This window comes from Pseudomonas sp. 1L-E-NC-VB-C3, assembly GCF_057291535.1.
The window spans coordinates 57672-169829 of sequence record NZ_JBXAWD010000010.1; the positions used below are offsets into that span (position 1 = coordinate 57672).

At 58.2% G+C, this 112158-nt stretch carries 110 protein-coding genes, 3 tRNA genes and 1 pseudogene (1 of these 114 cut by a window edge); 53 read left to right on the forward strand and 61 right to left on the reverse strand.

The genetic code is table 11. From position 1 onward, the window contains the following. Positions 1-145 precede the first annotated feature (145 nt). Positions 146-1705 (forward strand): TerC family protein, encoded by a 1560-nt coding sequence (locus AC0Z5Z_RS17255; RefSeq protein ID WP_252878000.1) that lies wholly within the window; start codon positions 146-148, stop codon positions 1703-1705. A 132-nt stretch (positions 1706-1837) separates the two neighbouring features. Here AC0Z5Z_RS17255 and AC0Z5Z_RS17260 read toward each other — a convergent pair whose 3' ends face one another. Further along, positions 1838-2269, reverse strand: coding sequence for a thioredoxin family protein (locus AC0Z5Z_RS17260; RefSeq protein ID WP_457263346.1), 432 nt, complete (start codon positions 2267-2269; stop codon positions 1838-1840). A 458-nt stretch (positions 2270-2727) separates the two neighbouring features. Between AC0Z5Z_RS17260 and AC0Z5Z_RS17265 the strand changes: the two genes are divergently transcribed. From AC0Z5Z_RS17265 to kdgK, 8 genes are all read left to right on the forward strand, one after another. Continuing rightward, entirely contained in the window at positions 2728-3576 is an 849-nt protein-coding gene (locus tag AC0Z5Z_RS17265; protein ID WP_485611398.1) for a transporter substrate-binding protein, read from the forward strand. A 51-nt stretch (positions 3577-3627) separates the two neighbouring features. Continuing rightward, positions 3628-4290, forward strand: coding sequence for an amino acid ABC transporter permease (locus AC0Z5Z_RS17270; protein ID WP_024012746.1), 663 nt, complete (start codon positions 3628-3630; stop codon positions 4288-4290). A 9-nt stretch (positions 4291-4299) separates the two neighbouring features. Next, positions 4300-4962, forward strand: coding sequence for an amino acid ABC transporter permease (locus AC0Z5Z_RS17275; RefSeq protein WP_041478712.1), 663 nt, complete (start codon positions 4300-4302; stop codon positions 4960-4962). Then, positions 4959-5750: an amino acid ABC transporter ATP-binding protein gene (locus tag AC0Z5Z_RS17280; RefSeq protein ID WP_041478713.1), complete on the forward strand. Its 792-nt coding sequence runs from the start codon at positions 4959-4961 to the stop codon at positions 5748-5750. The genes AC0Z5Z_RS17275 and AC0Z5Z_RS17280 overlap by 4 nt, the downstream gene beginning before the upstream one ends. Positions 5751-5781: 31 nt before the next feature. Then, positions 5782-6171 (forward strand): RidA family protein, encoded by a 390-nt coding sequence (locus AC0Z5Z_RS17285; RefSeq protein WP_016774497.1) that lies wholly within the window; start codon positions 5782-5784, stop codon positions 6169-6171. 147 nt (positions 6172-6318) lie between these two features. Further along, the gene (locus AC0Z5Z_RS17290; RefSeq protein WP_150635937.1) at positions 6319-7083 is read left to right on the forward strand and encodes an IclR family transcriptional regulator; all 765 of its coding nucleotides are present in this window, start codon (positions 6319-6321) and stop codon (positions 7081-7083) included. A gap of 38 nt (positions 7084-7121) precedes the next feature. Next, positions 7122-8336, forward strand: a complete 1215-nt coding sequence (locus AC0Z5Z_RS17295) for an amino acid deaminase (protein WP_485611399.1) — start codon at positions 7122-7124, stop codon at positions 8334-8336. Positions 8337-8469: 133 nt separating this feature from the next. Beyond that, positions 8470-9390: a 2-dehydro-3-deoxygluconokinase gene (gene kdgK, locus AC0Z5Z_RS17300; RefSeq protein WP_315435849.1), complete on the forward strand. Its 921-nt coding sequence runs from the start codon at positions 8470-8472 to the stop codon at positions 9388-9390. Positions 9391-9506: 116 nt separating this feature from the next. On the opposite strand, the gene AC0Z5Z_RS17305 is transcribed toward kdgK, so the two are convergent. Beyond that, positions 9507-9782, reverse strand: coding sequence for a peptidylprolyl isomerase (locus AC0Z5Z_RS17305; protein WP_007912322.1), 276 nt, complete (start codon positions 9780-9782; stop codon positions 9507-9509). Positions 9783-9834: 52 nt separating this feature from the next. Beyond that, complete coding sequence (locus tag AC0Z5Z_RS17310) at positions 9835-12372, reverse strand: PAS domain-containing hybrid sensor histidine kinase/response regulator (RefSeq protein WP_041478717.1); 2538 nt, start codon at positions 12370-12372, stop codon at positions 9835-9837. 109 nt (positions 12373-12481) lie between these two features. Here AC0Z5Z_RS17310 and AC0Z5Z_RS17315 point away from each other — a divergent pair, with 109 nt between their 5' ends. Both AC0Z5Z_RS17315 and AC0Z5Z_RS17320 read left to right on the forward strand, forming a co-directional pair. After that, positions 12482-13591 carry a PilT/PilU family type 4a pilus ATPase gene (locus AC0Z5Z_RS17315; RefSeq protein ID WP_095179759.1) on the forward strand — a complete coding sequence of 370 codons (1110 nt, stop codon included), beginning with the start codon at positions 12482-12484 and terminating at the stop codon, positions 13589-13591. Between the two features lie 142 nt (positions 13592-13733). Further along, positions 13734-17423: a hypothetical protein gene (locus AC0Z5Z_RS17320; RefSeq protein ID WP_236168989.1), complete on the forward strand. Its 3690-nt coding sequence runs from the start codon at positions 13734-13736 to the stop codon at positions 17421-17423. 18 nt (positions 17424-17441) lie between these two features. Here AC0Z5Z_RS17320 and AC0Z5Z_RS17325 read toward each other — a convergent pair whose 3' ends face one another. From AC0Z5Z_RS17325 to AC0Z5Z_RS17370, 10 genes are all read right to left on the reverse strand, one after another. Then, positions 17442-19415 carry an acetoacetate--CoA ligase gene (locus tag AC0Z5Z_RS17325; RefSeq protein WP_485611400.1) on the reverse strand — a complete coding sequence of 658 codons (1974 nt, stop codon included), beginning with the start codon at positions 19413-19415 and terminating at the stop codon, positions 17442-17444. A 150-nt stretch (positions 19416-19565) separates the two neighbouring features. Further along, positions 19566-20339, reverse strand: coding sequence for a 3-hydroxybutyrate dehydrogenase (hbdH, locus tag AC0Z5Z_RS17330; protein ID WP_353187426.1), 774 nt, complete (start codon positions 20337-20339; stop codon positions 19566-19568). A 7-nt stretch (positions 20340-20346) separates the two neighbouring features. Beyond that, the gene (locus AC0Z5Z_RS17335) at positions 20347-21738 is read right to left on the reverse strand and encodes a GntP family permease (protein WP_485611401.1); all 1392 of its coding nucleotides are present in this window, start codon (positions 21736-21738) and stop codon (positions 20347-20349) included. A 274-nt stretch (positions 21739-22012) separates the two neighbouring features. Continuing rightward, complete coding sequence (locus AC0Z5Z_RS17340) at positions 22013-23428, reverse strand: sigma-54 interaction domain-containing protein (RefSeq protein WP_315434979.1); 1416 nt, start codon at positions 23426-23428, stop codon at positions 22013-22015. Between the two features lie 133 nt (positions 23429-23561). Next, positions 23562-25136, reverse strand: a complete 1575-nt coding sequence (locus tag AC0Z5Z_RS17345; protein WP_485611402.1) for an ABC transporter ATP-binding protein — start codon at positions 25134-25136, stop codon at positions 23562-23564. A gap of 9 nt (positions 25137-25145) precedes the next feature. Continuing rightward, positions 25146-26168, reverse strand: coding sequence for an ABC transporter permease (locus tag AC0Z5Z_RS17350; RefSeq protein WP_041478730.1), 1023 nt, complete (start codon positions 26166-26168; stop codon positions 25146-25148). After that, on the reverse strand, positions 26168-27229 hold the full coding sequence (locus tag AC0Z5Z_RS17355) for a microcin C ABC transporter permease YejB (RefSeq protein WP_485611403.1): 1062 nt from the start codon (positions 27227-27229) through the stop codon (positions 26168-26170). Before AC0Z5Z_RS17355 ends, AC0Z5Z_RS17350 begins: the two co-directional genes overlap by 1 nt. Beyond that, positions 27229-29097 carry an extracellular solute-binding protein gene (locus AC0Z5Z_RS17360; protein ID WP_485611404.1) on the reverse strand — a complete coding sequence of 623 codons (1869 nt, stop codon included), beginning with the start codon at positions 29095-29097 and terminating at the stop codon, positions 27229-27231. Before AC0Z5Z_RS17360 ends, AC0Z5Z_RS17355 begins: the two co-directional genes overlap by 1 nt. Positions 29098-29228: 131 nt before the next feature. Beyond that, the gene (locus tag AC0Z5Z_RS17365; protein WP_041478733.1) at positions 29229-29510 is read right to left on the reverse strand and encodes a peptidylprolyl isomerase; all 282 of its coding nucleotides are present in this window, start codon (positions 29508-29510) and stop codon (positions 29229-29231) included. A 95-nt stretch (positions 29511-29605) separates the two neighbouring features. Further along, a complete protein-coding gene (locus AC0Z5Z_RS17370; RefSeq protein ID WP_353187489.1) occupies positions 29606-30475 on the reverse strand; it encodes an esterase/lipase family protein in 870 nt (289 codons plus the stop codon). Positions 30476-30809: 334 nt separating this feature from the next. On the opposite strand from AC0Z5Z_RS17370, the gene AC0Z5Z_RS17375 reads away from it, so the two are divergent. Beyond that, complete coding sequence (locus AC0Z5Z_RS17375) at positions 30810-31889, forward strand: hypothetical protein (RefSeq protein ID WP_353187433.1); 1080 nt, start codon at positions 30810-30812, stop codon at positions 31887-31889. Between the two features lie 54 nt (positions 31890-31943). On the opposite strand, the gene AC0Z5Z_RS17380 is transcribed toward AC0Z5Z_RS17375, so the two are convergent. Continuing rightward, positions 31944-33017, reverse strand: a complete 1074-nt coding sequence (locus AC0Z5Z_RS17380; protein ID WP_056785275.1) for a 3-deoxy-7-phosphoheptulonate synthase — start codon at positions 33015-33017, stop codon at positions 31944-31946. 605 nt (positions 33018-33622) lie between these two features. Here AC0Z5Z_RS17380 and AC0Z5Z_RS17385 point away from each other — a divergent pair. The 6 genes from AC0Z5Z_RS17385 to AC0Z5Z_RS17410 all read left to right on the forward strand — a co-directional run bounded on the left by AC0Z5Z_RS17385 (position 33623) and on the right by AC0Z5Z_RS17410 (position 37510). Further along, positions 33623-34066 (forward strand): GNAT family N-acetyltransferase, encoded by a 444-nt coding sequence (locus tag AC0Z5Z_RS17385; protein WP_256809904.1) that lies wholly within the window; start codon positions 33623-33625, stop codon positions 34064-34066. A 127-nt stretch (positions 34067-34193) separates the two neighbouring features. Then, a complete protein-coding gene (gene gacA, locus AC0Z5Z_RS17390) occupies positions 34194-34835 on the forward strand; it encodes a response regulator transcription factor GacA (RefSeq protein WP_024012761.1) in 642 nt (213 codons plus the stop codon). Positions 34836-34837: 2 nt separating this feature from the next. Next, the gene (gene uvrC / locus AC0Z5Z_RS17395) at positions 34838-36661 is read left to right on the forward strand and encodes an excinuclease ABC subunit UvrC (RefSeq protein ID WP_150635509.1); all 1824 of its coding nucleotides are present in this window, start codon (positions 34838-34840) and stop codon (positions 36659-36661) included. A 32-nt stretch (positions 36662-36693) separates the two neighbouring features. Continuing rightward, entirely contained in the window at positions 36694-37254 is a 561-nt protein-coding gene (gene pgsA / locus AC0Z5Z_RS17400) for a CDP-diacylglycerol--glycerol-3-phosphate 3-phosphatidyltransferase (protein ID WP_041478738.1), read from the forward strand. Between the two features lie 60 nt (positions 37255-37314). After that, a tRNA-Gly gene (locus AC0Z5Z_RS17405) sits at positions 37315-37390 on the forward strand. Between the two features lie 46 nt (positions 37391-37436). Further along, positions 37437-37510, forward strand: a tRNA-Cys gene (locus tag AC0Z5Z_RS17410). An 86-nt stretch (positions 37511-37596) separates the two neighbouring features. Here AC0Z5Z_RS17410 and AC0Z5Z_RS17415 read toward each other — a convergent pair. Beyond that, entirely contained in the window at positions 37597-38130 is a 534-nt protein-coding gene (locus AC0Z5Z_RS17415) for a GAF domain-containing protein (RefSeq protein WP_164488345.1), read from the reverse strand. 490 nt (positions 38131-38620) lie between these two features. Between AC0Z5Z_RS17415 and AC0Z5Z_RS17420 the strand changes: the two genes are divergently transcribed. After that, a tRNA-Leu gene (locus AC0Z5Z_RS17420) sits at positions 38621-38707 on the forward strand. A 93-nt stretch (positions 38708-38800) separates the two neighbouring features. Here AC0Z5Z_RS17420 and AC0Z5Z_RS17425 read toward each other — a convergent pair. From AC0Z5Z_RS17425 to AC0Z5Z_RS17460, 8 genes are all read right to left on the reverse strand, one after another. After that, complete coding sequence (locus AC0Z5Z_RS17425) at positions 38801-39832, reverse strand: site-specific integrase (protein WP_485611405.1); 1032 nt, start codon at positions 39830-39832, stop codon at positions 38801-38803. After that, on the reverse strand, positions 39833-40039 hold the full coding sequence (locus AC0Z5Z_RS17430) for a DUF4224 domain-containing protein (protein ID WP_485611406.1): 207 nt from the start codon (positions 40037-40039) through the stop codon (positions 39833-39835). It abuts the gene before it with no gap. A gap of 12 nt (positions 40040-40051) precedes the next feature. Then, positions 40052-40804, reverse strand: coding sequence for a DNA cytosine methyltransferase (locus AC0Z5Z_RS17435; protein ID WP_485611407.1), 753 nt, complete (start codon positions 40802-40804; stop codon positions 40052-40054). Then, complete coding sequence (locus tag AC0Z5Z_RS17440; RefSeq protein WP_485611408.1) at positions 40801-41268, reverse strand: hypothetical protein; 468 nt, start codon at positions 41266-41268, stop codon at positions 40801-40803. Before AC0Z5Z_RS17440 ends, AC0Z5Z_RS17435 begins: the two co-directional genes overlap by 4 nt. Next, entirely contained in the window at positions 41265-41645 is a 381-nt protein-coding gene (locus AC0Z5Z_RS17445; RefSeq protein WP_485611409.1) for a pyocin activator PrtN family protein, read from the reverse strand. Before AC0Z5Z_RS17445 ends, AC0Z5Z_RS17440 begins: the two co-directional genes overlap by 4 nt. A 158-nt stretch (positions 41646-41803) precedes the next feature. Further along, positions 41804-42085 carry a phage antirepressor KilAC domain-containing protein gene (locus AC0Z5Z_RS17450; RefSeq protein WP_083368984.1) on the reverse strand — a complete coding sequence of 94 codons (282 nt, stop codon included), beginning with the start codon at positions 42083-42085 and terminating at the stop codon, positions 41804-41806. A gap of 9 nt (positions 42086-42094) precedes the next feature. After that, on the reverse strand, positions 42095-42685 hold the full coding sequence (locus AC0Z5Z_RS17455) for a hypothetical protein (protein ID WP_485611410.1): 591 nt from the start codon (positions 42683-42685) through the stop codon (positions 42095-42097). A 253-nt stretch (positions 42686-42938) separates the two neighbouring features. Beyond that, entirely contained in the window at positions 42939-43700 is a 762-nt protein-coding gene (locus AC0Z5Z_RS17460) for a S24 family peptidase (RefSeq protein WP_103367201.1), read from the reverse strand. A 101-nt stretch (positions 43701-43801) separates the two neighbouring features. Between AC0Z5Z_RS17460 and AC0Z5Z_RS17465 the strand changes: the two genes are divergently transcribed. The 7 genes from AC0Z5Z_RS17465 to AC0Z5Z_RS17495 all read left to right on the forward strand — a co-directional run bounded on the left by AC0Z5Z_RS17465 (position 43802) and on the right by AC0Z5Z_RS17495 (position 49465). Further along, entirely contained in the window at positions 43802-44053 is a 252-nt protein-coding gene (locus AC0Z5Z_RS17465; protein ID WP_122707914.1) for a transcriptional regulator, read from the forward strand. 319 nt (positions 44054-44372) lie between these two features. Continuing rightward, positions 44373-44891 carry a phage regulatory CII family protein gene (locus AC0Z5Z_RS17470; RefSeq protein ID WP_009049401.1) on the forward strand — a complete coding sequence of 173 codons (519 nt, stop codon included), beginning with the start codon at positions 44373-44375 and terminating at the stop codon, positions 44889-44891. Further along, positions 44884-45108, forward strand: coding sequence for a TraR/DksA family transcriptional regulator (locus tag AC0Z5Z_RS17475; protein WP_008080171.1), 225 nt, complete (start codon positions 44884-44886; stop codon positions 45106-45108). Before AC0Z5Z_RS17470 ends, AC0Z5Z_RS17475 begins: the two co-directional genes overlap by 8 nt. Next, positions 45098-47317, forward strand: coding sequence for a VapE domain-containing protein (locus AC0Z5Z_RS17480; protein WP_485611411.1), 2220 nt, complete (start codon positions 45098-45100; stop codon positions 47315-47317). Before AC0Z5Z_RS17475 ends, AC0Z5Z_RS17480 begins: the two co-directional genes overlap by 11 nt. Then, complete coding sequence (locus AC0Z5Z_RS17485) at positions 47310-47669, forward strand: PA0613 family protein (protein ID WP_047301475.1); 360 nt, start codon at positions 47310-47312, stop codon at positions 47667-47669. The genes AC0Z5Z_RS17480 and AC0Z5Z_RS17485 overlap by 8 nt, the downstream gene beginning before the upstream one ends. 530 nt (positions 47670-48199) lie before the next feature. Next, positions 48200-48532: a phage holin family protein gene (locus tag AC0Z5Z_RS17490; RefSeq protein WP_485611412.1), complete on the forward strand. Its 333-nt coding sequence runs from the start codon at positions 48200-48202 to the stop codon at positions 48530-48532. A 330-nt stretch (positions 48533-48862) separates the two neighbouring features. Then, complete coding sequence (locus AC0Z5Z_RS17495; protein ID WP_150368116.1) at positions 48863-49465, forward strand: terminase small subunit; 603 nt, start codon at positions 48863-48865, stop codon at positions 49463-49465. Positions 49466-49656: 191 nt separating this feature from the next. On the opposite strand, the gene AC0Z5Z_RS17500 is transcribed toward AC0Z5Z_RS17495, so the two are convergent. The 4 genes from AC0Z5Z_RS17500 to AC0Z5Z_RS17515 all read right to left on the reverse strand — a co-directional run bounded on the left by AC0Z5Z_RS17500 (position 49657) and on the right by AC0Z5Z_RS17515 (position 52200). Further along, complete coding sequence (locus AC0Z5Z_RS17500) at positions 49657-50049, reverse strand: RidA family protein (protein WP_122704611.1); 393 nt, start codon at positions 50047-50049, stop codon at positions 49657-49659. 232 nt (positions 50050-50281) lie between these two features. After that, entirely contained in the window at positions 50282-50935 is a 654-nt protein-coding gene (locus AC0Z5Z_RS17505; RefSeq protein ID WP_110599395.1) for a hypothetical protein, read from the reverse strand. A 46-nt stretch (positions 50936-50981) separates the two neighbouring features. Beyond that, positions 50982-51314 carry a chorismate mutase gene (locus AC0Z5Z_RS17510; RefSeq protein WP_042609810.1) on the reverse strand — a complete coding sequence of 111 codons (333 nt, stop codon included), beginning with the start codon at positions 51312-51314 and terminating at the stop codon, positions 50982-50984. 34 nt (positions 51315-51348) lie between these two features. Beyond that, on the reverse strand, positions 51349-52200 hold the full coding sequence (locus tag AC0Z5Z_RS17515; protein ID WP_042609811.1) for an NAD(P)-dependent oxidoreductase: 852 nt from the start codon (positions 52198-52200) through the stop codon (positions 51349-51351). Positions 52201-52318: 118 nt separating this feature from the next. On the opposite strand from AC0Z5Z_RS17515, the gene AC0Z5Z_RS17520 reads away from it, so the two are divergent. After that, complete coding sequence (locus AC0Z5Z_RS17520; RefSeq protein ID WP_122704478.1) at positions 52319-53179, forward strand: LysR family transcriptional regulator; 861 nt, start codon at positions 52319-52321, stop codon at positions 53177-53179. 1 nt (position 53180) lies between these two features. Here the strand turns inward: AC0Z5Z_RS17520 and AC0Z5Z_RS17525 are convergent, their stop codons facing one another. Then, positions 53181-54692, reverse strand: a complete 1512-nt coding sequence (locus AC0Z5Z_RS17525; protein WP_223631549.1) for an MFS transporter — start codon at positions 54690-54692, stop codon at positions 53181-53183. Positions 54693-54860: 168 nt separating this feature from the next. Between AC0Z5Z_RS17525 and AC0Z5Z_RS17530 the strand changes: the two genes are divergently transcribed. Together AC0Z5Z_RS17530 and AC0Z5Z_RS17535 are read left to right on the forward strand one after the other, a co-directional pair. Further along, a complete protein-coding gene (locus AC0Z5Z_RS17530) occupies positions 54861-55619 on the forward strand; it encodes an SDR family oxidoreductase (RefSeq protein WP_039760604.1) in 759 nt (252 codons plus the stop codon). A 78-nt stretch (positions 55620-55697) separates the two neighbouring features. After that, a complete protein-coding gene (locus AC0Z5Z_RS17535; protein ID WP_042609814.1) occupies positions 55698-56204 on the forward strand; it encodes a nuclear transport factor 2 family protein in 507 nt (168 codons plus the stop codon). On the opposite strand, the gene AC0Z5Z_RS17540 is transcribed toward AC0Z5Z_RS17535, so the two are convergent. Then, on the reverse strand, positions 56176-57564 hold the full coding sequence (locus AC0Z5Z_RS17540; RefSeq protein ID WP_039760264.1) for a heavy metal sensor histidine kinase: 1389 nt from the start codon (positions 57562-57564) through the stop codon (positions 56176-56178). The genes AC0Z5Z_RS17535 and AC0Z5Z_RS17540 overlap by 29 nt on opposite strands. Further along, a complete protein-coding gene (locus AC0Z5Z_RS17545) occupies positions 57537-58232 on the reverse strand; it encodes a heavy metal response regulator transcription factor (protein WP_039760267.1) in 696 nt (231 codons plus the stop codon). The genes AC0Z5Z_RS17540 and AC0Z5Z_RS17545 overlap by 28 nt, the downstream gene beginning before the upstream one ends. A gap of 215 nt (positions 58233-58447) precedes the next feature. Here AC0Z5Z_RS17545 and AC0Z5Z_RS17550 point away from each other — a divergent pair, with 215 nt between their 5' ends. The 3 genes from AC0Z5Z_RS17550 (at position 58448) to AC0Z5Z_RS17560 (ending at position 60515) form a co-directional block, all read left to right on the forward strand. Further along, positions 58448-59056 carry a hypothetical protein gene (locus tag AC0Z5Z_RS17550; protein WP_042609816.1) on the forward strand — a complete coding sequence of 203 codons (609 nt, stop codon included), beginning with the start codon at positions 58448-58450 and terminating at the stop codon, positions 59054-59056. A 71-nt stretch (positions 59057-59127) separates the two neighbouring features. Continuing rightward, entirely contained in the window at positions 59128-59748 is a 621-nt protein-coding gene (locus tag AC0Z5Z_RS17555) for a cytochrome b/b6 domain-containing protein (RefSeq protein WP_122704476.1), read from the forward strand. Beyond that, positions 59745-60515, forward strand: coding sequence for a molybdopterin-dependent oxidoreductase (locus tag AC0Z5Z_RS17560; RefSeq protein WP_039760272.1), 771 nt, complete (start codon positions 59745-59747; stop codon positions 60513-60515). The genes AC0Z5Z_RS17555 and AC0Z5Z_RS17560 overlap by 4 nt, the downstream gene beginning before the upstream one ends. A 919-nt stretch (positions 60516-61434) precedes the next feature. On the opposite strand, the gene AC0Z5Z_RS17565 is transcribed toward AC0Z5Z_RS17560, so the two are convergent. Next, complete coding sequence (locus AC0Z5Z_RS17565; RefSeq protein ID WP_485611413.1) at positions 61435-61827, reverse strand: helix-turn-helix domain-containing protein; 393 nt, start codon at positions 61825-61827, stop codon at positions 61435-61437. Between the two features lie 215 nt (positions 61828-62042). On the opposite strand from AC0Z5Z_RS17565, the gene AC0Z5Z_RS17570 reads away from it, so the two are divergent. Next, positions 62043-62504, forward strand: coding sequence for a Rid family hydrolase (locus AC0Z5Z_RS17570; RefSeq protein ID WP_042609819.1), 462 nt, complete (start codon positions 62043-62045; stop codon positions 62502-62504). On the opposite strand, the gene AC0Z5Z_RS17575 is transcribed toward AC0Z5Z_RS17570, so the two are convergent. Next, positions 62501-63508: a LysR family transcriptional regulator gene (locus tag AC0Z5Z_RS17575; RefSeq protein WP_080902523.1), complete on the reverse strand. Its 1008-nt coding sequence runs from the start codon at positions 63506-63508 to the stop codon at positions 62501-62503. The two genes, AC0Z5Z_RS17570 and AC0Z5Z_RS17575, sit on opposite strands and share 4 nt — an antisense overlap. 529 nt (positions 63509-64037) lie before the next feature. Next, entirely contained in the window at positions 64038-64781 is a 744-nt protein-coding gene (locus AC0Z5Z_RS17580) for an SDR family NAD(P)-dependent oxidoreductase (protein ID WP_064361698.1), read from the reverse strand. Between the two features lie 612 nt (positions 64782-65393). Here AC0Z5Z_RS17580 and AC0Z5Z_RS17585 point away from each other — a divergent pair. Next, complete coding sequence (locus AC0Z5Z_RS17585) at positions 65394-65873, forward strand: carboxymuconolactone decarboxylase family protein (protein WP_064361697.1); 480 nt, start codon at positions 65394-65396, stop codon at positions 65871-65873. Here the strand turns inward: AC0Z5Z_RS17585 and pdxR are convergent. Further along, positions 65866-67302: a MocR-like pyridoxine biosynthesis transcription factor PdxR gene (gene pdxR / locus AC0Z5Z_RS17590; RefSeq protein ID WP_122704474.1), complete on the reverse strand. Its 1437-nt coding sequence runs from the start codon at positions 67300-67302 to the stop codon at positions 65866-65868. The genes AC0Z5Z_RS17585 and pdxR overlap by 8 nt on opposite strands. Before the next feature lie 89 nt (positions 67303-67391). Between pdxR and AC0Z5Z_RS17595 the strand changes: the two genes are divergently transcribed. The 5 genes and pseudogenes from AC0Z5Z_RS17595 (at position 67392) to AC0Z5Z_RS17615 (ending at position 71142) form a co-directional block, all read left to right on the forward strand. Then, positions 67392-67874 carry a GNAT family N-acetyltransferase gene (locus AC0Z5Z_RS17595; RefSeq protein ID WP_042609823.1) on the forward strand — a complete coding sequence of 161 codons (483 nt, stop codon included), beginning with the start codon at positions 67392-67394 and terminating at the stop codon, positions 67872-67874. A 28-nt stretch (positions 67875-67902) separates the two neighbouring features. After that, positions 67903-68577, forward strand: a complete 675-nt coding sequence (locus tag AC0Z5Z_RS17600) for an FMN-dependent NADH-azoreductase (protein ID WP_042609824.1) — start codon at positions 67903-67905, stop codon at positions 68575-68577. 152 nt (positions 68578-68729) lie between these two features. Then, positions 68730-68897 carry a hypothetical protein gene (locus AC0Z5Z_RS17605; RefSeq protein WP_155400930.1) on the forward strand — a complete coding sequence of 56 codons (168 nt, stop codon included), beginning with the start codon at positions 68730-68732 and terminating at the stop codon, positions 68895-68897. 11 nt (positions 68898-68908) lie between these two features. After that, positions 68909-69082, forward strand: a pseudogene (locus AC0Z5Z_RS17610) (DUF2625 family protein); the annotation flags it as partial. A gap of 1139 nt (positions 69083-70221) precedes the next feature. After that, complete coding sequence (locus AC0Z5Z_RS17615) at positions 70222-71142, forward strand: LysR substrate-binding domain-containing protein (protein WP_042609825.1); 921 nt, start codon at positions 70222-70224, stop codon at positions 71140-71142. Here AC0Z5Z_RS17615 and AC0Z5Z_RS17620 read toward each other — a convergent pair. After that, entirely contained in the window at positions 71063-71656 is a 594-nt protein-coding gene (locus AC0Z5Z_RS17620) for a DinB family protein (RefSeq protein ID WP_064361695.1), read from the reverse strand. The two genes, AC0Z5Z_RS17615 and AC0Z5Z_RS17620, sit on opposite strands and share 80 nt — an antisense overlap. An 896-nt stretch (positions 71657-72552) precedes the next feature. Here AC0Z5Z_RS17620 and AC0Z5Z_RS17625 point away from each other — a divergent pair. From AC0Z5Z_RS17625 to AC0Z5Z_RS17650, 6 genes are all read left to right on the forward strand, one after another. Next, positions 72553-74169, forward strand: a complete 1617-nt coding sequence (locus tag AC0Z5Z_RS17625) for a HamA C-terminal domain-containing protein (protein ID WP_485611414.1) — start codon at positions 72553-72555, stop codon at positions 74167-74169. After that, positions 74166-76349, forward strand: a complete 2184-nt coding sequence (locus AC0Z5Z_RS17630) for a DEAD/DEAH box helicase (RefSeq protein ID WP_485611415.1) — start codon at positions 74166-74168, stop codon at positions 76347-76349. Before AC0Z5Z_RS17625 ends, AC0Z5Z_RS17630 begins: the two co-directional genes overlap by 4 nt. 368 nt (positions 76350-76717) lie before the next feature. After that, positions 76718-76936: a hypothetical protein gene (locus AC0Z5Z_RS17635; protein WP_485611416.1), complete on the forward strand. Its 219-nt coding sequence runs from the start codon at positions 76718-76720 to the stop codon at positions 76934-76936. A 101-nt stretch (positions 76937-77037) separates the two neighbouring features. After that, on the forward strand, positions 77038-77985 hold the full coding sequence (locus AC0Z5Z_RS17640) for a DUF4238 domain-containing protein (RefSeq protein WP_485611417.1): 948 nt from the start codon (positions 77038-77040) through the stop codon (positions 77983-77985). Between the two features lie 131 nt (positions 77986-78116). After that, on the forward strand, positions 78117-78812 hold the full coding sequence (locus tag AC0Z5Z_RS17645) for a hypothetical protein (RefSeq protein ID WP_485611418.1): 696 nt from the start codon (positions 78117-78119) through the stop codon (positions 78810-78812). Between the two features lie 54 nt (positions 78813-78866). Further along, on the forward strand, positions 78867-79043 hold the full coding sequence (locus AC0Z5Z_RS17650) for a hypothetical protein (RefSeq protein ID WP_485611419.1): 177 nt from the start codon (positions 78867-78869) through the stop codon (positions 79041-79043). A gap of 646 nt (positions 79044-79689) precedes the next feature. Here the strand turns inward: AC0Z5Z_RS17650 and AC0Z5Z_RS17655 are convergent. After that, positions 79690-80616: a universal stress protein gene (locus AC0Z5Z_RS17655; RefSeq protein WP_485611489.1), complete on the reverse strand. Its 927-nt coding sequence runs from the start codon at positions 80614-80616 to the stop codon at positions 79690-79692. Positions 80617-80871: 255 nt separating this feature from the next. Here AC0Z5Z_RS17655 and AC0Z5Z_RS17660 point away from each other — a divergent pair, with 255 nt between their 5' ends. The 4 genes from AC0Z5Z_RS17660 (at position 80872) to AC0Z5Z_RS17675 (ending at position 84517) form a co-directional block, all read left to right on the forward strand. Continuing rightward, entirely contained in the window at positions 80872-81945 is a 1074-nt protein-coding gene (locus AC0Z5Z_RS17660) for an NAD(P)-dependent alcohol dehydrogenase (protein ID WP_485611420.1), read from the forward strand. Positions 81946-81980: 35 nt separating this feature from the next. Next, positions 81981-82205, forward strand: a complete 225-nt coding sequence (locus AC0Z5Z_RS17665) for a hypothetical protein (RefSeq protein ID WP_150742046.1) — start codon at positions 81981-81983, stop codon at positions 82203-82205. 46 nt (positions 82206-82251) lie between these two features. Further along, on the forward strand, positions 82252-83493 hold the full coding sequence (locus AC0Z5Z_RS17670) for an MgtC/SapB family protein (protein WP_150742047.1): 1242 nt from the start codon (positions 82252-82254) through the stop codon (positions 83491-83493). A 100-nt stretch (positions 83494-83593) separates the two neighbouring features. Next, positions 83594-84517, forward strand: coding sequence for a universal stress protein (locus AC0Z5Z_RS17675; protein WP_150635444.1), 924 nt, complete (start codon positions 83594-83596; stop codon positions 84515-84517). A gap of 53 nt (positions 84518-84570) precedes the next feature. Here the strand turns inward: AC0Z5Z_RS17675 and AC0Z5Z_RS17680 are convergent, their stop codons facing one another. Beyond that, on the reverse strand, positions 84571-85134 hold the full coding sequence (locus AC0Z5Z_RS17680) for a GNAT family N-acetyltransferase (RefSeq protein WP_041478749.1): 564 nt from the start codon (positions 85132-85134) through the stop codon (positions 84571-84573). Between the two features lie 223 nt (positions 85135-85357). Here AC0Z5Z_RS17680 and AC0Z5Z_RS17685 point away from each other — a divergent pair, with 223 nt between their 5' ends. Continuing rightward, complete coding sequence (locus AC0Z5Z_RS17685; protein ID WP_150635443.1) at positions 85358-86269, forward strand: universal stress protein; 912 nt, start codon at positions 85358-85360, stop codon at positions 86267-86269. A gap of 41 nt (positions 86270-86310) precedes the next feature. On the opposite strand, the gene AC0Z5Z_RS17690 is transcribed toward AC0Z5Z_RS17685, so the two are convergent. The 3 genes from AC0Z5Z_RS17690 to fnr form a co-directional block, all read right to left on the reverse strand. Further along, positions 86311-87216 carry an amino acid ABC transporter substrate-binding protein gene (locus tag AC0Z5Z_RS17690; protein ID WP_485611421.1) on the reverse strand — a complete coding sequence of 302 codons (906 nt, stop codon included), beginning with the start codon at positions 87214-87216 and terminating at the stop codon, positions 86311-86313. A gap of 49 nt (positions 87217-87265) precedes the next feature. Next, positions 87266-88606 carry a putrescine-ornithine antiporter gene (potE, locus tag AC0Z5Z_RS17695; protein ID WP_076563168.1) on the reverse strand — a complete coding sequence of 447 codons (1341 nt, stop codon included), beginning with the start codon at positions 88604-88606 and terminating at the stop codon, positions 87266-87268. A 202-nt stretch (positions 88607-88808) separates the two neighbouring features. Further along, positions 88809-89549, reverse strand: a complete 741-nt coding sequence (gene fnr, locus AC0Z5Z_RS17700; protein ID WP_460061133.1) for a fumarate/nitrate reduction transcriptional regulator Fnr — start codon at positions 89547-89549, stop codon at positions 88809-88811. A 233-nt stretch (positions 89550-89782) separates the two neighbouring features. Here fnr and AC0Z5Z_RS17705 point away from each other — a divergent pair, with 233 nt between their 5' ends. After that, positions 89783-90703: a universal stress protein gene (locus AC0Z5Z_RS17705; RefSeq protein ID WP_375123638.1), complete on the forward strand. Its 921-nt coding sequence runs from the start codon at positions 89783-89785 to the stop codon at positions 90701-90703. 44 nt (positions 90704-90747) lie between these two features. Here the strand turns inward: AC0Z5Z_RS17705 and AC0Z5Z_RS17710 are convergent, their stop codons facing one another. From AC0Z5Z_RS17710 to AC0Z5Z_RS17750, 9 genes are all read right to left on the reverse strand, one after another. Continuing rightward, positions 90748-90960, reverse strand: coding sequence for a hypothetical protein (locus tag AC0Z5Z_RS17710; protein WP_252869429.1), 213 nt, complete (start codon positions 90958-90960; stop codon positions 90748-90750). Positions 90961-91302: 342 nt separating this feature from the next. Beyond that, positions 91303-91506, reverse strand: a complete 204-nt coding sequence (locus tag AC0Z5Z_RS17715) for a hypothetical protein (RefSeq protein ID WP_224787232.1) — start codon at positions 91504-91506, stop codon at positions 91303-91305. An 8-nt stretch (positions 91507-91514) separates the two neighbouring features. Continuing rightward, entirely contained in the window at positions 91515-92885 is a 1371-nt protein-coding gene (locus tag AC0Z5Z_RS17720) for an ATP-binding protein (RefSeq protein ID WP_485611422.1), read from the reverse strand. After that, on the reverse strand, positions 92882-93544 hold the full coding sequence (locus AC0Z5Z_RS17725) for a response regulator (RefSeq protein ID WP_016774538.1): 663 nt from the start codon (positions 93542-93544) through the stop codon (positions 92882-92884). Before AC0Z5Z_RS17725 ends, AC0Z5Z_RS17720 begins: the two co-directional genes overlap by 4 nt. Before the next feature lie 11 nt (positions 93545-93555). Continuing rightward, positions 93556-94200 carry a tetratricopeptide repeat protein gene (locus tag AC0Z5Z_RS17730; protein ID WP_041478760.1) on the reverse strand — a complete coding sequence of 215 codons (645 nt, stop codon included), beginning with the start codon at positions 94198-94200 and terminating at the stop codon, positions 93556-93558. After that, complete coding sequence (locus tag AC0Z5Z_RS17735) at positions 94197-95006, reverse strand: SDR family oxidoreductase (RefSeq protein WP_095179828.1); 810 nt, start codon at positions 95004-95006, stop codon at positions 94197-94199. Before AC0Z5Z_RS17735 ends, AC0Z5Z_RS17730 begins: the two co-directional genes overlap by 4 nt. After that, entirely contained in the window at positions 94993-95667 is a 675-nt protein-coding gene (locus AC0Z5Z_RS17740; RefSeq protein WP_315434994.1) for an iron-containing redox enzyme family protein, read from the reverse strand. Before AC0Z5Z_RS17740 ends, AC0Z5Z_RS17735 begins: the two co-directional genes overlap by 14 nt. Beyond that, positions 95667-97145: an AMP-binding protein gene (locus AC0Z5Z_RS17745; RefSeq protein WP_485611423.1), complete on the reverse strand. Its 1479-nt coding sequence runs from the start codon at positions 97143-97145 to the stop codon at positions 95667-95669. The genes AC0Z5Z_RS17740 and AC0Z5Z_RS17745 overlap by 1 nt, the downstream gene beginning before the upstream one ends. Further along, positions 97135-97812: a thermostable hemolysin gene (locus AC0Z5Z_RS17750; RefSeq protein ID WP_310219852.1), complete on the reverse strand. Its 678-nt coding sequence runs from the start codon at positions 97810-97812 to the stop codon at positions 97135-97137. Before AC0Z5Z_RS17750 ends, AC0Z5Z_RS17745 begins: the two co-directional genes overlap by 11 nt. 206 nt (positions 97813-98018) lie before the next feature. On the opposite strand from AC0Z5Z_RS17750, the gene AC0Z5Z_RS17755 reads away from it, so the two are divergent. Both AC0Z5Z_RS17755 and AC0Z5Z_RS17760 read left to right on the forward strand, forming a co-directional pair. Further along, on the forward strand, positions 98019-98570 hold the full coding sequence (locus tag AC0Z5Z_RS17755; RefSeq protein WP_041478765.1) for a cytochrome b: 552 nt from the start codon (positions 98019-98021) through the stop codon (positions 98568-98570). 132 nt (positions 98571-98702) lie between these two features. Next, positions 98703-98831, forward strand: coding sequence for a hypothetical protein (locus tag AC0Z5Z_RS17760; protein WP_095179833.1), 129 nt, complete (start codon positions 98703-98705; stop codon positions 98829-98831). A gap of 7 nt (positions 98832-98838) precedes the next feature. Here the strand turns inward: AC0Z5Z_RS17760 and AC0Z5Z_RS17765 are convergent, their stop codons facing one another. The 12 genes from AC0Z5Z_RS17765 to AC0Z5Z_RS17820 all read right to left on the reverse strand — a co-directional run. Further along, complete coding sequence (locus tag AC0Z5Z_RS17765) at positions 98839-100155, reverse strand: MFS transporter (RefSeq protein ID WP_485611490.1); 1317 nt, start codon at positions 100153-100155, stop codon at positions 98839-98841. A gap of 311 nt (positions 100156-100466) precedes the next feature. Continuing rightward, positions 100467-101141: a polysaccharide lyase family 7 protein gene (locus AC0Z5Z_RS17770; RefSeq protein WP_476249359.1), complete on the reverse strand. Its 675-nt coding sequence runs from the start codon at positions 101139-101141 to the stop codon at positions 100467-100469. Positions 101142-101168: 27 nt separating this feature from the next. Next, the gene (locus AC0Z5Z_RS17775) at positions 101169-102353 is read right to left on the reverse strand and encodes an MFS transporter (RefSeq protein ID WP_485611424.1); all 1185 of its coding nucleotides are present in this window, start codon (positions 102351-102353) and stop codon (positions 101169-101171) included. 409 nt (positions 102354-102762) lie between these two features. After that, a complete protein-coding gene (locus AC0Z5Z_RS17780; RefSeq protein WP_485611425.1) occupies positions 102763-104241 on the reverse strand; it encodes a family 16 glycosylhydrolase in 1479 nt (492 codons plus the stop codon). Positions 104242-104271: 30 nt separating this feature from the next. Then, positions 104272-105327, reverse strand: a complete 1056-nt coding sequence (galE, locus tag AC0Z5Z_RS17785; protein WP_485611426.1) for a UDP-glucose 4-epimerase GalE — start codon at positions 105325-105327, stop codon at positions 104272-104274. A gap of 31 nt (positions 105328-105358) precedes the next feature. Beyond that, the gene (locus AC0Z5Z_RS17790; RefSeq protein ID WP_485611427.1) at positions 105359-106777 is read right to left on the reverse strand and encodes an oligosaccharide flippase family protein; all 1419 of its coding nucleotides are present in this window, start codon (positions 106775-106777) and stop codon (positions 105359-105361) included. A gap of 17 nt (positions 106778-106794) precedes the next feature. Then, positions 106795-107724 (reverse strand): glycosyltransferase family 2 protein, encoded by a 930-nt coding sequence (locus tag AC0Z5Z_RS17795; protein WP_305383005.1) that lies wholly within the window; start codon positions 107722-107724, stop codon positions 106795-106797. Beyond that, positions 107718-109025 carry an O-antigen ligase family protein gene (locus AC0Z5Z_RS17800; RefSeq protein WP_252885930.1) on the reverse strand — a complete coding sequence of 436 codons (1308 nt, stop codon included), beginning with the start codon at positions 109023-109025 and terminating at the stop codon, positions 107718-107720. The genes AC0Z5Z_RS17795 and AC0Z5Z_RS17800 overlap by 7 nt, the downstream gene beginning before the upstream one ends. A 1-nt stretch (position 109026) precedes the next feature. Next, positions 109027-110133 carry a glycosyltransferase gene (locus tag AC0Z5Z_RS17805; RefSeq protein WP_485611428.1) on the reverse strand — a complete coding sequence of 369 codons (1107 nt, stop codon included), beginning with the start codon at positions 110131-110133 and terminating at the stop codon, positions 109027-109029. Further along, positions 110130-111209, reverse strand: a complete 1080-nt coding sequence (locus AC0Z5Z_RS17810) for a glycosyltransferase (RefSeq protein WP_485611429.1) — start codon at positions 111207-111209, stop codon at positions 110130-110132. The genes AC0Z5Z_RS17805 and AC0Z5Z_RS17810 overlap by 4 nt, the downstream gene beginning before the upstream one ends. A gap of 11 nt (positions 111210-111220) precedes the next feature. After that, a complete protein-coding gene (locus AC0Z5Z_RS17815) occupies positions 111221-111928 on the reverse strand; it encodes a WecB/TagA/CpsF family glycosyltransferase (protein WP_122746365.1) in 708 nt (235 codons plus the stop codon). Then, positions 111925-112158 carry the end of a UDP-glucose dehydrogenase family protein gene (locus AC0Z5Z_RS17820; protein WP_485611430.1) on the reverse strand. 1125 nt of this gene lie beyond the right edge of the window, so the window shows 234 of its 1359 coding nt (coding positions 1126-1359); its start codon lies beyond the right edge, outside the window; it ends in the stop codon at positions 111925-111927. Before AC0Z5Z_RS17820 ends, AC0Z5Z_RS17815 begins: the two co-directional genes overlap by 4 nt.

Below are 112158 nucleotides of genomic sequence, written 5' to 3' on the forward strand. Positions count from 1 at the left end.
GCGCAATATTGCGCGGTCTTGATCCATTCGCAGCATCCCGTCTTCCGACTCCCGACTATGGTTGATAACGCGGCCCTTGAGCCTTCGCGTTGCACTTCGCCGTGTCCGGCCGCCTGAATTCACTGTAGAGAGATCGAGACGTTTTATGGAATGGTTAGCGGATCCCACGGCCTGGTTAGGCCTGTTGACTCTGATCGTGCTGGAACTGGTACTGGGTATCGACAACCTGGTGTTCATCGCAATTCTTGCCGACAAACTGCCGCCGCATCAGCGTGATCGTGCGCGGATCATCGGCTTGTCGCTGGCGTTGATCATGCGCCTGGGCCTGTTGGCGAGCATTTCCTGGCTGGTTACGCTCACGCAACCGTTGTTCGAGGTGTTCGACAAGAGCTTCTCCGGTCGTGATCTGATCATGCTGTTCGGTGGCGTGTTCCTGTTGTTCAAAGCGACGATGGAGTTGCATGAACGCCTCGAAGGCCACGTCGGCGAGCGCTCGACCAACACGACCTACGCGCTGTTCTGGCCGATCGTGGCGCAGATCGTGGTGCTCGACGCCGTGTTCTCGCTCGACGCGGTGATTACCGCCGTGGGCATGGTCGATGAACTGGCGGTGATGATGATCGCCGTGATCATTTCCATCGGCCTGATGATCGTCGCCAGCAAGCCGCTGACCCGCTTTGTCAACGCGCACCCGACCGTGATCATGCTGTGCCTGGGCTTCCTGATGATGATCGGTTTTGCCCTGACCGCCGAAGGTCTGGGCTTCCATATCCCGAAAGGTTATCTGTACGCGGCCATCGGTTTTTCGATCCTGATCGAAGTCTTCAACCAGATCGCCCGGGCGCGGCGCAAACGTTCGATTCAGGGCGTGCGGCCGATGCGTGAGCGCACGGCCCATGCGGTGATGCGTCTGCTCGGCGGGCGCAAACTGGCGGCGGAGGAGGTTGGCGAGGAAATCTCCGACCTGCTGGACGACGGTGAAGCGCCGGTGGCCGAGCTGTTTGATCGTCGTGAGCGGGTGATGATCAGCGGTGTGCTGCAACTGGCGGAACGGCCGATTCGCAACCTGATGACGGTGCGCGCCGACGTTGACCTGATTGATCTTGCGGATGACGCCGAAACCATTCGCACGAAGTTGATGCATTCGTCCTACTCGCGCTTGCCGCTGATTCGCGATGGCGCGGTGGACGAGCCGCTGGGCTTCGTACACAAGAAGGAACTGCTCAAGGAATATCTGGCGGGCAACGAGCCGAACCTGGAGCATCTGGCTCGCAAGACCGTCAATCTGCTCGACAGTTACTCAATCCTCAATGCCCTGGAGCAGATGCGCGCGGCGTCAACGCACATTGCCTTCGTGGTCAATGAATTTGGCGATTTTGTCGGCGTACTGACCATGACCGACATCCTCGAATCGATCGCTGGCGAACTACCCGATGCCAGCGAAATCGAAGGCCCGGACGTGGTCGAAGAGCGCGGCGGGTTTCTGGTCAGCGGCGCGCTGCCCTTGGCTCGCGTTCGCCAGCGTACCGGCTTCGATGCCGAGCCGACCGAGGATTATCAGACGATGGCCGGGTTGGTGATGAGTCTGCTGGATCGCTTGCCGATGACCGGTGATCGACTGGAATACGAGGGCTGGCAACTGACTGTCAAAGCGGTGGAAGAGCGGCGGGTGACGCGGGTGTTGCTGGAGCGCGCTGCCGCGTAATACTTGCGCTTTCTAAAAGCTGTGCCTGCCTTTTTGCGAGCGGGCTAGCTGCCACATTGCAACGCGGTTCAATGTGGCAGCTAGCCTGCTCGCGAAGGCAATTTGGCAGGCACTTCACAGCTCTGGGCTCGTTCAGAACATCCGGCGTAGGCGTCCACGTGGAACGGTACGCAAAGTACGAAGTGTCTGACGCAGCCAAGGCAGATCATGCTTTCGTTTACGCGCGGCAAAGGGGGCTTTGGTCTTGCCGATGTGCACGGCGAAATCCCGTGCGAGGGTTTCTTCAGTGCCGATACCTTTGAGCTTTTTCATCAGCCTGCCGTTTTTATAGAACAGCACGGTTGGCGTGCCCGTGACATTCGGGTGCTTGGGCGATTGGCTGGTGTTGAGCATATAGATGTTGGCGCGCAGTCGGTAAGGCTCGGCAATCTGCCGAAAGATCGGCCCGGCCCATTCGCAGGCGGGGCAATGTTCATTGGCGAAATAAAGAATGACCGGACGCCAGGTTTTCAGGGCTTTGCGGTAAACCGGGGCCAACGCGGAAGTTGTGTTGGTGACGTTCATCGAAGGGTCCTTTTCAACGAGCGGATAGGTTGCTTGACGTTAAAGGAGTAGGCATGTCGGGGTCTACTGTCAGAAATTACAGGTGGACTGCGTAACCACGAGAAGTGCTGTCGTCACGGTGATAGCCGTCGCGAAACGGCAGGGTGGTGATGTCTACAGGCAGGCGCTAAAGCGCTGATACCGGGTTTTGCTCAACTGTCACCCTGATTCGCACCACAATGGCGCGATCTGACCCAAGTTGGGAACGCATTACCCCTTTCCTGGCTTTGTCAGGTGTTTCCTTCGCTCCTGGTCGGGCCAAACCCTTTGGTCCACGAAACATATCTTGTTGATTCCAAAAGCGTTCAACGCAGTTACAGATTTCGGGAGATTCCTGTGGCACACTTTCTGCTGTCTATTCCGTAGTAACAAACCGTGTTCCGGTATAGCGGAATAAACACAATTCTGGAGTGCTTGCCATGCGTCGCCATCCTTCGTTGTTCAAAGCGTGTGTTTTTGTCCTTGCGGCTTCTTCCTCGGTCATGGGTCTGGCCCAGGCGGCCGACAGCAAGCTCGACAGTGTTCTCGCCCGTGGCAAGATGATCGTGGGCACCGGCAGCACCAATGCGCCGTGGCACTTTCAGGGCGCGGACGGCAAGTTGCAGGGTTTCGATATCGACATCGCCAGGATGGTGGCCAAGGGACTGTTCAACGACCCGAGTAAAGTCGAGTTCGTGGTGCAGTCGTCCGATGCGCGTATCCCCAACCTGCTGACCGACAAGGTCGACATGAGCTGCCAGTTCATCACCGTCACCGCGAGCCGCGCCCAGCAAGTGGCATTCACTCTGCCGTACTACCGCGAAGGCGTCGGCCTGCTGTTGCCGGATAACAGCAAGTACAAGGAAATCGAAGACCTGCAGGCGGCGGGCGATGACGTTACCGTCGCGGTACTGCAAAACGTCTACGCCGAAGAATTGGTGCATCAGGCATTGCCCAAGGCCAAGGTCGATCAGTACGACAGCGTCGACCTGATGTATCAGGCAGTGAACTCCGGCCGTGCCGATGCCGCCGCAACCGATCAGTCGTCGGTCAAATACCTGATGGTGCAGAACCCGGGCCGCTACCGCAGCCCAAGCTACGCCTGGAGCCCGCAAACCTACGCGTGTGCGGTGAAACGCGGCGATCAGGACTGGCTGAACTTCGTCAACACCGCGCTGCATGAGGCCATGACCGGGGTTGAGTTCCCGACCTACGCCGCCTCCTTCAAGCAATGGTTCGGTGTCGATCTGCCGTCGCCCGCGATCGGTTTCCCAGTCGAATTCAAATGATCCCGTGAGAGTGGGGCGATTTCAGTCGCCCCGCTCAAGGTACTGCTGACCATGAATTATCAGTTGAACTTTGCCGCCGTGTGGCGCGATTTCGACACCTTGCTGGCAGGGCTCGGGCTGGGCTTGCAGCTGGCGCTGGTGTCGATCGCCATCGGCTGCGTGATCGGCCTGCTGATGGCGTTTGCATTGCTCTCCAAACATCGCGCCTTGCGGGTGCTGGCCTCGGTGTACGTCACGGTGGTGCGCAACACGCCAATCCTGGTGTTGATTCTGTTGATCTACTTCGCACTGCCCAGCCTTGGCATTCGTCTGGACAAGATTCCTTCGTTCATCATCACGCTGTCGCTGTATGCCGGCGCGTACCTGACCGAAGTCTTCCGTGGCGGCTTGTTGAGCATTCCCAAAGGCCAGCGCGAAGCCGGGCTGGCAATCGGTCTCGGTGAATGGCAGGTCAAGGCTTACGTCACCGTGCCGGTGATGCTGCGCAATGTGCTGCCGGCGCTGTCGAACAACTTCATTTCGCTGTTCAAGGACACCTCGCTGGCGGCTGCGATTGCGGTGCCGGAGCTGACCTATTACGCGCGCAAGATCAACGTCGAGAGCTACCGGGTGATCGAAACCTGGCTGGTGACCACGGCGTTGTATGTCGCGGCCTGTTACCTCATTGCCATGCTGCTGCGTTACCTCGAGCAGCGTCTGGCGATCCGCCGATAGGAGGCTGCGATGTACCAATCCCCCAGTTGGTTGCATGAATTGTGGCTCGCGCGCGAGCCTTTGTGGCAGGGCTTTCTGACCAGTGTGCAGGTCTCGGCGCTGGCCATCGTCTTGGGCACCATGCTCGGCGTGGTTGCCGGCCTGGTCCTGACTTACGGCAGATTCTGGATGCGCGCGCCGTTTCGGCTGTACGTCGATCTGATTCGCGGCACGCCGGTGTTTGTATTGGTGCTGGCCTGCTTTTATATGGCGCCGGCGCTCGGTTGGCAGATCAGCGCGTTTCAGGCCGGAGCCTTGGGCCTGACGCTGTTCTGCGGCTCGCACGTCGCCGAAATCGTCCGTGGCGCCTTGCAAGCCCTGCCGCGCGGGCAGATGGAGGCGGGCAAAGCCATCGGTCTGACGTTCTACCAATCCCTCGGCTACGTACTGTTGCCTCAGGCGCTGCGGCAGATTTTGCCGACCTGGGTCAACTCGTCCACCGAAATCGTCAAGGCTTCGACCTTGCTCTCGGTGATCGGCGTCGCCGAATTGCTGCTCAGCACGCAACAGATCATCGCCCGAAACTTCATGACCCTGGAGTTCTACCTGTTCGCCGGTTTTCTGTTCTTCGTCATCAACTACGGCATCGAATTACTCGGCCGGCACATTGAAAAGCGGGTGGCCTTGCCATGACTCAAGCTCAAGTTGCTTCACAGAATCAGGCGCTGCTGGATATTCGCGGTCTGCACAAACAGTACGGCGCGGTGGAAGTGCTCAAGGGTGTCGACCTGAGCATGCAGCGTGGCAACGTCGTTACGCTGATCGGCTCCAGTGGCTCGGGCAAGACCACGCTGCTGCGTTGCGTGAACATGCTCGAAGAGTTTCAGGGCGGGCAGATTCTGCTCGACGGCGAATCCATCGGCTATGACGAGGTCAACGGTAAACGCGTACGTCACCCGGAAAAGGTCATTGCTCGCCATCGCGCGATGACCGGCATGGCGTTCCAGCAATTCAACCTGTTTCCGCACCTGACCGCCTTGCAGAACGTCACCTTGGGCCTGCTCAAGGTGAAGAAGATGCACAAGGACGAAGCCGTGGTGCTTGCCGAAAAATGGTTGGAGCGTGTCGGCCTGCTGGAGCGGCGCAATCACTTTCCCGGTCAGTTGTCCGGCGGTCAGCAACAGCGCGTAGCGATTGCCCGAGCGATTGCGATGAACCCGAGCCTGATGCTCTTTGACGAAGTCACCTCAGCCCTCGACCCGGAACTGGTTGGCGAGGTGCTCAACGTGATCAAGGGGCTGGCCGAGGACGGCATGACCATGTTGTTGGTGACCCACGAAATGCGTTTCGCTTTCGAGGTCTCGGACAAGATCGTTTTCATGAATCAAGGGCGAATCGAAGAGCAGGGGCCTCCCAAGGAACTGTTCGAACGCCCGCAATCGCCGCGTCTGGCGGAATTTCTCAAAAGCACGCGGTTTTGAATCTGCACTTTTGCAATCAGGAGAAACACCCATGAGCATTACGCGTTACGGCACCGGCAGCACCGCCGCCGGCGGCCAGCCTCGTCCATTCGCCCGCGCTGTTGAAGCGGATGGTTGGCTGCATGTGTCCGGCCAGGTACCGGCGGTGGATGGCGAGATCATCGTCGGCGGCATCGTCGAACAGACCCACCAGACCATGAAGAACCTGATCGCCATTCTCGAAGAGGCTGGCTATGGCCTCGAGGACGTGGTCCGCGCTGGCGTCTGGCTGGACGATCCACGGGATTTCAGCAGTTTCAACAAGGTCTTCGCCGAGTATTTCAAACCCGAACACGCCCCGGCGCGGGCCTGTGTGCAGGCGAGCATGATGGTTGATTGCAAGGTTGAGATCGACTGCATTGCCTACAAGAAGAAGGCCTGAAACAAGTGCAGCCCTCTTCGCGAGCAGGCTCGCTCCCACATTTGGAATGCGTTTTCCTGTGGGAGCGAGCCTGCTCGCGAAAGCGATGTAACAGGCGACACTGGACTCTCGGTAAACTCCCGGCGACTTTGAATGGAAACCACTGACATGACCGAAGACACCATCAAGCGCCGGGCACGTGGTCTGGACCGGGCGTTCGATATCCTCGATTTTCTCAAGGAAATCGGCCAGCCCCTGCGCCCCAATGACATCGCCAACGGCATCGGCGGCCCGAAATCCACGGTCTACGAGCTGGTCGCATCCTTGCTGGAGCGGCGGATTCTCGAGCCGGTGGGCAAGGACGGCCACGTCTATCTCGGCCGCCAGTTGTACTTCCTCGGCCAAGCGCATCTGCGCCATTTCGACCTCAGCCGCGAAGCCGATCACGCCTTGCAGGAGATCGTCAGCCAGACCCGCGAAACTGCGCAGATGTGCCTGCTCAACGGGCGCAAATACACGGTGGCGTTGATGAAGGAGGGCGAGCGGCATTTCCGCATCTCATCGGATATCGGCGAAAACGCGCCGATCCCTTGGACCGCCTCCGGGCGCCTGCTGCTCGCGCATTTAAGCGATCAGCAGATCATCGACCTGATCGACGAGGACGACTACATCCTGCCCGACGGCGAACGCCTGCCGCTGGAACGCTTTCTGGCGGAGATTCGTCAGGCTGGCCTCGATGGCTTCTTCTCCTTCGACAGCGTCGCCGACACGTTCACCCATTGCTTCGCCGCGCCGGTGAAAGACCCGCAAGGCGTGGCCATTTGCACGTTGTGCATCGTCGCCCCTCGGGCCGATGCGAAAAACAATTACAACGACTATCGCCGGGTGCTGATCGAGAGCGCCAACAGCCTCGCCCGGCGGATCAACGAATAACCGCGGCTGCCTGCGGCCGCGACTGTGAGGACTGGACCATGACCACTGCCATCAACTCTGCCGTAGAAAAAGGCGACGCCGCCATCGGCGCGCAACTGACCCGCGACGTCAGCCTGCCGGCGTTGGTGCTGCACCGCGAGGCGCTCGAGCACAACATTCGCTGGATGCAGAAATTTGTCAGCGACAGCGGCGCCGAACTCGCGCCCCACGGCAAAACCAGCATGACCCCGGCACTGTTCAAGCGACAGCTCGACGCCGGCGCCTGGGGCATCACCCTCGCCAGCGCCACCCAGACCCGCGCCGCTTATGCTCACGGCGTACGTCGGGTGTTGATGGCCAATCAATTGGTCGGCACGCCTAACATGGCGTTGATTGCCGATCTGCTCGCCGATCCGACGTTCGATTTCTATTGCATGGTCGATCACCCGGACAACGTTGCCGACCTCGGGGCTTACTTCGCTTCCCGTGGGGTCAGGCTCAACGTGATGATCGAATATGGCGTGGTCGGCGGGCGCTGCGGGTGCCGCAGCGAGCAGGAAGTCATCGAGCTGGCCAAGGCCATCGATGCGCAACCGGCGCTGGCCCTTACCGGTATTGAAGGTTACGAAGGCGTGATTCATGGCGATCATGCGGTCAGTGGCATTCGCGAATTCGCCGCGTCGCTGGTTCGCCTCGCGGTGCAGCTACAGGACAGCGGCGCCTTTGCCATCGCCAGACCGATCATCACTGCGTCGGGTTCGGCCTGGTACGACCTGATCGCCGAATCTTTCGAAACCCAGAACGCCGCTGGCCGTTTCCTCAGCGTGTTGCGCCCGGGCAGTTACGTGGCCCACGACCATGGTATCTACAAAGAGGCGCAGTGCTGCGTGCTCGACCGTCGCAGCGATCTGCACGAAGGCCTGCGCCCAGCGCTGGAAGTCTGGGCTCATGTGCAGTCGCTGCCGGAACCGGGTTTCGCGGTGATCGCTCTGGGCAAGCGCGACGTCGCATTCGACGCCGGTTTGCCGGTGCCGTTGTTGCGCTACAAGGCCGGTGTGGTGCCGGCGACAGGTGATGATATCGGTGCGTGCAAGGTCACGGCGGTGATGGATCAGCATGCGTTCATGACCGTGGCGCCGGGTGTAGAACTGCGGGTCGGCGACATCATTTCCTTTGGTACTTCGCATCCGTGCCTGACGTTCGATAAATGGCGGGTGGGGTTGCTGGTGGATGAGCAGTTGGCGGTCATCGAGACCATGGCGACTTGTTTCTAAGGCTTGAGATTGCGTTGCGGCGGCTATTTCGCGAGCAGGCTCGCTCCCACAGAGGACGCATTTGAATGTGGGAGCGAGCCTGCTCGCGAAGACGCCCGCTTAGCCACCACTGAACCACCCGAGATCCCACCCGATGAAAATCCTCCGCAACACCCCACGCATCGCCCTGATCGGCGAATGCATGATCGAACTGCAACAACGTGCCGACGGCAGTCTGCAGCAAAGCTTCGGTGGCGATACCCTCAATACGGCCGTGTACCTGTCCCGCGCCCTGGGCGACAAGGCGCAAGTCGACTACGTCACCGCGCTGGGCGATGACAGTTTCAGCGATGCGATGTGCCAGATCTGGCGCAGCGAAGGCATCGGCCTCGATCTGGTGCAGCGCTTGCCCGGTCGGCTTCCCGGTTTGTATTGCATACAGACCGACGCCAACGGCGAGCGGCGCTTTCTGTACTGGCGCAACGAAGCGGCGGTACGCGATTGCTTCACTACCCCTGCGGCCGAGCCGATTCTCGCGGCCTTGCCGGACTACGACGTGCTGTATTTCAGCGGGATCACCCTCGCCGTACTTGGCATGCAAGGCCGTGCCCGCCTGATCAAGACGTTGAGCGAAGCCCGGCAGCGCGATGCGCGCATCGTTTTCGACAACAACTACCGCCCACGCTTGTGGGCTTCTGTGGAAGAGGCCCGCGCGGCATATCGCAGCGTCTTGCCCTATGTCGATCTGGCGTTGCTCACCGTGGATGACGAACAGGCGTTGTTCGGGTTTGCCGATTGCGCTGAGGTGTTTGCGACGTATGCGCAGATTGGCACGCCAGAAGTGGTGCTCAAGCGTGGCGCGGAGGCGTGCCTGATTCGTTGTCAGGGGGAGACGTTTGAGGTGCCGGCGCAAAAGGTCGACAAGGTTGTCGACACCACGGCGGCGGGGGATTCGTTCAGTGCGGCATATCTGGCCCGGCGCTTGCTCGGCGGCAGCCCGGCAGAGGCGGCCCAAGCGGGACATGAATTGGCCAGTCAGGTGATACAGGTGCCAGGGGCGCTGATCCCCAGGTAGTCAGAGAATGGCCGCTTGCTGCGCAATCGGTTCGCGAGCAGGCTCGCTCCCACAATGAAAATCCGGTCGAAATGTGGGAGCGAGCCTGCTCGCGAAGAAGCTCGACAGCCAGCCGATCAATCCCGATAAAACACCTGCACCAGGTGATAACCAAACTTGCTCTTGATCGGTCCATGCACGGTGCGCAGTGGTTTCTTGAAAATCACCGCATCAATCGCGCCGACCATCTGTCCTGGACGTACTTCGCCCAGATCACCGCCGCGTTTGCCGGATGGGCAGGTGGAAAACTTCTTCGCCAGCACATCGAATGCTTCGCCCTTGGCGATGCGCTGTTTGAGTTGTTCGGCCTCTTCGGCGGTTTTCACCAGAATGTGGCGGGCTTGGGCTTTCATCGTGCAATACCTGATAACGGGGTGACAGCGGGGCGCGCGATTATGCCTCAAGTCACGGGGTCGGGTTGCTCAACTTGCGAATCTTGCTCGCCAACACTTCCAGGACAAAAGGCTTGGCGACCATGTCCATGCCCTCTTCAAGAAAGCCCTGGCGCTCGGCAGCAATCTGCGCGTAACCGGTCATGAACAGCACTTTAAGGCCGGGACGATGCTGGCGCGCAATTTCCGCCAACTGGCGACCGTTCATGCCGGGCAGCCCGACATCGGTGACCAGCAGATCGACACGTTGCGCGGACTCGAACAAGGGCAGGGCGATTTTGGCGTTTGCCGCTTCGAAGGTTTTGTAGCCCAGCTCCCTCAGCAGATCGAGCACCAGCATGCGCACCGCCGCGTCATCCTCGACCACGATTGCGGTTTCGCCAGAAGATGAAGCAGCAATCGGTTCGGCTTTCTTCACAGATGAAGTTTCCGGCGTCGGCTCAAGCAAGCGCGGCAAATACAGGCGCACGCAAGTACCTTGCCCCGGCACGCTGTCGAGGCTGACGTGACCACCGGACTGCTGGGCGAAACCGTAGATCATCGACAGCCCGAGCCCGGTGCCCTGGCCGATCGGCTTGGTGGTGAAGAACGGATCGAACGCTTTGGAGCGAATTGACGGAGTCATGCCGGTGCCGTTATCGCTGACCGCGAGCATGACGTATTCCCCGGCCTTGACCGGTTCGAGAATGGTGATGTCGCTGCTGTCGAGGTAGACGTTGGCAGTCTGGATCAGCAACGTGCCGCCTTCGGGCATCGCGTCGCGGGCGTTGATCACCAGATTGAGCAAGGCATTTTCCAGCTGGCTGACGTCGGTGCTCACCGGCCAAACGTCTTCGGGCAGGCGCAGTTGCAGGTCGATCGGATCGCCTTTGGTGCGGCGGATCAGATCTTCCAGCGAGTGCACCAGCTCATTGACGTTCAGTTGCTTGCGGTCCAGCGACTGGCGCCGCGAGAACGCCAGCAAGCGATGCGTGAGCGCCGCCGCGCGATTGGCCGATGACACGGCCGCTTCGGTAAAACGGCCGATCTCGTCGGCACGACCATTGGCGATGTAGCGCTGCATCAAGTCCAGACTGCCGATAATGCCGGTGAGCATGTTGTTGAAGTCGTGGGCGATGCCACCCGTGAGCTGGCCGACGGCTTCCATCTTCTGCGCGTGGCGCAAGGCGTCTTCGGCGCGCTCGCGTTCGAACATCTCGTTCTGCAAACGCTCGTTGGCCTGAGCCAGTTGCTCGGTGCGCGCGCTGACCCGCTCTTCGAGGGTCTCGTTGAGATTACGCAGGGCTTCCTCGGTTTTCTTGCGCTCGGTTTCGTCGATGACAAAGATGTAGAAGCCATTCACTGCGCCGTCCGCGCCATGTCGCGGCAGGTAATTCATGAGGGCATGACGGGTGCTGCCATCGCGGTGCGGTGTGTAGAAACTGAAGGAACAGGCGCGCCCGGCCAGCGCTTCGGCGATGTACGGCGCACGCAGGAAATACGCCTCTTCGCCGATGACTTCGCGAATCTTGCGCCCGTACAACTCTTGCGGTGTAAGGCCGTACCAGTCGAGATACGCTGCGTTGTTCAAGCGAAAACGTTCTTCGGCGTCGACATAGCTGATCAGGATCGGCATGGCGTTGATGATCAACTGCAATTCGGTCTGGCTCTGACGCAGCGCTTGTTCGGTGTGTTTGCGTTCGGTCAGGTCCAGCGCCGCGCCGAGAAAGCGCATCGGCCGACCATGATGATCCTTGTAGCAACGCCCGCGCGCGAACACCCAGCGCAGCGTGCCATCGGCCTGCAACAAGCGATATTCCTCAGCGTACTCGGTGCCGTGGGTGATGCAGTGCTTGATGCCGCGCGCAACCATTGCGCGGTCTTCGGGGTGCACCCCGTGCATATATTCGCTGATCGGCAATTGCCCGGCCTTGCTCGGATCAACGCCATGCAGTTCGGCAAAATGCGCATCGGCAATGAATCGGTCTTCGCCAATGTCCCAGTCCCACGTTCCGACGGCGTCGGCGGCGGCAAGGGCCAGTTGCAGACGCTCTTCGGACTGGCGCTGAGCCTTGAGGCTTTCCTCGGAACGGCGCTGCAATTCCAGGGCAATACGGCGGCGCTCGTTGGTCTCAATGGCAGTGATCAGAATGCCGGCGACCTGTGCGGTTTCATCGCGAATCGGACTGTAGGTCAGGTCCAGCCAGAAATCGGTTTTTTTGCCGTCCCGCTGTACGCTGAAACGCTGCTCGCTGAAGCTGCGCACCTGACCCTGCAGCACCGCTTGGTAGATCGGCTCGGCAAAATCCCGCACTTCCGGCCAGATCTCATGCGTTGGCTGGCCGAAGGCTTCGGGATGCTTACTGCCGGCGAGCAGGGCAAAGCCATTGTTGTAGATCTGCGTGAGTTGCGGCCCCCACAACAGCAGCATCGGCATCGGCGAATGAATCACGATGTCCACCGCCGTGCGCAGGCTCTGCGGCCAGGTGCCGGCGGCGCCCAGCGGACTGCGGCTCCAGTCGGTGCGGGCGATCAGGGCCTGGGCGTCATCGGTGGTGGGTACAGCATTCATGTTTCAATCCTGAGCGTGGTTCGGTGAGACGGGGTCTATCATTGTTGCAGGAGCCGCGCCAAGCGTAGGCCAAATCTGCTAATTCAATGCTTCGCGGGTGCTTTCAGCCATGGAAATCGATGCACTGTTGTCAACATTGTCGCAAAAAAACGGTTCGGATCTCTTCCTTTCCACCGGAGCACCACCGAGCGCTCGCATTGATGGTGTGCTGACGGCGCTCAGCGATCAGCCATTCAAACCTGGCGAAACCGCGGCCATCGCCACCTCCCTGATGGACGCCGAGCAGCGCCGGGAGTTCGACCGGGATCTTGAAATGAACCTGGCAATCTCCCGAACGGGCGTCGGCCGGTTCCGGGTGAACATTTTCAAGCAGCGCAACGACGTTTCGATCGTTATCCGCAACGTCAAGCTCGACATCCCGCGGTTCGAAGACTTGAAACTGCCGCCGGTGTTGCTGGAAACGGTGATGCTCAAACGTGGCCTGATTCTTTTTGTCGGCGCTACCAGTTCGGGAAAGTCGACCTCCCTGGCGGCGCTGATCGATCATCGCAACCGCCACAGTGCCGGGCACATCGTGACCATCGAAGACCCGATCGAATATATCCATCGGCACAAGCGCTCGATCATCAATCAGCGTGAGGTTGGCGTCGATACGCGCAGCTTTCATGCTGCACTGAAGAACACTCTGCGCCAGGCACCGGATGTAGTGTTGATTGGCGAAATACGCGATCGCGAAACCATGGAGCATGCGCTCTCGTTTGCTGATACAGGGCATCTGGTGTTGTCGACATTACATGCGACCAACGCCAATCAGGCGCTGGATCGCATCATCAATATGTTTCCCGAGGAGAAGCGCGAGCAGCTGTTGCAGACATTGGGCAACAACCTGAAAGCCTTTATCTCGCAGCGCTTGGTACGCACTGTCGACGGCCAGCGCAGGGCGGCCGTGGAAGTGTTGTTAGGTACGCCGACTGTTGCTGATGCGCTCCGTCGCAATGAGTTGGCTGAGTTGAAAAGTATCATGGAGAAATCCGAAGACTCAGGCATGCAGACATTCGATGCTGCACTGTTACAGTTAGTCCTTGCGCGTGTTATTACAGTAGAAGAAGCTTTGAAAAACGCGGATTCGACAAACAACTTACGGTTAGGCATCAAGCTTAAACTTGATTCTCCAATCAACGAAAAAGCATCGACAGGGGATTGGGGGTTGGTGGAGTAAGTTGTCGTGTCTGTAGGCGGCTGAGCGGTCAGGTGATAGATGTTTGAAATCTAGACTAATACTTGGTTAGTTGTGGTTTCGCCTGTTTTTATTAGATTTGCGATCTCGATAGCAAGTCCATGTAAATAAACAGGTCAATAAAATGAAAAATCGATGTGGTGCAGGTGCTCTTTCCAAATTGAGCGCTGCCGATAATGTGCGTTGTTCTGCCGCAGATGAATTAGAGCGAATGGCACTTCTAGGCCAGTTGAAAAGATTTCTTGTCGAAGCTCCGGAAGACGTTGCACGGGATATTTCAAACGATGACCAAAAGATCATCTGGCTCTCGCCTGAATCCTCTTTTGGACGTTTACAGAAACCGGCCAGCGAGATGCTTCAGGATCTGATGAGCTTACTCGGTTCCGGCACCTACAGTAGAGTTACGTCTTCGGGTGAAATTCACATATACGTTACTCATGAAGGGTGGATGGATGTATCGGATAACGTCAAGAGTAATCCCGACGCGAATGAGAAGTTCGAGAAGTTAGTCGCTATTGCAGCAGGTCTTGGTGGATTCGTTCACCTTGATAACGCAGTGCTGTTGTCGCAGTGGTTGCGTTTTCACGGGTTCAACGTGCCGGATGACAGAGAAAAACTAGAAAGCTTGATTGGCTTTTTGGAGTGGCAGTGGCCTGAAGGAGATAATTTTGGTAATTACTGGGGGCAGATAACTGGGCTAAATGATACGTCGATCACCTTGACACCACAGCAGTGTGCAGAGATTCGCGCGGTGACGAGTAAACTTTTCCCTGCGAATGAGAATCTACTTAACACAATCTTCAGAAGCGTCAGACCGTATAACGTTACTACCGTTAATTGGGACAGCGCTAACGAGGTCGTTGCAATGCTGGTTCGTCATCCAGCGTCGCAGAAAATTGCCAAGGAATACGTCATCGCACTGGACTGGTGGGGGGCGAAGGATTCCGAGGAAATCAGTAGTGACGATCTAGCTCAGGTGTTGCTCACTGCAATAATTTTGCAGTTGGATTCATCCATAGGCGTTACTGGCAAGCGCAACTGCATCGGAACCTTTGATATATACGATTCGAGCACCATGGCTGATAGGCCGTTATATGCCATACGTGAAAATTTTGAGGCTTACCTGGTAGCAAAGGGCCATTCGCACTCGATTATTCCTCTCGCTTCCCACCTGCTCCTGGCTCATGTAGCGCCTTGTCTCCTGGTTAAAAATCTGCCCCAAGAGCTTTACGCTGGCTCGATCGGCTGGGTGACGTTTTGCCAGGCGGTGAGCTTTATCGAGATCAATTGTCGAGGCGTCTCTCGCTTCATGACATATGAACAAGTCATGAAGTTTGCAAGCATGGAAATGGTCAGCCCGGTACTGGGGGAGCTGCAAGGTATTACTGCGATCGACCCTATCATTGACTGGGCATTGGTGAATGAAGTCATCACTCATGAGCAGCTGAACATGTCTGCTCTTACAGCAGCTCAAGACGCTTTGAATGCGTATAAAACGCACGTGGATGATATTGTTTTGGGAATCAAGGCATTTGGGGCGGCTCCGCCCAATCGGAAACGACTGGCGATGACTGCATTGAAGCAGGCGGTTGCTGATTTTGATGTTATTGAACAACCTCTTTTGCGTCCTGAGACTTATTCTGCAATGAGAGTGTCGATGCTTGATCTTCATATCGAAGGGGTGCTGACGTCCGGAACATGGGATTGGAATAAAGAGCCCGGCATTTTCGATAAGTATCCGCAGCTTTTGGCCTTGCCTGCCATCAAACCAGCATTCGAAGCTGAGCTCGTTAGCTATCACCGCAATATTCATAAGGCGATGGCTTCAAACATAAAGCTGGCGATAGCAGGAATGCCTCGAGCCGATCGAGATGTCTTTGCCTCAAGCAAGATCACGTTTTTTACTGTACGTCCTTCGGTTGCAGAGGTTTACTATCCGTCATCGGCTAATTATAACTTGGTCGGCGCGGGTAATCAGCCACCAAAAAACATAGAAGTTCAGCTGAAGAAAGACCAGGCGGTGGGGCGGTTCGGCGTAATTATGATAGCTTCCTTCGGGAATAATCAGACTTTATGCTATGAAATGTTTACCTTGCTGGGGGAGTGCAGAAGAAACGATGAGCTAGGCAAATTGATTATTTATACCCAAAAAATGAACATGCCTGGAAGGGTTGAATATACAGGGGAGCCCAATGATGCATTTTTCCCTTTGCCCCCCACGCATAACGTTCCAACTGATTTCGATAGCTACATTGTCGGAAAAAAGCCGTCGCCGAATGCCTCTGGGATTATGGTTATAGAGAAACTTGGCACTGTTATCGCTCCGACTTCTGCGTCGCGGGTCGTTCGTAATAATTATCAGTTTTTCGTAAATGAGCATATCGAAAATATTGCCCAATTTGTTGTGAAGAACAGACCTTTGGGCAGCCTCCAGGATTTCAGGGAAGTCTTCACCGAATACACTGATAAAGAGCGTGCGGAGAACACTTATAACGAGGTGCTGACGTATATTATTGACCTGTGTGTCCCGTTCAAGAAATGTATCGAAGACTTGGCTTCGGGAAATAGAAATCAGGTGGTTGACGGAATTTACGCGTGCACGATGGATGCTATCGGTATTTTCTTCACTGTACTGGGTGCCCCGGCTAAAATTCTGCATATCGCAGCCAAAACAGTTTCGTTGACGGCAAAAATCGGCAGCCTCGTCAGGTTTGGCATTTCTCTGACAGTCTCGACTTTCAATCCGATTGATGGATTGCCAACTGCTGGATACCAAGCGTCGAAAGCATTGTTCAAAAGCGTCATGCATTTGGGCGCGTCGGGCGCAAAAGTCGTGGAATCAGCCGTTGTCCAGATGAGCAGACTGACCGGTACGGCGCGGGAATTTCACAAGCTGGCGAATGCTACCGATGTTGGTTTCGGGAGGTGGCGCCCGCTTGGAAGCACCGCGTCTTCTTTCAATGTCTGTGCCATCAAGAAAAGCAGTGAGTGGTACGCGGCCAATCGGCTAGGTAAGCCGTGGGGCAAACGACTCGTCAATTTCGACCTGCAAGAGAAGTTTAGTCTGCCATTACTGCAGAAACCGGTTCCGGGTGTTTTTACAGCTCACATTCTCGAGCGCAGTCTGCCACTGGCCCGTTTCAAAATAGACAGCGCAATTGAAGTGCTGGGCGCGCCGGCGCTGAATTTCAAAACCGACCCCGCGATTGGATTGTTTTTTGGCAGTACCGCGGCGGCGCGTGACGAATTGTCCAATCTGCTAAGCGCCATCAGGCTGGATTTCGGCGGAACGTCCGCCAGTAATTTCCTGTTGGATAGCCTGAAACTAGATGATGGCGTCATTGAGGTAAATCCATTCGATTACAGCAAATGGAAGAGCGCAGGAGCTACAGATAAAAAGCGTGTTCAGTACATGACCGTCAATACACGTAACTTCAACCAGCGATTCAGCCTGACAGGTTACGGCGAAATCGCTGATGACCTCATCCACGAAATGATTCGGGTCAACCCCGCCAAGACCAGTCTGATCACTGCCGAGGGGGCGACCCGAGATGGTAAGGTCGGTTTGGATGTGGCGCCTTTACTAAACTTGGCAAAGGGACGCTTGCCCCGGTCTGAGCCTATCACTGGCAGTTTTCACGAAAGTGCTCAAGCGCTCCTCAATGCAGACTCGCTGATGCTCGTTATTGCCTTGCTCAGTTTGTTGAAAACAAACGAAGCGTTGTTTTCGCTGAATCTCAGCATCATGCGCGCAGCGATCGAGGCCAGTGGAGATCAGCCCCTCACCGGTGAAGTTGTAATACAGCTGAATTGAGGCTGCGCCAGACGAAATTCAGTGTTGAATAACTTCGTTCATGGCCAGTTCGCGCCGATCCCGAAACTGCTCCAGCGCTTCGGGATTGGCCAGTGCATCGGTATTTTTCACTGGCCTCCCATGCACGACATCGCGCACCGCCAGCTCTACGACTTTTCCGCTGATGGTGCGCGGTATATCGGTTACTGCGACGATGCGTGCGGGAACATGCCTGGGTGTGGTATTGGCGCGGATCACTTCGCGGATTCGCTGTTCAAGCCCTTCATCCAGCTCGACGCCTTCGTGCAAACGCACGAACAACACGACGCGCACATCCTCCTGCCATTGCTGACCGATGGCGACGCTGTCCAGCACTTCACTGATTTTCTCGACCTGCCGATAAATCTCCGCCGTGCCGATGCGCACGCCGCCCGGATTCAACACCGCATCCGAGCGGCCATGGATCATCATTGCGCCATCGGACAATTGCTCGGCGTAATCACCCTGCGCCCATACACCGGGGAACTGGCTGAAATAAGACTGGTGCAGTTTTGAGCCGTCGGGGTCATTCCACAAGCCGATCGGCATCGCCGGGAAGTGCCGCGTGCAGACCAGTTCACCTTTCTCACCGATCACCGGCTGGCCAGCGTCGTTCCACACCTCGACGGCCATGCCCAGGCTCTTGCCCATGATTTCTCCGCGACGTACCGCTGACAGCGGGTTGCCATTGACGAAGCACGAAACGATGTCGGTGCCACCGGACATTGAGGCCAGACACACCTCGGTTTTGAAGTCGCGATAAACGAAATCGTAGCTTTGCGGTGACAAAGCCGAGCCTGTGCACAGCAGGGTTTTCAAACTGCTCAAATCATGGCTTTCCCGTGGCCTGGCGCCGCTGCTTTCCAGCGTCGCGAGGAATTTCGGACTGGTGCCAAACACGCTGATGCGTTCATCGTCGATCAGGTCGAGCAGGCGCTGGTGATCCGGGTGGAACGGCGAGCCGTCGTAGAGCACCACGGCGCTGCCAACCGCGAGCGCTGAAACCAGCCAGTTCCACATCATCCAGCCGCAGGTCGTGTAGTAGAACAAGCGGTCACCGGGACCGAGGTCGCAGTGCAAACCATGTTCCTTGACGTGTTGCAGCAGCACGCCGCCGGTGCTGTGGACGATGCATTTCGGCACGCCAGTGGTGCCGCTGGAGTACAGCACGTAGAGCGGATGATTGAACGGCACCGGGGTGAAATCCGGTTCACCACCGGGTTGATAAAAATCTTCCCAGAAGCAGACATCGGCTAGGGTTCGGTAATCCTCGATGCGAGCTTGCGGGCGAGCGTACGGGACGATGATCAACTGCTGCAGTGACGGCAGTTGTGCAAGGATTTCGTTGAGCTTGGCGGTCTGATCCAGGGTTTTTCCGGCGTATTGATAGCCGGCACAGGTGAGCAGCACTTTCGGTTCGATCTGGCCAAAGCGATCGATCACGCCGTGGGTGCCGAAGTCGGGCGACGAGCAGGACCAGATCGCGCCGAGGCTGGTAGTGGCCAGCATCGCCACCAGGGTTTGCCAGGTGTTGGGCATGCACGCCGCCACGCGATCACCCCGGCCAACGCCCGCCGCGCGCAGGCTCGCCTGAAACCCGGCGACCTGTTCGGCCAACTCGGCCCAGGTCAGTTGTTCGCGCTGACCATTCTCTGCGACTGCGATCACGGCCACGGCATCGTCGCGTCGGCGCAACAGGTGTTCAGCGAAGTTCAGGGTCGCGCCGGGGAACCACTCGGCGCTGGGCATTTCTGCACCTTCACGCAAGACGGCGTCGGGCTGAGTGTGGAAGCGGATGTCGAAGAAATCGACGATCGCCTGCCAGAACGCCGGGCGCTGATCGATGCTCCATTGGTGCAGGGCAGGGTAGCCGTCGAGCTTGAGCGAATGCCGCTGATTGATATCGCGCCGGAAGGCATCCATACGCGAACCGGCGATACGCTGGGTGTCGGGTTGCCAGAGGATGTCGGACATGGGTTTGCCTCTTCTTATCGGATTCGTATAGGCCAGGGAGATCATTCCCTGTGGGAGCGAGCCTGCTCGCGAAAGCGTTGTCTCAGTATCCCGAACTGTGTCTGATAAACCGCATTCGCGAGCGGGCTCGCTCCCACAATGGCCAGGTGTTTATTGCGCCAGCCAGCCACCATCAATGTTCCACGCCGCGCCGCGCACCTGGCTGCCGGCGTCGCTGCATAAGAACAGCACCAACTCACCCAGATGCTGCGGTGTGACGAACTCCAGCGAGGGCTGTTTTTCCGCCAGCAGATCATGCTGCGCCTGCTGCGGATCGACCCCCTTGGCCGCGCGATCGTCGATCTGCTTCTGCACCAGCGGCGTTAACACCCAGCCCGGACAGATCGCATTGCAGGTGACATTGCTGGTCGCGGTTTCCAGCCCGACCACTTTGGTCAGGCCGATCACGCCATGCTTGGCGGCAACGTACGCGGCTTTGCCGGTGGAGCCGACCTGGCCATGCACCGAGGCGATATTGATAATGCGCCCCCAGTTCTTGCGGCGCATGCCCGGCAGACTCAAACGGGTGCTGTGGAACACCGATGACAGGTTGATCGCAATGATCGAATCCCAGCGCTCAACCGGAAACTCTTCTACCGCCGCAACGTGCTGAATGCCAGCGTTGTTGACCAGAATGTCGACGCCGCCAAACTCGCGCTCGGCGTAGGCGACCATGTCGGCAATCTGCGCCGGGTCGCTGACATCGGCGGGATGATGGCCGACCTTGCCGCCGAACTGAGCGACGTCGGCGATCACCTTCGAAGCATCGCCGAAGCCATTGAGAATCAGGTTGGCGCCAGCCTTTGCGAGGGTCAGCGCGATGCCCAGGCCGATACCGCTGGTGGAGCCGGTCACCAAAGCTGTCTTGCCGGAAAGAGTGGTCATGAATACCTCACACAATACCAGTGGCGTAGAAAGTGCCGATCACCACGAAAACCGCGAGGGTCTTGATCAGCGTAATACAGAAAATGTCTTTGTAGGCTTCGCGGTGGGTCAATCCGGTCACCGCCAGCAGGGTGATCACCGCGCCGTTGTGCGGCAGGGTGTCCATGCCGCCACTGGCCATCGCGGCCACGCGGTGCAGCACTTCCAACGGGATATTCGCCGCATGTGCTGCACTGATGAACTGCTCGGACATCGCCGCCAGCGCAATGCTCATGCCGCCCGAGGCCGAACCGGTGATGCCGGCGAGCAGCGTCACGGTGATGGCTTCGTTGACCAACGGATTGGGAATCTGCTTGAGCCAGTCGGCCAGCACCAGAAAGCCCGGCAGCGAAGCGATTACCGCACCAAAGCCGTATTCAGACGCGGTGTTCATGGCCGCGAGCAACGCACCGCTGACCGCACTTTTGCTGCTTTCGGCAAGCTTGCTTTTAATCGCCTTAAAGCCGAACGCCAGCACCATGAGGATGCCGACCAGCAACGCCGCCTGCACCGCCCAGATCGCCGTGAGCTTGGCGATTTCGGTAGTGACCGGCGCGGCCATGCCCGGCAGTGCGAGGCTGTGGGTCTTGCCATACCACTGCGGAATCCACTGGGTGAACAGCAGGTTCATGATGCCCACGGCCAGCAATGGCGACAGGGCAATCCACGGGTTGGGCAGTTTCAGGTCTTCGGCAGTTTCCGGTTCGTTGCGCAGTTCAGTGCCGTAGCCTTCGCCGGCACGTTGCGCCTTGTTGCGTTGGCGCTGCAGAAACAGCATGCCGGCGCAGAACACGAAAATCGTGCCGATCACCCCCAGCCACGGCGCCGCCCATGCGGTGGTGTTGAAGAAGGTGCTGGGGATGATGTTCTGGATTTGCGGCGTGCCGGGCAGGGCGTCCATGGTGAACGAGAATGCACCGAGGGCAATGGTCGCCGGAATCAAACGCTTGGGGATATTGCTCTGGCGGAACATCTCCGCTGCAAACGGATAAACGGCGAATACAACGACGAACAACGACACGCCGCCATAAGTGAGCAGGGCGCACACCAGCACGATCACCAGCATTGCTTGTTTGGTACCGAGCAGGCGAATCGCAGCGGCGACGATCGAGCGTGAGAAACCCGACAGTTCGATGAGCTTGCCGAACACCGCGCCGAGCAGAAATACCGGGAAGTAGAGCTTGATGAAACCGACCATCTTGTCCATGAACACCCCGGTGAACGCGGGGGCAACGGCGGACGGATCGGTGAGCAGCACCGCGCCGAGGGCGGCGATCGGGGCGAAGAGGATGACGCTGTAGCCACGGTAGGCGGCGAGCATCAGCAGCGTCAGGGCTGCCAAGGCAATGATCACACTCATGGTGTGTCTCTCCAGATTGTTATTTTTGTGGGTGAAACGGGTGTGGAGAGGTGTTAGCGAGATTTGTGCCAATCTTCTAACTGTTTGAAATATAAGGAAATTAGATCTCGGTCGAGTTCTCGAAGCTGTTTTTGTCTCTTAGTTGAGATTTTCTTTGAATGGGCCGGAGCCTTCGCGAGCAGGCTCGCTCCCACATATGACATGCATTCCCCTGTGGGAGCGAGCCTGCTCGCGAAGCTTTTGTTTTGTCTTCATACAGAGATTCGATATCTCTTTATGTAGACTCGACAATCCCCAGCGCAGCCATTTTCTTGTACAGCGTCGACCGCCCCAGACCCAGCCGAACCGCAGCCTCCGGTACCTTCCCCGCGCATTGCGCCAGGGTCGATTCGATCAACTGCCGATCAAACCGCGCCCGCGCCTGCGCGAATGTCTCCCGAGCCGATGCGTGCGTGCTCGGCTCGGACGTCCGCGCAACGGGAGTAAACGTGCCAATCGCCCCGCGAATATCCTGCTCGGTCAGCATGAGGTCATCACTGAGCAACGCCGCCCGCTCCAACACATTGCGCAACTCACGGATGTTGCCCGGCCAGGCATGCTGGCCCAACAGCGCCAGCGCATCGCGGTGCAGTTCATGCTGGCTGCGCAGTTCTTCGAGAATCGCCTCGCTCAGCGCCGGCAGATCATCGAGACGTTCGCGCAGCGGCGGCACCTGGATCGGCAGCACATTGAGGCGGTAGTACAAATCGGCGCGAAATTCGCCGCGCTTGATCGCTGCCTGCAAATCCGTCGACGTCGCGGCGATTACCCGCACATCGCTCTGAATCACTTCATTGGAGCCGACCGGCTCGAACTCCTTTTCCTGCAACACGCGCAACAGTTTGCTTTGCAGCGGTAGCGGCATATCGCCGATCTCGTCGAGAAACAGTGTGCCACCCTGAGCGATTTGTAATTTACCGGTGCGGCCCTTGCGGTCAGCGCCGGTGAAGGCGCCGGGTGCCGTGCCGAAAAATTCGGCTTCCAGCAGCGCCTCTGGAATTGCCGCGCTGTTGATACTGACGAAGGCTTTGTGCGCGCGCGGCGAAGCGCTGTGAATGGCTTGTGCGAGTAACTCTTTTCCAGTGCCGGTTTCTCCCAACAGCAACACGGGCGAATCAGCGCTGGCGCTTCGTCGCGCACGTCGTTTGACTTCAAGGCTGGCGGCGCTGGTACCGATGAAATGGGCGAAGTTGTATTTGGTCTGCCGCGCACGCAGCAGTGAGCGGGTCGAGGCCAGTTCTTCCTGCATGCTCAGGTAACGCTTGAGCATCGGCGACAGCGTGCGCAACTCGTCGAACAGGGCAAAACCGATGGCGCCGATCACGCTGCCGGCATCGTCGTGGATCGGCAGGCGCATCACCACCAGCGGTTCCTTTGGGGTGTCCTGCATGTCCAGCAGAATCGGCCGACCGGTGCGCACCACCTCGCGCAGCAAACTCCCGGGGATCACGCTTTCGCAAGGCTTGCCGATAGCGCCTGCCGCTGAATCGAGACCAAAGCGCCGGGCGTAGCGTTCGTTCATCCAGACGATATTCGCATCGCGGTCAACAATCACCGTGCCTTCGCTGGATTGCTCGATGATCTCGAACAGCGAACGGATCGCCAGGGTGCGTACCCGTTGGTAGTCCTTGAGGCTTTCGGTGGTGTTCATGGAGGCTGATCCTGATTGTTTGTTGCCGGTACCGATCCCTTCGCGAGCAGGCTCGCTCTCACAGGGGCCTGCATTCCAAATGTGGGAGCGAGCCTGCTCGCGAATGCCGCGCCGCGAATTAGCAGAAAAAAACCTACCCCGGATGCGCCGCCGCCAACAGCTCCTTGGTGTAGGGATGCTGCGGGTTGTCAAACACGTCGTGACTGGCACCACGCTCGACCACCTGACCGTCCTTGATCACGATCATGTCATGCGCCAGCGCGCGCACCACCGCCAGATCATGACTGATAAACAGGTAGGTCAAACCGTATTTCTCCTGCAGATCACGGAGCAGGGCGACCACTTGTTTCTGCACGGTGCGATCGAGGGCCGAGGTCGGTTCATCGAGCAGGATCAGCGCCGGTTTCAGCACCAAGGCCCGGGCGATGGCAATGCGCTGGCGTTGGCCGCCGGAAAATTCATGCGGGTAGCGATGGCGGCTTTCCGGGTCGAGGCCGACTTCCTTGAGCACGCGAATCACTTGCTCATCACATTCATTAGCGGTGGACTCGCAATGCACTTCCAGACCTTCGCTGATGATCTGTGCCACCGACATGCGCGGGCTCAGGCTGCCAAACGGGTCCTGAAACACCACCTGCATCTGCCGCCGCCACGGGCGCAATTGCTTTTGATTGAGGCCGTCCAGCGCTTCGCCCTGAAAGCGAATGCTGCCCTCGGAATCCAGCAAGCGCAGGATCGCCTGACCCAGCGTCGACTTGCCCGAACCGGACTCGCCAACAATGCCCAAGGTCTTGCCGCGCTGGATATTCAGGCTGATGCCATCGACAGCGCGCAGATACTGCTTGCGCCTGAACAGCCCGCCGCTGACCTGGAAATTGACGCGCAAGTCAGCGACTTCCAGTACATTTTCACGTTCGTCACGGGGCAGGGCTTCACCTTCCGGCTCAGCGTTCAACAGCACGCAGCTGTAAGGGTGTTTGGGTTCGGTGAACAGGGTTTCGCAGGGTGCCTGCTCGACGATCTCGCCAGCCTTCATCACACACACCCGCTGCGCGATGCTGCGCACCAGATTGAGATCGTGACTGATCAGCAGCAGCGACATGCCGAGCCGCTGTTGCAGGGACTTGAGCAGCAAGAGAATCTTGCGTTGCACGGTGACGTCCAGTGCCGTTGTCGGCTCGTCGGCAATCAACAACTCCGGTTCGCAGGCCAGGGCCATGGCGATCATCACCCGTTGCCGTTGCCCGCCAGAGAGTTGGTGCGGATAGGCTTTCAAGCGTTCCTTGGGTTTCTGGATGCCGACCAGCCCGAGCAATTCGAGAATGCGCTGCTGCGCTTGCTTGCCGCCGAGGCCGCGGTGCAGCAACAGAGTTTCGCCGATCTGCTTTTCGATGGTGTGCAACGGATTGAGCGAAGTCATCGGCTCCTGAAAGATCATCGCGATGCGATTGCCGCGCAGTTCTCGCAAGACCTTCGGATCAGCACCGAGCAGTTCCTGCCCGCGATAGCGGATGCTGCCACGGGTTTGCGCCTCGCTCTCAGGCAGCAGTTGCAGGATCGAATGCGCGGTCACCGATTTCCCCGAGCCCGATTCGCCGACCAGAGCCAGGCACTCACCGGGGCGGATATCCAGGCACAGGTCACGCACCACAGTCTGACCATGGAAGGCGACATTGAGGTGGCGGATTTCAATCAGGTTTTCAGTCATGGTCACGCTTCAGGATCGAGGGTCAAAAGCGTCACGTAACGCTTCGCCGATGAATACCAACAAGGAGAGGATCAGCGCCAGGGTAAAGAACGCGGTCAACCCGAGCCACGGTGCTTGCAGGTTCTGCTTGCCCTGACCGATCAGTTCACCCAGCGAAGCGCTGCCGGCCGGCATGCCGAAGCCGAGGAAATCCAGCGCGGTCAGCGTCGAAATCGCTCCGGTCAGAATGAACGGCAGGTAACTCAGCGTCGCGTTCATTGCGTTGGGCAGAATGTGCCGGAAGATCACCTTGCGGTCAGTCAGGCCCAGGGCACGTGCGGCTTTGACGTATTCCAGATTGCGCCCGCGCAGGAACTCGGCGCGCACCACGTCCACCAGCGCCAACCAGGAAAACAGCGCCATGATCCCCAGCAGCCACCAGAAATTCGGCTCGACGAAACCGGAGAGGATGATCAGCAGATACAACACCGGCAGCCCCGACCAGACTTCCAGCACGCGTTGTCCAAGCAGGTCGACCCAGCCACCGTAATACCCCTGCAACGCGCCGGCGGCGATACCGATCAGCGCACTGACAAATGTCAGCATCAAGGCAAACAGAATCGACACCCGAGCGCCAAAGATGACCCGCGCCAGCACATCGCGTGCCTGATCGTCGGTGCCCAGCCAGTTCACCGAAGTCGGGGGACTTGGCGCCGGTTTGTTCAGGTCATAGTTGGGGGTGTCGTCGCTGAACGGAATCGGCGGGAACAGCAACCAGCCACCGTCCTTGCGTATCAGATTCTGCACGTACTCGCTGCGATAATCGGCCTGAAACGGCAGTTGCCCGCCGAACTCCTGTTCGGTATGGCGCTTGAACACCGGGAAGTACCACTGGCCCTGATAACTGACCATCAACGGTTTGTCGTTGGCGATCAACTCGCCACCCAGCGTCAGGATGAACAGGCCGATGAACAGCCACAGCGACCACCAGCCACGACGGTTTTTCTTGAAACGTTCGAAACGGCGACGACCCAAAGGCGAGAGCTTGAACATCAGGCATTCCTCGCGGCGAAGTCGATACGCGGGTCGACCAGGGTGTAGCACAGGTCGCCGATCAGTTTTATCAGCAGGCCGAACAGGGTGAAGATGAACAGTGAACCGAACACCACTGGATAATCCCGCGATACCGCTGCTTCGTAACTCATGCGCCCAAGGCCATCGAGGGAGAAGATCACTTCGATCAGCAGTGAGCCGGCGAAGAACACACTGATGAACGCCTGAGGTATCCCCGAGACCACCAACAGCATGGCGTTGCGAAACACGTGTCCGTACAGCACGCGGCGTTCGCTCAAGCCTTTGGCGCGGGCCGTTACTACGTACTGTCGGGTGATTTCATTGAGGAACGAGTTTTTTGTAAGGATCGTCAGCGTCGCGAATCCACCGATCACCAGCGCCGTGACCGGGAGCACCAGATGCCAGAAGTAATCGGCGATCTTGCCCAGTGTCGACAGCGATTCGAAGTTGTCCGACACCAGCCCGCGCACCGGAAACCAGTTGAGCGAAGTGCCGCCGGCGAATACGACGATCAGGAACATCGCGAACAGAAACGCCGGCATGGCGTAACCAATGATGATCGCCGTGCTGCTCCAGATATCGAAATGGCTGCCGTGGTGCACAGCCTTGCGGATGCCCAGCGGGATCGACACGAGATAGGTGATCAGCGTCGCCCACAGCCCGAGCGAAATGGTCACCGGCATCTTTTCCAGAATCAGGTCGGTGACTGTTGCGCCACGGAAGAAGCTCTTGCCGAAGTCCAGTTGCGCGTAATTCTTCTGCATCAGCCACAGACGCTCGTGGGCCGGTTTGTCGAAGCCGTACTGCTTTTCGATGTCCTTGATCAGCTGCGGATCAAGGCCACGGCTGGCGCGCGAGGCAGAGCTCGAGGTCTCGCTGGCACCGCCGCCAACACTGGCACCGCCAATGCCTTGCAGGTGGGCGATGGCTTGTTCGACCGGTCCGCCGGGCGCGGCCTGAATGATCAGGAAATTGACCAGCAGGATGATCACCAGCGTCGGAATGATCAGCAGCAGGCGCCGCAGTATGTAACCCCACATCAGTGCGGTCCTCCGGGTCTGCCGCGACTGATTTTCTCAGCGGTCATCTGTTGATTGGTCAGTGGCGTGCGGCTGATTTCCCACCAGCTCTCGATGGCTTCGTCATTGCTCGCCTGCACCGTGGGAATGCCGAAGCGGTTCCACCAGACGGTCGAGGTGCCTGGCGGGTAGTAATTGGGAATCCAGTAGTAGTTCCATTGCAGCACCCGGTCCAGCGCATGGGCGTAATGCAGCATGTCTGATTGGGTCGAGGCGCGGATCAGGCCGTTGATCAAAGTGTCGACTGCCGGATTTTTCAGCACCATGTAATTGTTCGCGCCCGGATCGTTGGCCGCTGCCGAGCCGAAGTAGTTGAGCAACTCGCCGCCCGGAGAAGTGGTAACGGGATAGCCGGTGACGATCATGTCGTAGTCGCGACTCATCAGGCGATTGACGTATTGCGAGGAGTCGATGCGGCGAATATTGAGCTCGATGCCGATCTGTTTCAGCGTGCGCTTGTAAGGCAACAGCAGGCGGTCCATTCCATTCTGGCTGACCAGAAAAGTGAAGCTCAGCGGTTCGCCGGCGCTGTTGACCAACTGGTCGCCATCCGGTTTCCAGCCAGCCTGCTCGAGCAGTTCCAAGGCTTGCAACTGCTTGTCACGGATGATGCCGCTGCCGTCGGTCTTCGGTGCTTCGAAGACTTTGCTGAACACTTCCTCAGGCACCTGGCCGCGCAGCGGTTCAAGGATTTTCAACTCCTGCGCATCGGGCAACTGCCGGGCGGCGAGATCGGTGTTGGAGAAGTAACTCTGCTGGCGGATATAGACGTTACGCATCATCTGCCGGTTGCTCCATTCGAAATCCCAGAGCATCGCCAGTGCCTGGCGCACGCGGCGGTCCTGGAACATCGGCTTTTGCAGGTTGAACACGAAACCCTGGGCCGATTGCGGCGCTTCAGTGGCGAGGTGGGCTTTCTGCAAACGGCCATCGCTGAGGGCAGGGCTGTCGTAGCCGATCGAATAGCCGGTCGCGGAAAACTCGCGGTTGTAGTCATAGGCGCCACCACGCAGCACCTGGCGGGCGACATCGGTGTCGCCGAAATACTCGATACTGAAATGGTCGAAGTTGTACAGGCCGCGACTGACCGGCAGGTCCTTGCCCCACCAGTCGCCATTGCGTTCAAACGTGATACTGCGCCCGGAGTCGACCTTGCCAACCCGGTACGGCCCACTGCCCAGCGGCGGTTCATAACCACCGCCGCTGGCGAAATCGCGGCTCTTCCACCAGTGTTCGGGGAATACCGGCAAGGTCGCGATGTCCAGCGGCAAAGTTCGGTTTTCGTTGCTTTTGAAGTCGAAGCGCACGGTCAGCGGCGCCTCGATTTCGACTCCTTTGACGTCGGCGAACTGGGTGCGATAACGCAGGCTGCCCTGGGTCATCAGCAGGTTGTAGGTGTAGCGCACGTCTTCGGCGGTAATCGGTTTGCCATCGGCAAAGCGCGCCTTCGGGTTGATGAAGAAACGTAGCGAAAGACCGTCGTCCGAACGTTCCATCTTCTGCGCAACCAGACCATAGACGGTGTAAGGCTCGTCCAGCGAGCGTTGGGCCAGCGGCGAGTACAGCAGGCCGTCGATCTGCGTCACGCCGATGCCTTTGTCTATATAAGGCAGCAAATGGTCGAAGTGGCCGATCTCGATGGCCGAGCGCCGCATCGTCCCGCCCTTCGGCGCTTGCGGATTGGTGTAGTCGAAATGGCTGAAACCGGCGGGGTATTTGGCCGGTTCGCCGTAAACGGTCAGTGCGTGTTGCGGGGCAGCGTTCACGCCAGCGGCGCCAATGAGAAAGGCGAGGGCGGTGAGCATCAGTGTGGGAAAAACCAGTCGCATCGTCAGCCTTGGAACGCAAAATCGATAAGCGCAAGTTGTACGCGACCCGCGCGCCACTCGCCAGCCGTATGTGTAACTGAAACACAACGGCCCACCAGAAGGCGGGCCGTTGTCAGCAATCGGACGACGAGTCAGTCCTGACGGCTGGTGACTTCCAGCAGGTGATAACCGAACTGGGTTTTTACCGGGCCTTGCACGACGTTGATCGGCGCGCTGAATACCACGGTGTCGAATTCCTTGACCATCTGGCCTGGACCGAACGAGCCCAGATCGCCGCCCTGACGGCTGGACGGGCAGGTGGAGTTGGCTTTGGCGACTTCAGCGAAATCGGCGCCGGCTTCGATCTGAGCCTTGAGTTCGTTGCACTTGTCTTCGCTGGAAACCAGGATGTGGCGGGCAGTGGCTTTGGCCATGGGGAATTCTCCGAACTGTTTCAATAAAAGGTGGAGCCTACCGGAATCAGTCGGCGAATTCTCGGCAAAGTTCCATTCTGCGTTCCTTGCCCGATTCATAGATCCGCCGCTTGCAGACGCTGGGCATGTTCGACGTACAGGTCGATCGGATCCGGCGAGCGCGCTTTTGTGCCCGCGCTCCGCCGCAGGCTGGCCAAATGATCCATTGGGTAATCGGAGCGGATCACTTGGCCGAGATGGCTACTGAAGCGTCCGACGAAACCATCATTCTGCTGGGGTTCGGTGGTGAAATATTGCGACAGGACCCGGCAGGTTGCTTGAACCGGATCCAGCACTGGCAACGTGGATTGCGCAACAACCCCGCTCCACGAGTAGTAGCGCACGCCGTTGACTTGCTCAGGACCATGCCCGCCCCAGGTTTGCGGCAGTCCCTGGGGAAATTTGTCATTGAATTGACCGACGCCGACCGTGGTCAATGCGTTGAGTGCGGCTAACGCATTCTGCGGCAATGTCGCGCTGCCGCTCAGTAGCGACAGTAAGTCGGCGAAGTGCGTTGCGACATTCTGTGCGACGGCTTCGGGAAGCTTGCCCGGAATCAGTGCCCTGCGCAGGAAGTCGGCGAGCTCCGAGCCATGGTTCGGGCCACTGACGGAGGTGACCGAAGCGACGACGTCTGGTGCAAGCGCCGCCGCATAGCGTGCAGCGAGTGCGCCTTGACTGTGTCCTATGAGGTTGACTTTCTTCGCGCCTGTGCCTCGTAGCACGCAAGCAATCTGTGACAGCAATTGCTCACCCCGCTTTTCATTGTCGTGGGTGGCCGAAAGGTGTGGAACAAACAATCGACATCCGGCGGTTTTCAGCGCGGACTTGACGTCATGGAACAGCTCGAAATGACCGATATGCTCGAACCCGAACAGACCGTGGACCAACAGGATGGGATAACGAGTTGTAGCATTCCGTTGCATGTTCTTACCTTTTTCGTAGAAGTTCATCGGGAAATCACCGGGCCACTCTAAAACACTCATCCCGTTGAAGAAGTACGAAGAGGCTTCACATTGCGTTTGAAAATGGACTACGAGGCGTACGAAATTTCGGAGAGCTGTGAAATCCGAATCGGAAGTTCAGTGGGTCGTTTGTCGGCATAACCGCGTGACCTCTGCTGTTGCCTACTTTGCGAGTAGCGGTTACGCCGTTGTCGCGGTGGATTCGGCTGACATCCGGAACGTTCAAATAGGTCCTCAATGTAGATGTCAGTGTCGTCATTCGGGGCGGCACGTTTTCCAGGGAGTGGAAGCGAAAATGAATAGCCATGAAATCGAGTTTTGCTGGCGGATGCGCCAGCCGATGGTTGCCGAAGTGTCTATCGAACCTCTGGTCGCGCCAACGATTGACGGGCTCCAAGGGAGCGTGTTGGATCCTTCGCTGGCCAAGGCCATCGTTCGCATTTCCCCTTATGCCAACATGAGCTGCGGCGATCAGATCGTGCTGTCTTGGGAGGGGCTGGATATCGAAGGCTTTGCCTATCAATACGAGAGTGTTCGATTCATCAGCCAGGTCCAGGTTGGCAAAGACGTCATCTTCGTCATCAAGGCGATGCATGTCGCTGCGCTGGACGGGGGCTCGCTTGAGGTTTACTGGGCACTTCAAAGTGCGTCCGCGCCCAAGGCAGTGGAATCTGCTCGCCTGCAACTGTCTGTCGGGGACGTTGGACCGCATCTGTTGGCGCCGCAAATAGAAGGCTCGGTAAACGGAGCGCTGGAGCCGTCGCGAGTGGTCGAAGGCACCCTGGTGACCCTGCAGCCTTACGCTCGGATGTCAGCGGGCGACCGGATCATGCTGTCGTGGCATGGAGATGCTTCGCCTGAAATATTCACCGACTCGTTGAAGGTCGAGGCCTGCGCCGTCGCGCAAAGCCTGTCCTTCTGGGTGCCGGCCAGCTACGTCGAAGCGCATCGTGGTGGCGAGGTGGTGGTCGCCTACCGTGTTGAACAACGCTGTGGAGCCATCCGAACCTCGGAGCCTGCGACGGTTTTCATTGGGCCGGCAGTGCGTGCTGAACTGGCCGCGCCGGATATTGTTGGGACGATCGATGATGTGCTGTCGGTGAAGGACTCGATAGAGGGGGTTTCCATTCTGATTGAAGACCCGCTGGTGCAGGAAGACGAGTTGGTCTATCTCAAGTGCGATGGTGATTTTTTCAGTCATCGCGATGATCTTGAAATCACTCGGGAGGCGGCCGGGCAACCGGTGAGTTTCATTGTTCCCCATCGGTTCTGGCGCGAGCACCACGGCACGACGGTGGAGATTGCCTACACCATCGAACGTCTGGACGATACCAGTCAGCAATCTGCCGTGAGGCGGATCAGCATAGTGGCATAACCTGGGGAAGGTCAGCCCTCCGCGCTTCGTATGGAACGGGAGGGCGATCTGCGATCAGGCCCTGGCGTTAGCGAGGCGCCGTGCGGCGTCGGTCAGCAACTGTTCCGTTGCGTCAAAGCCGAGGCAGCCATCAGTTATCGATACGCCGTAGCGTAGAGAGGTGCTCAGCGGCTGGCAGCCTTCGAACAGATGAGATTCCAGCATCGCGCCGATCAGCGAGTGGTTGCCACGCAGGCGTTGTTCAAGCACCTCGTTGAACACGGCTGGCTGACGCAGGGGATCCTTGCCGCTGTTGGCATGGCTGCAATCGACCATGATCCGGCTGGGAATCTTCAGTCGGCTGAGTTCGGCGCTGATGTTGGCTACGCTGGTTGCGTCGTAGTTTGGCCCTTGATGGCCACCGCGCAGCACAATGTGGGTGTCAGCGTTGCCGGCTGTCTGCACGATCGCCGGATGCCCTTGGCTGTCGACGCCGAAGTGTCGATGCGGATGGCCTGCCGAGCGCATGGCGTCGACAGCAATGGCGGCGCCGCCGTCGGTGCCGTTCTTGAAGCCCACGGGCATGTTCAAGCCACTGGCCATTTCGCGGTGGATCTGCGACTCGGTGGTGCGGGCTCCAATGGCCACCCAGCTCAGCAGGTCATCAAAGTAGCTGGCGGCCATGGGTTGCAGGAGTTCGGTAGCGACCGGTAGTCCGAGCTGGATCATTTCCAGCATCAGTCCGCGCGACAGCGTCAGACCGGCAGCCATATCGTCAGTGCCGTCCAGATGCGGATCGTAGGCCAGACCTTTCCAGCCGACCGTCGTACGCGGCTTTTCGACGTAGGCGCGCATGACCAGCAGCATTTCACTGCTGACATCTTCGGCCAGACGAGCGAGTTTGCTGGCGTACTCAATCGCTGATTGCGGGTCATGGATAGAGCAGGGGCCAACGATGACCAGCAGGCGTGGGTCTTCACCGTCAAGGATGGCGCGCACCGCCTGGCGATGAGTGTTGACCTGTTGATGCAGGGAATGGCTGAGCGGCAATTGCTGTTTGAGCTGCAACGAGCTGGGCAGACGCAGGGTCAGTGCTTCGTTGGCAGAATCGAGGGTGGACAGCGGCAAAGCGGAAACTGAAGAGTTCATGTTCGGTCTTCCTGGGCGGATGGCGGGTTTTTCCCGCGCACTCGGCCCTACTGGGGTGTTCGACAAATGGCCGTACTGGCTAGGCATGTGTGTTTGCCACCTGTGGGTGACCGATCGGAGGCGGCAGGCTGTCCCGAGCGGAGGCTGGTAAATCGCCAGGCGCTAAAGCTGTCGTAACGGTAATAAGTGGCGTAGTTCATGGTGTAATCCTCGAAATGTGGTGTGTCGCTGAAAGTGATGGGCCTGAAAAAACAAAACCCCCGGTCGGGAGGCCGACCGGGGGTTGAGAAATCTCTGGTAGGCGACCCGTTATCATGGGCGCCGTTTGGGTATCAGGCGCGCCAGTGGCTAAACCAATACCCAAAATAAAAATTGTCAGGAGCGCAAGTGTGATTCACCCGGGCAGCCGCAACCGAGCGCAGGGCGCTGGTGGTGCAAGACTGTGGAAGGGTGTTGAACATGTGCTGTCTCCGTTGAATGCGCCGAGCTTACTCGACGCTGATACGCATCAGCAATCAGAAAATGCTATTGCCCGCCGCTCAAAACGCCTATCACTGGCAAACCATGCGGGTGAAGGGCAACTTTGCAGTCATGGAGAAAGCTGAATGAGTTATCGAATCCGGCATGCCACCCGTGATGATCTTGCTTTTGCGCGGGATCTGACCTGTCAAAACATGCTGCGCTATTACATTGAGCACGACCTGCTGTGGCAGGACGAGGCGTTCGACGCAGGCTGGCAGTATCGTGACAACTGGATGATCCTCCAGGATGAACTGGCGATCGGTTTTTTCAGTCTGAGCCAGGATGCGCGGGCGCTGTACATACGCGAATTACAGATTGATCATCCCTGGCAAGGGCAGGGCGCCGGTTCCTGGGCCATTGGTCAAGTTACCGAAATGGCTCGTCAGGCAAGACGACCGGCACTGCGACTGACAGTGTTTGACAATAACCGGGCGCAAGAACTGTATGCACGCAAAGGACTGCGCATCGTGGGCAGGGATGAGTGTTTCCTCAGGATGCAGCTCGATTTGAGTACAGCTGTGCTCTGAAACCCACAGCCGGCAAGCCCTGAATGATGAATTGAAACTTTTTAAATGCGGCTTTCCGCTAGGTCTGTCTGGCACTTTTTGCTAAGGTGTCCGGCATCCCAATAAGACCATATCGCGAGGTGTCTGCTTGATTAGGGTGCTAGTGGTCGACGACCATGATCTCGTTCGCACAGGCATTACACGGATGCTGGCCGATATCGATGGCCTGCAGGTGGTGGGTCAGGCCGAGTCAGGTGAAGAGTCCCTGATCAAGGCCCGTGAATTGAAGCCTGACGTAGTGCTCATGGACGTCAAGATGCCCGGCATTGGCGGCCTCGAAGCCACGCGGAAGCTGCTGCGCAGCCACCCGGACATCAAGGTGGTTGCCGTTACGGTGTGCGAGGAAGACCCTTTCCCGACGCGTTTGCTGCAGGCCGGGGCGGCTGGTTACCTGACCAAGGGCGCGGGTCTGCCGGAAATGGTTCAGGCCATTCGTCTGGTCTTCGCCGGGCAGCGTTACATCAGTCCGCAGATCGCTCAGCAGTTGGCAATCAAATCATTCCAGCCCACCAATGATTCGCCGTTCGATGCGTTGTCCGAGCGGGAAATCCAGATTGCGTTGATGATTGTCGGTTGCCAGAAGGTCCAGATCATTTCCGACAAGTTGTGCCTGTCGCCGAAAACCGTGAATACCTACCGCTATCGCATTTTCGAGAAGCTTTCGATCAGCAGCGACGTCGAGTTGACACTGCTCGCGGTGCGTCACGGCATGGTGGATGCCAGCGCCTGACCATGACCGAGAAATTTGATTCCAGTGCTTTCCTGTCGACCGTCAGCGGTCGGCCCGGCGTCTATCGCATGTTCGACAGCGAAGCGCGCCTGCTCTATGTCGGCAAAGCGAAAAACCTGAAGAAACGTCTGGCGAGCTACTTTCGCAAGACCGGGCTGGCGCCGAAGACGGCCGCACTGGTCGGCCGTATCGCTCAGGTCGAGACGACCATCACCGCCAACGAAACCGAAGCGCTGCTGCTGGAACAGACGCTGATCAAGGAGTGGCGCCCGCCGTACAACATCCTGCTGCGCGACGACAAATCCTATCCGTACGTGTTTCTCTCCGACGGGCAGTTTCCGCGCCTGAGCATCCATCGCGGGGCAAAAAAGGCCAAGGGCAAGTATTTCGGCCCATATCCGAGTGCCGGTGCCATACGCGAAAGCCTGAGTATCCTGCAAAAAACCTTTTTCGTTCGCCAGTGCGAAGACAGCTATTACAGGAACCGCACCCGTCCGTGCCTGCAATACCAGATCAAACGCTGCAAGGCGCCGTGCGTGGGGTTGGTCGAGCCTGACGTCTACGCCGAAGACGTGCGCCACTCGGTGATGTTCCTCGAAGGTCGCAGCCATGCGCTGACCAACGAGCTGTCCACCGCGATGGAAGAGGCAGCGATCAATCTCGAGTTCGAGCGCGCGGCCGAATTGCGTGACCAGATCGGATTGCTGCGCCGGGTACAGGACCAGCAGAGCATGGAAGGCGGAACCGGCGATATCGACGTGATTGCCGCATTCGTCAACCCCGGCGGCGCCTGTGTTCACCTGATCAGCGTGCGCGGCGGGCGAGTGCTGGGCAGCAAGAATTTTTTCCCGCAGGTCGGCATCGAGGAAAACGTTTCCGAAGTCATGGCGGCGTTTCTCGGCCAGTACTACATCAGCAGCCCCGAGCGCGATTTGCCGAGCGAACTGATCGTGAATGTGGTTCACGAAGATTTTCCAGCGCTGATCGAAGGGATTCATACCTTGCGCGGCCGCGAATTGGCCATCAGTCACCGGGTGCGCGGTACCCGTGCGCGCTGGCAGCAACTGGCCGTGACCAACGCTGAGCAAGCGTTGGGCGCGCGTCTGGCCAACCGTCAGCACACCGCCGCGCGATTCGACGCGCTGGCCGAAGTGCTGAATCTGGATGAGCCGCCGCAACGTTTGGAATGCTACGACATCAGTCATTCCAGCGGCGAAGCGACGGTTGCCTCCTGCGTGGTGTTCGGGCCGGAAGGCGCGATCAAGTCGGATTACCGCCGCTACAACATCGAAGGCGTCACTGCCGGCGACGATTATGCGGCCATGCACCAGGCGCTGACCCGCAGGTTCAGCAAACTCAAGGACGGAGAGGGCAAGTTGCCGGACATCCTGCTGGTTGACGGTGGCAAGGGCCAATTGTCGATGGCCCGCGATGTGCTCAACGAACTGGCCGTGCCGGATCTGATCCTGTTGGGCGTCGCCAAAGGCGCCACGCGCAAGGCCGGTTTCGAAACGTTGTATCTGAATGATGCAGCGCACGAGTTCACCTTGCGCGGCGATTCGCCCGCGTTGCACCTGATTCAGCAGATCCGCGATGAGGCACACCGCTTTGCAATTACGGGGCATCGCGCCCGTCGCGGCAAGACCCGCCGAACCTCGACGCTTGAGGGTGTCGCAGGGGTAGGGCCGACGCGCCGCCGTGACCTATTGAAACATTTTGGTGGATTGCAGGAGCTGTCTCGTGCAAGCATCGAAGAGATCGCCAAAGCCCCGGGGATCAGTAAAAAGCTCGCTGAGTCGATTTATGCGAACCTGCATAGTGAGTAGAATGCCCCTTCACCTCGTAGCCAGTTGTGCCGATGAATATCCCTAATCTGATTACCGTTCTACGCGTCCTGCTCATCCCGATCTTCATATTGCTGTTCTATCTGCCTTACCAATGGAGTTACATGGCCTCCGCTTCGGTTTTTGCCTTTGCGGCTGCAACCGACTGGCTCGATGGTTATCTGGCGCGCCGACTGGAGCAAAGCACACCGTTCGGGGCCTTCCTCGATCCGGTCGCCGACAAGCTGATGGTCGCTGTTGCCCTGGTCTTGCTGGTGCAGGAGCACGGCAATCTCTGGCTTACGCTGCCCGCAGCAGTCATCATCGGTCGCGAGATCGTGATTTCGGCGCTGCGCGAATGGATGGCCGAACTCGGCGCCCGAGCGCAGGTAGCGGTTTCCAATCTCGGCAAATGGAAAACCGCTGCGCAGATGCTCGCGCTGGTGATTCTGCTGGCTCATCCAAAGGCATTGAGCTTCTGGGTCGTGCTCGGTTATACGCTGCTGATTGTATCGGCAGGGCTGACCCTGTGGTCGATGGTTCAATACCTTCGCGCCGCCTGGCCGCACCTGAAGACTGATGTAGAAAAGAAATAAAAGTTTTTTGAATCAAGGGGTTGACGGGGCTTCTTAATTCTATAGAATGCGCCACACCAAGCGGGAATAGCTCAGTTGGTAGAGCACGACCTTGCCAAGGTCGGGGTCGCGAGTTCGAGTCTCGTTTCCCGCTCCAATTTGTACAGTGTTTGTTGTTGCGCTACTGACAGCAAATACTTTGAGGCCGAGTAGCAAAATGGTTATGCAGTGGATTGCAAATCCACCTACGCCGGTTCGATTCCGACCTCGGCCTCCACTATCAAAAACCCCGTAGATCAATGATCTACGGGGTTTTTTGTTGCTTGTGGGAAAAGTGTGGTGTTCCGCATCGTTTGTGTAGGGTCACTCAGTCAGACACGCCCCGGTCTTGATATGGCTGGCACCTTCCACCGTCAGATTCGAGAAAAAGATGCAGCCAATAAGGCGTGCGAATAACGTCAGTGTGTCCGCAAGATCCGGGTTATCAAACAGAACGGCCCTTGAATCCAGAGCACATAGGGCACCCCAGAGTCTTCCGTCCGGCAGGAAAACAGGCGCGCCTGCGTAGCTTTCAATTGAATACTGCTTCACCACAGGACGTGACGACAGTCGTCCATCCTTGCTGATTTGTGGAAGGAAGAGGGCTTGAGGATTTCGTCGAAACTCACTGCAGAGCGTAGTTTCCAGATCCAGCGTATCGCCTACGTTTATTCCCAGTTCAATCGGATCGTATGCCGAACAGACGATCCATTCCGTTTCCGTGAATTTTGCGATTCCGGCAAAGCGTGTACCGGTCAGGCGGGTGACAAGCTGCAGGATATTGGTGGTCGCTTCGATCTCGGCGATCGCCGAGCGCTCCTCTTGGCTTAAAGACGCTTTTAGAACGGTGTCACTCATTTGCATGGAATCAAATCTCCTGATTGCTTGTACATCCCTGAGCTCTGCTCTGGTGACGTTCTGTGAGGCGTGATCGTGGTTGAAGGGGGGCGTGCTGATACCCTTTGATTATTGATTTCGGCGCCAACCTTTAGCGTAGACATCCCGTCCAGACTTGGGTTGCCTGCTCATAATCTCAATCGATGAAACATCTGTCACCCGTGCAGCCAAGGTGATGGTGAGCATCTGAATCTTTTGAGTTTATCGCCACAATTTCCAGTCTGGTTGCTGCGATTTGCCAGTTACCTCGGCCTCTACTTCAAGCAAACTCCGTAGCTCCCTGATTTCTGAGGCTTTTTGATTTTCTGCGGTCAGCGATATTTAGTTCTCAAATCGCGCACTCCAAACTTGCTTCACCGGGACGTGATGTATATATTCCCCGCTCGGCTTTTCAAGCGGTCATCCTGTCAGGATCCAACCGCAAGGCTGAGCAGAGCAATACCGCGCTACCGCCCGAATGGCGAAACTGGTAGACGCATGGGACTTAAAATCCCCCGCTCGTAAGGGCGTGCCGGTTCGATTCCGGCTTCGGGCACCATAAATATCAAGGGCTTGCATGACATATCTCATGCAAGCCCTTCGTTCTTTTTTCCGCAATCAAAAAATCTTTTCCGCAATTCGTGACCGTCAGTCACTTCGTAGGGGTAACCTTCATCCCCTTCCGCATGCGGATGTACTGTTCTGTCATCCCGACGGTTGTATGTCCGAGCTGGTCCCGAGCTTCTCGGATGCTGCCTGTTGACTCCTCCTTATCCGTCGCCGCTTTTGCTCTTAGGTCGCGCATCTGAAATTCTGCTTTTGGAATCCCGGCTGCTTCCCTGGCGTCATCGAACCGTTTTCTGAGCATGCTGGTTGTCATCGGCTGCCCAGAGTCGATTACTACGAGACGTGTTGATCTGATTTTGTGTCCAGCCTTTCGTGCCATGATTCGATCGATTACGACTTTGAGCTCACCAATGATCTCGATCCTTCGTTTAGCCCCAGTCTTGCCTTGCTGAACAGAGAGCTTCCCGTCTTTTATGTCTCGCTCATCCATCTTCAATGTGTCTGCGACCCTCTGACCTGTTAGATAGAACAGGTCCAAAGCGTCTCTCAATGGCTGATCGGCATGCTGGTAGGCCCTGGCAAGTACGTCGTCTTCGACATATATGTCGCGACCGGTTTCTTTATTGCCTTTCACTCCTGAGCAAGGATTTGCCAAGGATGTATAGCCATTCTCGCGAGCAAAGTTCCAGATGGAGCTGAGTAACGCTTTCTCCCGATTCGCACGAATAGGTGCTGCCTTACCGCGATGACGAAGGTACTGGCTAACATGTTTCGGTTCGATTGCTTCTAGAGGAGCGGGCGGGTCGTTGAAGAACAGGAGAAGGTTTTTCAGTTCGCGCGCGTTGTCCTTTTGGGTGGCGTGGGCTTTTGTGGGAACCACCTCATTCATATAAAGCTCGGCTACGTAAGCAAAGGTAAGTACGGTTTGTGTCAAAGCTTGAGAGACGCGGCTTTTTTCGAGCTTTGCGTACTCTAGTATGGCTAGGCCGTAATCTGTACCTAGCGGGATTTCCTTGCGTGGTTTCCCGCCAGTGTCGTAAAGGTAATAGGTGGTGTTGCCGCGTTTTCTCTCGCGCAGCCGGGGAATGCTCCCCGGCTTTGTTGGTCTTCGTCCCATTTATCCCACCAGGCGCGGCTGCCACGTTGGAATTTCTGGCGCAGTGGTAGTTGCTCCTGTCAGCGCCGAGGCAATCACGCAAGGCCAGCCATTGCGCTTGATGGTGTGACGAATGCCATTGCGCTTCAGTACCGTAATCTGACCGGCTTTAGTTTTAGCTCCGGTAAGCTCGCAGACCTGCTCATGGCTAAGAAATTGAATGTTCATGCTGCCTCCTTGCTAGGAAATACAGAGCGCTTCGAATGCGCTTGCTGCCACGACTGGAACCTGTCCGTTGCCAATGGCCTTAAGTCGGTCCACCCGATGGGCCACCCCATCAGCCACTCGGCCCATTCCGGGTTCAGATGACCACCATCCAATGCCATCACGGCGTGATCCAGACGATCGTTCGAGCGGTCGGCCCCGGATCGGCGAGTTAGTGCGGCAGGGGAGGATCCCTTTGCCATGCTCGCCACCGGTGTTGGCCATCGTCTGACGCGTGTCTTCTGCGATGAGCCAGATCCGGTCACGCTGATGATGGGCACCGAGGTCAGCCGCTCCGATAACACCCCATCGCGCGTCATACCCCATTTCGGCAAGGTCACCGAGCACCACGGCAAGTCCTCTTCCCACAAGCAATGGTGAGTTCTCCAGTTCGACGTAGCGCGGTCGTACCTCATCGGTAATTCGTGCCATCTGCCGCCACAGTCCTGAGCGTTCTCCGGCGATACCGAGGCCGTTGCCTGCGACCGAGATGTCCTGACAAGGAAATCCTCCCGAAACCACGTCAACAAGGCCTCGCCAGGGGCGTCCGTCAAAACTGCACACGTCAGACCAAATCGGGAAAGGCGGGAGCAGTCCATCGGTTTGTCGTTGCGCCAGAATCTGTGCGGCGTAGGCATCACGCTCAACTGCGCAGACGGTGCGCCAGCCGAGGAGATGGCCGCCGAGTATTCCGCCACCAGCGCCTGCGAAAAGAGCCAGCTCATTCACGCAGCCTCCACAGTGACTTTCTCGGCGCTGGCGAGTGGTTTTCCGGCCAGGCTGTCTTCGATTTCTGGCTGCGGTTGCGCAGTCATTGCAAACACCTGTTCGCGCAGGGACCAAGCATCAAGCTCGAGTTTCTTGCCAGTACGAAAGGCGCTGAAGGTTTCAGCGGCGATCCGCAGCAGCTCGCCGATGGCGATCAGCGTCTGGTGCTCGGCCGGGCCGAACAGCGGACCTGCTTCAAGTCGTTTGCAGGTGTGTGCCAGACGCGTGTGAGCGGCCCGGATGAACTGCAGGGAGGCTTGAAGCTCACGGATGGTTTTGGCACTCGCGGCGCGCTGGATGTCTTCACCCTCGCGCAGACCTGTCTCCAGACCATCACTGCGGCCCATGATGTAACCGCCCCAAAGCAACAGGGCGGCCAGAACTATCAGGATGACGAGTGCACCGATTTGTATTGGGGTCATCATGTCGTGTGCTCCTGGAGTTGTCGTTGGCCGGTGGTAACGGCCGTCAGTGGTGTGGGGGCAACACGGCATTGGCCGTCCTGCTGCCGCTGCATGTCTTCATCAGCCTTGTAGGCGCGGATGTCGATCAGCGAGGCGACGTGGCGGATGTGCGCGTACTTCAAGGCCTTGCGGCTGGTGTCCAGCGTGGTGATCGGAAGCTTGATCCGGCCGCTGTTGATCTCCGTCACGAACGACTGTTCGTTGAGATTGCGAAAGTACTGCTCGCGGACTTTTTCCAGCGGGATCAGGACGTCACCGAAGATTCGATAGAGCAGTTCAACGGTGGCCGATTCGGGCGCCGGATGCAGTCGAAGCGGATTCTGTGCAGCGTTACTCATGGCCTTGTCGAGCCTCCTTGCGTTGTTGTCGTGCCGGGTGGTTCCAGGCGTTCAGGCAGTGGCGTTTAGTCAGCTCGCGCAGATGTTCGGGCACTTCGAGGAGCGCGGCGTTGCGCTCCTCGCGTGTGCGCATAGAAACGATCTGGCGGGCGTACTCCCTAGGCCACGTCACGGCGATCTGCCGGAATGGCAGGAAGATCGATGTCCAACTGCTCGGCCAGCCAGCGGATGCCGGCTTGCATGACGCGGGTCGACTGGCTGTACTGCATTCCGCATTTTTCGTCATACCAAGGGCTGTCCTTGATCCGCAGGTACGCTTTGTCGCGCTTCGGGTCCGCCGGCAGGTTTCCCTTGAGCAAACCTTTTTCCCGCATGAGAGCGATTAGTTTGGGGCGAGTGAGGCCGAGTTGAGCCGCTGCTTGGGCGAGGGTGCGTTCCATTGCGTCCCCTCATGCCGCGTGCGCAGCAGGAGTGGCTGCTGCAGCAAGGTGGTTGATGGACTCAATGAGCCTTGCGTAGATCTCGGCATCGGGGTCGTACAAGGTGAAGCAGCGTGTATGCGGACTCTTGTTGCCGATGCTCAAGATGGCGGTGACGCCGCGGCGCGTATGAGTGCGATGCAGAGCCACATGCAGGGGAAGTTCAAAACCCATGTCGAGGCTCAGCACGCCGCCGGTGTGCACCAGTTCGAACACGCGCTGCTTGTCTTCGACATCAAAATGGCCGTATTGACGATCGGCATGCGGGAGATGCACCAGGTCGCTGGAGTTGCGCGCGTCGAACGGACCGTTGGCAATCTCTTCAATAAAGTCGGCCAGTTTGAGGTGCATTTTCTTGTCGTTTGGCAGGGTCAGCGTGTGGCGTTCGCTGCCCAGCTCCACGACAAAAGTGCTTTCCACTGCGCCGCGCTCAGCCTTGAGACGGAATGCCAGGCATTCACGCTTTGGGGCTGTGCGCAGGACGTGGTTGAAGGTCTCGGTCAGGTTGACCTGGGCGTCGAGCAACTGCAGGGTGCGGTTGTCGATCTTGTACTTGATCATGCCGCGTGCCCTCCACCGTTTGGGTCGAAACACTTGGCAGGAGGGCGACGTTTTTTGGAGGTGTTGATGCTTATAAAAGCGCAGCCACATTCTCGGGCCAGACGACGAACCTCGAAAATGCGGCAGGGGTCAGCGATGGTTGGGTGCAGATGAATCGTAGCTTTGGTATGCATAAATTTGCCTCGCTCTGTGGTTAAAGAGTGAGTGCAAATTAGCAATAGCTAATCTGTTTCGCAATAGCAAATGCTAAATTTCAAATCTCAAGGTACTTTGAAGGCTTCAAGATAGCCCCTACGTAATGGATTTTCTCGACCAGCTTTTCTTCCAGGAAGATAGGAGGGTAGCTGTCGTTAATGCTATCGAACCGGAGTTGACCATCCCGACGGTAAATGAACTCTTTCACCATTGCCCTACCATCGGTGGTCCGCACGAGGACCTCATCGCCAGTCTGATAACCATGATTCGGCTCAATGAGCACAAACTCCCCGTTTTTGATGCGTGGATGCATGCTGCTTCCCACGACTTTCAAGCCATATGCATCGGGATCGGAACTGATAATTTCCAAGTATCCATCGCCATGACCTGGAGGATATTCAAGTGCGTCGAAGTAGCCATCAGTACCCAACATAGCCTTTCCTACTACGGGTACTGGGGCAGGGCGCCGGTGCTCGCTTGCTTCCCGCTCTTCAGCTGTTCTAAGGGCGGTTTCGTTGATGGTTGCATTGAAGAACGCGGGGTGGGGCAAAACTGGAGGCTTGAGGCCAAGAGCGATCCAAGCGGCGGTGATTTGATGCTGGTCTTCGGCGGAGTAGGTTCCCGTCGTAAGCAAATCAGCAGGAATTGCGAGCTTTTTTGCAAGGTTCGTGGCAGCTCGGTCACCCAATGTCCGGTGCCCGTTCAGGATCTGAGAAATGTACGAAGCGTCCACATCGGCATGCGCTCCGGCAAAGTCCTTGAGTTGGTTTTCACCAATCAGGGCTTTAAGAATCGTGAGGCGTTTTTCGTAGATATTCATATAGGGAATCATCCGTGCTCCGTTAGCAAAATGTAAATTACGTTTTGCTATTGCGGACCGGATTAGCAGTTGCTAATCTTGTATTGAATAGGGGGTTAGCAATGACGCTTCTCGAATACATAAAGATCCTAGACGACGCACAGCTCAAGACCTTTGCCTCTCGATGTAATACCTCAGTCGGCCAATTAAAGCAGGTTGCTTATGGCAATCGCCGAGCGAACGCAGCTTTATCTATTTCGATTGATCGGCATAGCGGCAGTCGTGTGACGTGTGAGTCGTTAAGGCCAGACATTGATTGGCAATACCTGCGAATGCAGGCACCAGCTAATCACAGAGTAGAAAACGCTGCATAGAAAAAAGGCGGCCCAAGGGTCGCCCAGTTTCTCCCGACAGCATCACCACAATGCTATCGGGTCGCGATGTTAGAAGGCGAGCACACCACATGCCGCCGACTTTCATCGCGTTTCCAAGGCTCGGAAGCCTTGGTGTTGCTGCCGTTCTTACCACAGAGCTGGCAGCTGTTGCGCCAGGGGTGAACAACGGATTGTTCGCCCCAGCACGGTGCCGGTTATCCCCTGCAAGGGTTCCCGGCGTTTGGGCCATACCAAGCCACGCGGCAAATGTATCACCAACTTCTGTCGCGCGGCACTGGCAACTTTTAGGATTAATGCCATGAGCCGAATTGCTCTCAGTTCTCTGGAACGGGCGCAGCGGGAAATCCTGCCGCTCGATTTAGCGCTGTACCACGCCGCTCGCGATTACCCGGGTGGCGCTGCTGCCATCGCAGCCACGACCGGTCGTAACCCGACCACGCTGCAACATAAACTGTCGCCGACCCACCCGAGCCACTCCATCAATATTCAGGAATTCGGCGAGATCCTCGAACTGACCAAGGATCGCCGCATTCTGGATGCGGTGCATGCGCTGGTCGGCGACACGATCTGGCAGGAGCTGGCCGACACCTATACCAACGACATGCCCGAGACCTTGACCACCGGCATCGCCGAATACTTCCGCCAGGTCGCCGATCTGGCCGAGACCTGGGCCAAGAGCATCGGCGACGGTGTGGTGACTGATCAGGAACTCGCGGCTATTCGCCTGCAGGTGTTCCGGGGCATTCAAGGGCTGCTCGGGTTGTTCAACCGCGCCACCTACGTCAACCAGACGACACGAGGTGCTGACCGTGGCTGACATCGCCGATTTCGCCAACGACTTGGTGCAGGAACGCATCGATCAGGCCATGGCGGCGCGCAGCGCTGCCAAAGCCGAAAGCGCTGCCCATTCCTTGCTGTTCTGTGAAGCGTGTGACGATCCGATACCGGAGGCGCGTCGCCTGGCCCAACCGGGTTGCTCGCAGTGCATCAGCTGCCAATCTCTCTCCGAGCGGGGGATTCAGCATGCTCGATGAGGTATTGGGCCAATTCGCCGATTACGGTCTGGAGCCAGCGCAACCGCTGGTGTTCGGCAAGCTGACCCGCTGCAAGACATCGCAGGACAAGGGCAAGGAAAAGAACGGCTGGTACGTGGTCCACGAGCAGCGCACGGAGAAGGGCGACACGCTGATCTTCGGCGCTTTCGGTGACTGGCGTTCGGGCGAGACGCAGAAGATCAAGGTCAAGGCCGGTCGCATGTCGCCGGAAGAGCGTGAAGTGATGCGCGCCCGCCAAGAAGAAGCCAAGCGTCGCGCCGCCGAAATCGCGAATAACGCTGCGCGGCGGGCCGCAAAAAGGGCGCAGGGTTTGTTCGAGCGTATGCCGACCACCGGACGCAGCGATTACCTGGACCGCAAACAGATCGTTGGCATCAACGTACGTTACGCGTCGCGTACCGGTGCTGTGCTGGTCCCGATGAAGAACGCTCGCGATCAAATCATGGGCCTGCAGGTGATCTTCCCCAACAAGCAGGAAGACACCGGCCGCGACAAATCCTACTGGCCTTGCGGCATGGCGAAGGAGGGCACGTTCCACCTGCTCGGTCCGCATCCGGTACCAGGCGAACCGGTGCTGGTTTGTGAGGGTTACGCCACCGGCGCCAGCCTGCACATGGCGACGTCTCTCGCGGTGGCCGTGGCCTTCGATGCGGGCAACCTGCTGGCTGTGTGCAAGGTCATGCGCGAGCGCTTTGCCGGCTGCCCGCTGATCATCTGCCGCGATGATGACTGGAAGACCACCAAGCCCAACGGCGATGCCTGGAACCCAGGTGAAGAGAAGGCCAGCAATGCTGCTCTGATCGTCGGCGCCCAAGTCGTTGCGCCGATCTTCTCCGTCGAGCGCCACGACAAGTGGACCGACTTCAACGACCTGCACGTCGCCGAAGGTTTGGAGGCCGTGCGTCGTCAGGTGCTGGCCGTGGTCCGTCCACCGGCGGCTGGTGGCTGGAAAGATCAACTCGCCCGCAGTGAAAGCGGCGCCTTGATCGCGCACATGCAGAACGTCGAACTGATCCTGGCTCATGACGAACGCTGGGCCGGGGTGATCAGCTACTGCGCCTTCAGCTCGAAGATCGTCAAGTTACGCGCCGCCCCTTATGGCGGTGGTACTGGCGAGTGGGCCGACATCGACGACGTGCGCGTGATGAAGTGGCTCGCGCAGCAGTACAACCTGCGCGTGAAGTCCTCGCACGTGATCGAGGCCGTAAGTGTCGTGGCGCACGACCACGCCTTTCACCCGGTGCGCGAGTACCTGAAAAAGCTGGAATGGGATCGTGTGCCGCGCCTGGAGCGTTGGCTGACGGATGTCATGGGCGTGAAGACAACGGACTACACGTCCAAGGTCGGCAAGCGCTGGATGATCTCGGCCGTCGCGCGGGTGATGAAGCCCGGCTGCAAGGCGGACTCGGTGATGATCCTCGAAGGCGTACAAGGCGCCGGTAAGTCGACCGCCATGAGCGTGCTCGGCGGTGAGTGGTTCATGGATACGCCGTTTGCTCTCGGTGACAAGGACGGCTTTCAGGCGATCCGCGGCAAGTGGATAGTCGAGCTGGGCGAACTGGACAGCTTCAACAAGGCCGAGAGCACCAAGGCCAAGCAGTTCTTCTCCGCGTCCACCGACACCTACCGCGAAAGCTATGGCCGCAGAACGCTGGACGTGCCACGCCAGTGTGTCTTCGTCGGTACCACCAACCAGGACGAGTACCTCAAAGACGCCACTGGCAACCGCCGCTATTGGCCGGTGGCCTGTACCAAGGTCGACGTGGCGTTGCTGCGCGAGATCCGCGACCAGCTCTGGGCCGAAGCGATGTTCTGTTTTGAGGCCGGGGACCTCTGGTGGGTAACGCGAGAGGAAGCACCAATGTTCAGCGAGGAACAGGACGAACGCTTCGTGGTGGACGAATGGGAAACGCCCATCCTGACCTGGCTCGAAGAGTCGCAGATCGGCGAGACCACCACCGGCAGTGAAGTGATGAGTCAGGCGCTCAAGCTCGATCCCGGTCATTGGGGCAAACCCGAGCAGATGCGTGTGGGTGCGATCCTGCATCGATTGGGGTGGCGACGTTTCCGTTTGGGCGCCTTGAGCAAGAGCGGCCAGCGGCCATGGGCGTACAAGAAACCGGAGGGTTGGGGCAGGGCGCCTGCGCTGGAACAACCTGAGTTCGAGGAGCCGTGCTTCGATGATTAAGGCAATCGATATGGCCCTAAAGCAATGGGCGCAGGAGCTGCACAGCGATGAAGTGGCTGCCGGTTACTCGGGCGGCAACATGGTCGCGATGATGATGGAAAGCGGTGGCCAGCTTGTGCGCGGAAGGCGCGGGAGCAGGGTGCCGCTGGAGGCCTCCCTGGACATCGAGCGCATCGTCAAGAAACGCCTTGATCCCGAGTTGATGACGGTGGTCCAGGTGCATTACTTCCAGCCTGATGCGCCTCTGACTGCGCGTCTGGCTGAGAGTGGCTGCACACGCAACCTCTACTACCAGCGCCTGCATGACGCTCACATCGTGGTTGAGCATTTCCTCCTGGGGGAAGCGGCTTGATCGTGGGCATTACTCTGGCTCACGCCGTCCCACTGGCCTGCCTCCGTCCCACTGCTTTTTGCGGTGGTGGGACGGGCGCAGGCCCCGTCGTTGTTGGGCTGTCCCACCGTCCCACCTTTTTCATGCCTCCCGCCCGTGTATGCGTAGCGGGCATCAATGCGCGTGTTCACGCGCACGCGTGTTTTGAAATATTCTCTCTATACACGAGAAAAGAGAGATAAAAGTAGGACGGTGGGGCAAAGCCCCAATCTGCGGGGTTTTCAGACGTCCCACCTTGTTTTAGAAAGGTGGGACGTATGGGACGCCAGAAAAGCAAAAGACAGCCGGGAAAGATATTCACCGACATTCGCCAGCCGTTCACTGGGCGTCACCCACACATTCACCGGATGGCATTAAAACGGTCTTGCTGCCACCAGAATCGACCTGTAAAAAGGGGCCATCTTCGATGGGTGCGACCGCAAAACGCGGCAGGGCCATCCACCACCTGACCCGGCCATTGCGTCGGGTCTTTTTGTTTAAGGGGCAGGGCAATGACGAACGAGCAACAGGCGCTGGCAGAGATGCCGATCTGGTTGGTGATTGTCCTGTCACTGGTTGGCGGCGTGTCTGGCGAGATGTGGCGCGCTGACAAGGATGGGACACGAGGTTGGGCGTTACTGCGCCGCCTTGCACTTCGATCCGGTGCCTGCATCGTCTGCGGCGTGTCAGCGATGATGTTGCTGTTCGGTGCAGGCCTGTCGATCTGGACGGCGGGCGCCCTGGGTTGCCTGACCGCAATGGCCGGCGCGGATGTCGCCATCGGCTTGTACGAACGCTGGGTCGCCAAGCGGCTGGACCTGAGTGAGGCCGAGCCGAAGGCATGAACCGGGCAGGCCGGGTGGGAAGCCGATTTTTACGGGTCCTCCCCAAGGGCCGCCCCCTACACGGGTTATCGAACTCGCGGAATCTCTCTAGCTGAAACCTTCACAGGGATGTCCGTCTTTCCAAAGGGATGGGGGCAGGGCATGGCACTCGAATGCCGAGTCGACCGACCGGATCGGGCAGAAAACCGCCGGGGACCCTGGGGGCTTTCAAAGGACACGGGGTCGGAAACCCGCGGGATCGTGTTAGTGGGAGACCCGCCAGCTTACTGAAATTTCAATCCACTGAAATCTTGAAAGGATTCATTGAAAAGCCGCTGAAAAGGAGGGCTTATGAGCACAGCTACGTACCTGTCGAAGAGCGCCTTTGCTGCGCACATCGGACGGTCGCCGAGTTACATCACCTGGCTGAAGGAAAACGGTCGACTGGTCCTGTCTCCCAATGGCAAGCAGGTCGACGTTCTGGCCACCGAAGCATTGATCCGCGATACCGCTGACCCGAGCAAGGCTTCCGTCGCTGCTCGCCACCAACAGGAGCGGCTTCAACGTGATGTGTACAGCCACGTCGCTGCAAAATCCGAGTCGACTAACATGGCTGCGCCCCCGCCCGTTGATCTCGCGCAAGGGCAGTCCCCGGACTTTCAGAAAGCGCGTGCACATCGCGAGCACTACTTGGCGCGGATGGCTGAGATGGAGTTTCGCAAGGCGCAGGGGGAGCTGGTGGAAATCAGCTTTGTGCAGAAAGCCGCTTTTGAAACGGCGCGATCGCTTAATCATTCGCTAATGAGCCTGTCGCCGCAATTGGCGCCAAAACTCGCCGCGCTGTCGGATCCGTGGGAGGTGGAGAGGCAGCTAACGGCTGCGCTGCGCCAACGACTTAACGAAGCGGCACAAGTGTCAAGCGATGACTTTGGATTTGCGTTGAGCGAGTGCTAAGGATATCCGCTGATAGGCATTTTTCTGCTCGCATCGGAATTGATTGGCGCCTGCTTCCAGTCAGTATTAGCCGTCGGCGTAAAGTGTTATCACGCGCCTACCAATGCAGCAGGCGAGTGTAATTTTGAATCTACCACCGCATGCGTAGTCACCCATTTTAAGATCTGGATATGCAGGTGCTTGTCAGAAGGTTATCGCTCTACTGCGACGCACTTGATCTCCACGAGAAGGCCAGGTCGAGCTAATTCACTGACACCAATGCAGGTCCATGCACAAGTGCTTCTCGGAAAGACTTTATCCTTTACGCGTCTGAAAATTGGCATGTGACGGTGCATGTTGACGTGGTAAGTTGTCATTTCTACGACATCTTCAAATTTACAGCCACCTGCCTCCAAGACGATCCGGAGATTGTCCCATGCAGCTAAAAACTGCTGCTCAGGTTCTTCAATGACGGATAATTCCGGCGTCCTGCCTACCTGACCCGCGCAGTAGAGAGTTTTTCCTACCTTTACTGCTGGTGCATAACCCGCGCGCTCGTAGATCAATCTCATGCCATCTGGAACAATGATCTGACGGTCAGTCATGATTGCGGAGCCCCAAGTTAGAACGGTTACGAAAGCTAACTCAGGGGCCAGAGCCGCGTCCACTCAGTTCACTTCTCATCTATTAATCAACCCCACAGGTGCTTTTAGCCGCTGCTGAGTCTTTTTGAACTCATTACCTAATGTGGCTACCTCGATCGATGCAAAAGGCGCGAGCCGGTAGCGTTACTGATCAGAAGCATTTCGATGGTTGGTTCGCTGCTAGGCTGGCTCGTCAGTTCGTGTCGTCATCACCTTGAAATATATCTGCGTAAAGTCGCGCGACTGTAGGGGTAAGGTTATGACCGGCAGGAATGAGAAAGTCGGCGTGTGGTGCGAGCCGTTTTACGTAGATGACTTCGTAAACCCTGCGCACGATTCCAGGTGCTGTTTCTTCCCGGTCCAAGCCAGGCATTATCCCTACCGCTTTGTAACCGGCTTGCTCCAGTGCTTGTTGCATATACGGCGTGCGGGTTGTTGCCATGCCATAGATCAGCCCCGCGCCCATGAACGTGCCGATTTTTTCTCCCAGGTCCTGGGCCGCAACGGCCAGTCTGGCTTGTCTGTGCGGTTTGGCTACCGCGCCGACCCGCCCGAAAATAACGTCAGCACCGTCAATTTTTTCCCACGTGGCGATAGCGACAATCTCATCGTTCTGGCGGACGACGGTAGCGAATATGCCTCGATCCGGATCGTCTTCGAGCACCACGTTGTCTGCGTAGAACTGCTGGTCCAGAAACGGGCTTGCCAACCCCACCGAAATGGAGGGAAACCATGTCCGGAAAAAATCTGTCGCGACATTGATCTCCTCACGTTTCAGGTAATCCCAACTGTAGCCATAGGGTAAATCGGTGAAGCTGCGAATTTGCTCGATCGTTGGCCATTTCATGCGGTTCTGCTCGTTTGTCTGATTGCTTCGATAAGTGGCGCCGGGGTCAGGCCCGAGGGTCAGGGTTATTGGCGGGTGCCGGGGCATGCCTGGCGGCGATCTGCCTGTGGCGCTCGACCACTTCGCCAATGACCAACTGCATCAGCCTCTGCACGATGGCCGTATCCAGCTCGGCCTCCTGAGCAAGTGCTGCCAGACGCTGGTATTGCTGCTGCTCTCTGGCCTCGTCTACCGCAGGCAACTGATATCGGGCCTTGAGCAATCCGACCTCATCGGTACAGCGAAACCGTTCCGCGAGCAGGTGGATGAGGGCGGCGTCGATATTGTCGATGGTTTTCCTGAATGTTGAGAGTTGACGCGCGATGTCGGAGTTTTCCATGAATGACCTCGTGACAGGTGTTCGAAAGAGCTTCTCAATGATTCGTCTGCTGAGCAAAAACCGACCAGTCCTTGTCGCCATCTCCCCTGGCTACCGCCGACGTCATTTTCAATCGCACGGCATCCGCCGCTGGCAACTCCAGCCCCTTGAGACGACCCGCATCGATCGCCAGATTCATATCCTTGAGGCCAAGCGACAGTTTGAATCCCGGTTCAAAATTGCTGCTGACGATGTTCTGCCCATAACGTTGATAACTGGGGCAGGCGAACAGGGTCTGGGTCATGAGCTTGATGAAAATCGAAGGGCTCAGTCCGTGGCGTTGAACGAGTCCGCTGGCTTCGCCCAGCGACTGGATGGCTTGGGTGATCATCATGTTGCCGGCGATTTTCGCGATACAGGCCTGTTCAGGTTGGTCGCCCAGATACCAGGTTTTTTTCCCGAGCAGGTCGAACAGCGGTTGGACGGTCGAGACAGCGGCCTGCGATCCGGCCGCCAGGATATTCAACTCGCCCTTGGCCGCCACGGCGGGCACGCCGAAGACCGGCGCCGCGATCAATGGCATGCCGACGGCTTCATGTTCGCGCTGCAACTCCAACATCAGCGAAGGCGACAAGGTCGACATCACGACATGCACGCAAGCTTTGTCTGCAGTTTCCAGAACAGCGCTGGAGAGCAGCACTTGCCTGACGGCGGCATCATCGGCCAGAAGAGTGATGACTACCTCTTGCTGGAACGCCGAGGCCGGCGTTTCGATAACGCTGATGCCTTCGAGATCCTTGATCGCCGCCTGACTGCGGTTCCATGCCGAGACGTGATGGCCAGCGCGGACGAGCAGTGGAATGATGGCTCTGCCCATGCATCCCACTCCGATAAAACCAATCTTCATTTGCAGTCTCCGGTTGGTATTCGACGACGGTGAATGCAGACAAGTATGTCGGGCACGGGATTGCTACGGCAGTGCCATTGCTGCACTCTCACTGTTCATTTTTGTACGGGGGCGGAGCATGGACTGGAGTGATGTGCGGGTCTTTCTCGCGATTGCCCGCAGCGGGTCATTAGGGGCTGCCGCCAAGCTGTTGGGGGTCAGCCATCCGACCGTGGGGCGGCGCTTGCAGGTGCTGGAACAGTTCAGTGGCCAACCCGTTTTCCTGCGTACCAACCAAGGTCTCGTGTTGACCGACAGCGGCGAGAAGCTCCTCAGCCTCGCGCAGGAAATGGAGCAAAGTGCGTTGGCCATCGAAAGGCGCCTCGCGGGGGACAGCGCACAGCCCGAAGGTGTGCTGCGCATTTCCTGCGCTGACTGGTTCGCCTGTTATGTGCTGGCCCCGGTGCTGAGTGAACTGGGCCGGCGTTATCCATTGATCGTGCCCGAGGTCATTGCCGGGCATCGATTGTTTGATCTGGCTCGCCGCGACGCCGACATCGCGTTTCGAATCGTTCCGTTCACCGAACCCGATATCGTGCACCGCAAGCTGATCTCCCTGACTTACGGGTTATACGCAGCCGTTGGATCTGCTGACCCTGAGCCACAGGGCGCCGGGCTGGGTCTGATCACCATGAGTGTTGCCCAGTCTCATTATCCCGATGTGCAGTGGCTGCAGCAGCGTTACCCTCTGGCGCGTACCGTGTTTACCAGTAGCAGCCGCACAGTCCAGGCGCAAATGTGTGCGCAGGGGCAGGGCGTCGCGGTATTGCCCCGCGCTTTGGGCGACCAGTTGACGGCGCTGCGTCTGATCGATTCAGATGAACCGCCACCAGGCCGCGACATTTGGATGGGCTACCACCAGGACATGCGCCAGATGGACAGTCTACGCGCGCTTGCCGACCTGGCCTCCGTCATGATTGGCACTCAGGCAGGCGGTTGATTCACTCTGCCGGCTGCATGGCCGCCGTTTGCAGCTCTGCAGCAGATTGGCGCGCCAGACTCAGACTCAGTCCTGCGCCTACCACCAGACACGCAGCGATGCACAGTATGGCGACGGTGAAGGCGTGGGTGATGGCCGCCGCGTCCGTGTCCTTGCCCAGAAGCGTGTAAAAAATGCCACCGATGATCGCTACGCTCAGTGCCGTGCTGATTTGCAGTGTGGAACTGGTGATGCCCGCAATCATGCCGGAATACGCCGGTGCCACGCGTCCAGTGATCATGCGCATCAATGTCGGAAGGGCCAGTCCTTGTCCGAAACCGATCAGAAAGAGAATCACGGCAAGGGACAGCGCAGAGGGCGTGACGGCGGTTGGCGTGTGCGCCACGAGCCAGGCCAATAGCACGAACCCCAGCACTTCGAGTGCCATTCCGAAGGGATTCACATAAGACCCCAGCAAACGCCGGAATAGATGGGTGGCGAGCGGCCCCAGCAAGAAACCAGCGCCGAATGGCAGAAAGACCAGACCTGCACTGAGCGGGCTCGTATGCAGCGCTCCCTGTAAATAGATGGAAAACAGCAGGAAGAACACGCCGATCGCGTAAAAAGTCAGCGCCACCAGCAATGCCCGGCCCAGCCCGGGCGCACGCAGTGCAGCAGGGTTCAGCAACGGCGCGCCTTGCGCTTGATACAAGCGGGCTTCGTAGCGCCAGAACAGCCAGGCCAGCAGTGGCACCGCCGCCAGCGACAGCCAGGCCCACCACGGCCAGCCCGCTTCACGTCCCTCGATCAGTGGAACGATCAGCGCCGCAAGCGTCACCATCGACAACAGCGTTCCACCCAGATCCAGCTTGCTGGTCTGGGGTGCGCGGGTTTCCTTGACCACGGGGATGGCGATCAGAATGACCAGCAACGCAATCGGTAGATTCACCAGAAATATCGACCGCCAGCCCAGGTTCATCAGGTTGAGCGAGATCAGAATCCCGCCAAGTGCCTGGCCGACTACCGACGCCAAACCAAACACCGCACCGTACAGGCTCAACGCCAAGGGTTTTTCCGACTCAGGGAATATCGCCTGCACTGAAGCGAGTGCCTGCGGCGCCATGACAGCGGCCGTCACGCCTTGCAGCGAGCGTCCGGCGATCAACACCCAGGGTGACTCGGCGACACCGCAGATCAGTGAGGCGACGGCAAAGCCAATCAGGCCAACGAAGAACATTCTCATGCGGCCAAAGATGTCGCCAAGCCTTCCGCCGGTGATCAGTGTCACGGCATACAGCGCCGCGTAAGAAGAGATGATCAACTGTTCGGCAGAGGAGGCCGTGCCCAGCGATTGCTGAATCGAAGGCAGCGCTACGTTCACGATGAAGAAATCCAGCGGCGGCAAGAATGCACCGACCAACAGGATGGCGAACATCAGCCAGCGCCGCTGTTCCGGAAGGGCTACTATTTTCTCAGGCATAAGGTCTCCTTTCTGAAACCCTTCGGCTCCAGAATATTTTCGATTGCGAGTCATGCTTTGAATAAGCTGACTTCAATCTAAACGATCAAACCCTGGCTGACGCCTCACATAAATGAACGGCCAATGTTCATTTATGGCAGTGCCGCTGCGCCCCTGCCTCCTCGCAAAATGGCCGCACTGTGGTTCCAGTCGAGCCACACAACCGAAATCGAGGAGTCAGTTATGTCAGGTAAATTCGCTGATCAGGTCGCAGTCGTCACCGGCGCGTCCACCGGGATCGGATTTGCGATTGCACAGGGTTTGATTGCCGAGGGCGCCAGGCGCGTTTACATCACCGGGCGTTCTGCAGCCACGCTGGAGGCTGCGGTGGCCAAGCTTGGCGACAGGGCGGTCGCGGTCATTTCCGATGTCGCGCGCCAGGTTGATCTGGACGAGCTCAAGGCGACGATTGAGGCGCACGGCGATCAACTGGACTCAGTGTTTGCCAATGCGGGTATTTGTGAAAAGAACCCGCTGGGCGAGACCACCGAGGCCGCCTATTTCAACATGTTCGACATCAACGTAAAGGGAGTCTTTTTTACTGTACAGACGTTGATGCCATTGTTGAAAAATGGCGCTTCGATCGTGCTGACGGCCTCTATCTGTTCCAGCAATGGCATGGAAGGACTGAGCCTCTACAACGCCTCCAAAGCCGCGGTACGTTCCTTTGCCAGGACGTGGGCCAACGAACTCAAAGGTCGCAAGATCAGAGCGAATGTCCTGAGCCCTGGCTTCACCCGCACACCGCTGATGGATAACGGCTTGAAGATGAGCGAAACCGACGTCGCCGCGCTGCGTCAGCACGTCGAGCAGATCACGCCATTGGGGTACATGGCCGAGCCTGAGGAAATCGCCTCGTCGGCGCTGTTTCTTGCGTCTGCCGATGCGAAATATGTCAACGGTGTGGAGTTGATGGTCGACGGCGGCCTGTCGCAGATCTGACCACGTGCTCAACCTAGCGCAGCCCTCGCGCAGGGCTGCCTTCCTCGCTTATGCGCAGCCCCTGCAGGAAACCTCATCATGAACAATGAACAACTGACAGCCCGACTGGACGCCCTGGAAAGTCGCGCCGCCATCGAGTCGCTGATCAGCGCCTACGCCAATGCTTTCGACCGCATCGACGCCTCGCTTCTTAGCTCAATCTGGCACGAAGAGTCGACACTGGATCTACCGGGTTTTGGCCAGGCTGGAAACCGTGACGAAATCCTGGCGATGGCGCAAAACAGCTGGCGCCAGATGCCCCATATGCACCACTGGATGGCCAACCCGCTGATTGAAATCGAGGGTGACAGCGCAGTGGGCACGGTAGCTGCGGATTGCCTGTTTCATGACATTGAAAAAGGCCCGGTGCAAGTCAGCGGTCTTTACCACGACAGGTTTGAACGTCGGGACGGAAAGTGGGCGTTCCTGTCACGTCGTTTTGAAATGCATTTCCTGACGCCGTTAAAAGATTGGGTACCCGCAGCGGGCGAAGAACAGTTTGCACCGTTCGAGCAGCTCAAGGGAACGACAGCGAAAAACGAATAGTCCCGGCCCTTGGCTGTTCGACACCCACGTGGCCGTCATGCAGTTGCATGATGGCCACGACAATGGCGAGGCCAAGCCCGTAGGAGTCGGAATTCTGGTGCCGAGACGCATCGCCACGGTAAAAGCGGTCGAAGAGTTTGCCCAGGGTTTCGTCGCCCAGCACCGGCCCTTGGTTCTCCACCTCAATCCGGGCACCTCCGTGGGTTTCCAATACCCGTATCAGAATCTCGGTGCCCTCGTAAGCGTAGCGAACAGCGTTCGCCACCAGGTTGCTCAACGCTCTGCGCAGCAGCAAGGGGTCAGCGAGCACGATACCATCGCCCGTTATTTGGAAGCTCATTCGCCGCTCTTCAGCCAAACCCTCAAAATACTCAGCGATGCGCTGTGATTCGTCATGCAGCGACAGTTGCTGGCGCTCCACTACGGCTTGCGCTTCATCGGCGCGCGCCAGAAATAGAATGCTTTCGACGATGCGCGAGATCCGTTCGAGTTCTTCAAGGTTCGAAGCGATCAGCGCCTGATATTCGTCCTCGCTACGGCGTTGGCGAAGGGCAACCTGACAATGTCCCATCAACGACCCGACCGGCGTGCGGATTTCATGGGCAAGGTCGGCGGAAAATTGCGTCAGTCGCTGATAACCCTGAGCAAGACGATCAAGCATCGCGTTATAGGCGTCACTCAGCTGTTGCAATTCAACCGGCGTATCGGCGCTGTCCATACGGCTGTGCAGACGCTCAGGCGTTATGGCTGCGGCATGGGCGGCCATTTTGCGCAGCGGACGCAGCCCGCGACGCAATAACAGATAACCCAGCAACGCGGTTGCCAGAAAGGCAAGGGCCACGGCCAGGTAGATGCGCTCGCGATACGCCGCAAGCATCGCCATTTCCTTGCCCATAAGGTGGGCGGCCGTCAATCGGACTACACGGCCACCCGACGTCGTGACTACGGAGGCGGCGCGCAGCCTTGTTCCCGAGTCGGTCACGCCGCTGCGCAGATCACTGACGCTCAGCTTTGTGTCCTGGCCGATCACCGGCAGTTCAGGCAACGTGACGTTGAGTGGATTGACCTGGATGACCGGTGGCTGCCCCGGCTCTTCAATGATGAAGATGTCGTCTTCGCTGTCGAGCATGTTCTTGAAAATCTGCGGGCTGTCGCGCAGCTTTTCGATGGCGAGTTCGTAATGCAGGAGCTTGCGAAAATGCTCCAGACGGCCCATCACCGCGTGATCGCTGTAGACCAATACCGAGGCCTTCATCGTCTGATACAGATAGAAGCCCGCGCCGGCCACGGCCAGCATCGCGACCATGGCAAACGCCACGGTCGATCGCAGCGTCAGCGAGGGTTGGCGTCGGGACCGCATGGCCTCACCTCGCAGACATAGCCGATACCGCGAATGGTATGGATCAGCTTGATCGGGTAGGGCTGGTCGACCTTGTTGCGCAGGCGCTTGACAGCGACGTCCACCACGTTGGTATCGCTGTCGAAATTCATGTCCCAGACTTCCGAAGCGATTTGTGTCCTGGACAACACATCGCCGGCTCGACGGAGAAACAGATGGAGCAGGGCGAACTCCTTGTTGGTCAGCACGATCACCTGTTGTTGGCGGGTCACGCGGCGCCGGACCAGATCCAGTTCGAGATCGGCAAGGTGGAAATGGTCGGCTTCGCGCACGACACCGCGGCGCAGAATAGTGCGGATGCGCAACAGCAGTTCGGTAAACGAAAAAGGTTTGATCAGGTAATCATCGGCGCCCAGTTCCAGACCGCGAATGCGGTCTTGCAACTGGTCGCGCGCGGTAAGGAACAGCACGGGTACGTCTTGTCTGGCGCGCAACAGCTCGATGATCTGAAACCCGTCAATCCCGGGCAACATCACGTCCAGCACGATCAGGTCATAGGTCGTATGCAAGGCCATGTGCAGGCCGTCAGCGCCATGCTGGGTCCAGTCGACGTTGTAACCGGACTCACCGAGCCCCTTTTTCAGGTACTCACCTGTTTTGGTGTCATCTTCGATCAGCAGGATATGCATCGTCAGGCGCGCTCGGGTTTCTTCATGACGGGGTTAAGTCCGCGACATCGGTATCTCGGCTGTGCAGTGTAACGGGATGAGCGGGCGCAGTCGGTTACATTTCTGTCATACATGGTCAGGGTTGGCGAATGACAAAAATGTCATTCGACGGTCATCGTGACGTCCCGGTCTGCGGTCGAGGATGGCGACACATCAACCCATGAGGAATCGTCGCCATGCAACTCAAAAACGCCCTGTCTACCACGTTCGGTTTGGTGATGCTCAGCGCTGCCGTCATTGCCACCGCCGCCGACATGCCGGTCATCAAACCACTGCGCGGTACGGTGGAAAGCGTCAGCAACAACACGCTGACCTTCACTGTCCGCTCTGGCGCCCAGCAGACGATCGGACTGACTGACAAGACCGGTATCAGCCGGGTATCGAAGGCCAATATCGACTCGATCAAATCCGACAGCTTCATCGGCTCGGCGGCCATCCCGCAGGCCAACGGAACCTTGAAGGCGCTTGAGGTCACGGTATTCGACGCCAGGCTCAAGGGCAGCGGCGAAGGTCATTACGGTTGGCAGAACGCAGACGGCAGCACTGGCACCATGACCAACGGCACCGTTGGCAAACTGTCCAAAACCGACGGCCGCACGTTGACCGTCAACTACCAGGGCGGCGAGAAACAAATCGTCGTGCCGGATGACGTGCCTATCGCCTACGTCGAGCCAGGCAAAGCCGATGAGCTGGTCAAAGGAACGAAAATCGTCGTGTTCCCCGCTGCAGATGGCACCGCACGCGGCATTGCAGTCGGCAAGGATGGCTTCCAGCCACCGATGTAATCATCTGAGAAAGCTTGAGCGTTGCCGTCTGGCAACGCTCCGCTACACGGAAGGCTTGCAAGGGGAACCACGTGAGACAGAAGAAACTGCATCCCTGGCCGGTTCGCCTCACCCATTGGCTCAATGCGGCCTGCATGGTCTGCATGTTCATGAGCGGTTGGGCTATCTACAACGCCTCGCCACTGTTCAGTTTCAGGTTTCCGGTGTCATTGACCGTGGGCGGTTGGCTGGGCGGGGCACTTGCCTGGCATTTTGCGTTCATGTGGCTGCTGCTGATCAACGGCGCAATCTATGTGCTGTACGGGTTGGCCAGTCGTCATTTCAAACGTGAGCTGCTGCCCATCGGCATTGCCGCATTGAAGCATGATCTGACCGATGCCTTGCGCTTTCGGCTGGTGCATGAAAAGGGTGTCTATAACGCAGTACAGCGCCTGATGTACTGGATCGTGCTGGCGGCAGGTGTACTGATCGTGATCTCGGGTGTAGCGATCTGGAAACCGGTTCAACTTCAAGAGCTGGTCGCGTTACTGGGCAGCTATGACGTTGCTCGTTACGTACATTTTGCGGCCATGGCGATGATTGCAGCGTTTGTAGTGATTCACCTGGTCTTGGTGATTCTGGTACCAAAAACCCTGGTGCCAATGATCACGGGTGGAGTGCGGACGCCTAATAACGAGAAAAATGGGTCATGACTGAATTTAAAATAACAACGCGTCAGCGCGTCAGGATTGAACCTGCGCAACAGCTTGAACTGGAAAACATTCAGCGCCGGCATTTTCTTCGGGCCGGCCTGACGGTTGGCGCGATGTCGATGCTGACCGGTTGCAACCTGCAGGACGGCGATCAGGTCGACAAAGTGCTTTGGGCCATGTCGCGTTGGAACGACCGGGTCCAGGCGTGGCTGTTCAGTGGACGGAAACTGGCGCCGACCTTCGCCCGCGCGCAGATCACCAAGCCGTTTCCGTTCAACGCTTTCTATGGTCAGGACGATATCCCTGAAGTAGACCTGACCAGTTACTCGCTCGCCGTCTCCGGCCGGATCAGGGACAAGGCGCCGTGGACACTCGAAAGCTTGCGCAAGCTGCCGCAACGCAGCGATATCACTCGGCTGATCTGTGTTGAGGGCTGGAGCGCGATCGGTCAATGGGGAGGTGTACCGCTGAAAACCTTCCTGGAACACATCGGCGCCGACACCACAGCGAAATTTGTCGGTTTCAAATGTGCCGATCGTTACTACTCCAGTCTGGACATGCCGACTGCCTTGCACCCGCAGACGCTGTTGGCACTGGATTACGCTGACGTGGCGCTGCCGCCCGAGTACGGCTATCCGCTGAGGGTTCGGGTCCCCACCAAACTGGGATTCAAAAACCCCAAGCATGTTGTCGAGATTTTCGTCAGCAACGACAACCCGGGCGGGTATTGGGAAGACCAGGGCTACAACTGGTTCAGCGGGATCTGATGAAGCAAAGAACGGAACTGTCACGCCAGGAACACTGGCGAGATTCATGACACCAAGCGTGATATGAGGCATGCCGATGACCGGTATTTCTGCAGTACCGCCAGCACCATCCGACTGGCCAACATCAGAACCCAGGATGCGGGCAACGAGTGATGGAGCAGATTTCCAATCTCTCTTGCAGGCTCAGTCCAGGCCACCTTTACAACAGTCAGATAAAGCTCGCACTCGGGTGCTCTTTGATAATCTTGCCGCATGTACCTTCAATGGCGAAAAAAGGGCTATCTGCTCTGATGTTATCGGCACAGGGGGACTGAATGCGTTCGCCATTGCAGTGGCTCTTTCGCCGCTAACCGTCACCTGGGTACCGACCGAGATTGTTCGAGCGCCACTGCGTTCGCCTGGGATACGGACTTTTCGCCGTCGCAATCCCTCTTCAGCCGAGAGCTCCTTCCTCAACCGGTCAAGCTCGGAGGATAGGGGTTATGATTAGACGTGTCTCGAGAGCTTGCTCGCCGTAGGCCAGTATTATTAAGGGAGAAGCACATACCGCCAATTCTCACCTGTAGCGTTGAATGGTCTTTCGTTCGCCTAAAATAGAAAGCCCGATGGCTTCTCTATCGTGGGTGGTGTTATGAGGCAGCGTCGACTTACAGCCTATTTTTCTACCCCGCTGTCATCCCCCGTTTATTCTGAGCATCAGAGAGTTATAGCCCTCCATCAGGGCTACTTTTGGCCGAAGGTAGTCGTTCGTGAACGGCTGCTTTCGGCCAAAAGCAGACGCTCGCACTCGACCGTTAACGGCCACTAGCGGGCGATGATTGTGTGTTTACCGTAATGCGACCGAGGCGCCGTTCCCATGCGTCGCCTCCTAGGGTTAAGCCTCCAGGTACGACTTAGCTCCGCTATCCAGCTCATCAAGTCACAGCGCAGGCGATTGATTGTTCTGTTTCCAAGCCCGCGGAGTTACACCTTCGGTTCGCACGAATGTTCGACAGAAGTGTGACTGGTCAGAGAAGCCACATTCCAGTGCAATGTCCGCAATTAGCAATCTCGACGTCTGAAGTAGCTGCTTGCCCCTCAAAATCCGCTGCTCTCGCATCCATTCTTTGGGTGAGACGAGAGTGCTTCTTTTAAACTGACGGGTGAAATGGCTGCGCGATAGCGCACACGCTTGTGAGATAGCTGCCACGGAGATACCTGCGTCCAAGTTATCGAGCATCACCTGCTTGGCGTGCTGGATCTGCCAAGGTTTCAAATGTCCGGTTTGTTTAGTCAAATCCTTAAGTGAGGACGCGCATGTTTCCTTTTTCATCCTGATTCCTTTTTCCCAGTAGCCGGTTGATTAGCTCAATCCAGCGGTCAGTCGATTGGGAAAAATTTAACGGAAGTCGCGTCGAGATGGGGGCGCATTTTTGCGCTGCTGGAGGCGCAAAATTGCGCATTTTCAATAGTGTTTCCAGTGCTAGCCTCTGCTTCCCGACAACTCGAATCGACGTCATTCGATCCGTCATCTGCAAGGAGAAAGCAATGGCTGCTTCACAACCGCACGGCAAAAACACCGCTTACTGGGGAGTCTCATGGGAGGAGGGCTACGGCTACCCCCAGGCCAGAAAAGTTGGAAACGAGATCTATATCTCGGGTCAGTTCAACCACGATGAGGCGGGTAATCTCGTTGCTCCCGCGCCCCTGAATAGCGAGGGCAAACCGAGCGATTTCTCATCGATAGGAGAGCAGATGCGCGTCTCCTACGACAACATCGCCAAGTTGCTCGCGCTCTATGGAGCAACCCTTAATGATGTCGTCGAAGAAACGCTCTACGTCTTGGATATGGACGCGGCATTCGCCGTGGTAGGTGATGTGCGCAAAGCCGCATATCGCACTGAGCGGCCCCAGTGCGCGAGCAATATCATCGGTGTATCCAGGTTGGCTCAACGTTCACAGCTGATTGAAATTGTCTGCAAGGCTGTCATCGGATCTAGCGCCGACTAAGAGACGCTCCCGGTTTCGCCCTGCGCAACCGGGAGATTCAGCTGCCCTTCGATCAAAGGCTTTTGATGCGCTACGGCTGCTGCACAAAAAGTCATGAATGCTTTGACTCTCCATGACTTTCGAATGTCCTGATGCGTAAGCAGCCAGAGCTCGTCCTGTAGCTCGCGCACAACTGGCCCTACGCGTGTTAACCCAGGCGTAATGTCACCCAGCATGCACGGAAGAAACCCATAACCAAGTCCTGCCGCAATGGCGACGCTCGCGGCCGCGACTGAGTCCGTACGATAAGAAATACAGTCGGCGCTGACTCTGTCTTCGACGTAGCTTTTGGCCTTCAGTCCACATAATCCTGCGGAATAGGACACCCACGGTTGGCCTTCTGCGAACGGGGCACTAGTCGCTTGTTTTATGCTGCCATAAGGCGCCCATGCGATCGAAGCGAGCTTGCGCCCGACTAGACTTTCGGCAGGTTTTTTGGTCGCTCTCACCGCTACGTCAGATTCATCGCGAGCCAGACTTAACGTCTCGTTGCCAACCAGAACCTCGATGGCAATTCCTTCATTAAGTGCCTTGAAGTCGGCGATGATCGGCGTGAGAAAATACAGCAGCAGCGAGTCGCTGGTAGTGATCCTAAGCTTTCCAAGCAGCCCTTGACCTGCCCGAGAAACCCGACGTGTAACGCTGACGATATCAAGCTCGACGCGTTCGGCGAGCGCTCTTAATTCAATACCTTCGGGCGTCAGCATGTACCCAGAGCGGCGGTGGTCAAATAAAGCGACCCCAAGTGTCTTTTCCACTTGAGCCACACGACGCGATACGGTGGATACATTAATCCCCAACCTCTTTGCAGTCGTTGCTCTATTACCGCATTCGCTTAGCGTTTTGATGATTCGCAAGTCGTCCCAAGAAAGCTGACTTACAGCATCGCTTAAATTCTGGGTGACGCCGATTGGTACGGGCGGATTGATTGAAGCTTTTTTTGATGTTGGTTTCACGCCAAGCATCCCAAACTAAGGTTGCTCATCATACGAAATGGCTGGAGGCGAACCAAGGAGTCAAGTGCACAAGCGGACTCGACCCGAGCAACCGGCCAGGATGTTCGGGTTAGATAGGGTGGCGTCAGTCGTTCGGGCGAGTATTAAGCCTTTACCATTTCCCCTGACCAACTTAGTCGTGCAGCTTTAATCACTTCATTCTAATCAGTCGAACGTCCGCTTTTGGCCGGAAGCAGACGCTTATGAATGACCGCTTTCGGCCAAAAGCGGACATAAATGAGGCATGCATATAGCAAAGGTGGTCACCGCTGCGGGCTTGCCCATGTGGGTCTTTCGTTCAAGGCGTGCTGGGCGTGTCGGCACCGGCCAGCTGAGGATTCATAGATACAAGGTGGGCAACCATGGGGGGAATGTACGTAATCAAGGGCCCGAGTTGATCGCGTCAATCGAGGTAAAGTTAGCGCAAGAAAAAATAAGAGGCCGAGCGCACGATCCGCACCGAATACATGTCTACACGACCTCTTCGCGTTTCTATGCCCTACCGCAAGGTATACCCACCATCTACCACAATATCTTGGCCGTAAATGCCACGTGCTCGCTCTGATAGAAGGAACAGAATCACATCTGCCACCGCTTCCGGCTCAAGGAACTTACCCTCTAGTAAGCGCTGATTGACCGTTTCCGCGACTGAGGACAACGTCGCATTATCCAACCCTAGTGATCGCCAGATCGGCGTAGCTGTTGGCCCTGGCGATACGACGTTCACTCTAATTCCGGCCTCAGCCTGTTCGACGGCTAAGGTTCGAGCATGCGCTGTCAGTGCTGTTTTCGACGCAATGTAGCCAGCCAAGCCTGGGAAGGCCAAAGCGGAAAGAAAAGTCCCCACAAATACTACCGAAGCGGGTCTCGCCAATTGGGCTCGCAAAGCTGAAAGCGTGTTAAGCGCACCTGCTCCGTTGATGGCCCAATTTCGCTCGAATCCCTTACTCGCCAAGCTGTCTTCAAGTACAGCGACTCCTGCATTCGGTACTAGAAAATCTACAGGCCCGATTCTGGAGACGCAGTGTGCAAGCTTCTCAAGATCCGAACTTACCGTAACATCGCCACTGACAATATGGAGGCGATCACCATGAACGTCTTTGAGTGCAGCCAGGCCGCCCCGGCCACGGGACATCGCCACTACCGTCGCTTCATAGCTTAGTAATCGTTGAACGACTGCCAGTCCGATGCCTGAACTTGCTCCGGTTACCACAGCGACACGATTGTCGAACTCACTTTTCATGTTTCAGCTCCTTGGGTATTAAACCATTTACCCATCACTGACACATTTCATGCCAACCTAAAACGTCATAAAAATCAGGGTGCAGAAGCTATACCGAGTCAATTTGACCATTATTCGTTTTAGTCGAAATGACGACAAATAGGTTTTTTTGACACGCACCAATGGCTGTGTTCTCAAGTGCGTTATAGGACTGAAAATCCGGTCGCATCGAATTTCTTTGAGAGGAAAATACCACTCCACTCTTCGTAAACACGCCCGAGTTGCTCCGCGAACTGCGGATTGACCGCCCACCGCCCCACTCTTTTGCGATCTGTTTCGGCTTTGTCGACCGGCGAGAGGAATCAGTCTTCACAAAGGCGCTGCACCTGTTATCCACCCCAGAACTATCGCGCATCGCAACTCAGTTGCCGCTTACTGTGCCAGTTTATACACCGGCTTTGGGTCGCCTTCCGCCGGGTTCACGGACAACCGGCTTGGCAACATCGGCGAACGGCAAATCGCGAATCAGAACAGCATGGCTTAGTTGAAAGGTCTTTTCTTGGCCCTGTCTGACTAGACCACGCGTGGCTACAGTGGGCTCCAACAACCCTAAACCCGCTGCGAGTGACCGCCATGAACAACCGTATTGATTACTTCAAACAGTCGCCTCAGGCTTCCAATAAGCTGGTGGAGCTGACGATGCAACTGAGTAAGAAGCCGCTACTGGCTGACCTGGCCCACCTCATAATGCTGCGGGCGTCTCAATTGAATGGCTGCGCGTTCTGCGTGGATATGCACGTGAAGGAAGCCAAGATCCATGGCGAGCGCGAATTGCGCCTCCATCACATTGCGGTCTGGCGTGAATCGCAACTGTTTTCGCCAATAGAGCGCGCGGCGCTCGCCTGGACAGAAGCCCTGACCCAACTGCCATCCCATGGTGTACCTGAAAGCCTCTACGCGGATGTGCGTGAGCAGTTTTCCGAACAGGATCTGTCGGATTTGTCGTTCCTGATTGTCGCCATCAACGGTTGGAATCGCCTCAATGTGGCCTTTCAGGCAGTCCCTGGTTCGTCGGATGAGGTGTTCGGCCTGACCAAAGCCAACCTCAACTGAGCGCACGGTTTATCAACGCGCCAAGCTGCTCGCCCTGAGCAGCGCAGGCGCAGTTGGTGAAGCTCAGCAGCAGCCCAGATTGACGCCGCGACGAAACACTCCATCGCGACAAGGGTTGCACGGCGATGCCTTTGGCCAGCAGTTGCTCAGTCAGGGCAGTGTCGACTACTCCCTCCGGCAAACGGAGTACCAAGTGCATCCCCCCTGGCGAGCGCTCCACCAGCAGTCCATTGGGTAAACTCCGCTCCAACGCTTCAATAGTCAAAGCGCGTCGTTCGCTGTAGAGCCTTCGCATGCGCTGAATGTGCCGAGTGAAATGCCCCTCGACAATGAACTCTGCGACCAGCGCTTGAGTAATCGCTGGCGAGCCTGCGGAGAATAACGCCCGACTTACACGCTCAAACGCTGCCACTTGCCCCTGAGGCACCACTAGGTAGGCAAGGCGGATACCGGGGAAAAGCACCTTGCTGAAAGTCCCGGCGTACAGCACGCGCCCGTTGCGATCCAGGCTCGCCAACGCCGGGAAGGGGCGACTGACATAGCGATACTCGCCGTCGTAATCATCCTCGACAACCCAGGCATCGCTCCGGGCCACCCAATCGAGTAACAACTGTCTCCGAGGCAAAGACAGCGCCATACACAGTGGGCTTTGATGCCCCGGCGTCACCATGACGACCTGTGCAGCCTGATGCCTGGCAATGGCCTGCTCCACATCCATACCTTCGGCATCAACTGGCACTGCCTCAAGCTCAATACCGAATTGACGAAGCACTTGGCGCGTGGTTGGGTAGCCAGGATCTTCGACCCAGGCTCGCTCCCCTGCGCGCAGCAAAGTATGTGCGATCAGCGACAGGCTACTGCGCCAGCCGCTGGTGATAAACACCTGATGGGCGCCGCAATCGATACCTCGAGACACCTGCAGATATGAGGCGATGGCGCTGCGTAAGGCAGGCAGGCCGTGCGGCGGCGGATAGTCCAGATCGCCTGAACGCATGCCTCGCAGATAACGGGCACCCAAGCGCGCCCAGATCTTGCGTGGGAACTCATCCATTGCAGGCACTCCCATCTGAAACGGCAAAAGTTGCGGTGGACGCCATAGTGCGTCTGGGGAGTTTTCAATCACCTCGCTGCTGACGGATAAAGCGGGGGCAGACAGTAGCGGCTTCTGCAATTCGGGATTGACCACGGTGCCCTTCTGCCCCAGGGCCAAGAGATAGCCCTCGCTCGTGAGCAGCGAATAGGCCAGTTCGATGGTGCCACGAGCAACGCCGAGATCCTTGGCGAGAGCTCGCACCGAAGGCAATCGGTCACCAGGGGAAAGCGTGCCAGCGGCGATGGCGGCGAGTACTCGGTCATATAACTGACGGTACAGAGGCGAACCGGGTTGCCCATCCAAGGAGGCGAAAGGGTGCGAACAGGAAGTCATCATGGCCTAGTTCATATCTCACTTCTTGGTTCAATAAATTGAGGCAATGTTAGTTCAAGATTTGACCATCACAACCCACTAAGGCCTCTCCCATGACGTTCAATCTTCAAGACTACGTGCCCAGCGTGCTCGACTTGGCCGACACTGCCCTGCGTCCTCTAGACAGCCGCCATGACTTGAAAATCGCTTTCCCGGTAATGCAGCAATTGCGCCCCCACCTAACAAGCGAGGCCGATTTTATGAGTCGTATCGAACGAATGCGAGCCGGCGGCTATCGCCTGGTTGGAGCCTTCGAGTCATCGGCTCTCGTGGCGCTTGCAGGTTACCGCCTTCAGGAGAATCTGATTTATGGCCCATTCTTGTATGTCGATGACCTCATCACCGATGAAGCCCAGCGCGGCGGCCAGTGGGGCTCCCGGTTATTGCGAGCTCTGGAACGACTGGCTCGTGCCAGCGGTTGTGCTCGCCTTGTGCTTGACACGGGTTTGGCCAACGCGCGCGCCCAACGCTTCTACTTCCGCGAAGGCCTTTATACCGGCGCGCTGCGTTTTCAAAAACAGTTCGATACCCCATGACCGCATCACCCGTACAGGAGGCAATATCATGAACCCGTCTCAGAAGCCCCTCGCTCCTTTGCGAATCCTTCGCCTGATTGCCAGTCCCAACGGTAATGCATCTGAAAGCTTGAAACTGTCTGAGCGGATTCTGCACGCTCTGACAGTACGCGCTGGCATACGCGGGATTGAACTGACGGATATAGACCTGAACACGTTATCGCCAGTCGATGCGACTTATGCCCATGCCTTGGCCCATCCGAGCGAAATAGCTACCGAGGATCAGAAAGGTACATTGAGTCGCTCCGACCAAATGATCATCCTGTTGAATGCCTGCGATGTGCTGCTTATCGCTACTCCCATGCACAACTACAGCGTGCCCTCGCCGCTCAAGGCCTGGATTGACCACGTCGTACGCGTCGGAAAAACTTTCCTCAGCACATCAAAAGGTAAGGTTGGAACGTTATTGGATCGCCCCGTCTACGTTGCCGTAGCCACCGGCGGCTACATTAGCGGTGAGAGGGCACGGCAACCCGACTTTCTTCGTCCCTACCTATCCGCAGTGCTGAAAACCATCGGTCTCAATCAGGTGCATTACTTCACCGTTGAAGGCACAGCAAAAGGGACGGACGCGCTAAAAACGGCGCAGAAAATAGGGTACGACGATGTGCATACGTTCTTTCATGAGGAAATCGAAACTAGGACTCATGAAACAGTTGCCTGAAGCCGGTGCCCCAGACGGCCGAAGTACAAAGGTCGGCAGCGATGCCTGAAGCTGAGCCTAGCTTTTTGATTTTCGGGAGAGCTGTTCGCCCGGGTCGGCAGCCATGGGCCGCATGTCCCCCTCTTAATACCGCCTACAGAGAGGAATTGATCATGAGTCGCCTCAGTTGGTTTCAAACTTCACATGGTGCAGCCAAGTCGCTTGAAATTAATGACCCCGCCATGATCTACATACGGGAGATGCTGGAGCATGCCGACCGCCCCTACGACTTGCTTCCACCTCACCTCAAAACACCAGCGTTCTTCTACAGCTACAGGTAACAACCAAGTCTACTTTGGGGGCTATAGCATTTGAGACTGGCGGGATACTGATTGATCGGGGCCTGGCGGGATGGAGCGAGGGACGGGCGTAAGGGCAGCTGCTGGTGGCAGATGACGAAGCAGGTGGATGCTTTTCCATCAACGGCGGCGGCTTGGGTGATGATGTGGGAGCGGTGTACTACTAGGCGCCCGATATTCTGCAGTGGGAGCCATTGGGCATCGATTATACCGCCTTCTTGGAATGAGCTGTGAGCAATCGTACGGCGGCCTACTAAGAGGGCCTACGTTGGTAATCCTGGCGCAACGACATTCAGTGAGTGGGCGGAGATCAATGCGTGTCTTTCTACCCATTCCTATGGACACGAGGGGCTGAGTGGCAATAAGCGCGCAGGTTGTCAGCATGGCTGAATAGTATGATTTGAATTGCACATTAGCCGGCCAGTTGTACGCCCCGCCATCACTCCTAATTAAATTAAGCAGGCCGGCAGCGAGTCAAAGTGCGCTGGTTACGCACAGACATTTCAAAGTTGAAGCATTCACTGGACTCTTACTGAGACACTGACCACCTGCTTACGTCAGACTGACACTCCGGATAGTACGTTTGAACAATACAACACCGAGCCTTCGTTCGAGGTTTCTCTCTACCTAGCTTACAGCAGGGGGAGCCCCCCCCAATGGTGGGATGCCCAAGTGCAGCTGCGCTGCTTTGCTACCTCTAAGAATTTAACCAAGACCATCAAGCTGATCTTGGCGCATAAGTCCTCCGACCTTTTGTAATTTTGTTGGCAGCAATTGTTACGAAATTGCTCTACCTGCCTAGGAACACCGCAACGCAGATCATGGGTTGATTAGTACAAAGATCCACTCGGGAGAGAAGGCGGACAAGCGAGGAAAAGGACCACTGGATTTCGTTTTTATCAATAAAGTCGCGAGCACTGGTCTAACACAGACTGCCCCTCGGATTTTGCTGCAAAATTGAAACAAAAAATTTTGGTTCGCGGGCACGGGAATCGCACTTAGCTCGTTTTGCTGATGACTTCAGCCTGTCATTAGATGCGAAGGTTAAAGAGCGACAAGAAGTGGCGTGCCGCTTTGCACATCGGACATAGCTTGGAGGGGAGAGCTCTCTGAGTCCTAATACTTCGCTAAGGGAAATACGTGACGTACTCCCCACGCCAATTTGAGCTACACGCACCCGATCCATTTCCGGTCAAATGTAAAGAGATTGAATAAGGCGTATTCAAAGTCTAGTTGCAGCAGAAACACGGTGTTCTGCCGCGTAGCTGCTTTACTTGAAAATTATGCTGCCTGCGAGGGCCTAGGAATGAATCGAAACGACTTGCGTCGCGTGGACATGAATCTTCTGGTTATTTTCGAAACCTTAATGTTCGAAAGGAACTTGACTCGGGCTGGGGAGAAACTGTTCTTAGGCCAACCCGCCGTCAGTGCCGCTTTAGCGCGGTTGCGCGACTTGTTCGACGATCCCTTGCTAGTACGCAACGGTCGTACCTTAGAGCCGACCCAGCGAGCGCTGGCAATTCTTAAAGAGTTGCAACCAGCCATGGACACCATCTCCGGAGCTGTCAGCCGAGCTAAGGATTTTGACCCATCCACCAGCCGGGACGTATTCCGAATCGGCCTTTCCGACGATGCCGAATTCGGCCTATTTCCACCATTGATCAATCAACTTCGCGAAGAGGCGCAAAAGGTTATCGTAGTGGTACGGCGGGTTAACTTTCTGCTGATGTCGACCATGCTTGCCTCCGGAGAGATTTCCGTCGGAGTCAGTTACACCACCGAGTTGCCGGCCAACGCCAAGCGCAAGAAGCTGCGGGATCTGCGCGTCAAGATACTGCGCGGCGATAATCGTCCTGGCCCCCTGACCTTGGATGAGTATTGCGAACGACCTCACGCCCTGGTGTCGTTTTCCGGGGATTTGACCGGTGCCATCGATACCGACCTGGCACGCATCGGCCGCTCGCGGCGAGTGATGCTGGCGGTACCCCAGTTCTCAGGACTGCGTGCCTTATTAGCGGGCACGGAAATGCTAGCCGCAGTGCCGGACTACGCGGCGTGCGCGCTGATCGATGGCAGCAGCCAGTTGCGTGCTGATGACCCGCCCTTTGACATCGTGCCGTCGGAGTTGTCGATGGTCTGGAGCGGGGTCAACGATAACGATCCGGCAGAGCGTTGGTTGCGCTCATTAATTGCCCAACACATGGCGACCCCTCTGCCGGTGTATTGAGCGAATTGAAATTTGGATCGGTCTCGCGCAGGAATATCGGCATGTCTGTCATTGGCGGAATGGCCGGAATGTCGAAATACATCTGGATAACCCACCCACGGTGATAGCTGGCGTGGTTGACCACATGCATCAGCATTGCTCCGGCACTCATGGTGCCGCGTTCCCCAGACACAAACGTGAACTCGACGAGTCTATCCAGCGATGCCTCGCTCTGCCGGGCGCTCCAGTCGCTGTACCAGTGATCGATCTCCTTTTGTGCCAAGCGCAAATCAGCGAGTTCGGGATGCAGCAGATCATGTGAAGTTTCGAAGCCGTGCCCCCGGCCTTCGAGGTGAGCCTGCCAAATGCAGTCCACGACGTAAATGTGATTCAAAGTGCCGATTACGTTTTTGAACACCGACACTCGCTCTTTGCTGACTTCGCCAGGAGGCAGTGCGGCCAGGCTGTCAAAGAGGCGCTGATCGGCCCAGCATTTGTAATCGGCAAGCATGCGGGCTGTGCGTACGTTGATCATGAGATTTCCCCAATTTAAATGGGCGTAATGCCAAGCATAGCCCTCACAACGAGCGGCATCGAAGACGCTGATTATCGGTCGGCAAGCGCCAGGGAGCCAATTGGGCTAGGAGACTCGAAGCCGGAAAGCGTAAAGGCGCTGCCTGCCCCCCTCAGTCTTTGCTGATCAGGGAGCCTACCAGAGTTATACGACGAAGCTGGATCAGTTGTGGAGGGTGAGCGCCAGGTAGCGGCGACGGGATGGGCCTCTGCCGCCTGAAAAACGAGCCGTCTTGAACGGCTGCTTATGGCCGAAAGCGGTCTACTGAGCATTCAATGCTGCCGTCGCGCTGTGCTTAGTTTTGTTGAGCACTTAACGGTGTCAGAAGGGTAGGGTTGCGGAAATGCCCGAAAAGATGCGGAAACGATCCGTAGACAGAGGAGCCAATTTCCTGAATGCCAGAAACGACAAAGCCCTGCATAATCAGGGCTTTGTCGTACATAAGATGGCGGAGGCGATGGGATTCGAACTCATGGACCTGTTACAGTCGACGGTTTTCAAGTGCATAAATTAAGCAAGAAATTTCAATGGGTTATGATCCGAGGTATTCCGCTTTGATTGTGTGCAAACGTTATTCGGTACAATAGTTATCGACAATTTGTTATGGAGCCCTAATGCCGCTTTGCCAATCAGTTAGCCTCTTCCGGGCATAAAGCAGAACGCCTTCTCAGATGCGAACTGGCGGTGCTATTTTTCATCCGTATGGTCAATATTTTGGCTGCCTATCGAGACTTTGCTCAGCAGGTGGCCGTGTCCAGCTGCCGCTGCTTTCGCTGCGGAAGGGCTAACTGCCATCATTAGGTGGACTAACACAACATAATCCCCTAGATTCTCGGCAAAATGTCACGGACGTCGAGATGGATTCTAACGATTCGGGCGGTGTAGCCGCCAAGCACGGTTTCCTGTTTCAGGACTGTGTCGCAGCTTTTCACGTCACTCGCATGCTTCGTGACAAGACCATCCGCAGCGTCCGCTGTGAGGTCACGGACGATATTGACATCATCTCTGACGGCTACGTCGACTTCATACAAGTCAAAAGTACCGAGAAGACTCGTTGGAACATCTCGGACATTGTTAAAAACGGGAAGGGCGCCGACAAGAAAGCCATTCCCTGCAGTTCAATCTTGCACAAGTCGATGCAATGCGAGTCAGGTTCAGGCCTAACCCCGCGATACTCGATCGTTACTGAAGACAAGGTCAACAAGACCTTGGAGTACCTGACGATCAAGCCCTCGGCGCGGGAAGGTAAGCCTGGTAGGCAGGACCTGATCGATGATCTGAACGAGCGAACGAAGAACTACCAGACGGGCTCAGGCGTTACCGTCGCCGATTGGGTTGATGCAGCTATTTGGCAGGTTTATCACACCATCCGCGAAGTGGAGCTTCTGGGGATAGCGAACATTCGAAGGTCTTCCGAGGATCTGCATGGCGTTACCTTCAGCTCTGAAGCTGCTGCTGAAGACATTTGGTGCCTGATCCTCGACACGGTGACCCGCAAAGGCGAGCGTTCCCGGCGTGTCCACAGTGCTGACGATAAGTCCTACGCCAGGCCAGATCTCTTCGATTGGTTCAAGCAACGGGTCGTGGATGACCAGTCCAAAGCGGGCCGCAAAATCTACGTCAAACGCAATTTGCCTCACATCCTGATTCCCTTCAGAGCGCCGATGGCATCGGCTTGCGACAAGCGTAATGGACAGGTTCTGCATCAAGAATATTTCCTGGGCCAGTACCGTTACAAACATATCGTCGAGAACGTCTGCAAATGGCTTGATGAGGTTTTCCTCCGTCCCAAAGAGATTGCCGATATTCACAAGCTGACGCTCTTGGAAAAGCGGGAGAGACTGCGCACATCCGTCTTCAAATCTCTCCATGATGTTCGAGAGTTCTTAGGGCGCGTGCTGCTCCACGCTACCATCCGGCAGCATCACGAAAGCCAACCAATACCCTGCATGCTGCACGTCGAAAGCCTAGGGGAGGAGAGAATTCTCGAAAACGTGCACATTGTTCGTCGTCATTCGGGGGGCGATCAGCTTTGGATTGGCTTCAGCGAACTGGTGACCGAAACCGACATCTCTGCACGGTTGCCGGAAATACGGAATGAGCTCTATGAGGTCATCGAGGAATGTTTCGATTCGGCGCGCAGCAAAATACTGGACGTTAAAGACGATGACTATCTGCTTCGACATGACATTGACGAGATCCTTGATGGCAGCCGTCCTTTGGACGCACACCTTGATCGCGTCAAATTCGTCCTGTTCGTTGGGTATGACTCCTATTTGGTGACAGACCCTGAAACACCGGGTCATGAGGACCGCCTGCAGCAGGAAACAGTAGCACTGTTTGAACAGTTCGCCGCCGACCTTGCAGAGGGTTCGCCATTCGGGCAACTAGGCATCCAAATCTTTATCTACCCCGCTCCAAGCCTTGAGCGGCTAGCGAAATTGGTCGAAAAGAAGGTGAGGGAGCTGGTATGACTCAGGTGTACGAGCAAGCGAAATTCAGCCTTCAAAGAAATGACTTCTCATCTTTCAAGTATTTGGCAGCGATTAATAAGCTGCTGTCCAATCCAGTGTCGTATGACCTGGGGCGAGACTTGATCGTCCGGGCCCTCGATGCACGTGAGCGTTTCTCTGAGCACACAACGCTGCTTAAAAATATGGTGAGAAAATCCGGACTGTTCCCTTACCTGAAAAAGGAGTTTTCCTACCTGACATCGGAAGAGCTGAGGGTTTTGGATCTGTACCGTACTCCGTTCTCGGACAGCTTCGTTTTCCACTCGATGCAGTTTCACATTTTTGATCTGCTCAAAGCAGGTCGAAACGTGGTGCTCAGCGCCCCCACCAGTATGGGCAAGAGTGCCATCGTCGACTCGTTGCTGGGCTTGGGTGAGCTGAAACGGCTTGTACTAGTAGTACCGACCGTGGCGCTTGCTGACGAGACACGACGTCGACTTCAGTCGAGGTTTGGTGAGCGCTACCAGATCATTCACCACAGCTCGCAGGAGTGTCATTCCGATCGGGCTGTTTACGTGCTCACCCAGGAGCGAGTGAACGAGCGAATCGATATCGAGGACATCGATCTCTTCGTAATCGATGAGTTCTACAAGCTGGCCTTCCGTGAGCTCAAAGACGGCACAACGGACTACAAGGACGAACGGGTCATCGAACTTAACATCGCTCTGAGCAAGCTGCTTAAAGTCTCCAAGCAGTTCTACTTTACCGGGCCGTTTATCAACAGTGTTCGCGGCTTAGAGAATCTAGGCAGTCCGCATACTTTCGTCTCCAGTAACTTCAACACCGTAGCACTCGACGTCCACACTTTCGGCATCAAGCCCAACGATCAATATGGCAAACTTAGGGCGCTTGGGCAGATCGCGCAACACTGCGATGACGCAACGATCATTTACTGCAAGTCGCCAACGGTCGCCGGCATCGTGGCGCGTGGATTGATCCGGTATGGCTATGGTACTCCGAGCAGCAGTCCACATATCGATTGGGTCAGCCAGGAGTTCGATCCCGAGTGGGATTATGTCGTCGCATTGAGAAACGGTATCGGCTTGCACTTCGGTGCCTTACCCAGGGCGTTGCAGCAGTACACTGCTGACCAGTTCAACGCGGGAAATCTACGATTTCTAATCTGTACCTCCACCATCATCGAAGGCGTTAACACCATTGCCAAGAACGTGGTGATCTACGACAACCGCGACGGCATTCGCAGCATCGACAAATTCACCCACGGCAACATCAAGGGGCGCGCAGGGCGGATGGGAGTTCACTTCGTAGGCACGATCTATTGCTTGGAAGAAATCCCGGAAGACAACCTCAACCAAGAGGTGGATATTCCACTCGGCACTCAGGACGTAGAGACGCCGATAAATCTGCTCGCTAGCGTTCAGCCTGATCATCTCTCTGAGTTTTCTCAAGATCGCTTTGACAAGGTGTTCGTAAGCGATCGTGTCTCCTTCGATCTCGTGAAAAAGCACTCCTACTTTCGATTCGAGCAGTTCGAAGAGCTGCACAGCATGGTCGAGATGATGGATGACACCGAATTCGCTACGCTCGTTTTCCACTGGGGACCCGCTACCAATTTTCTTAAAACATTCGCGAGGATCATCGCCAGGCTGGTACCTCATACGTTCAGCCGTAATGGCGTCAGCGTCAAGCCGCCAGATCTTCTGATCGCCAAGCTGGCTGGTTACGTCAATGCGGTCAGCTATTCGAATTACTTGAAGAGCCAGATCGAATACACCCGGGAATGGATGACTGACGGGACGAAGCGCACGCTCTCCGAAGCCCTGAACAATGATCTTAAGATCATCACCAATACCTACGGTTTTACCTTGCCCAAGCTCCTCGCTCTTATGGAGGATATCGTCAAGCATCATGCGCTCAAACGTGGCATCCGCAGCAAGGTCGATTACACGCACGTCAGGATGGTCTTTGAAAGCTTTCACCTTCCTCCCGGTGTGAACGCATTGGAAGAGATGGGAATCCCTATTCAGACATTACATCGCCTGGCTGACCTGATGGAGTTCCCTGAGAAGGCAGACGTGGATCAGCTTGGCCAATTCATTCGAGATAACCAAGACGTTTGGGTACGATCCCTAGGCTACGTGGATCGAATGTTCATCCAGCGCGCGCTCCGGATCGGATGACATCATCTCAGCACACTGCTCGGCGTCAGGATTGCATCACTAATCTATAATAGGACACAGAACCTGAGAACTGTTCAGCTCCACGTCAAGCGGCCATAGGTGAGATATCGGGTGAATACTGATAATCACAGGCGTTTTTGAGTTTGGATCTAACCTTCACCGCCCCATTCTGAAAATGCAAGCGCCTGAGTTACCTAGAAAGAGTCGGATCTTTTTCGTTTTTGGTGTCTGAAAAATGGCGCCATGGGACTGATATGAGACTGGCACACTATTCTGGTGCGAAAAGTGGGCCGGCGGAAAGAGCGTTTGGCCACTAGATCCGGACGCATGATCTAGGCTTTCCGAACCCCCACTCCAGGATGGACCCAATGCAAGATAACTCTGAATCCAACATCGCCACGGCGGATGCACTGACGTTGCTTCTGCATAACCAGCACGCGATCGGTGCGGCAATTGATGAGGTCACGAAGTGGCTTTCAGAAAATGGCGCAGAAGATGTTGCCGTTAATGCAGTCGTAGCTATGGAAACCCTGGACGCAAATGCGAAGGCGATTACAGATGCGATTATGCGACTACGTCAGTCCTAGATAATCGTCAAACACAGCTGACTCCTCCAACTGTCGTACCGGACAATGCCACCTGCCGGGACGCCTCCTGAAGAATGCTCTTCCAAAAAGAAGATATGGCAATGAGCAATAAGGCTAGGAATCACCACTATATTCCGCAGGCCTATCTGCGTGCATTTACTGACGGCGGGTCGAAAAAGTCCAAGCTGAATGTCTACGATGTCTCGACGGGCGACAGCTTCGAAACCATCCCGCGCAATGTCTGCGCCATCAGGGACTTCAATAGAATCACAGTGCCGGGTTGGCCGAGTGACTTCGTGGAATCTGAGATGGGGAAGTTTGAGTCGCTGATTGTACCGGCCGTGAGTCGCATCGAAGCCAACAATGAGTTCGCAGGTGAATCCAAAACCTGCGTCCTTAATCTGATGGCATTGTTGGCAACCCGTCATCCGGATCGTAGAGAGTCCACCCGGCAGTTCCATGAAAAAATAGCAAAACTGACGATGGACATGGTTCTTCATAAGCGAGAAATCTACGACAAAATCACTTCAGATATGAAGCGTGACGGGAAAGTAATTAACACCAATATCTCGTACGACCAAATGAAAGTGTTTCTGGAAAAGGGCGAGTACCAAATCGATGTCACTACAGAGCATCACCTGTCCTTAGAGGAAAAAATGCATGAGACAGCGCTGCAGCTGCTCGCCCAGAGGAGTTGGGTGTTATATCGCGCAGTCCCCAATGATGGGCACTTCATATCAAGTGATTGGCCTGTCGCGCTGAGCTGGCGCCACCCCGAAAAAATACCTCCGTTTTATCGAAATAGTCCGGGGTTCGGAGCAACTGACACAGAGGTGATATTTCCTCTCACGCAAAACTTGGCTCTAGTCGGTACATTCGACGGAGAGGAAGGTTATGAGCAAGCACACCCCAAGGTGATCGCCGCCATAAACTCGAGAACAATGTCATTCAGTAGACATCAGGTGTACTCACCGAAACGCTGGTTCCCAGCACTCTCCAACGACCAAATTGTTGCCGGATCCGATTTACTTCGAAGAAAGGGCAGGTAAGCAGGCTTGAATTGCCCGGTTTCTAAGTTTCACCTCCGATCACCTTCGTTCTTTGCGGCTTTTGACGACGGGGGATCGAACAAGTAGAAAAGTCCCCCGTCGGACCCGGTGGGGGATCGAAGTTACCAGTGATGGATGACCCCGGCCACGGCGAATACACCGACGACGATGGCCAACAGGAAACTCAGGAGCTGGATGAGAGGGATGTAGGGTTTAACATGGTCGGCCCAGTCGAGGGCCAGAATTTGGAGAGACAGGAAAAGGAAGGTGTAAAGGTCGAACATGGAAAGGTTGCCAATGGGTACTACGTATTTATAGTCCTCGATTTCGACCTGACCATTAAAAACCGTAAACCTGAAAAAAAGTCGAAAGGCCCAGTGCCGGTGAAGATCGGCCGTGCGTATCTTCGAAACGGGCGGGCGGGGACTTCTAACAACGTCGTTTACGTCCAGAAGGCCCTACACCTGACCCGGGTGTGGGAGCCTTTTTGTTGGCCATGGAAAACACCACCGCCGGGACTGGTTTACCATCCCCTAGCGGTCTGGAATTACCTACGCCGATTTTACGGGAACAGGACAGGTTTTATTCGTACGCCTATGAAGGCCGGCGACCGTCGGTGTGCTGGCCCTTTACCGGGGGCAGCCGCCGAACAAGCTCACTACCTACGATTCAAACGTCCACATTCTTACGTTGAATGGCAGCGCTTTCGCCTGGAATTAGGCCGGTCCCTGCAAGGCTCCAAAGAAGTCAACGCGATCCAAGCGATCGAGCAGTACGAACTGCCGAATCAACCGCCGGCAAGCCTCAATGGATGGCAGTGGGAGTGACCATAAACGACGTATTGGGAGCTCTCGATCTGCCGCCTGCGGTCAAGATCCAAGGTGGCCCATATCAGCCAGGCGACCAGCCCTGACGAGCTGTGGCGTGCCAGTGATCGCGCCGCCGGGCTTGTCTTGGGACTGGAGACGGTTGAAGTGCTGGACGCGGCGAGCATCAAGGCGTTGTATGAAATCTTCGACGGTGCTGCTACGGCGCTTCGGCAGGAGTTTGCACAGTGAACGGTGAATGCATTCAGGAAGAGGTTTTGCGTGCCTTGGTTGAACAACACGCGGTGCGCGAGTGCTTGGTGGCAAAAATGCACGGTGGCCTCGCTTGGGGCTTGTGGATCCGACTGGGCCGCAGTGGCGCCCGCTGAGGGCCGGTGCGGTGCGCTTGCGACGTGAGACGCTGCGCACCTGGGCCAGTCTGACGGCTGTCGGCCGCTTTGCCGATAGTGTGGTGCTACGCGGACTCAGTGTAGAGCTGTAACGGGTGAACGTTGTAAGGCCATTTCTTCAGACCTACGTCCGTCTGCCTTTGCTTGAAATGCGTGCTTCCGGCGGCCGAATTCTTTCCGCAATTTCTTTTGAGGTCCTGGTTTCACTACTCTAAAACGAACAGAGAATTTGTATGGTGCGGAAAAATAACCACTATAAGGTTATGATTTATAAGAAAAAAATAACGGACTTAAAATCCCCCGCTCGTAAGGGCGTGCCGGTTCGATTCCGGCTTCGGGCACCATAAATATCAAGGGCTTGCATGACATATGTCATGCAAGCCCTTATTTTTTGTGCCGTGGAAATGTTTTCCACGCTCCTGACTGGCCATTCCGTCGCCGTCTGGTGCCTGGAGTTCCACTCCTTTCTTCAGCGTCGACTGCATCCATCAGCGAGTAAGCGTTTCCGGCGCTACGACCCATACGCTACAAGGCATTTTGTACAACAGATGCTCGACCGTGCTGCCAACCAGTCTGCCTATTCCTCGATGAGTGACGCGGCCCATTACGATCACATCGATGTCGTAAGCATCGGCATAGCTGGAAAGCACCTTGGCGGGATCGCCCACAATCATGTGCTGGTTTTCTGCCGGAATGTTGTTGCGCGCAGCCAGCGCCTGGAAAGCTTCGCCTTGGGCATCGAACAGTTTCTTGGCTGCGCTGGAAGAAAAGATCGCGGACGCGTTATTGAAGCCGAATTCGGCAGCGCTGATCGATGACAGGTCATGGGCATAAATCACGTCCAGGCTGCCATTGCAGACACTGGCCAGTCTTGCTGCTTCGCGCAGGATCCGATCGTTGAGGCCCTGGTATTGGCCCTCACGATGGAAAGGGTCGACCGCCGCGACGATTCGGCGTGGCAGAGCGTTTTGAGCGTGGCTGACAAAATGCAGCGGCACTGGGCATTCGCGCAACAGGTGGATGTCCAGCGGCGTGAACATCAGCCGCGACAGAAGTGATTCGTGCTCCAGAGCCTTTATAAGGGCGGCCATCGGCTGTTCCTTCAAATGGATAAGGATCTCCTTCAAAGGATTGTCCACCCAGACGACCTCGGTGGTGACGGTCACTCCGATCTTGCGCAGCGGCCGGGCCTGGTCTTCGAGCCATTGATGATGGCGTTCGACATAGCCCAGACGCAACTGCTCCAGGGCTTGCTCGTTGACCATTCCTGCGGTCGCCAGGCCCTCCAGATAATCAAACGCGACAATATGCAGTGCGGCATCCGACGCTTTGGCCAGTGCGGCGGCGCGGTCGAATGCGGGACTGTTTTTCATCAGCGGCGACACGACCAGCATGAAACGCGATTGCTCAGACATGACAGAACTCCCGAGGTAGTCACCCAAGCATTGCGCTGCATGCCTGGAGTGAGTAGTGGCGCATGCGCTTATCCTGGAGCGAGCCAGCAGGGCGGGGTTGATATTTATCAACCAGACATCAGCGCGTGGTCGTGAGCGGATGTACGGTCGAGCAAGACCACTGATCCTCGGATAGTTGACCATTATCAACTACGACCCTGCCGTCGCGGCTCAAGCTCTGCTCTGCACTCACCTGTCGGCGGAGGGAAAGTCATCATGGCCACCATGAAAGCCGCAATATTCGTTGAAAAAAACCGCATCGTGCTCGATGACAAGCCAATCCCCGAAGTCGGTCCGCTGGATGCGTTGATCCGCGTGACCACCACCACCATTTGCGGCACCGACGTGCATATCCTGCGCGGCGAATACCCTGTGGCAAGAGGACTGATCATCGGCCACGAACCGGTCGGCATCATTGAGCGATTGGGCTCGCAAGTACGCGGTTTTATCGAAGGGCAGCGAGTGATCGCCGGTGCCATCACCCCCAGCGGGCACAGTTACGCGTGCCTGTGTGGCTGCGGCTCGCAGGACGGCCCGGACACCCGGCACGGCTTCAAGGCCATTGGCGGCTGGAAGTTTGGCAACACGATCGACGGTTGCCAGGCCGAGTACGTATTGGTGCCGGATGCACAGGCCAACCTGTGCCCGATCCCCGATGAGTTGAGCGATGAACAGGTGCTGATGTGCCCGGACATCATGTCCACCGGGTTCTCGGGGGCGGAGCGGGGCGAGATCGCCATCGGCGACGCTGTCGCAGTATTTGCATTGGGTCCCATCGGCCTCTGCGCCGTGGCCGGAGCGCGCCTGAAGGGCGCCACCACGATCATCGGTGTCGACGCGGTGCCCGAACGCATGGCCATGGCGCGCCAGCTGGGCGCGACCCATACCGTCAATTTCAAGGACGGCAATGTGGTGGAGCAGATCATGGCGTTGACCGATGGCCGTGGCGTGGATGTGTCCATTGAAGCACTGGGTACCCAAGGCACGTTCGAGTCGGCGTTGCGTGTGCTGCGCCCGGGTGGGCGCTTGTCCAGCCTCGGGGTGTATTCCAGCGATCTGCACATCCCGCTCGGCGCGTTTGCCGCCGGACTGGGCGATTACAGCATCGTTTCCACCCTGTGCCCCGGCGGCAAGGAGCGCATGCGGCGCCTGATGGCGGTGGTGCAGAGCGGCGCCGTCGATCTGTCACCGCTGGTGACTCACCGTTTCAAACTGGACGACATCGAGCAGGCGTATGAGTTGTTCGCTCATCAACGCGACGGGGTCATGAAAGTCGCAATCACTCCTTGAAAGCACCTTGGCGTGCCGCTGAAACCGGGGTTTCCATGAACATCAAGATCGCTGAAAAACACGCTCCCCATGGCTGGGTCGTGCACATGGATGACTGGGATGTGGGCTTCAGGAGCCTTAAGGCTGCGCAGGAATTTGTCGAGGTGCTTGAGGCCCGTATCAACGCCCCTCACGAGTGGCCGAATGCGTTTGCCCAGCCGTTGCCAGCGCGGCCGGCAACGGCGCGCCGAATGGCCGTGAGCGTTGAATGCTCGCCGTAAGCCGAATGCAGAGCAGGGTCGCAGACCCTGTGGGACGCTACCCATCATGAATGAGGTTTTTGATCTGTCCGGCGCCGCTGCGGCGTTGGGGATCGGCATGCTCATCGGTCTTGAGCGTGAACGGCACAAGGGCACCGGCGATGCGCGACACTGCGCAGGTTTGCGCACGTTCGCCATTACCGCGCTGTTGGGGTATGTCGCGCTACAGGTCGGCGGTGGCCTGCTGCTGGGGATCGTCGCCGGCTGTGTCACGTTGCTGACCAGCGTTGCCTACTGGCGTAGTCAAAGCGACGACCCTGGGCTGACCAGCGAGGTGGCGTTGATCGCGGTGCTGATCCTGGGCGCGTTGTGCGCAACCGCGCCGGCGCTGGCCATTGCCCTTGGCGTAGTGATTGCGGGCCTTTTGGCGTATCGCCAGACGCTGCATCACTTTGCCAACAGCCAGTTGTCCGACGCGGAAATGCGTGATGGCCTGATCTTGCTGATCGCAGCGCTGGTAATACTGCCATTGGCACCGGACCGATATATCGGCCCGTACGCCGCGATCAATCTGCGCACCATTTGTACCGTGACGGTGTTGCTGATGCTGGTCGGCGCGTTCGGCCACATTGCCGTGCGCGCTTTGGGCTCGCGCTATGGCTACGTCATCAGCGCGATTGCATCCGGCTTCGCCTCCAGTACCGTGACGATCGCGACCATGGGCCAACGCCTTGCCCATGAGCCGGGCAACATCCGCATCCTCAGCGCGGCCGCGATTTTCTCCAATCTGGCAACGGTGATACAGGTCGGACTGATCCTCATGATGGTTGATCCGAATCTGCTGAACAGTGTATGGACGCCACTGCTTTTCGGCTTGATCGCTACGTTGTTGTACGGCGCCTGCCTGATGTTCCCCGACCCCACGCGAGGGAGCCGCAGCAAACCGGTCGACACGGCAGGGGCGTTCAATCTGAAACTCGCGGTCATCGTGACATTGACGCTTACCGGCATCACATTCGTCTCCTCGGCCATGCTCAGCCACTTTGGTCAGGCGGGTCTGTGGCTTACCGCAATGCTTTCGGGCTTTGCCGATGCGCACTCTGCCACAGCGTCCATCGCAAGCCTGGCCAAGGCGGGCCAGGTGCCTTATGACTCGATAGTCGTGCCAGCGCTGATTGCCGTCAGCAGTAACTCGGTGAGCAAATGCGTGGTGGCGTGGGTCAGCGGCGGCAGGCGTTTCGCTGCCTGCGTGATCCCGGGGCAGTTGTTGCTGACCTTGGCCATGTGGGCGGGCACTGTGCTGTTTTGAGCGCAATCGGTGCTCTTGCTGACAAAGATCAAGCTGCCAATGGCCACAGCATTCACCCTGAAGACTGTTTGTTCTGGCTGGCCGCATGCCGAGGTATCCCATGTCACAGACTCCGCGTTTACTGTTGATCGCTCCTTCAGCCATGGAGCGCACGCCGGCGTTCGAGCGCGCGGCTGCGCTGGCCCAGGCCATGCAGTTGCCGTTGCACATCGTGGCCTTCGACTACTTGCAGGCGCTGGCAGTGGCAGGGCTGTTTGCCCCCGAGCAGATCCGCCTCGCCCGCGATGGTTATCTGCGCACTCACCGGCAGTGGCTCGCAGAGCAGGCTTCATTGCTGGCGAGGCATCAGATCATGGTCACCAGCGAGGTGATGTGGGTTCAGGATCCCTTCGCCGAGATCCTGCAGTTCATCAACGAAATGCCGTTGGTATTGATCATCAAGGATGTGCAGCACGAGTCCGTGCTGGAGCGTATTTTCTACACCCCGCTGGACTGGCAACTGTTGCGCGATTGCCCGGTGCCTGTGCATCTGGTGACCGACGACACCCATCCGCGCCCACGCCGTGTGCTGGCCATCGTCGATGTCTTGCGCAGCGAAGAGCAGGACTGCGTGTTCAACGATCAGATCATCGATGCCGCCGCCCAACTGGCCGCGCAGTGCGATGCCAGTCTTGATGTGGTGCATGTTTACGACTGGACGGCGGTTTACTCCACGGACATGGGGTTCGGCGCATTGCCGTTGGCCACTGGGATTCATGAAGCGCTGGGCACTGCGCAGCATGAGGCATTTACGGCCCTGGCCGAGCGTCACGGTGTCCCAGCCTCATGCCGGCACTTCATCGAGGGCGCGCCGGTGCGCAGTATCTGCGAGTTCGCCATCAACAAGCAGATCGACGTCATTGTCATGGGCACAGTGCAGCACCACGGCTTGAGCAAGTTGCTAGGCAGCACCGCCGAACAGCTGCTGCATCGGGCACCTTGCAGTGTGCTGGCGATCAAGCCGCAACCCACACTGCAATCCTGAAACACGAACGCCCCGAGGTGAATCGTTGGCCGACTCACCTCGGGGCGATTCATTTACAGGTCAAGACGATGAATGACCTGGCGTGCGTCGTCCGGATCATTGTGGGTCTCGAAGCCCAGGCTTTTGGCCAGATCGCGCATCGCCGCGTTACTGGCGGCATCGACCGAGTACATCTGGCGAAATCCGTTGTGGCGGGCTGCCTTGATCAAGTGTTCCATCAGCAACGTGCCCAAGCCCAAGTGCTGCCATTCATCGGCGACCGTCACCGCGCACTCGCATTGATGTCCGCCTGTGCCGGCATAGCGGCTGATGCCGATTTCGATCAACTTGCCGTTCTCGTGAACCAGTGCAATGAAGGCGGTGCGCTGTTTGTTATCGGTGTCCATCAACTGGTCGAGCAGAGCGGTGCCGGGTTCGCCGATCTGGGCGAGAAAACGCATGTGCCTGGATTCGGGGGACAGGCGCTTGATGAAGTCGTATTCGCGCAGGCGATCCTTCTCCGTGAGCGGCCGGATCAATACATGGCGACCGTCCTTGAGCGCCTCAATCCAGTATTGACCGGAAACCGCCGCGTAAGCGGCCACGGCCTGATCGTTGTGGTCTTTGACGGTGAGCATGGTCATTCTCCATCCGGTTCAAAAGGCTGGCGGGCGTTGAAAAAGCGTCCGCTTGCCTCCCTTCTACGCGGTTGCCCATGGCGACATCTGATCTACATCAGACAGCTGCCATGCGCCTCGTTGATTGACCCGGGCTTGATGTAAATCAACGCCGGGCAAGGGCGAGCGGGCGCAGTCTTGAAGCCTGCCGGCCCACCGCGCCGGTGCCGAGCGGAGGTGTGTGATGGGCCAATATGAACGTCTGTTGCTGGTCGCTGACCAGACGCTGCATCAATCGGCGGCGATGCTGCGTGCCATCGCACTGGCCAAGGCGAGCGGGGCGGCGCTGGATGTGAGGGCCTTCGTCGAGCCGGTGCCGATCACCCATCTGTGGGAGGAAAAAATCGATGACGTGGATGCTCAGCGCTATCAGCGGCGCTACCGTCGCTGGGTGGCCGATGAGCTCGAGCAGCTCAGCAACCAGGGGCTGGACGGCACCGTTGATGTGGTCTTCTCCAGCCATCCGCTGCTGGACATCCTCAAGACCGTCCATGTGCTCAAACCCGACCTGTTGATCAAGGATGTGCGACTGGAACCGGCGCTCAAGCGCGTGTTCATCACGCCGCTCGATTGTCACCTGCTGCGTGAGTGTCCGATCCCCGTGCATCTGGTCAATCAGATTCGCTATGCGTTGCCGCATCGTGTCGTCGCGGCCGTTGACCCGTTTGATCCAGATACCCAAATCAATGGCTTGAACGACGTCATCATACGATCGGCGAACGCTTTGGCGTTGCAATGCGACGTGCCGTTGCACCTGCTCTGCGCCTACGATTTGTCCGCCGCTTTCAACGGCGATGCACCAATGATCAACGGTGGCTGGAACGAAGATCTGGCGAACGAGCTGCGTCAGACACTGCATCAGGCTTTTGTCGCCCTTGCCGATCGTCACGGTGTGCCACCTGAGCGTCGACACTTCGTCATGGGCCATCCAGTGCAGGTCATCAATGAGTTCGTCGAGCAGTACCTGGCCGACGTGGTGGTGATGGGCACGGTTCATCGCGTGGGCATCGAACGCGTGATCGGCAGCACCACCGAGCGGGCATTGTATTCGGTGCCGGGGAGCATTCTGGCGGTGAGGAAAGAGCCTGTGCGGTGAGCATGATCGCAGCGTAGCGAGCCAGCCTGTTCGCTGGCCCGCTAGGGGATTGCATAGATCTTGAACAGCTTCCTGGCCGCATCGCCGGCGCCGCCCAGATGTTTGTCGAATGCCTGTTCAATTTCGCCGGATCGGTACATTTCACTCAGCGCCGTGTCGACCAGCAGACGGAAATCCTCATCCTCTCGATCCACTGCCATCGCCGTCGGTGCGTACTCGAAAATCCGCTCCAGCAGCACCAGGTTGCCCGATGGATAATTTCTGGTCAGCAGATGCTTGAGCAGCATGCGTTCAGCGAAAAACGCATCGGCTTTGCCATTGGCAACCAGATTCAGACCGGCTTCTGCGTTCTCTACGGTGACCAGCGTGGCGACCACACCCAGCAATCGCATCTGCTGTTGTATCCACGTTTCGGTGACCCCGCCGGCGATGGCGGCATACGTCTGATTGGCCAGACCACGGTTCACCGTGGCTCGCCACGTTGGCCCGGTATGGGCCACTTTGCCATTCAGCACATTGAGCAAGGTTTCGGAAGCATCCTGGCGCACCACGGCCGAGAGACCGGCGGTGTAAATCGGCACCGAGTAGCTGACGACCCTGCGCCGCGCCAGCGTGGGTGGGGTCGGCGTACAAAGAATGTCGATCTTGCCGGAACTGACAGCGCTCATCTCGTCGTTGAGCGAGACCGGTTGGTAATTGATTTTCAACGCCGGCACATTCAGATCGATCCTGACCTTCTCGGCTATTTTCAGGCAGAGATCGATGGCATAGCCGCTGGCTTTATCGGCGGCCTGATCACTGAAAGGCATGAAGTCAGGCACGTAGCCAAGGGTGATCGCTTGACTGGCACGGATGCGCTCAAGCGTGTTGCCATGGGCGATTACCGGTAGCAGCGCAATCAGGCAGACGAGCAGCAGGTGGTGGGCTCTGGTCAGTTTCACGTTCATGCGCGCGGTTCCTCGAATTCAGATGGCAGTGCTGTACCGAAGACTTCGATCAAGGGTTATCAGGCCGGGGGCCGACAGGCGCAGGGGCAGCGACAAAACGTTTGGCGAGGAAACCGTAAAGCAGGTAGCCGAACACCAGGACCAGGATGCCGCCGAACACCGCGTCCTTGCCGCAGGCATACAGCGCATACAACGAATAGGCCACGGCAACCACTAACAGCAGGGTATTGCGCGTGTATACGGCGGCGCTGACTCTGGCCTTGTACATCATGACCAGCAGCCCGGTGGCTGCCGTCACGTAGGGAATCAGGTTGGTCACCGCGGCGAGGCTGACGAGTTTTCCAAACTGCGCGCTCGCGTTCGGCGAAATGGTCGACAGCGCCATCAAGGTCTGCAGTACGCCGCAGACCAGCATCCCGACGATGGGGGCGTTGCGTGCGCTGACCTTGCAGAACAGTTTTGGAAACATGCCCTGATCAGCGGTCACCTTGGCCGTTTGCGCCAACGTGAACTGCCAGCCCAGCAGCGAGCCGACACAGGCCATTACCGCGAGCGCCATGATGATGTTGCCGACCAGGGGATTGAACATGTGTGCATAAACGAGCGCGAAAGGAGCAGATGAGTTGGCCAGTTCGGCGTTGGGAATAATGCCCTGAATGACCGTCGTCGACAGCACATAGACCACCGCTGCGCCCAATGTCCCGAACAGACAGGCCAGCGGTACGGTGCGCTTGGGGTTTTCGACCGCATCTGAGGCCTGGGCTGCCGACTCCATGCCGAGAAACGCCCAGAGTGTCAGGGGAATCGCTTTGCTGATGGCCTCGGATATCGGCAGTTGATTCGGGTTCCAGGCGGCGATGATCAGATCGGGTTTGAACCAGAACCAACCGATGATGCTCAAGCCCGCTACAGGAATGATCACCCCCCACACCGTAACCGCACCAATCCTGCCGGTGATGCCTGGGCCGCCGAAATTCGCCACGGTGGTCAGCCAGAGCAGGCCGACCGTTCCAACGAATAAAGGAATGGCGCCGCTTCCCAGCCAGGGCATGAACGATGTCATGTATCCCACCGCAGAGATCGCCACCGCCACGTTGGCAATGGCCAGCGACAGGAAGTACAGGTAAGAGCACAGAAAAAAGCCTGACTTTGCATGCGCCTCTTCGGTGTAGGCGGATAGCCCGCCAGAGCGCAGGCAGAAGATGCCGCACTGGGAAAAGCAATACGCGATGGCCATCGAGCCGACAGCGGTGACGATCCATGACAGCAATGAAACAGCCCCGAGTTGGGCCATGCTCGTCGGCAACATGATGATGCCTGAGCCCATCATGTTCACCGTCACCAGTGTGGTGAGCCCCATGAGGCTCATTTTCTTGCTTGAGTCGGCCATCGGAGTTCCCTCGATTTGCGCAACGCATCACCGCTCAGCCAACGCACAAGGTTTTGCCGGCATCGGCAGTACGCAGCTTTTCAAGCGACGTTCAACGGTTAGAAAGACAGGTGATTTCAAGTGCATCGAAACAGCGCGCCCATCGCTTCGATATGGCTTGCCCGAGGGATGGCGAAGGCATGGCAGGAACTCATGGACGGGCTCAATGCTGCTGGCGGTTGCAGCCCGACACCATCTGCTTGAGGCCGTCCATGTTGCGGATTTTTACGTCGCGCGCGGTGATTTCCACCAAACCCTGATCGCGCAAGTGGGCAATGCCGCGGCAAATGGTTTCCAGACGCAGCCCAAGGTAGGAGCCGATTTCTTCACGGCGCATTTTCAGCACGAACTCTTTCGAGGAATAGCCACGGGAGCTCAGGCGTTGTGAAAGGTTGAGCAGGAAAGCCGCCAGGCGCTCATCTGAGTTCATGTTGCCCATGAGCATCAACATGCTGTGATCGCGCACAATTTCCCGGCTCAGCAACTTGTTGAGGTTGTGCTGCAGGGAGGGAAGGCTTTGCGCGAGTTTTTCCAGCTGTGCGAAGTGGATCGGACAGACCTCGCTGTCCTCCAGCGCATACGCAGTACACGCGTGTTGATCGATACTGATGGCGTCGAGCCCGAGCATTTCGCCGGGAATATGAAAACCGGTCACTTGCTCGCGGCCATCGACGGAGACCACGCTGGTCTTGAACGAACCTATTCGCACAGCGTACAGAGAGCGCAGCGGGTCCCCGGTCCGGTAGAGAGCGACACCTTTCTTTACCTTGTATCGCTGCACGATCAGCGTATCGAGTCGATCAACCTCCGGGCCAGTCAGACCGAGCGGCAGGCATAACTCCACCACACTGCAATTGGAACAGGCAGTTTTAAGAATCGGCGGGGGCGAGTGGGCTTCAAGCATGGATAAGCAGCCTCCAGTGAGTGTGATAAGCATAGAAGTCTTCGCAGCGCACGTGCCTTTCGTTTGGCGTGCCAGCGTGATTACGGACGAACGGCGGGGAGGGGAATCACAAAGGCAACGGCCTCTGCGCCGCTCTTGTGTCGCAGGCTTGATGGGGAGACTTGATGCATATCAAGCGTGGCGGTTGGCAGAGTTGCAGAATCGTCCAATGGCGCTGACTGGAAATACACGTGATGTTCAGGCTCAAACGCATTCTGTTGATCGCACCCGCCGAAATGACCCGCACCCCGGCGTTTGATCGCGCCCGGGCGCTCGCTCGGGCCAGTGGCGCGTTGTTGCACATCGTAGCGTTCGATCATGTCCAGTCCCTGGCGTTGGCCGGCCTGATCGACCACGACGCCATGGCGCAAGCGCGTGAAGGCTATTTGCAGATGCATCGCCAGTGGCTGGAGCAGCAGGCCCGGTTTCAACGTGGCGCCGGCGTGCAAGTCAGCACCGAAGTGGTCTGGGCCAGGGCCACCCCGGCGCATGTGCTTGAGTACATCAATGACATTCATGTCGATCTGGTGATCAAGGATGCTCACCATGTTTCAGCGCTCAATCAAACGTTTCACCAGCCGTTGGACTGGCTATTGGTACGAGATTGTCCCGCCTGCCTGCATCTGGTCACCGAGGCCGCACATCCGAAACCCTTGAAGATACTGGCGGCCATTGACCTGTCGCATCTCGAGGATCTGACCCAAGGCCTCAACGACCGGATACTCGGCGTTGCATCGACATTGGCAGCGAAATGCGATGCGTCGCTGCACTTGTTGAATGTGAGCAACTGGTCGGTGGTGGGTGATGCGGCGATGAGTGTGCCGAACTTGAGTCTGGATCACAGTTTGCGCGATGCGATCAACGACACTCAGCAGGAAGCCTTCGATACGCTGGCCGAGCGCTATGGTCTCGATGAACAGCACAGCCACATGTTTGCAGGTGTCCCGTACCGGGTGATCGAAGACTTCGCCCGGCAGAACGCGTTCGACCTGCTGGTGCTCGGCATCTGTCACCATCAGGCGCTGGACGGCTTCATCGGCGGCACGGCCGAATGCCTGATGAACCGGGCTCCTTGCAGCTTGTTGATGGTCAAGGCAATGCCTGCCACAGCCTGACCGGTCATCGCAGCAGTTGATGGTAATCGGTTGAGGGTAATCAATCAGTGACTGCGCCCACCATGTGCGTATTGCCATTGTTGCCAGGCGTGCCGATATTTCTCATCGGCGCGTTTCCTCGCTTCGCTGAACTTGTGCATGGTGTCTGGAGAAAACGGCTCTTCAAGGACGGCATAGGCCTGTTCGCTGAGCCGATCGGCTTCGTGAAACAGTGCGCCACTGTCATCGATTGCGTCGCGGACATTGGCGGTTGTCATGGCTGGATCATTGATGACCATATCGTGAACCTCGCAAAGCAAGAATGAGGGTGGGTTGCGGACCTGTCACCCTGTGGCCGCATCTGTAACTTTCACGTGTTCGAGCAGCTTGTGACTGTCGCTGATCCGAAACGCGGGCGCCGCCGAATCATGACCCTATTTCGATCCGGTTTGTCGTCGCAGCGATTGATCCAGATCAATGCCGCTCGCCAGTTTCATCGCCGCTTTGTCGGTTTCCCAGGCGCTTGCGCAAGGGTGGTGGACAAGCCTCCATATTCAGGTTTTTCACTGTACCAGGACCCCTGCAGCGTACTGGCGGTCTAGCGCAAACGCTGGTGCACCTTACAAAGTCAGCGTTCCGGCCCACAACATCCGGCCAGCGTAAATCGCGGCGGCCCAGATGATGATCAACACACCCGTTTCCGGACCGCTGAGCGGCTGACCCTGACGCGTTTTCAGCGTGCCCAGGTAAATCAACGAGCCAGGCGCGTAGAGCAGAGCGCTGAGCAGCAGGTATTTGGGGCCGGCGGCATACAGCTGAATCAATCGGATGATTATTCCCCTGCCGGAATCGATAACGTCGCCCTCAAACCGCCCTCTGCGCGGTTCGCCAGTTCAATCCGTCCGTTCAGTCGCATCGCGATGGTGTTGACAATGGTCAACCCCAACCCGGCGCCATGCTCCGTGCCACGGCTGTAGAAACGCTCGAACAATCGCTCTCTGTCCGATTCATCGATTCCCGGCCCTTGATCGTCGACCGTCAAATGACAGAAGCCATCGGACTTGCTCAGGTGCACGGTGATCGCACCGTGTTCGGGGGAGAAATTCGCCGCGTTGGTGATCAGGTTATTCAGCGCGATATCGATGGCGGCGGCGTCGGCGAGGACATGAAACGGTTGGTCGCTGACCTCGAAGATCAACTCAAGGTGTTTGCTCAGCAACCATGGTGTCAATTGCACCAGGCAGTTGCGTACGGTTTCGCTGAGATCAATGCGTTGCAGTGGCGGCGGGTTGGGTTTGGGTTCAAGACGTGCCATGGTCAGCAGTTGGTTGACCAGCCGGCTGGTGCGGTCGACTCCGGAGATCAGAAATTCCAGCGACTCACGGCGCTCCTCTTCGGTACCGGCCTCCTGCAGATTTTGCGCATGCACCCGCAGCACCGCCAGCGGCGTGCGCATTTCGTGCGCGGCATCGGCGATAAAACGACGCTCCCGGCCGAGCACTTCCTGAATCTGCGCGAGCATGCGATTGAGCGCTGCCTGCATGGGCTCCAGCTCACTGGGCAGGGGCGTCAGTTGCAGCGGCTCAAGTGAACCACTGTGACGGGCGCGCAGAGTCGCCGCCATGTCTGCCAAGGGCTTGAGTCCCCAGCCTATGGCCAGCCAGATCATCGCGGCGAGGATCAGGCTGCCGAGCATGTTCGGCCACAGCGTGTGGCGTACGATGCGGTCGACCAGGTCGGTGCGCACATCGTCGCGCTCGCCGACCCAGATGCGCAGGCCGTTCTGCTTGTCTTCCAGCATGAACGCTCGCCATTGCCGACCTTTCAGATCGACGACGTCGCTGAAGCCCGTTCTCGTCGGCGGCGCAGTGAAGGAGGGCGCACTGGCGGTATGTACCAGCACCTCGCCTTGCGGGTTCCACACCTGGAAGGCGATTTTGCTTTCGTAAGGATGTCCGTCAACCCGTCGCTTGGCTTCCCCGAGAGCCTGATTGAAGGCCTGATACAACTGCGCGTGCTCGGTACTCGCCATCGGCATACGCATCACGCCCTGCAACAGGCGTGCGTTCTGCGCCAGTTGGGCGTCGTAGACCTCGGCGATTTCATGGTTGCTGTCATGCACGTTGAAGAGGCTGAGTACCGCCAGACCGGCCAACAACAGGCCGATGATCAGGGTCAGCGTGCGCCGGCGGATCGAGGTCATCGACGTTCCTCCACCAGATAACCCACGCCGCGGATGGTGCGGATCAGGTCGGTGGAGAACTTCTTGCGCAGGTGATGAATGTGCACTTCCAGGGTGTTGCTTTCCGCTTCTTCGTTCCAGCCGTAGAGCAACTGGATCAATTGATCGCGAGTCATCACCCGCCCCGGCGGCGACAGCAGTTCGTGCAGCAGCTGATATTCCTTGGGGGTGAGCGCGACCGGTTGGCCTTGATAACTGACCTGCTGGGTGCCGGGGTTGAGGCTGATGCCGGCGTGTTCGATCAGCGCCTGGGCGCGCCCGGCACTGCGGCGCAATAAGGCGCGCAGGCGGGCTTTGAGTTCGGCGAGGTCGAACGGCTTGACCAGATAATCGTCAGCACCGGCGTCGAGTCCGGCAATGCGGTCTTCGGTGGCATCGCGCGCGGTGAGAATCAATACCGGCAGGTTCGAACCGCTGTCACGCAGACGACGCAACACTTCAAGGCCATCCATGCGCGGCAGACCGAGGTCCAGCACGGCGACATCAAACGTTTCGCTGAGCAGTGCATGCAAGGCGCTGCTGCCGTCCTTGAGCCAGTCGACGGTGTATCCCTCGCGACCCAACGCCTGATAGATGCCTTCACCCAGCGCTACGTCATCCTCGATCAGTAATAAACGCACGCGCACTCCTTTCAGTCGAGTTTCTTGTTCACGTCCACCAGCAAGGCGTCGATCTCTTTACGACGCCCGGCGTCGGCACTTTCGCGGCCCGCACGGGGTGCGGCTTGTCTGGCCTTGATCAGCGCTGCCTTGGCTTCAGCGTAGCGCTTCTGACGGTAGAGATGGTCGCCCCAGAAGTACAGACTGTCGATGCCATCGGGGTTGAGCTGCAGGGCTTGTTTGAGCAATTGCTCGGCCTTGTCGCTGTCGCCGAAGCCGATCGGCCAGCCCGGTACCCGATCGTACAATGCAGCGAGGCTGGTGTATGCCGAGCCTTGCAGGGCTTTAGGGTCAAGCGTAAGGGATTTTTCCAGGTCCGCTTTGGCGTCCTTGGCTTTGCCCAGGGCACCGAGCCCGCCCTCGGCACCGGCCCAACTGCTGGTGACGATGCCTTTCCAGATCCAGGCTTCGGCCACATTCGGACGTTGCGTGGTGAACGCGTTGGCTTCGCTGGCCAATTGCTCGAACGCCGCGGCGCGCTGCTTTTCCGCGACCTCGTATTGAATGTGCGCCCAGTTCTGCTGGATGCCGGTGAGACGTTGCTGATCAGCCGGCTCAAGCGCCCAGACACTTTGACTGAGGGCGGCAAACAGCAGGCATGTGGAGAGTTTTTTCATGGCTTTGAAGCCTCGTTGTCAGGTTTTTCACTGAGACGGCGGATCAGTGGCAATTGCTTGCGCAGACCGCGATCCACCAGATGCGGAAGTAAGCTGTTCAAACGGACGAAAAATCGCTCCGGCCAGCCTAGGTAGAGATCACGACGGTCGCCGGCAATCGCATGCATCACTGCCGACGCCACGGTCTGCGGATCGTCAACGCTGGCCTTGAGGGCATCGTTCAAGGCTTGCGCAGCGGCGCTGTTCATCGAGGTGCGGGTGGCCCGGGGCGCGACATACAACACGCTGACCCGCGTGTCGGCCAGCTCGCGGCGCAACGCCTCGGAGAATCCGCGCAGGGCAAATTTGCTCGCGCAATAGCTGGCGTAACCGGGGTAGCCGATCGAGCCATAGGTCGAGCCGACGTTGACCACCATCGCACTGTCAGCCTGCTTGAGCAGCGGCAACAGCATTTTGGTCAGGCAGATTGGCGCGCTGATGTTCACCGCCAGCATCGCGTTGATGTCACTGTCATCGAGCTGTTCGAGCATGGCGAAGTGATTGACCCCGGCGGCGTTGATCAGCAGGTTGATGCCGCCGATGGCGTCGGCGGCGGCCAACACTTTGCGCCGATCGCTGAGGAAGGTCAGGTCGGCGGCGACCCAGCACAGGTTCTGCGGATACCGCTCAAGCAGCGGCAACAGCGCCTCCTGATGCCGCGCCACGGCCAATACCCTGGCACCGGCGGCGCACAAGGCACTGGCGATGGCCAGGCCGATGCCGCCACTGGCACCTGTCAGCACCACGCGGGCTTCATGCAGCTGCATATTGGGCCTCAGCGTCGCGCGGCAGATCACGGAACATGTCGGTGTAGAGGCGATAGACGACTTTCGAGGCATGAATGACCGCCGCTTGATCGTCAGGGTTTTCCAGCTGATTCATCAATCGCCGATAGGTCTGCATGTGCTCGATATCGAGCGCGCCGTGGGAGCTCAGATAGCTGAATGCCGTTTCCGGCAGCGCCAGGCGATCGCGAATGCTCCCCGCCGCGTGGGTCGCCAGGGCAATGCTGGTGCCTTCGAGCACGTTTACCATGCCGAACAGACCCACCGGATTGCCCCGGGCGATCAGGTCGTAGAGAAAACTGACCATCAGCTCGATTGACAATGACGGCTGGCCATCGCGCACGGTGTCGCGATCACCACCACAGGCGGCAATGTCGTTGAGTACCCACTGCTCGTGGCCGTATTCATCTTCAATGTATTCGCACACCGCTTTGCGCAGCCATTCCAGGCGCGTCGGCAGGCGTGCACCGCAAGCCATCATCAGCGGCACGGTGTGGCGCACGTGGTAGTAAGCCTGGGCAAGAAAGGCCCGATAGCTGTCGAGGCTGACCTTGCCTTGCAATGCATCGACGATGATCGGCAGATTGAACAGCTCGTGGCGTTCGCGTTGCGTGGCTTCTTGCAGGGTGTCGAAAAAACTCATTATGCGGATTCCTCGGAAGTGGCGGATTCGGTCAACTGCGTGCGGTACTGCGCGATGATGGCGTCGCGGCGCGGCCGGCCATTGGCGGTGAGCAGGCCGTTGGCGGCGGTGAAGGGCTGCGCCAGGCGCGTCCACTGATGCACCTGGGCGTAATCGGGCAACGCCTCGTTCGCTTCGGCGACGGCAGCGGCCAGCTCGGCATCGGTGCAGTCCGGACGATGCGGCCAGAGCAGGGCGTGGTTGTGCGGCATCGCCTCGCCATAGACGAACGCTTGAGCGATGTGGCGGCGCTGGGTCAGTTCCGACTCGACCCATTCCGGGTTGACGTTTCGCCCGTAGCTGGTGACGAATTGGTGTTTTTTGCGGCCCTTGAGATAGAGAAAACCTTCCGGATCGAACTCGCCCAGATCGCCACTCGGCCACCATTGATCGGTATACGCCGGCTCCCCCAGATAACCGAGCAACACCGAACCCTTGATCAGCACTTCACCGTCCTCGGCCAACCGCACCTCGATATGAGGCAGAGGGCGCCCGACGCTGCCCGGACGGCGCGCGCCGGGGCGATTGAGGCATACGACCGAGGCGCACTCGGACAAGCCGTATCCCTCGTAAACCGCTAACCCGACCCGTTGCGCGCGGTGCAGCAGATCCGCTGACACCCGCGCGCCACCGACCGCGGCGAAGAGCAAGGTTTGCGGATCGAAAGCCTTCTGTTCAGCGGCGCTGACCAGAACTTGCAGCAGCTGTGGCACGAGTATCAGGCTCTCTGGCGCACGCTTGCCTAGATAACCGAGCAGGCGCGCAACATCGATGCCGCTGGCACCTTGAATGCCGAGGGTTGTCTGGCTTGGCAGGCTCAACACCGCACCGGCGTATAGCGCGGCATAACAGCCCAGGTTCTCCAGCAGAATCGCCAAAGGCAACAGCGCCAGATGGTGCTCCGGTCCAGTGGCTGCGCTTGCCTGATCAAGCTCCCGGGCAACGCGCAGGAAGCTGTCGGCGCTCAGGCACACCCCTTTCGGCGTGCCGGTGGTCCCGGAGGTAAACGTGAGTTTCGCGGTGCCCGCCGGCATGCGACTCGGGCCATTGAACGAGCGACACCAGAATTCACCTCGTAATTCATAGCCCGCCGCCAGCAGCTCGGCTTGCAGTTCCGGCTCGGCGATCACCCGTTCGGCCTGGCTCTGCTCCAGACAATGGGCGCGCTGCGCGGCGCTGAAAAACGGCGGCAGCGTTACGCAGGTCAAGCCTTCGAACAACACAGCCAGATCCCAAAGCATCGCGTCGACGCCGTTGTCCAGCGCCAGCGCAATCACCTGCACCTGCTCATCGCGCAGGCGCTCCTGGCGATACAACACCTCGGCATACAGCGTGGCGTAATCTATTCTCAGCGTGTCGCCCCACAGGGCTGAGGCGTTGTCATTGCGCCGGGCATGGTCGCGCAGGGTTTCCTGGATGCGTTGCAATTCAAGCGACATGGCAGGCTCCTTCAACAGAAGTCGGCAAACCCAGGCGAGTGAACAGGCCAATATTGCGCAGATGGACAAATCCCGCGCGAATGTTGCCGACGTGCACCCAGGGTTTGCTTTCGTAATAACTGCCCCAGTGTTGACGCTCGTCACCCAGTCGCTGTGGATCAGCGGCGCACAATGTCACGGGCTTCAGACCCAGGCGATGGAAGCTGTTGACCAGCCCGATGTTGCCGGTGAAGGTCACCCATTCCAGGCCACCCATGGCCAGCAGATAGGTGATGGCGATGATGCTCAGGCGCGCACTGCCGGTGTCGCTGGCGGCGAGGTTGCCGACTTCGACAATGACCTTGCGATCCACTGCACGACCGGCGGCGGCGCTGATCAACGGCTCGATCGGTTCATCCAGATAGCGCTCGAGAAACAGTGCCTGCAGATGCGCTCGACGGACCCCGGCCACTGCGCACAACTGGCCATCGCTGTTGTGCATGCCGAACAACTCGGGCATGAAATGGCGGATTTCGGCACCGTGAGCCGTGCGAAAACGCTGCTGGATAAAGGCTTCGAAGGGCGCGCGCAGCTCGTCCTCCGGCAACGCGTTTCTCAGCGTCATCGGCAACGATTCGGCCTGGCCGAAGTGCAAGGGCAGCGGGATGTTCCAGTCGAATTCGGGCATGGGCAGAACGCCTCCCTCAATGGGTTTGAGCGCAGTATCCAAGCCATTTCTTAACGAAGTCTGAAGATGAAAAACCGTTAACCGCAGCGCCGATCTTCAGACTCCCTTAAGGCTGGGCAAGCATGGTCAGCCTTGATTCAGGGCAACCGGATCGATAATTTCGAGCGAGATGATCGTCGCTCCACAACAATCACGAGGCGTTTCCTATGATTCGCGACACCGCTGTAACCCGTTATGGAAAACTCTCAATCATCCTGCATTGGCTTATGCTGGCGTTGTTCGTTGGTGTGTATGCGTGCGTCGAAATCAAAGGCTATATGCCCAAAGGCAGCGAAGCACGCGGCCTGCTGATGGGTATGCATGGGCTGTTTGGCGCAAGCATCTTCGCGTTGGTGTGGATTCGTCTGATCGGCCGCCTGACCCCGCGTCCGCCGATCATCCCCAAGCCGCCAGCGTGGCAGACCGCAATCGCGCACCTGACGCACCTGGCGCTGTATGGATTGATGATTGTCACACCGCTACTCGCCTGGCTCATGCTCGCGGCGGGCGATAAACCGTTTCCGTACTTCGGTTTCCATGTGCCGGCGCCGGTGGCTATTGATCCAGACCTGGCCAAACAACTCAAGTACTGGCACGAATGGATTGGCAGTGCCGGCTACTGGCTGATCGGCCTGCACGCGCTGGCGGGGCTGTTCCATCATTACTGGGTGAAGGACAACACGTTGCAGAGGATGCTGATTGAGCGTACCCGCTCTTGAGGCAAGCATCTGGCGCTGTTCGCTGAAGGTAATGTTCGCCGCAACTCAAGCGCATGGCTGCGGTGGAGCTGAAAATCCGGAACTGCCAGCCCTCGCCGATGCCGAAATAGCATCGACAACGAGGGCAAAGCCATGACTGAAGAAAATACCGAAGTGCCGCAAGAAGTACCGGATCAAACCACCCCGGCGCATTCCACTGAAGAAGAGCGTGAGCGCTTGAAGGACTTCAACAAGGACGGCATCCCGCCGGGCAGTTGCTGATCAGCGGTCACCGTGGCTGCGTCACCAGTTCCCCGCTGATCGCATCCATCATCGCCGGGTGCTCCTCAGCGGCCACGCGCAAATCCTCGGTGACCCGCAACTCCGCACCTGTCGGTGAATAGGTGGCTGCTGCCGTGAACGGTGCGGGGTTGGCCGGCACCGGGCGTTTGCCGCGGCGCCAGAAGAAAAAGCTGACCATGCACAGATTGACCACAGCGAAGACCCAGAACAGACCGTTGGCGCCGAACGAGTTCATCACCGGCGAGATCATCATCGGACTGATGGCCGAGCCCAGCGAGTTGATCAGCAGCAAACCCTGAATCATCGGCACCAGCGCTTCGGCCGGGGCGCGGTCGGCCGCGTGGCTGACGGCCACCGGGTACAGCGCGAACACCCCGCCACCGAGCAGAAACAGCATCGCCGCGAGCATTGTCGAAGACAGCGGCAGCAGCACAATCACCAGCGATAATGCCGTGCATGCCACCGTCAGAAGCGTCAGCACCTGCAAGCGATCCGTGCGGTCGGACCAGCGTCCGACCGGATACTGCAGCAGCATCGCGCCGAGGATCGTCCAGGCCATCATGCTGCCGACTTCTCCGACGTCCAGACCTCTGCGTTGCAGATACAGCGGCAACAAGGTGTAGATCGCCGCGATGGTCACCCCCGAGCCGAAACAGCCGACCAGCCCGGTCGGCGTCACGCCCAGCAGTTGCCGGGGCTTGAGCGGCTCGACCTGGTCGAGCAGCGGCGACACGCGCGGCAGGATCACGATCGGCAGCACCGACAGCGCAGCAAGCATGCCGGCGACCATGAACGGCGCGCTGTCACTCATGCCGGTGATGATCCCGAGCGTCGCCTGGCCCAGAACGCCAGCGCCGTAAAGGACGATCATGTACAGCGCGAGCAAGCGCCCGCGAATCTTCTCGTCCCCGGCCAGCAGCAGCCAGCTCTCGATCACCAGAAACACACCCACCGTGGCCCAGCCGTTGATCAGGCGCAGGACGAGCCAGCCCCAGGTGTCATAGAACAGCCCCTGCAACAGGATCGTCACGGCAATCAGCGAGGCGAAGCTGCCGTAGGCGCGTATATGGCCGATGCGCAGAATCAGCCGGTCATTGAACACCGCGCCCAGCGTCAGGCCGATGAAATAGGCCGACGAAACAATTCCGATCATCGTCGCCGAGGCGCCGGCGGCGTCCAGGCGAAGGGTGGTCAGGGAAGACAGAAAACCATTGCCCAGAGCAATAATGAACAGCCCGAGCAGGGGCGCCAGCGCCATGGCCAGCAAACGCGGAGACATAAAAACCTCAAGAAAATCGAACAGCGCAACGTGCGCCACTGCGCGTGCGGTTGCCAGGCTGGAACAGGTGTTGTGCAAATGTCTGCCGATCGGGCAGGGCGGTGGCGTCGGACGACATGGCCAGCCCTGCAAGTTCGCGTCTGTGACCAGACGCGCGCTTGCAAGAGCGCGCGGGATTCTACGGCTTGCGCAGGATTTGCCAATAGCTGACGGCTGCGACGTTAGGACGCAGGCTGTTTTGAGGTTCGAGAGGAGGCTGAAAACCAATCATCGGGCTGAGCTCCGACAAGGGCCATGCATGCAAAAACTACGCAGGCCCTTGCTCGTTTCAGCGCCTAAGTATGCGAAATCAACAAGTCACTGATGATGCAGATCGAGCCATCCTCTGGCGGCGTGGCGTCGGTGTAGTCGATCTGGTTGTAGACCCCGCCGTGGAAATTGAACACCTGCGAATTCCAGGTTGAGTCGAGCTGCAAATCACCTGATGTACCGACAACGCCGTTGTAGTCGACGGTGACTCGAGCTACGCCGGCAGAGTTGGCGCGAATGGTGATCTTGAACTTCGCCCCCAGTGGCACGCCCTTGAGCACCGTGGTGTTGATCGGGATGGGCTGATTGAAGCTCTGGCGGAAGCCCATGGTGATGTTGCCTTTCTGCCAGAACACCTTGATGGCGGGGCTGTCGTCGTTTTTCACATGCATCTGCGAAATAACGACTTTCTGCGCAGAGTTGACCTTGGTCACGGTCATCTCCTGATAGTTGAGGTGGTCAGCGGCGCTGGCCAGCGACCAATAGAAGGATTCTTTCCATTCGCAGCGGGTGCGGTGGGTGCTCTTGCTTGAGGCGCCTTTGGTCGGCGCGGACAGTTGCAGCGATCCGTCCGGCAGCACGGTGACGATGCTGGGAAATTGCGCAATGGCTTCGGCGCCGTTGAGCTCCAGTGCGACTGGATTGGTCGCCGAGACGGGTACCGGAGTGGAGAGGGTGAGATTGCTGATGTTTACGGCCATGGTTTGTACTCCTGACGATAAAAATCATTAGCGACCCAAGCCTTCGGTGGATTGGCACATCTGTCTGCGCGGACTTTCACCATCTCTTGGGCACAGCACCATGGCGGCGCAAGCGGCCGCCGCGAAAACACAAAGGGCAACGATCACACCGGCAGCCTCCAGCACCGCGCCGAAAACCGGCGTGCCAGCGGTCTGACCGAGCGCCAGAAGCAGAAACGGACTGCCCAGTCCCAGGTCCGGGCGGTCCGGCAACAAACGAATGCCTTGCAGCAGATAAACGCCTGAAGAAACGATGTAGGCCGCGCCAAACAGACACATCGCGGCGAGGCCCGATCCGGCTGAAACTGATGCGCCAGTGAGGCCCAACGTCCCGAGGGCGATCCCGGCAAGCGCCAAATGCTGCATCCGTGCGACACCGAAGCGGCCAGTGAGCACGCCCGTCATGCAGCCGCTGATTCCCGCAGCGCCCAATACGATCCACGCCCACGCAATGGCCTGATCGGAGAAACCAGCCTCACTGCGCAAAATATCGGCGCCGAATGTCCAGATCGCCGTGCTCGCCAACCCCATCAGGAAAGCACTGGCGCACAAAGGCAGTACGCCGTGTCGACGCAGCATTGCCAGCGAGAAGCTCTGCGCGACGTCACGCTCGACCCGGCGCGGTACCGCAAACCAGAGCCAGATCGTGACGCCGATGCCGATCAAGCCGAACAGCGCGTAAAGTTGCCGCCACTGCCCGGCCGCCACTATCGCCGCCAGGCCGGAGAAAACGATACCCGCTGCCGTCCCGGCATTGATAAAGCCATTGGCCCGCGGACGATCCGCATCATCAAGACGCGCTGCCACCGCACTGGCCAATGGCGGCGAAGTCAGACCCGTGCTCAATCCCGCCAGCGCGACCCCGCAGCCCAACGCCAAGCCCGACCAAGCCATCACCACCAGCCCCATGCCCAGCGTCGCGGCGGCGCCGGCCATCACCGTCAACCCGCGCGGACTGACTTTGCCGTTGCAGATAAACGTCGCAACGATGCCCACACAGTAAGCGGCAAAAGCGCTGCCACCGATCCATCCGGCAGCGGTCACGCTGAGCGTCAGATCCTGACGAATCTGTGGTAGCAGCAGTCCATAGGCGAAGCGCGCCAGGCCATAGGACAACGCCGTCAGCGCGAACGCTGCCGTGACAAGATTGAGGCTGCGCCGGTCAAGGCTCACGGTGAAATCGGATTGCTGGCAGGAAAGGTTGTCTCGACCGCATGCTCCGGCCTGGAACAGATGCGATCGGAGTTGGAGGGATCATTAGCCATGAGTGTCCTCGAGGATGTCTGTTGCTGGAGTGGTTATCGATTCTGATAACGGACTTGCACTTGGGTTTGATGATTTTCCAACACAGCCGATGGATGGTAGAGCAAAGGGCGAGGGCAGCCGCTCGGTTGGCTTGGCGCACGTCAACCTTTGCGAGCAGGATCGAGGGGTTTTTGCGGGTATCGAGGGGCGGGGGATGGCGCTTGGAGGGGGGCGAGATCGTGCCGAACGGCACGCCGAAAGAATTGCGCGTGGGTCAGGGAGTTTTCCGCGCGCGGTGGCGGATGCAAGCGAGGGTACAAAACCGTTGAGCACAGCACTACTGCGCTGAGCGCGTCCAGACCCGCACGTAATCGATGCGAAACACCGACGGCAGGTCAGCATCGTCGACCACCCCGAACCAGTCCCACATCGCTTCGCTGTCGAAAACGATTTGCATGGGGAAGTGCCAGTAGGTGTTCTTCGCCTCCCGGACCAATACGCCGTCGACGTACCAGCGCAAGGTCTCGGGTTGCCAGTCGAAACCGTAGACATGAAAGGTACTGGCCAGCCGCCACGGTGCAATCCAGGTGCTGCCGGAACTCAGGTGTTGATCATTCTGCGGTCTGGCCCAGACATGGGCGTTCATGTTGTACCGGCGGTCGAACGCTTCGTCGCGGGTTTTGCCGCCGATTTCGAATATGTCGATTTCCGTGGCGTTGTCCGGCAGCCCGGTCCACGCCAGCCAGAACGCACTGGAGCCGGCAGAGTTCATCGGCTTCGCCCGGGCTTCGTAATAGCCGTACATGCCCCGTTCGTTGGTGCGCACCATCGCCGAGCTGTAGTCCTTGTAGCCCAGGGCGACGTATTTTTCCGGGAGGGTCTGTTTGCGGAAGGTGATGTTCAGATTACCGCTGCCGACCTTGGCGTTCTCCGGCAAAAACAGCGCCGGTTTGCGCCCGAGGGAATCGGTACCGGTGGCGTTGTTGACGTGCCAGCGCTCGACATCGAGGGTGCTGCCGTTGAATTCGTCGGACAGCCGTGTATCGAGTTTCCAGCCGCCGGCATTGGCCTGATCCGACAGCGGCAGATCGGGCGTAACGTGCGTCGGGGTCGCGCCTAACGGGCCGACGCGGGTCCAGGCATCGGCCTGCTGCGGAATGGCGACCGCCCATTTCTGCGCGAGATACTCGAACACATTGCGGCGTTCTTCCTGGCTGCTGAATGGACGGTCATACACCAGTACTTCGGCGATGTCGCCACGGAGGATTTCCGAGGTGCCGACGACGTTGCGCGCCACCGCGAACGGGCCGATCGGCACGTCACTGGTTTCCAGCAACGCCAGCGCCGGCTCGTAGGCGGTGGTCTGCTGCACACTGATGCCGAAATTCGGTGCGACGTTGTCGTTGTCCGCCAGTTGCGGCCGCGAGCTGAACAGGCGCTGCCAGGCCTTGCCGCCGGCCTGCTCGGGCAGACGCCGCGAGACGATAAAGACTGTCACCGGGCCTTTGCTTGTGCGGATCGCCTGGCCCATGAACGCCGCCGTGCCGCTGAAACGCACCACGCCGTGGCCGTTGAGGGCGTTGTCGACGCGCGTGGGCAATGTCGTCGCCGCGCGGTTGTCGACAGTGACGTCATTGCCCTTGCCGGATTTGTCCCGCCAGCGCACGACCTGGTTTTGCCCCTCCAGAGTCATCGAGGCGGGATCATTGCCGTCCAGCCACAGCACCAGTCCATCGGTGACCGGTCGTGGAATATTGGCGCTGACGCCAGCACTCAGCAGCAGCAAAACCAACAGCAAGCATGGTGATCTGTTCATGAGTCGTCCCTAACATGGATGTGCGCCGGTTCAGCTGCCCACCGCCAGCAGCGGCGCCGGTTGCGGGCGGTAGCCCCATGGGTTGCTGGTCTGCCAGCGCCAGCTGTCGATGAGCATTTGCGTCAGCTCGCGTTGTGCCCGCCAGCCCAGCTCGCGCCCAGCCTTGCTCGCGTCGGCGCGGCACTCGGCGACATCACCGGCGCGGCGGGCAGCGAACCGGTAGGGAATGCGCAGGCCGGTGACGTCTTCGAAGGCGCTGATGATCTGCAATACGCTGTAGCCGGTGCCGCTGCCGAGATTCCATACGTGCAGGCCACGCTCGTCGCCTTGCAAAACCTGCAGCGCCTTGAGATGACCTTCGGCCAGATCCAGCACATGGATGTAATCGCGAATACAGGTGCCGTCAACGGTTGGATAGTCATTGCCATAAACGGTCAGCGCATGTCGCTGGCCGCTGGCAACCTCGGTCAGGCACGGCAGCAGATTGTTCGGCCGACCGTTGGGTGCTTCGCCGATCAGCCCGCTCTGGTGCGCGCCGATCGGGTTGAAGTAACGCAGCACAGCGATGTTCCAGCGTGAATCGGCGAGGGCAAGGTCGCTGAGCAATTCTTCGATCATCAACTTCGAGCGCCCGTAGGGATTGGCCGGTTTGCCGGTGCCGTGCTCTTCGACGATGGGCATGCGGGCCGGCTCGCCGTACACCGTCGCCGAGGAACTGAACACCAGATTGAACACGTGGGCGCGGGCCATCGCCTGACACAGGTTCAGCGTGCCGAACACATTGTTGGCGTAGTAATCCATCGGCCGGCGCACGCTTTGCGCAACGGCTTTGAGCCCGGCGAAATGCAGCACGGCGTCGATCGCATAGGTGCTGAAAATCTCGTCCAGCAGCGCGGCGTCGCGGATATCGCCCTCGATGAAATCGACGTGCGAATGACTCAACAGCTCTAGCCGTGCGACTGCTTCGCGGCTGCTGTTGCACAGATTGTCGAGGATCAGAACCGAGTGTCCAAACTCGATCAATTGCAGTGCCGTGTGCGAACCGATGTAGCCGGCACCGCCCGTGATCAACGTGGTTTTGCGCATGACGACGTGCTCCATTGCGAGGAAATCCGGCTCAGCGGGCGGTGAACACCAACTTGAATTCTTGCGGCCAGCGCGGGTGCAGCAGGCTGTAGGCCAAGGCATAGGTCAGCGTGCCGATGGCAATGTCGCCGGCCAGGTGCGCATAACCGGACAGGCCGGTCTGCCGCGACAGCCACATCACCACGACGACCATCACGAAAGAGGCAAGCAGGCTGCGGTAACTGGACTGAAAGAAGCTGCGCCAGTCGTAACCGATCGCGGCGTGCAGGCCGCGTACCTGCAGCGGCGTGATCAGCAGCATGCGCAGCAGCAATGCCAGCGCCGCCGCCATGCCGCCGTAGGTCGCGCCGAGCAGATAGACCAGCGCCAGCGCGAGCAGGGTGGTGGCAACTTCGGCCTTGAGCGTCAGGTGCGTGCGATTGACCGCCACCAGCGCAGTGGTTGCATACAGCGCCAGATTGCCCAGCGCCGCCGTGCAGGCGAGCACTTGCAGCAAGGGAATCGCGGCGGCCCATTTCGCGCCGAAGATCAGCAGGATGACGTCTTCGGCGGTCAGGGCGATGCCGAAGAACAGCGGCGTGAGCACGAAGCCGCTGATCACCGTGGAATCGCCAATCATCCCGATCAGCCGCGCCGGTTCGGCACTGCGCCGGGCGAACACCGGCAAGGCGTAACTCATCAAGCCGTTGTAGATCGCCGAGCGCGGCAGGTCGATGATGCGCATGGCCAGATTGAACATGCCCACCGCGTGCGCCCCGGCAGTCAGGCCGAGAATCAGATTGACGCCGCGTTGCAGGGTTTGCGAACTCATGACATTGACGCAGACCGGCAGACCGGCGCGCAGCAGTTCGCTCAGCACCTGGCGGTCGATCAGCAAGGGAATGCGCCGACGTTCGCTGCGCATCAGCACCAGCGTGGAAATGCCGTCCATGATCAGCGCCTGCGCGACCACCGCCCACGGGCCGAAACCCAACAGCGCCACGGCCACCCCGCCGACACCGCCAGCCACTTTGCCGAGCAAGGTACGCGAGGCCAGCAGCTTGAAGTTGCCGCTGCGGCGCATTTGCGCCACATACACCCGCGCCATCAGGGTGAAAAGGATTTTCACCGAGGCCACAGCGGTCATCCAGCGCAGCGCGGTGGACGGCGTATAGAGCACCATCGCCAGCGAAATCAACGCGATCGATAGCAGGCTGACCAGCACCGCAAACCAGAACACGCTGCTGATGTGTTTGTCTTCCATCCGCTGCAGGCGCACCAGCGGGTCTTCCAGCATCGACGAGAACAGAATGCCGACCACTTCGACCACGGCGATGATCAGCGTGCCGATGCCCAGCTCCGTCGGCGTCAGCAAATGCGCGTAGACGACAAAGGTAATCATCGACAGGAAAATCAGACCGAACTTCTCGGTGAAAATCCATGCGAGGGTCATCAGGCGACGGTTGGCCATGGCGCGATCCCTGAAATTCAGCGGCTGTTGCCCAGACTTTTGAAGCAGGCGTAGAGGTAGCGCAGGGTCGGTTTGCCCCGGGAGAACAACAGCGTCTGCCACGAATGCCCGAGCATCTGCCGGAACACCTCGATAACCCGTCGATGATCGCCGCGCCGGGAGAAGGCATTGAGAAATTCCGCGTGGTTGGCGAGAACGAAATAGATCCGCTGTTGCTGGTTCAAACGGGTGCCGTAACGCGCCAGGTACAGCTGGATGAAGCGCAGCTTGTGCGGGTAATACTTGTGCGGTTGCGCGGTGATGTTGGCGGCATTGACGGCGCGCCAGTGCAGAATCTGCGGCACGCTGTGGATCTCGCTGATTTCCGCGATGCGCGTCCACAACAGGCGGTCCTCGGCAAAACGCAGGCTCTGATCGAAGCCGCCAATGGCGACGATGATCTCGCGCAGGGCGAGTACGCCGGAGGTGCCGTTGATGATGTTCTCGCGCATGAAGTCGGCAAAGTGCTCGCCGTGTTTACAGCGATCCTCCAATTGGCGTTTGCCATCACTGAATTCGCTCATCTGAAAGCAATCGATCAAACCGACTTTGCGTCCCTGTCGGGTCAATTCCGCGTGCAGTGCCAGTTGTTTTTGCAGTTTTTCCGGATGCCAGCGGTCGTCGGCATCAAGGAAAGCGATAAAGGTTTCTTCGGCGCTGAACACGCCGCGATTGCGTGCACTGGCCGGGCCTTGGTTGGGCTGCTGCAACAGCACGATGGGGAAGGGCGCGGCGTACTGCCTGACGATCTCTGGCCCGGCATCGCTGGAACCGTCATCAACGACAATGACTTTGTCCGGCGGGCGGGTCTGTGCGCACACCGAGTCCAGTGTGCGTTGAATGCTGGCGGCGGCGTTGTACAGCGGAACCACCACGCACACGGTGACGGCCGAGGGATCATTCAGCATGGGCGTTGCTCCCGGAAAGTGCCGCGCATTGGCCGAGCATTCGCCGCTGGCAGCGGCTGCGGACGAGCGACGAGGTGGTGGCGGAAGGTCAGGCTGAGCACGCAGAAAATCAGGAACTCGCCCGAGCGGTAGTTGGGAATCACATAGGCGACGTAATTGGTAACGACGAACAGGCCGATGATCACCAGCGCACAGGCCTGATAGCGCGCCGACTGATCCGCCGTGATTGCCCGATAGCGCTTGCTCAGGGTCTGGGCAAACATCAGCAGCAGGGCGATCAACTGGATCAAACCGCCGTTGAGCAGGGTTTCAACGTAGCCGCTGTGGGCATTGCCGATGTAGCCCCAGCGCGTGATAAACGCATCGGCATCGGCACTGGCCCAGAACGCGCCGAAGCCGTAGCCCTTGAGAAATTGCGCATCGATCAGCGGCTGCAACAGCTCCCAGATCAACGTGCGGTCAGTGAGTGACGGGTCGCGGCCGACCAGTTCCAGCAGCATGGCGTAGTTGGCGTAAAGCACCCCACACAAGAGGAAGAACACCAACGTGGCGGCGGTGAAGGCCAGCAGTGAGCGGTTGATGCGCAGCCGGATCAGCGTGATGAAGTAGGCGTAACTGGCGGTGCCGGCGACGATCAGCGCAATCGCCGTGGCTGACTGCGCCAGACCGATGGCGATCAGCGCGAACAGCCCATACAGCATGGCCAGCGGGTTGCGCTGGCGGATCATCGGCAGCAGCAACAGGATCGCAATCGCGTTCAGGCGTGCGCCAGCGTTCTTTTCCGCGAACACCCCGCGAAAGGCCCCGTCACGGATGCCGCCGGAAATAAAGGCGATGTCCGGGCGAATCACGGCGAAGATCAACCCGACCAGCGCCGCTGCACCGATCACGCAGCCGAACAGAAAAGCGATCCGCTCGATGCTGTAGCGCCAAGCGATAAAACCGGCAAAAAACACCACGCTGAGCAGCGCAATGAAACGCTTGAAACTGAGCATCGGCTCGCTCGACCAACTGATCGACGCCGCCACGCAGCCGAGAAACAACAGCAAAAACAGGTTCTGCCGGTAGAAACTCTTGCTGAGGAACACTTTGTGGCGAATGAAGAAGAACAGCGGCACCAGCAACGTCAGCAAGCCGCAGACCTGATTGGCCAGATTGCCTTCCAGATCCTGCTGGGCATCGTCCAGCGTGCTCACATTCCCCAGGCGCAGAAAGAAGCCGATCACTTGCGTATAGAACAGCACGCCAAACAAGGTGAAGGCGTCGGCCAGTGTCGAATAACGCACTTGCAGGCGGTTCATCTCAGCGCCTCCCGAGTAACGCCTTGAGGTAGGTCTGCACCGCGCGGCCGCTGACGAAGCGCGCGGCGGCATCAATCCGCCGCTGGCGATGCAGGGCTCGTGGTGCGGCCATTTGTGCGCTGATTGCGCTGGCGAGCGCGGCCGGATCGTCAACCTCGACCAAGGGGGCGACGGCGCCATCGCCGAGGATTTCCTGCGGGCCGTACGGGCAGCGGGTCGCCACGACCGGCGTGCCGGTCGACAGGGCTTCGACCAACGCGTTGGGGCTGCCCTCGAAACGCGACGACAGGACGAAACAGTCCGCTCGGGCAATCTCGGCGATAGGGTCACTGGCGTATCCCGGCAGATCACAACGCTCTGCGACGCCGAGCGCTGCCGCTTGGGCCAGCAGTTCGCCGCGCAGGGCGCCTTCGCCGAAGATGATCAGCCGCGCATCGCGTTGCGGCAGACGGGCGAAGGCGTCGATCAGAGTGTCGAAGCCCTTTTGTTGCGCCAGTCGACCCACGGCGACGATCACCGGGGTGGTTTTGTCCTTCAGCCAGGGATGGCTGGGCGCGGCGGCGGGTTTGTCACGAAAATCGTTGTCGAGCACCGGGTTGTCAGCGGTCGTCACATCGCGCGCGCGGGCGATGGTGGTGTCGACCAGATCCTCGGCGACGCCTTGTGACACGCAGATCACCGGGTTGGGAATCAGCCGGTACAACCACGGCGCCAGCCAGTAGGCGAGCTTGACCGACAATGCCGGGTTGACGTGTTTGTCCCGCGAAAAGGCATTGCGCTCGCTGACATGCAGCCGCGCCAGCGTCCCGGACAGCGCGGCGGCGGCAATCGCCACGACGTTGACGTGGGTGAGGGCGGCCAGTTGCGCGTCGTACTGATTGCTGCGTAAAAACCGTGTCAGTGCCGGCACAGCCGCCGCGCTGCGCGGACTGTCGAGCAGCACTTGCCTGACCCGCGGATCGAGCGCCGGCTGATTGATGCCGGCACCGGTGAGCATCAGCAGCGTGACTTCGTTGCCGGCCTCAACCAAGGCACCGGCGAGGCGCACCATCATTTTCTCCGCGCCGCCGGCGCCGAGGTCCTGGAGAATGATCAGCAGCTTTTTCATCGGTTCCACACCTGGTAATAAGCCTGCGCGGCGTACTGGCTGGTATAGGGCAGGATCGCGTCGCTGACTGAGCGTCGGGGCGGCGGCTCGGGTTCGCGGCTGGCCAGACTGTCGAGCAGCGCCTCGGCCAGGGCTGGCACATCGTTGACGACGACCAAACGCCCGAGGCGTCCATCGTCGAGCAACTCGCGCGGCCCGCTGCCGCAATCGGTGGACATCACCGGCGTACCCAGCGCCAGCGCCTCGACCAACACCGTCGGCAAACCTTCGTGCAATGAGCTGAGCACCAGCAACTGCGCATGGCGGATCAGCGGATAGGGATTGCGCAGATGCCCGGTGAAATGCACCAGGCGTTCGATGCCCAGCCGTTGTGTCTGCGCTTCAAGCGCTGCGCGTAACGGCCCGTCGCCGGCAATTACCAGATAGGGCAGCGGGCGTTGTTGCGCCGCCAGCGCGTAGGCGTCGAGCAGCAGCGCGAAGCCCTTGGTTTCCACTAGCCGGCCGACACCCAGCCAATAATGATGGGGCACGCCACCGGGCAACGGCGCCTGAGCCGCACGCAACAGTTGCTCGCTGATCACCGCGTTCGGGCAATAACGGATGCGCGGCTGGCCCCACGGCATCAACCCGGCAAGCGACTGGCGCAGACCGTGGGACACCGCGACTACCTTGCCGCTGCCGCACAGGTACAGCGCGTACAACAGGCGCAGGCTGGCGCGCCCGGTGTTCTGCTCGGCGCAATCCAGCGCGGCGTGGCGGGTGTAGATGACTTTGCAGGCACTGCCCAGGGTGGCGAACCAGGTGCAGAGGTTGGCCTGCTCCTTGGCACCGATCAGGTGCGTCACGCCTTCGCGGCGAATCAACCGGCGCAGCAGCACGATCGATTTCAGCCAGCCAGCGAGCCCACTGCCGCCACCGGCCATGCTCGGCGCGCCGTCGACGTTGGGCGAGTCGCCGTTCATGACGAAAAAACTCACCCGCCGGCCGTCCGCCAGAAACTGCTCGGCGAGGCGTTGCTGCACGCACTCGACGCCGCCGCCAGTCTGGTAATCCTTGAGCGTGAACAGAATATGCATCGGCACAATCCTCATGGGGCAGTGACATTGATTGCCACTTGCTGGCGCAGAATCAGTTCGGTCAGGCGCAGGGCATTGCTCGGGTAGTCGAGCAGGTAGCGCTTGATCGTGTGCGGCTCGCGGTACATGCGGTAAAAGGCGCGCAGGTGCAGGCGATTGATAGCGTCGGGGTAGTAACGCTCGCTGGCATTGGCCTCCTGACGAATGAAACCGCCGCAGGTGAACGCCACGCCGCTGAAACCACCGCGCAGTGCTTCGAGGATAAAGCGCTCCTGCAGACCGGCGCCAAGGCCGACCAGCAGCAGGTTGGTGCGCTGTCGGCGGATGTCAGCTTGAATTGCCGCACCTTGTTCGGCGTCGAAGTAACCGTTGTGCGCGCCGACCAGTTGCAGGCGCGGGTACTGCATACCGAGCTTGTCAACGAAACGATCAAGCTCGGCCTGCCGCGCACCGACCACGTAGACGCGTTTGCCGCGCTGCTCGGACTCGCGCAACACCGGATCGGCAATCGAGGTGAAATCGAAACTGACCCGCTGCACCGCGCGCCCGGTGATGCGCGACATGAACCCGGACATCAGCATGCCGTCGCAGAAATACGCCAGCGACGGCGGCGGCTGGCGGATGAAACTGCCGATCGAGGCGAAGTTGAGAAAGGAGAACGCCCGGTTGGATTCCAGCAGGGCCGGCGAATAACGGTCGAGCAATTCCAGGCGGATCATGACGCGAGATCCTGTGCTTCAGCGGCGCAGGTTGGCCGGCCGACGCTGATGTAGGTGAAACCGCGTGCGCTGAGGCGTTGCGGATCGAACAAATTGCGGCCATCGAAGATCAGCGGATTTTTAAGCTGGCGGGCGAGCAGTTCGAAGTCCGGCGCGCGAAACGCTTGCCACTCGGTGACGATCACCAGCGCGTCGGCATTTTTCAGCGCCGCCTCTTTGGTGCCGGCCAG

Bases quoted from the DNA above. Each gene is read 5' to 3' on its own strand.
- AC0Z5Z_RS17255 (WP_252878000.1), top strand. From the start codon at position 146: ATGGAATGGTTAGCGGATCCCACGGCCTGGTTAGGCCTGTTGACTCTG.
- AC0Z5Z_RS17260 (WP_457263346.1), bottom strand. From the start codon at position 2,269: ATGAACGTCACCAACACAACTTCCGCGTTGGCCCCGGTTTACCGCAAA.
- AC0Z5Z_RS17265 (WP_485611398.1), top strand. From the start codon at position 2,728: ATGCGTCGCCATCCTTCGTTGTTCAAAGCGTGTGTTTTTGTCCTTGCG.
- AC0Z5Z_RS17270 (WP_024012746.1), top strand. From the start codon at position 3,628: ATGAATTATCAGTTGAACTTTGCCGCCGTGTGGCGCGATTTCGACACC.
- AC0Z5Z_RS17275 (WP_041478712.1), top strand. From the start codon at position 4,300: ATGTACCAATCCCCCAGTTGGTTGCATGAATTGTGGCTCGCGCGCGAG.
- AC0Z5Z_RS17280 (WP_041478713.1), top strand. From the start codon at position 4,959: ATGACTCAAGCTCAAGTTGCTTCACAGAATCAGGCGCTGCTGGATATT.
- AC0Z5Z_RS17285 (WP_016774497.1), top strand. From the start codon at position 5,782: ATGAGCATTACGCGTTACGGCACCGGCAGCACCGCCGCCGGCGGCCAG.
- AC0Z5Z_RS17290 (WP_150635937.1), top strand. From the start codon at position 6,319: ATGACCGAAGACACCATCAAGCGCCGGGCACGTGGTCTGGACCGGGCG.
- AC0Z5Z_RS17295 (WP_485611399.1), top strand. From the start codon at position 7,122: ATGACCACTGCCATCAACTCTGCCGTAGAAAAAGGCGACGCCGCCATC.
- kdgK (WP_315435849.1), top strand. From the start codon at position 8,470: ATGAAAATCCTCCGCAACACCCCACGCATCGCCCTGATCGGCGAATGC.
- AC0Z5Z_RS17305 (WP_007912322.1), bottom strand. From the start codon at position 9,782: ATGAAAGCCCAAGCCCGCCACATTCTGGTGAAAACCGCCGAAGAGGCC.
- AC0Z5Z_RS17310 (WP_041478717.1), bottom strand. From the start codon at position 12,372: ATGAATGCTGTACCCACCACCGATGACGCCCAGGCCCTGATCGCCCGC.
- AC0Z5Z_RS17315 (WP_095179759.1), top strand. From the start codon at position 12,482: ATGGAAATCGATGCACTGTTGTCAACATTGTCGCAAAAAAACGGTTCG.
- AC0Z5Z_RS17320 (WP_236168989.1), top strand. From the start codon at position 13,734: ATGAAAAATCGATGTGGTGCAGGTGCTCTTTCCAAATTGAGCGCTGCC.
- AC0Z5Z_RS17325 (WP_485611400.1), bottom strand. From the start codon at position 19,415: ATGTCCGACATCCTCTGGCAACCCGACACCCAGCGTATCGCCGGTTCG.
- hbdH (WP_353187426.1), bottom strand. From the start codon at position 20,339: ATGACCACTCTTTCCGGCAAGACAGCTTTGGTGACCGGCTCCACCAGC.
- AC0Z5Z_RS17335 (WP_485611401.1), bottom strand. From the start codon at position 21,738: ATGAGTGTGATCATTGCCTTGGCAGCCCTGACGCTGCTGATGCTCGCC.
- AC0Z5Z_RS17340 (WP_315434979.1), bottom strand. From the start codon at position 23,428: ATGAACACCACCGAAAGCCTCAAGGACTACCAACGGGTACGCACCCTG.
- AC0Z5Z_RS17345 (WP_485611402.1), bottom strand. From the start codon at position 25,136: ATGACTGAAAACCTGATTGAAATCCGCCACCTCAATGTCGCCTTCCAT.
- AC0Z5Z_RS17350 (WP_041478730.1), bottom strand. From the start codon at position 26,168: ATGTTCAAGCTCTCGCCTTTGGGTCGTCGCCGTTTCGAACGTTTCAAG.
- AC0Z5Z_RS17355 (WP_485611403.1), bottom strand. From the start codon at position 27,229: ATGTGGGGTTACATACTGCGGCGCCTGCTGCTGATCATTCCGACGCTG.
- AC0Z5Z_RS17360 (WP_485611404.1), bottom strand. From the start codon at position 29,097: ATGCGACTGGTTTTTCCCACACTGATGCTCACCGCCCTCGCCTTTCTC.
- AC0Z5Z_RS17365 (WP_041478733.1), bottom strand. From the start codon at position 29,510: ATGGCCAAAGCCACTGCCCGCCACATCCTGGTTTCCAGCGAAGACAAG.
- AC0Z5Z_RS17370 (WP_353187489.1), bottom strand. From the start codon at position 30,475: ATGCAACGGAATGCTACAACTCGTTATCCCATCCTGTTGGTCCACGGT.
- AC0Z5Z_RS17375 (WP_353187433.1), top strand. From the start codon at position 30,810: ATGAATAGCCATGAAATCGAGTTTTGCTGGCGGATGCGCCAGCCGATG.
- AC0Z5Z_RS17380 (WP_056785275.1), bottom strand. From the start codon at position 33,017: ATGAACTCTTCAGTTTCCGCTTTGCCGCTGTCCACCCTCGATTCTGCC.
- AC0Z5Z_RS17385 (WP_256809904.1), top strand. From the start codon at position 33,623: ATGAGTTATCGAATCCGGCATGCCACCCGTGATGATCTTGCTTTTGCG.
- uvrC (WP_150635509.1), top strand. From the start codon at position 34,838: ATGACCGAGAAATTTGATTCCAGTGCTTTCCTGTCGACCGTCAGCGGT.
- pgsA (WP_041478738.1), top strand. From the start codon at position 36,694: ATGAATATCCCTAATCTGATTACCGTTCTACGCGTCCTGCTCATCCCG.
- AC0Z5Z_RS17415 (WP_164488345.1), bottom strand. From the start codon at position 38,130: ATGAGTGACACCGTTCTAAAAGCGTCTTTAAGCCAAGAGGAGCGCTCG.
- AC0Z5Z_RS17425 (WP_485611405.1), bottom strand. From the start codon at position 39,832: ATGGGACGAAGACCAACAAAGCCGGGGAGCATTCCCCGGCTGCGCGAG.
- AC0Z5Z_RS17430 (WP_485611406.1), bottom strand. From the start codon at position 40,039: ATGAACATTCAATTTCTTAGCCATGAGCAGGTCTGCGAGCTTACCGGA.
- AC0Z5Z_RS17440 (WP_485611408.1), bottom strand. From the start codon at position 41,268: ATGATGACCCCAATACAAATCGGTGCACTCGTCATCCTGATAGTTCTG.
- AC0Z5Z_RS17445 (WP_485611409.1), bottom strand. From the start codon at position 41,645: ATGAGTAACGCTGCACAGAATCCGCTTCGACTGCATCCGGCGCCCGAA.
- AC0Z5Z_RS17450 (WP_083368984.1), bottom strand. From the start codon at position 42,085: ATGGAACGCACCCTCGCCCAAGCAGCGGCTCAACTCGGCCTCACTCGC.
- AC0Z5Z_RS17455 (WP_485611410.1), bottom strand. From the start codon at position 42,685: ATGATCAAGTACAAGATCGACAACCGCACCCTGCAGTTGCTCGACGCC.
- AC0Z5Z_RS17460 (WP_103367201.1), bottom strand. From the start codon at position 43,700: ATGAATATCTACGAAAAACGCCTCACGATTCTTAAAGCCCTGATTGGT.
- AC0Z5Z_RS17465 (WP_122707914.1), top strand. From the start codon at position 43,802: ATGACGCTTCTCGAATACATAAAGATCCTAGACGACGCACAGCTCAAG.
- AC0Z5Z_RS17470 (WP_009049401.1), top strand. From the start codon at position 44,373: ATGAGCCGAATTGCTCTCAGTTCTCTGGAACGGGCGCAGCGGGAAATC.
- AC0Z5Z_RS17480 (WP_485611411.1), top strand. From the start codon at position 45,098: ATGCTCGATGAGGTATTGGGCCAATTCGCCGATTACGGTCTGGAGCCA.
- AC0Z5Z_RS17485 (WP_047301475.1), top strand. From the start codon at position 47,310: ATGATTAAGGCAATCGATATGGCCCTAAAGCAATGGGCGCAGGAGCTG.
- AC0Z5Z_RS17490 (WP_485611412.1), top strand. From the start codon at position 48,200: ATGACGAACGAGCAACAGGCGCTGGCAGAGATGCCGATCTGGTTGGTG.
- AC0Z5Z_RS17495 (WP_150368116.1), top strand. From the start codon at position 48,863: ATGAGCACAGCTACGTACCTGTCGAAGAGCGCCTTTGCTGCGCACATC.
- AC0Z5Z_RS17500 (WP_122704611.1), bottom strand. From the start codon at position 50,049: ATGACTGACCGTCAGATCATTGTTCCAGATGGCATGAGATTGATCTAC.
- AC0Z5Z_RS17505 (WP_110599395.1), bottom strand. From the start codon at position 50,935: ATGAAATGGCCAACGATCGAGCAAATTCGCAGCTTCACCGATTTACCC.
- AC0Z5Z_RS17510 (WP_042609810.1), bottom strand. From the start codon at position 51,314: ATGGAAAACTCCGACATCGCGCGTCAACTCTCAACATTCAGGAAAACC.
- AC0Z5Z_RS17515 (WP_042609811.1), bottom strand. From the start codon at position 52,200: ATGAAGATTGGTTTTATCGGAGTGGGATGCATGGGCAGAGCCATCATT.
- AC0Z5Z_RS17520 (WP_122704478.1), top strand. From the start codon at position 52,319: ATGGACTGGAGTGATGTGCGGGTCTTTCTCGCGATTGCCCGCAGCGGG.
- AC0Z5Z_RS17525 (WP_223631549.1), bottom strand. From the start codon at position 54,692: ATGACTCGCAATCGAAAATATTCTGGAGCCGAAGGGTTTCAGAAAGGA.
- AC0Z5Z_RS17530 (WP_039760604.1), top strand. From the start codon at position 54,861: ATGTCAGGTAAATTCGCTGATCAGGTCGCAGTCGTCACCGGCGCGTCC.
- AC0Z5Z_RS17535 (WP_042609814.1), top strand. From the start codon at position 55,698: ATGAACAATGAACAACTGACAGCCCGACTGGACGCCCTGGAAAGTCGC.
- AC0Z5Z_RS17540 (WP_039760264.1), bottom strand. From the start codon at position 57,564: ATGCGGTCCCGACGCCAACCCTCGCTGACGCTGCGATCGACCGTGGCG.
- AC0Z5Z_RS17545 (WP_039760267.1), bottom strand. From the start codon at position 58,232: ATGCATATCCTGCTGATCGAAGATGACACCAAAACAGGTGAGTACCTG.
- AC0Z5Z_RS17550 (WP_042609816.1), top strand. From the start codon at position 58,448: ATGCAACTCAAAAACGCCCTGTCTACCACGTTCGGTTTGGTGATGCTC.
- AC0Z5Z_RS17560 (WP_039760272.1), top strand. From the start codon at position 59,745: ATGACTGAATTTAAAATAACAACGCGTCAGCGCGTCAGGATTGAACCT.
- AC0Z5Z_RS17565 (WP_485611413.1), bottom strand. From the start codon at position 61,827: ATGAAAAAGGAAACATGCGCGTCCTCACTTAAGGATTTGACTAAACAA.
- AC0Z5Z_RS17570 (WP_042609819.1), top strand. From the start codon at position 62,043: ATGGCTGCTTCACAACCGCACGGCAAAAACACCGCTTACTGGGGAGTC.
- AC0Z5Z_RS17575 (WP_080902523.1), bottom strand. From the start codon at position 63,508: ATGCTTGGCGTGAAACCAACATCAAAAAAAGCTTCAATCAATCCGCCC.
- AC0Z5Z_RS17580 (WP_064361698.1), bottom strand. From the start codon at position 64,781: ATGAAAAGTGAGTTCGACAATCGTGTCGCTGTGGTAACCGGAGCAAGT.
- AC0Z5Z_RS17585 (WP_064361697.1), top strand. From the start codon at position 65,394: ATGAACAACCGTATTGATTACTTCAAACAGTCGCCTCAGGCTTCCAAT.
- pdxR (WP_122704474.1), bottom strand. From the start codon at position 67,302: ATGATGACTTCCTGTTCGCACCCTTTCGCCTCCTTGGATGGGCAACCC.
- AC0Z5Z_RS17595 (WP_042609823.1), top strand. From the start codon at position 67,392: ATGACGTTCAATCTTCAAGACTACGTGCCCAGCGTGCTCGACTTGGCC.
- AC0Z5Z_RS17600 (WP_042609824.1), top strand. From the start codon at position 67,903: ATGAACCCGTCTCAGAAGCCCCTCGCTCCTTTGCGAATCCTTCGCCTG.
- AC0Z5Z_RS17605 (WP_155400930.1), top strand. From the start codon at position 68,730: ATGAGTCGCCTCAGTTGGTTTCAAACTTCACATGGTGCAGCCAAGTCG.
- AC0Z5Z_RS17615 (WP_042609825.1), top strand. From the start codon at position 70,222: ATGAATCGAAACGACTTGCGTCGCGTGGACATGAATCTTCTGGTTATT.
- AC0Z5Z_RS17620 (WP_064361695.1), bottom strand. From the start codon at position 71,656: ATGATCAACGTACGCACAGCCCGCATGCTTGCCGATTACAAATGCTGG.
- AC0Z5Z_RS17625 (WP_485611414.1), top strand. From the start codon at position 72,553: ATGGATTCTAACGATTCGGGCGGTGTAGCCGCCAAGCACGGTTTCCTG.
- AC0Z5Z_RS17630 (WP_485611415.1), top strand. From the start codon at position 74,166: ATGACTCAGGTGTACGAGCAAGCGAAATTCAGCCTTCAAAGAAATGAC.
- AC0Z5Z_RS17635 (WP_485611416.1), top strand. From the start codon at position 76,718: ATGCAAGATAACTCTGAATCCAACATCGCCACGGCGGATGCACTGACG.
- AC0Z5Z_RS17640 (WP_485611417.1), top strand. From the start codon at position 77,038: ATGAGCAATAAGGCTAGGAATCACCACTATATTCCGCAGGCCTATCTG.
- AC0Z5Z_RS17645 (WP_485611418.1), top strand. From the start codon at position 78,117: ATGGATGACCCCGGCCACGGCGAATACACCGACGACGATGGCCAACAG.
- AC0Z5Z_RS17655 (WP_485611489.1), bottom strand. From the start codon at position 80,616: ATGTCTGAGCAATCGCGTTTCATGCTGGTCGTGTCGCCGCTGATGAAA.
- AC0Z5Z_RS17660 (WP_485611420.1), top strand. From the start codon at position 80,872: ATGGCCACCATGAAAGCCGCAATATTCGTTGAAAAAAACCGCATCGTG.
- AC0Z5Z_RS17665 (WP_150742046.1), top strand. From the start codon at position 81,981: ATGAACATCAAGATCGCTGAAAAACACGCTCCCCATGGCTGGGTCGTG.
- AC0Z5Z_RS17670 (WP_150742047.1), top strand. From the start codon at position 82,252: ATGAATGAGGTTTTTGATCTGTCCGGCGCCGCTGCGGCGTTGGGGATC.
- AC0Z5Z_RS17675 (WP_150635444.1), top strand. From the start codon at position 83,594: ATGTCACAGACTCCGCGTTTACTGTTGATCGCTCCTTCAGCCATGGAG.
- AC0Z5Z_RS17680 (WP_041478749.1), bottom strand. From the start codon at position 85,134: ATGCTCACCGTCAAAGACCACAACGATCAGGCCGTGGCCGCTTACGCG.
- AC0Z5Z_RS17685 (WP_150635443.1), top strand. From the start codon at position 85,358: ATGGGCCAATATGAACGTCTGTTGCTGGTCGCTGACCAGACGCTGCAT.
- AC0Z5Z_RS17690 (WP_485611421.1), bottom strand. From the start codon at position 87,216: ATGAACGTGAAACTGACCAGAGCCCACCACCTGCTGCTCGTCTGCCTG.
- potE (WP_076563168.1), bottom strand. From the start codon at position 88,606: ATGGCCGACTCAAGCAAGAAAATGAGCCTCATGGGGCTCACCACACTG.
- fnr (WP_460061133.1), bottom strand. From the start codon at position 89,549: ATGCTTGAAGCCCACTCGCCCCCGCCGATTCTTAAAACTGCCTGTTCC.
- AC0Z5Z_RS17705 (WP_375123638.1), top strand. From the start codon at position 89,783: ATGTTCAGGCTCAAACGCATTCTGTTGATCGCACCCGCCGAAATGACC.
- AC0Z5Z_RS17710 (WP_252869429.1), bottom strand. From the start codon at position 90,960: ATGACAACCGCCAATGTCCGCGACGCAATCGATGACAGTGGCGCACTG.
- AC0Z5Z_RS17720 (WP_485611422.1), bottom strand. From the start codon at position 92,885: ATGACCTCGATCCGCCGGCGCACGCTGACCCTGATCATCGGCCTGTTG.
- AC0Z5Z_RS17730 (WP_041478760.1), bottom strand. From the start codon at position 94,200: ATGAAAAAACTCTCCACATGCCTGCTGTTTGCCGCCCTCAGTCAAAGT.
- AC0Z5Z_RS17735 (WP_095179828.1), bottom strand. From the start codon at position 95,006: ATGCAGCTGCATGAAGCCCGCGTGGTGCTGACAGGTGCCAGTGGCGGC.
- AC0Z5Z_RS17740 (WP_315434994.1), bottom strand. From the start codon at position 95,667: ATGAGTTTTTTCGACACCCTGCAAGAAGCCACGCAACGCGAACGCCAC.
- AC0Z5Z_RS17745 (WP_485611423.1), bottom strand. From the start codon at position 97,145: ATGTCGCTTGAATTGCAACGCATCCAGGAAACCCTGCGCGACCATGCC.
- AC0Z5Z_RS17750 (WP_310219852.1), bottom strand. From the start codon at position 97,812: ATGCCCGAATTCGACTGGAACATCCCGCTGCCCTTGCACTTCGGCCAG.
- AC0Z5Z_RS17755 (WP_041478765.1), top strand. From the start codon at position 98,019: ATGATTCGCGACACCGCTGTAACCCGTTATGGAAAACTCTCAATCATC.
- AC0Z5Z_RS17760 (WP_095179833.1), top strand. From the start codon at position 98,703: ATGACTGAAGAAAATACCGAAGTGCCGCAAGAAGTACCGGATCAAACC.
- AC0Z5Z_RS17770 (WP_476249359.1), bottom strand. From the start codon at position 101,141: ATGGCCGTAAACATCAGCAATCTCACCCTCTCCACTCCGGTACCCGTC.
- AC0Z5Z_RS17780 (WP_485611425.1), bottom strand. From the start codon at position 104,241: ATGAACAGATCACCATGCTTGCTGTTGGTTTTGCTGCTGCTGAGTGCT.
- galE (WP_485611426.1), bottom strand. From the start codon at position 105,327: ATGCGCAAAACCACGTTGATCACGGGCGGTGCCGGCTACATCGGTTCG.
- AC0Z5Z_RS17790 (WP_485611427.1), bottom strand. From the start codon at position 106,777: ATGGCCAACCGTCGCCTGATGACCCTCGCATGGATTTTCACCGAGAAG.
- AC0Z5Z_RS17795 (WP_305383005.1), bottom strand. From the start codon at position 107,724: ATGCTGAATGATCCCTCGGCCGTCACCGTGTGCGTGGTGGTTCCGCTG.
- AC0Z5Z_RS17800 (WP_252885930.1), bottom strand. From the start codon at position 109,025: ATGAACCGCCTGCAAGTGCGTTATTCGACACTGGCCGACGCCTTCACC.
- AC0Z5Z_RS17805 (WP_485611428.1), bottom strand. From the start codon at position 110,133: ATGAAAAAGCTGCTGATCATTCTCCAGGACCTCGGCGCCGGCGGCGCG.
- AC0Z5Z_RS17810 (WP_485611429.1), bottom strand. From the start codon at position 111,209: ATGCATATTCTGTTCACGCTCAAGGATTACCAGACTGGCGGCGGCGTC.
- AC0Z5Z_RS17815 (WP_122746365.1), bottom strand. From the start codon at position 111,928: ATGATCCGCCTGGAATTGCTCGACCGTTATTCGCCGGCCCTGCTGGAA.